The following is a 115343-nucleotide window of genomic DNA, read 5'->3' as shown; positions in this document are numbered from 1 at the left end:
CAACGTGCGAGCCTGGAATATCTTTTGTATGAAACCAAAGCTCATCTCGTCCTGCTACTCGATTTGTTAAATAGTCATTTTGTTTATTGTTTTTGCCAACGAGAATGGAATACCCGTCGCTTGATTCATATGCTTCAAGTTGAGGTGTTTGATTCTTTTGTTTTTTAGACACTTTCGTTTCTTTCTTTTTCTTCAAATAGCCTTCCTCTGTTAGCTCCTGACGAATTTCAGCAATATCTCTATGCGTCGCAGATTCCATTTGTTGGATCAGCGTTTCAAAGTATTGAATTTCTTCTGTTGCTTTTTGAATTTGTTCCTGTACAACAGTAACCGAGTTTTTCGCTTTTTGATAGCGATGGAAATAATGCTGTGCGTTTTGAGATGGCGTCTTTTGCGGATCAAGCTCAATTGTCACTGTGCCCACGTTTTCATCATAGTAGTTGATAACTTCTGCTTTTTTATCTCCTTGCTTAATCGCAAAAAGATTTGATGTTAGAAGTTCGCCGTACAATTGAAATTTCTTCGCTTTTTCAGCATCATCAAGCGTTGTTTTAAGCTTTTTAATTTTCTTTTCATTTTTCTTTTTCTCTGTGTTCATAAATTGTAGGAGGTCATGTGCTTGCTGTTTTACACGATCTCGTTCTGCTTTTCCATAGTAAAAACGGTCAAGAGCTTCACTTAACAAAGAAAAGGTAGAAACTTCACCTTCTAGATGTGTAAGAGGGATCATATAAAACGCTTCTTTTCCTTCATTTCTAATAATCTGCGGAGTGAACTCTTTCTCTTTAATCTTAGCCATAAGCTCAACAAAAGCTTTCGGTACTGTTGTGCGATTAGCAAGACCAGATGTGTGAATAACTTCTCTCGCTAAAAGAGGCGAAACTCCTTCAAACGAACTAACAAGCTGACCGTCTAGTTTGCCGCTGTTGAAGTCCACTTTTCGTAATACTGTTTCCTCGTCTGCTTGGAATGGATTTTCCTTATTTTGAGCAGGTGGAAAAACGTAAGAATGACCAGGCAGAACAGTGCGATGACTGTTCACAGATGGTGAAAGGTGCTTAATGCTGTCAATAATCGTCTCTTTTTTATGATCAACTAAAATAATGTTACTATGGCGGTTCATAATTTCAATATAAAGAGATTTATGCGTAACATCACCAAGTTCGTCACGGCCCCGCACTTCAATTTTTAAGATGCGATCAAGCTCAATTTGTTCAATAGAATCAATAATACCGCCTTCTAAATGTTTGCGAAGCAACATGCAAAACATCGGTGGCGTACTTGGGTTCTCATAGCTTTCATTTGTTAAGTGAACACGCGCGTAGCTTGGGTGCGCAGAGAGAAGAAGTTTATAGTTTGTTCCTCCCGCACGTACGCCAAGAATGAGCTCATTTGTAAAAGGCTGATACACTTTTGTTATGCGTCCGCTTTGTAACTTCTCTACTAACTCTTCTTTCATTGCATATGTAAACATTCCGTCAAATGACATTTTAACACTTCCTTAACCCCTATTTAAAAACTTGCGTCTCTTTCTTTCTAATGTAAAGTATAGCATTTTTTTGGACGAGTCTGAATAAGCTTACCTTAGAAGAGATTAAAAGGCAAAGGGTGTGAACGTGTGTCATGAAGTGGCATGAAATGAGTGAGAATACTGTCCTGCACACAGCACAAACAAACAAAGAAAAAGGACTAGATGAAAAAGAAGCAAAAGGTCGAATAAGAGAACACGGCTACAATGAGTTAAAAGAAGCGTCCAAACCGTCTGCATTGCTTGTGTTTCTTGCTCAGTTTAAAGATTTTATGGTCCTTGTTTTACTAGGAGCAACGCTTGTTTCAGGTTTCTTAGGTGAATACATTGATGCTATTGCTATTATTGCCATCGTTTTGATTAACGGTGTCTTAGGTTTCTTTCAAGAACGGAAAGCCGAAAAGTCACTTGATGCTTTAAAAGAACTTTCAGCACCAAAAGTAAATGTATTACGAAATGAAAAATGGAGTAAAGTGCCCTCAAAAGAACTTGTGAGAGGAGATATCATTAAATTTTCGACAGGAGATAGAATAGGGGCTGATATACGGATTATTGAAGCAAAAGCCCTTGAAATTGAAGAATCTGCTTTAACAGGAGAGTCTGTTCCTGCTGTAAAGGAAACGAACCCACTTCATGATGAAAATCTTCCCCTTGGTGATCAAACAAATATGGCATTTATGGGAACGCTTGTGACAAGAGGGGGTGGAATCGGCGTTGTTGTTGAAACTGGAATGAATACGGCAATGGGACAAATTGCAGATCTTCTTCAAAATGCTGAAACAGTAACAACTCCGCTGCAGCGAAAGCTTGCACAGCTTGGAAAAATTTTAATTATCATTGCGCTTATTTTAACAGCGCTCGTTGTGTTTGTTGGTGTATTGCAAGGCCATGACGTATACAGCATGTTTTTAGCTGGTGTAAGTTTAGCTGTTGCAGCTATTCCAGAGGGATTACCTGCTATTGTAACCGTTGCGCTATCGCTCGGTGTACAGCGAATGATTAGAAAAAAAGCAATTGTTCGTAAACTTCCAGCCGTTGAAACGCTAGGGTGTGCCTCTGTTATCTGTTCAGACAAAACAGGGACGCTTACGCAAAATAAAATGACGGTAACTCATGTTTGGGCAGGAGGAACAACATGGGGAGTCACAGGAACAGGATATGCACCAGAGGGGAAATTCAGGCTTGATGATCGCGATGTAAATCCTCAAAAATCAAGAGAGCTTTCTCAAGTTCTTCTTTTCGGATTGTTGTGTAATAACACAAATATTTTGCAGAGGAAAAAGGAGTATGTTCTTGATGGAGATCCAACTGAGGCAGCTCTTGTTGTAGCAGCTCGAAAAGCTGGATTAGAAAGAGAAGAGATGCTAAAGCAGTTTACAATCGTAGAAGAATTTCCATTTGATTCAACTCGTAAAATGATGAGCGTTATTATTCAAGACAAAGAAGGCAAGCGCTATGTTGTTACAAAAGGGGCTCCTGATGTTTTATTAACAACAAGCTCTCAAATATTATGGAAAGAACGTCTTGAATCACTTTCTGTTTCTCGCTACAACGAAGTGCACAAAGCTGTTGAAGATTTAGCAGCACGAGCTCTTCGTACAATTGCAATTGCTTATAAGCCACTTTCAAATCATAATAAACTAACCGAAAAAGAAGCAGAATCAAGTCTTACCTTTCTTGGCTTGCAAGGAATGATTGATCCGCCTCGCACAGAAGTAAAAGAAGCTGTGAAAGAATGTAAAGAAGCAGGGATTAAAACAGTGATGATTACAGGTGATCATGTTATTACAGCTCAAGCAATTGCAAAAGAGCTTGGTATTTTAACGAAAAAAGGGAAGGTTCTTCAAGGAACAGACATTACGTCAATGTCTAAAGAAGAACTTGAAGAGATTGTAGAAGATGTTGACGTCTATGCTCGTGTCTCTCCAGAGCATAAGCTGAAAATCGTAAAAGCACTGCAAGCAAAAGGGCATGTTGTCGCAATGACAGGAGATGGAGTGAACGATGCTCCTGCCATTAAATCAGCGGACATCGGGATTGCTATGGGAATTACGGGAACAGACGTCGCCAAAGAAGCGTCATCTCTTGTTCTTCTTGATGATAACTTTGCCACAATTAAGTCGGCTATTAAAGAGGGGCGTAACATCTATGAAAATATCCGGAAATTTGTACGCTATCTGCTTGCTTCGAACGTTGGTGAAATTCTAGTTATGCTTTTTGCAATGCTTTTAGCGCTTCCACTTCCGCTCGTTCCAATTCAAATTCTATGGGTAAACCTTGTGACAGACGGACTTCCAGCAATGGCCCTTGGACTTGATAAACCAGAAGATGATGTGATGAAAAGAGGTCCAAGACATCCAAAAGAAGGTATATTTTCTAGAGGCCTTGGATGGAAAGTAATCAGTCGAGGGTTTTTAATCGGAATTGCGACACTCCTAGCGTTTATTATTGTATATGACGAGCAAAAAGGGAACTTGGCGTACGCTCAAACAGTTGCTTTTGCAACGCTCGTGCTTGCTCAGCTTATTCATGTCTTTGATTGCCGAAGCGAGAAATCTATTTTTGATCGAAATCCATTCGGAAACATGTACCTTATCGGAGCAGTATTATCTTCTATTCTACTTATGGCAATTGTAATTTATGTTGAACCGCTTCAAGCGATTTTCCACACGGTGCCAATCATTGGACGCGATTGGTTGCTCATCATCGCAATGGCGAGCATCCCAACATTCTTACTTGCAGGCTCATTTTTAACAAGGAAGAAGAAGTAAAAAAGGAAAGAAAAGACACGACAAAACAGGGGAGTTATTGTTTTGTCGTGTCTTTTTTTATGGTATAATGCAAAGGGTTATAAAGGGAGATTTCCTTTTGTAATAAAGTGTTTTATAATGAATAATTAAATAATTTAACGAAAAAGTTACGTAGTAATGCTTAAAACATGAAAAGCACATATGCAAGGTTTTAAGATAAAGGGAAGCAATGGATGTGATAACATGGTAGTTAGTATGACTGGTTTCGGGAGAGGAAAAGCCGAAAGTGAAAAAAACGCGGTAACAGTTGAGATGAAGTCTGTTAACCACCGATTTTGTGAAGTGATGGTTCGTATGCCAAGACAGCTTGTTGATGTTGAAGACAAGCTTAAGAAAATTGTTGGCGAATCTATTAAAAGAGGAAGAATTGAAGTATTTGTCACGGTCTCTGGAGAGCGTTCGAGTACAAAAAGTCTTCAAACTGATTATTCACTTCTTCAACAATACGTTGAAGCGTTAAAAACAATTGAGAAAGAGCAAAATTTACCTCCTCAATCTCTTTCGTTCCAAGACATCTTAGGAATGGAAGGTGTTTTCACAACGCAAGATGAAGAGGGAGACAATACAGAAGTTAAAGAACTTGTACAAGAAGCGGCAAGAAAAGCGGTTTCAGACCTTTATAAAATGCGTCAAAATGAAGGAGAACGGCTAAAAGAAGATTTGATGAATCGTATTTGTCAAATTGAAAAGAGCTGCGAGGAAATCGCGAAGCTTGCTCCAACTGTTTCAGAACAGTACCGAGAGCGGATTCAGAAAAAGCTTCAGGAGCATCTTGGTGACTCATTTGACGAGCAGCGTGTGCTGACAGAAGTTGCGATTTTTGCAGAGAAAGCAGACATCAGTGAAGAGATTACACGCATTAATAGCCATATTAGAGAATTTAAGGAAACGCTTGAAAGCGGCGCTCAAATGGGGCGTAAACTTGACTTTCTTGTCCAAGAATTAAACAGGGAAGGCAACACAATAGGAGCAAAAGCTCATAGCAGCAGCATTGCTAGTTTAGTTATTGATATAAAGACAAATCTAGAACGAATTAAAGAGCAAGTGCAAAATATTGAATAGCCCCTTGTCAAAAGTACAGCGTTCATATATAAATGAAGCAGGGACTTTTGATACATAGGGTTTAAAACAAGAAAAAAAGTCTACAATGTTATCATTCATAAATGGTGAAAAATAGAGTGTGGAAGCTGAGGAGGCTTGTTGATGAACAGCAAGTTTATTAATGTTGGTTTTGGAAATTTTGTATCATCAGGGCGAATTATTTCTGTTGTGCACCCTGAATCAGCCCCAATCAAAAGAATGATTCAAGATGCAAAAGAAAGAAGTACACTTATTGATGCAACGCTTGGTCGTAAAACACGATCAGTTATTATTATGGACAGTGAACATGTTATTTTAGCTCCTGTTCAACCAGAAACCATTTCACAACGACTTGAATCAAAAGGTGAACAACTGACGGAAGGGTAAGGTGTAGCAATTATAATGAAAGAAAAAGGAATTTTAATCGTCCTTTCAGGGCCATCAGGTGTTGGAAAAGGTACGGTACGTAAAGCATTATTTTCGGAGGAAGAACTTTCTCTTCAATATTCTATTTCAGCAACAACTCGTAAGCCGCGTGAAGGAGAAGTGCATGGCGTGGACTACTTGTTCAAAGAGCGCGTGGAATTTGAAGAAATGATCAAAAATGATCAACTGCTTGAATGGGCAGAATACGTAGGAAACTATTACGGAACGCCTGTTGAATATGTTCAAAAAACGCTTGATGAAGGAAAAGACGTATTTTTAGAAATTGAAGTACAAGGGGCAATGCAAGTTAAGAAAGCATTTCCTGAAGGACTTTTCATCTTTTTAGCTCCACCAAGCCTTTCAGAGCTTCGCAATCGTATTGTAACAAGAGGAACTGAGTCTGAAGACCTTATTCATAACCGCTTAACAGCTGCAAAAGAAGAAATCGAAATGATGGATTCTTATGATTATGTAGTCGAAAATGACAAAGTCGAGCATGCTTGTGATAAAATTAAAGCAATCGTAACGGCAGAACATTGCAAACGTTCACGAGTAGCTCCTCGCTATAAAAAATTACTGGAGGTTGAATGATGTTATATCCATCAATTGACACACTTATGACAAAGCTTGATTCAAAATATACGCTTGTAACAGTTGCAGCAAAACGTGCTCGCAGCTTACAGGAATATAACGACCTTATGGTTGAAAATCCAGTATCAGACAAGTTTGTAGGATGTGCACTTGAAGAAATTAATGCAGGTGCTCTACATTTTGAAAAATCAGAAAACTAAAATGAACGTAGAATAACAACCTATTATGATTAGGTTGTTATTTTTTTAAAAGATAAATGTAAAAGGTGGGAGAAGAACGTTGGAAGGAAAACGTATTGTATTAGGAGTAAGCGGAGGAATTGCTGCTTATAAAGCAGCTGCTTTAACAAGTAAGCTCATTCAGAGTGGAGCAGAAGTAAGAGTAATAATGACAAAGTCAGCAACAAAGTTTATTACACCCCTCACATTTCAGGCACTGTCACGAAATCACGTTTATACAGATACTTTTTTAGAAGAAGATCCAACCGTTATTTCACACATTGATGTTGCAGATTGGGCAGACTTGATTATTGTAGCTCCAGCAACAGCTAATACGATCGGAAAGTTAGCGAATGGTCTTGGAGATGATATGCTTACAACAACACTTTTAGCTACAACGGCTCCTGTTTGGATTGCTCCTGCGATGAACGTACATATGTATGATAACAAAGCTGTTCAGCGTAATATTATGACGCTTTATAACGATGGTTATCGCTTTATTGAACCATCAGCAGGATATCTTGCCTGTGGATATATTGGTAGAGGAAGACTTGAAGAGCCAGAGAAAATTGTCGAGCTTGTAAAAGAGCACTTTGCGCCGAAAAAAGAACAGCTTCTCGTTGGAGAAAAAATTGTGATTACGGCAGGGCCAACGCGTGAGAACGTAGATCCCGTGCGCTTTTTTTCCAATCGTTCAACAGGTAAAATGGGTTACGCTTTAGCACAGGCTGCTAAAGATCTTGGAGCGGATGTTACCCTTATTAGCGGCCCCACAAACTTAACGCCTCCAACAGGTGTTACATTTGTAGAAGTTGAAAGTGCTGCAAACATGCTTGACGCCGTTATGAACGTTTTTAACGATGCTTCTGTTGTCATTAAATCAGCTGCTGTAGCTGATTATCATCCAAAAGTAACTTTTGGACAGAAAATGAAGAAGAAAGACGGAGATTTAGCGATCGAAATGGAACGAACAACAGATATTTTAAAAACGCTTGGGCAAAAGAAAGCTGGTCAGTTGTTAGTTGGATTCGCAGCAGAAACAGAGCATGTTGAAGAATATGCTATGAAAAAGCTTCAAACAAAAAATGCTGACCTTATTGTCGCTAATAATATTTCAACAGAAGGTGCAGGCTTTGGGGGAGATACAAATATAGTGACGCTCTTCTATAAAGATGGACATCATCAAGACCTTCCACTGCTTTCGAAAAAAGATGTGAGCGAAAGAATTATGAATGAAGTTGTGAACTTATTAAAGGAACGGTCAAAATGAAAGTAGCAAGTATTATTGTAGATGTTTTAGCAAAAGGAACGGATCGCCCTTTTGACTACATTATTCCACAGAGTCTAGAAGACGTTGTTGTAAAAGGAATGCGTGTTATTGTTCCATTCGGTCCTCGTAAGATTCAAGGATTTGTGATTAACATAAAAGAAAGTTCAGATGTTGCTCGCTTAAAAGAAATTGACGAGATGGTTGACCTTCAGCCTGTTTTAACAGAGGAGCTGCTTATCCTTGGGAAATGGTTGACAGAAGAAACCCTATGTTATGCAATGTCAGCTTTTCAAGCGATGCTTCCTGCAGCAATGAAAGCAAAGTACGATAAAGAAATCTCGCTTCCTTCTGAAGAGGTAAAGCATCAACTTCATGAAAGTGTGCGGCCTCTTTTTTCAAAAGGGAGCATTAGATTTAGCGATGTGAAAAACCATCCTGCCGCCCCTTATCTTTTAAAAGACATAAGTAAGAACTTTTTGGATGTCACGTATATTGTTAAAAATAGAGTGAATAAAAAAATGCTGAGAGGCGTTATAATCTCTCCTTCTATGAAACAAGAAGACATTGAGAAATATATGGATGGACTCAGTAAAAAAGGTGAAAAGCAGAAGATTGTTCTTCAATATATGCTTGCTCAAAAGGAAAAGATGAGCGTAAAGCACTTGAAAGATGAGCTTGGTATTACAGATGCACCTATTAATTCACTGATTTCGAAAGGTTTCCTAGAAAAGATTGAGATTGAGCTGTATAGAAATCCGTTTGCAGAAAGAGAGTTTCAAAAAACAAGTGCGCTTCCTCTTACAGAAGAGCAAAGCAAAGTTATTAAACCAATTCATACAAGTATTGAAGAAGATAAGCATAACGTATTTCTTTTGTATGGGGTAACAGGAAGCGGAAAGACAGAGGTATACCTTCAATCTATTCAGCGTGTTCTTGAAAAAGGGGAAGAAGCGATTGTTCTTGTTCCTGAAATTTCGCTCACACCTCAAATGGTCACAAGATTTAAAGGACGGTTTGGTTCAAAAGTCGCTGTTCTCCACAGTGGACTTTCAGCGGGAGAAAAATACGATGAGTGGCGCAAAATTCAGCGAGGAGAAGTGTCAGTTGTTGTTGGAGCTCGCTCAGCTATCTTTGCACCATTTAAAAATTTGGGCATTATTATTATTGATGAAGAACATGAATCAAGCTATAAACAGGAAGAAAACCCACGCTATCATGCAAGAGATGTTGCCATTTATCGAGGGGAGTATCACAATTGTCCTGTTGTTCTCGGAAGTGCAACGCCAACACTTGAGTCATTTGCGAGAGGAAGCAAAGGGAATTATACTCTTTTAACACTTTCTAAGCGCATGAATAATGCCCAAATGCCCGGAGTTGAAAAAGTGGACATGAGAGAAGAACTTCGTAATGGCAACCGTTCTATGTTCTCGACCGTTCTGTTTGAAAAAATGAAGGATCGATTAGCAAAAGGAGAGCAAATTGTGCTTATGTTAAATAAGCGCGGTCATTCTTCTTTTATCATGTGCAGAGACTGTGGTTTTGTGCCTACTTGTCCACATTGTGAAATTTCGTTAACGTATCATAGACATCAGAACTTGATGAAATGCCATTACTGTGGACATCAAGAGCAACTTGCAATAAAATGTCCTGAATGTGAAAGCGATCATATCCGCTATTTTGGAACAGGTACTCAAAAAGTGGAAGAAGAGCTTACTAAGGTGATTCCAGAGGCATCTGTTGTGAGAATGGATGTTGATACAACGAGCCGCAAAGGCTCACATGAAAAACTACTTGCTAAATTTGAAAGTGGCCAAGCCCAAATCTTACTTGGTACCCAAATGATTGCAAAGGGTCTTGATTTTGAAAATGTAACGCTCGTTGGTGTTCTCTCAGCAGATACAATGCTTCACCTTCCAGACTTCAGAGCATCTGAAAAAACGTTTCAGCTTCTGACTCAAGTAAGCGGAAGAGCAGGGCGCCACTCCCTGCCAGGAGAGGTTGTTATTCAGACGTATACGCCTGAACATTACAGCATTGATCTTGCGAGTCATCATGACTATGATGCTTTTTATAAAAAAGAGATGATCATGCGGAAGATGCTGAAGTATCCGCCGTTTTATTATTTGGCACTTGTGACAGTATCACATGAAAATATGGCTGTTGCAATGGGAGAAACGGATAAAATCGCAGCCTTCTTACAAAACAAGCTGTCCTCTAATGCTATTATTCTTGGCGCTGTACCATCTCCCATTGCGAAAATTAAGGATAGATATCGTTATCAATGCATGATAAAATATAGAAACGAACCAGACCTTTTTTCTTCTCTACACTTTTTATTAGAGCAGTACAAAGGGAAAATGCAAAAGCAAAACTTAACGATAAACGTTGATTTGAACCCTTATGTTATGATGTAAGGGGAAAAATAGATAAAAAAATAGATGTGAAAGGTTCAAAGAGCTATTTTAGTTTTTTGGACCTTTTTATTTGTTTTATAAAAGTGGTACAATGTAGTAATGAAAATAAGCGGATGCGGAGTTAAGTGCGAACAAAAGAAAGGCAGTGAACGAATTGACAAAAGTCGTATTTATGGGAACACCGGATTTTTCAGTTCCGGTATTAAAAACATTAATAGAAGAAAAATATAATGTTGTAGCGGTTGTAACACAGCCTGATCGACCAAAAGGGAGAAAGCGCGTTCTAACGCCACCTCCTGTAAAAGTAGAAGCAGAAAAACACGGTATTCCAGTGCTTCAACCCGAAAAGATTAGCGTTGAAGAAGAATACCAAAAAGTACTTTCGTATGAACCAGATTTAATTGTAACAGCAGCATTTGGCCAAATTTTGCCTTCCTCAATTTTAGATGCGCCAAAGTATGGCTGCATTAATGTACATGCTTCACTTTTACCAGAGCTGCGTGGTGGAGCACCAATTCATTATGCCATTCTTCAAGGGAAAAAGAAGACGGGTGTGACAATTATGTATATGGTGCCAAAGCTTGATGCAGGAGATATCTTAACAAAAGTGGAAGTAGCCATTGAAGAAAAAGATCATGTTGGCACACTTCATGACAAATTGAGTGAAGCAGGAGCATCTCTTTTAAAGGAAACTATTCCACAGCTTTTAAACGGTGAATTAACACCTATTGCTCAAGACGACAGCAAAGCAACATTTGCTTCAAATATTAAGCGAGAGCAGGAAAAAATCGTCTGGACAAAAGAGGGGGAAGAAATTTATAACCATATTCGCGGTTTACATCCTTGGCCTGTTGCTTATACCACACTAGATGGTGACGTGTTAAAAGTATGGTGGGGAGAAAAAGTGGAGTCAGAGAAAAACGAAGCTCCTGGTACGGTTATTAAAATTGAAAAAGACGGTTTTATCGTAGCGACAGGAAACAGTACGGCTATTAAAATAACGGAACTTCAGCCTGCAGGGAAAAAACGTATGACGGCTGCTCAAGTTCTTCAAGGATCACTAATTGAGACTGGAATAAAGCTAGGGGACGATTATGAGTAACTACAACGTGAGACAAATTGCGCTTGACGTGTTAATTGCAATTGAACAAAATCAAGCGTACAGCAACTTAACTTTAAATCATCAAATTAAACATCATAAGCTTTCAAATCTTGATGCAGGTCTTTTAACTGAGATTGTATATGGAACAGTGCAACGCAAGTTGACAATTGATTATTATCTAGCACCATTTCTAAAAAAACCGAAAAAAATGCAAACATGGGTTATTGTATTGCTTCGTTTATCGGCTTACCAAATGATCTATCTTGATCGTATTCCGTCACATGCTATTATTCATGAAGCAGTTGAAATTGCCAAAAAACGCGGTCATCGCGGTATTTCTTCAATGGTGAATGCCGTGCTTCGTAACCTTCAGCGTGAAGGTTTAGCATCAACTGAAGAGATTGATCATAAGTTGGACAGACTTGCTACTGAAACAAGTCATCCAAAATGGCTTGTGAAAAGGTGGAGCGATCAGTTTGGGTTTGATAAAGCAAAAGCCATTTGTGAAGCAAACCTACAGCCTCCAAAACAAACGATTCGTGTAAATACAAAATACTATAAGCGTGATGAAGTGCTTTTGCGTTTAAAAGAACAGGGTATTGAATCTGAAAAATCTGATTTGCTTGCCGAAGCAGCAGAAGTAAAAAAAGGAAATGCTGCAAATACTCAAGCTTTCAAGGACGGACTCTTTACTGTGCAAGATGAAAGTTCAATGCTTGTTGCACATGCTCTAGATCCACAAGATGGTGATCATATTTTAGATAGCTGTGCAGCACCAGGTGGAAAGACTACGCACATTGCTCAAATGATTCAAAACGGCAAAGTGACGGCTCTTGATATTCATAATCATAAAGCATTGCTTATTGAAGGACAGGCAGAGCGTCTTCGCTTAGAAAATGTGGATGCAAAAGTATGTGATGCAAGAAAAGCGGGGAGCTTATTTGAAAGAGAGAGCTTTAATCGCATTCTTGTTGATGCACCTTGTTCTGGCTTCGGTGTTATTAGAAGAAAACCGGACATCAAATATACTAAAACAGAAGAAGATGTAATGAAACTTCAGCAGATTCAGATTGAAATTTTATCAGCTGTTGCTCCGCTTTTGAAGAAAGACGGTGTTTTAGTATACAGCACATGTACAATCGATCGTGAGGAAAATGGGGATGTTGTTCAAGCATTTTTAGAGGCTCATGAAGATTTTGAGCTTCATCCACAGTTTAAAGACAGAATGCCTGCTAAAGTAGCTGGTAAAATAGAAAATGGAACACTGCAAATTTTGCCAAGTGATTTTGGCACAGATGGGTTTTATATAGCTTGTTTTCGCAAGAAAGTGTAAAATATGGGAAGTAGCATAAAGTGATTTTCTAAAAAAGGAGGTAGATTCCTTTTTTAGAAAATCATCAAGAGCTATGAAAATGAACTGAGGTGGAACTATGGGAGCCGTTTATTTAACAGACCAAGGTAAAGTTCGTCTTCATAATGAAGATTCTGGAGGCGTTTTTGAAAATAAGCATGGAGAGAAAATTGCGGTGATTGCCGACGGAATGGGAGGCCATCGTGCAGGCGACATTGCTAGTTCAATGACAGTTGAACAGCTCCATACTTTTTGGGAAGATAAAGCACCTTTTCATTCACCAGCAGAAGCTGAACAATGGTTCTTGGATACAATACATAAAGTTAACAAACAGCTTCTTCTATATGCCGAAAATCATGAAGAGTGTAAAGGAATGGGAACCACTTTTGTTGGAGCGCTTTGCACATCTTCTTTTTGTACAGTCGCTCATGTTGGAGACAGTCGATGCTATCTTTTAAACGAAAGCGGTTTTTCACAACTTACAGAAGATCATTCTCTTGTCAACGAGCTTGTTCGCAACGGTCAGATTTCAAAGGAAGATGCCGAGCATCATCCAAGAAAAAATATTCTCCTCAGAGCTTTAGGTACTGAGAAAAATATTGAAGTAGATGTTAAAACTGTTGAAGTAGAAAAGGGAGATTTTTTACTTTTATGTTCTGATGGATTATCAAATAAACTATCAGATGAGAAACTAAAAGAGATTCTTACGAGTGAAACAAGCATTGAAGCTAAAGCAAAATCTCTTGTTGATGTAGCAAATGAATTAGGTGGAGAAGATAACATTACGCTAATCATTGTAGAGTTTGAGCATGAAAGCGAGTGATTCCAATGCTTATAGGTAGAAGATTAGGCGGGCGATACAAAATCCTAAACCCTATTGGCGGGGGCGGGATGGCTAATGTTTATTTAGCGCGCGACGTCATTTTAGAAAGAGATGTCGCGATTAAAGTGCTGCGCTTTGACTATGCAAACGATGAATCATTCATTAAACGCTTTCATCGAGAGGCCCAGTCAGCAGCAAGCATAGATCATCCAAATATCGTAAGTATTTATGATGTTGACGAGGAAGACGAAATTTATTACATTGTCATGGAATATGTACCAGGTCAAACATTAAAAGAATATATTGGGGAACATAGTCCACTTCATATTGAAAAAGCTCTTGATATTATGAAGCAAATTACATCTGCTATTGCTCACGCTCATGAATTCGGCATTATACATAGAGACCTAAAACCTCAAAATATCTTAATTGATCACGATGATCGTGTAAAAGTAACAGATTTTGGAATTGCGCTTGCCCTTAGTTCATCAACAACAATTACTCAAACAAATTCTGTACTAGGCACTGTTCATTACTTGTCTCCAGAACAAGCAAGAGGAGGACTTGCTACTAAGAAATCAGATATATATTCACTTGGTATTTTACTTTTTGAGCTTTTGACAGGAAGGGTTCCTTTTTCAGGTGAATCTGCTGTTTCCGTTGCACTGAAACATTTACAAACGAATACGCCATCACCTAAGCGGTGGAATCCTTATATCCCGCAGAGTGTTGAAAATATTGTGTTAAAGGCAACAGCCAAAGACCCTTTTTATCGCTATGATTCTGTAGAGGAAATGGAATATGCTCTGTCTGTTGCATTAAATCCAGACAAGCTCAACGAAGAAAAATTTCAAGTTCCAGATGATGAAGAAGTTACAAAAGCCATTCCAATCATCAAAGAAGATGATATAGAAGAGGATGAGCATACGCTTGTTCATCATAAAGAAAGCACGCAAGCGCCGACTGAAAACGTCCCCCAGGACAAGAAGAAACCTAAAAAGCGAAAGGGTAAAATCTTTCTTATTACATTTTTAACGCTGCTTTTTCTAGCTGGAGCAGGACTTGCTGCAATAACGCTTGTTCCATCATTTTTAGCTCCAAAAGATGTTAAGATTCCTGAAGTTGCGGGGAAAGAATATGAAGAAGCGTTAAAGCTTCTTATTTCAAAAGGATTTGACGTGAATTCTCCAATTGCTCAATCAAGTGAAACAATTGAAGAAGGAAAGATTATTCGTACAGACCCAAAGGAAGGCAGCACTGTCAAAGAAGGTGACCAAATTACTCTATATCAAAGTTCTGGAAAGAAGAAAACAGTGTTTGATGACTATACAGGACGAGACATAGATGAAGTAAAAAAATTATTAGAGCAGCGCGGATTTAAAAATATTAATGTTGAAGAAGAAGAAAGTGAAGAACCAAAAGGTACCGTTATTGAACACGATCCAGATGAAAACGATGAGGTTATTGCGGAAGATACTGAAGTAAACTTAAAAGTGAGCAGCGGACCTCCTGCTATCGTTTTGCAGAACTACGAAGGATGGCAGGAAAAGAGTGTTCGTGACTTTGCTACAGCAAATGGATTAAAAGTATCCACCAAAGAAGAGTATTCAGACGAAACGGCAAAAGGACTTGTTGTGTCTCAAACCCCAACTCCTGGTACTCAAGTTGAGCAAGGAACAACGATTAATATCATCGTTTCTAAAGGAGAAGAGCCTAAACCTCCGAAGGAACATACGGTGGAAGTTACGATTCCTTACGAACCTTCTGAACCTGAATCTGAAAATGAAGTGAATCCAAATCTTCAACAACTGCCACAAAAAGTCGATGTATATATTGATGATGCAAATCATGATAGCAATGTTCCATTTGAATCATTCACAATCATAGAGGATACAGTTAAAACCTATACCCTTACAGTGAAACAGGGTGAGACAGCAAGCTATAAAATTGTGAGAGACGATAAAGTTCTTCAAGAGGAGACAGTTCCTTATGAAGATGATGAATAAACAAGGAGTGACGTTATGCCAGAAGGCAAAATTATTAAAGCACTTAGCGGGTTTTACTACGTTTTAAGTGGAGATGAAACGATTCAGTGTCGAGGGAGAGGGGTATTTCGCAAACAAAAAGTAACCCCTCTTGTTGGAGATGAGGTAACGTTTCAAGCTGAAAATGATAAAGAGGGATATGTGCTCGGACTAGAGGATCGCAAGAACTCACTTGTTCGCCCTCCTATTGCTAATGTAGATCAAGCTATTCTAGTCTTTTCAGCTGTTGAGCCAACGTTTAGTACTACATTGCTTGATCGTTTTTTAGTGCTTGTTGAGTCACATGACATTGAGCCAATTATCTGTATTACAAAACTTGATTTGCTTTTAGAAGAGCAGAAAAAAGAGCTTGACGTTTTTGTTTCAGATTACCGTGAAATGGGATATGAAGTCCTTTTGACATCAACATTAGATGAAAATAGTGTTCAGATGCTTCTTCCATATTTAGAAGATAAAGTAACGGTTGTAGCAGGACAGTCTGGTGTTGGTAAATCTTCTTTATTAAATGTGTTAGATCCGAGCCTTTCCTTAAAAACAGATGACATTTCAACATCGCTTGGGCGTGGAAAACATACAACAAGACATGTTGAACTCTTATCTATTGGAGGAGGATTTGTGGCGGATACACCTGGTTTTAGCTCCCTTGAATTTACAGAGCTTGAAGCAGAGGAATTACCATATTGCTTCCCTGAAATGGTTCGGGTGAGCGAAGGATGTAAGTTTAGAGGTTGCTTGCATGTGAAAGAACCAAAGTGTGCCGTTAAGGAAGCGGTAGGAAATGGAGAGATTCCGTCTTATCGCTACGACCACTATTTAAACTTTTTAGATGAAATTAAACAGAGAAAGCCGAGGTATTAGAATAATGAAAATTGCACCTTCTATTTTATCTGCTAATTTTAGTGAGTTAGGAAAAGAAATTAAAGAAGTGGAAACAGCGGGAGCTGACTATATCCATGTTGACGTTATGGACGGGAAATTTGTTCCTAATATTACGATTGGTCCGCTTGTTGTTGAAGCAATTCGTCCAATTACAAGCTTGCCGCTTGATGTTCATTTAATGATTGAAAATCCAGATCAGTACATTCCTGCCTTTGCAAGAGCAGGTGCTGACATTATTTCTGTTCATGTAGAAGCATGTCCACACTTGCATCGTACAATTAGCCTTATTAAAGAACAAGGAGTAAAAGCTGGTGTTGTACTAAATCCTGCAACACCAATTGATTCTATTAAGCATATTCTTGAAGAAATTGATCTTGTTCTTTTAATGACGGTGAATCCTGGATTTGGAGGCCAAACATTCATTAAGAGCGTTCTTCCGAAAATTGAGCAGATTGCCCAACTGATTGAAATTCGTGGTTTAGATATTGAAATTGAAGTTGATGGTGGAGTAAATACACAAACTGCAAAGCTTTGTAGAGAGGCAGGAGCAAATGTTCTTGTAGCTGGTTCTGCGATTTATAATGAAGAAGATCGTGCAGGAGCTATCAATGCACTTCGGGAGAGTTACTAAAAGATCAAACTTTTGTTTGGTCTTTTTTTATAAAGAAAGGGGAGTCAATATGAAAATTAATATATTAGCAGGAGCTCCACAGTCAACAATACCGCCCCTTCAAGATAGTGAAACAAAATGGATTGGTGTTGACCGCGGTGTATATACATTAATGGAGCAAGGAATCATGCCTATCCAAGCGTTCGGAGATTTTGATTCATTAACAGAGCTGGAGCTTAAACATATTCAAGATGTTTTTCCCGAATTGAAAGTGTATCCAGCTGAAAAAGATGAAACAGATTTAGAAATCGCGGTAAATTGGGCTCTTAACCAAGAAATTGAAGAAATTGATATATACGGAGCAACAGGTGGTCGTCTTGATCATATGTTTGGTGGAATTAGCCTTATTTATAAAGCTCTTCAGAAGAATGTACGTGTTCGTCTTATTGATAAACAAAATACTTTAACAATGTATAAGAAAGGAACATATAACATTAAAGCTCATTCCCTCTATAAATATATTTCCTTTGTCCCTTTTTCCCTTGAGGTTGAAAACCTGACGTTAAAGGGTTTTAAGTATCCATTACATAAAAGATGTGTTCCCGTTGGTTCGACGCTTTGTATTAGCAACGAACTTATTCAACAAAACGGTACTTTTTCGTTTACAAAGGGCATATTAATGATGATAAGAAGCAATGATTAAGTTGCTTAGCTAGTGTCATAATAAAGCTCATAATGAATAGAATATACGGTTGTTGAATCTTATTTCTTCTCGCGGTGACGAGTAGGAGGGGAAAAAATGAAATTTTATACAATCAAACTTCCGAAGTTTCTTGGAGGAATTGTGAAGGCGATGCTCAATTCGATGAAAAAAGGGGAATAAAAAAAGCACCATTATATGGTGCTTTTTTTATTAAACGCGCTCAACTTTACCAGATTTAAGAGCACGAGCAGAAACGTAAACACGCTTTGGTTTACCATCAACTAAAATACGAACTTTTTGAAGGTTAGCACCCCAAGTACGCTTATTAGCATTCATAGCGTGAGAACGTGCATTACCTGTACGAGTTTTACGACCAGTGATTACACATTTACGAGCCATATTGAGTTCCTCCTTACATAACTAACATCATTGACAATTATCAAAAATACTATATTACTTTACCATACGTACTTTTATAATGCAATAGTGCGAGCTTAACCTTTCAAGAAAATTTCCTTGACAGTCTATAAAAACAGGAAATAAGTCTAAGTTGACGAAATGATAAAGAAAGCGATTAATAACACAATAGGAGTTAAACTTTCAAAAAGACTTCAGGTATAGTAAAATAGCGTTAATCTAACGGAAGAAGGGAGACCCAATACTATGTCCATTGAAATGAAAACACAGTATGGTCAAATTGATATTTCAACAGATGTTGTCGCAACGATTGCTGGTGGGGCTGCTGTAGATTGTTACGGTATTATTGGAATGGCATCTAAAAATCAAATCAAAGATGGGATTTCCGAGATCTTAAGAAAAGAAAACTTTACAAGAGGTGTTGTTGTAAGACAACTCGAAGATGAAATTCATATTGATATGTACATTATTGTGAGCTATGGAACTAAAATTTCTGAAATCGCTCATAATGTTCAAACAAAGGTGAAATATACGCTAGAACAAACAGTAGGTTTAACAGTAGAGTCTGTTAATATTTATGTTCAAGGCGTTCGAGTAGTTAACGTGTAAGTTAGGAGGAAATGTTGTGTCAATAACAACGTTAGACGGAAAGCATTTTGCAAGGATGATTCAGAGTGGTGCTCAAAATCTACAAAATAATGTAGAGTTTGTGGATGCTCTGAACGTATTTCCTGTGCCAGATGGTGATACAGGAACAAACATGAACTTATCTATGAGTTCAGGAGCTAAGGAAGTTGGCACAAAAGAAACTGAAAATATCGGCGAAGTTGGACAACTTCTTGCTCGTGGCTTATTGATGGGGGCAAGAGGGAATTCAGGTGTTATCTTATCTCAGCTTTTCCGAGGATTCGCAAAATCAATTGAAGGAAAAACGGTGGTAGATAGCGGAGAATTTGCTGCTGCATTTCAAGCTGGAGTTGAGACAGCTTATAAGGCAGTCATGAAACCAATTGAAGGAACAATTTTAACAGTTGCAAAAGAAGCAGCCGAAAAAGCGCTTAATATTGCAAAGACGGAGAAAGATGTAATGCTTGTAATGAAGGTTGTTTTAGAAGAAGCAAAAGCTTCTTTAAAACGAACACCAGATCTACTTCCTGTCCTAAAGGAAGTAGGGGTTGTCGATAGTGGTGGACAAGGTCTTGTCATTATTTATGAAGGATTTTTAGCTTCGCTTGAAGGAAAAAACTTGCCAAATGTGACGGAAGTTCAGCCATCTATGAACGAACTTGTGAATGCTGAGCACCATAAAAGTGCACAAGGACATATGAATACGGAAGATATTAAGTTTGGCTACTGTACAGAATTTATGGTGAAATTTGATGATAATAAGCTAGCATCGTCTCCATTCTCTGAAGAAGCATTTCGCAATGATTTAAGTGAATTTGGAGATTCTCTTCTTGTTGTAGCAGATGATGATCTTGTGAAAGTTCATATTCACGCCGAACAGCCTGGTGAAGTTCTTACATACGGACAGCGCTATGGAAGCTTGCTTAATCTAAAAATCGAGAATATGCGCGAACAGCACAGCACAATTGTTCAAAAAACAGAAAAGCCTTCTTTACCAAAGAAACAAAAAGAGTACGGCATTGTAACGGTTGCAATGGGACAAGGAGTGTCAGCTCTTCTAGAGAGCATTGGCGCAACAGTAGTACTTCAAGGTGGACAAACAATGAATCCAAGTACGGAAGACCTTGTTAAAGCGATTGAAGATACAAATGCTAAAAAAGTCATTATCTTACCAAACAATAGCAATATTGTGATGACAGCTGAACAAGCAGCAGATGTCGTAGGAAAGGATGTAGTTGTTGTTCCCTCTAAAACAGTACCACAAGGAATGACAGCACTGCTCTCTTTTAATGGTGAGCGTAATTTAGCTCAAAATCAACAAGAAATGACAAGTGCTTTAGAAAATGTAAAGTCAGGACAGGTCACATATGCGGTTCGTGACACGACAATTGACGGCATTGAAGTGAAAAAGGACGATTTTATTGGTATTTCTGAGGGGAAAATTGTGATAAAAGCACATAGCTCTTTAGAAGCTCTTCAGCTTTTGTTAGCTAAAATGATTGACGAAGATGATGAAATTGTAACTGTTCTTTACGGAACAGATGCAAATGAGGAAGACATTAAAAAGCTTGAGCAACATGTCGCGGAAAACTTTGAAGATGCAGAGCTTGAAATTCATGAAGGAAAGCAGCCTGTATACCATTATATTGTAGCTGTGGAATAGAAAGGGTACTCAACATTTTTGTTGAGTACTTTTATTTGTGTGGAAAAATTTTTTTTGCTAAAAAAGCGTAATAAGGGTTGTAGTGTCAGCGTATCTGAGGTACATTATTGTTGCTTGCATAACCCTTTTTTAAGTGCATAATCATTTACGAGTATTGGCTAAGTTTGTTATATATAGTATAGTAATTTGATTTTCAGCTTAGAGAGGGATTACTATGGATATTTTAATTGGAACAATGTTACTGATTATTGTTCTGGTGTTTTTTACGGTATTTAGCTATAAAGCACCATATGGAATGAAAGCAATGGGTGCTTTAGCAAATGCAGCGGTAACATCGTATTTACTAGAAGCTTTTCAAAAATATATTGGCGGCGATATTTTTGGAATTTCGTTTCTTGGTGAGCTAGGACATCTTGCAGACGGAATGGCAGGAGTAGCTGCCGCTTCACTTGTTTGTTTGGCTCTTGGCGTTTCTCCCGTATATTCTTTAATGATGGGCGTAGCTTGTGCTGAAATGGGACTTCTTCCAGGCTTTTTTGCTGGATATATGATTGCTTTTTTAGTAAAAGTAATTGAAAAACGTTTTCCGGCTGGACTTGATTTATTAGGTTCAGTTATTATTGCTGCACCGCTTGCTCGGTTTATTGCAGTAGAGGTTACCCCATTAGTAGACGCTACGCTTCTTAAAATTGGTGGCATTATTGACCAAGTAACATCATCAAGTCCTCTTTTGATGGGGGTTATACTAGGGGGAATTATTACAGTTGTAGCAACTTCTCCTTTAAGCTCAATGGCCCTAACAGCCATGCTTGGACTAGTTGGTCTCCCAATGGGAATTTCAGCGGTTGCTATTGTTGGATCAGCTTTTTTAAATTATGTACTGTTTGATCGCCTTAAGTTTGGTTCAAAAAGAACAACTATTGCGATGACCATTGAACCATTAACACAGGCAGACCTTGTTGCTGCAAACCCGGTTCCTATTTATGTAACAAATTTTGTTGGAGGAGCTATATCAGGGGCTGTTGTTGCCATGTTTGGCCTTATTAATAATGCAACAGGAACTGCAACCGTTGTAGCAGGACTTGTTGTCATGTATGGATTTAATGACCCTATTAAAGTAACGATTTGTGTGTTAATCTGCGGAGCAATTGGCATTATATGTGGATTACTCGGTTCATACGTATTTAAAAACTTTAAAATTACACGCGAAGAGGAAGTCCGCGGAACAAGACATGAAGCAGCGTAGAGAAGCAAGTAGGCAGCATATAGTACTATATGCTGTCTCTTTTTGAGAAATAAAAAAACTTCAGTATGCAGAGGAGAGAGTTTATGAGATTTAAATCTGTATTCGATATTATTGGTCCTGTTATGATTGGTCCATCTAGTTCCCATACGGCAGGAGCAGCCCGCATTGGAAGAGTAGCGCGAACAATTTTTGGGGTTCAACCTGAGAGCGTTATCATTTCATTGTACGGTTCTTTTGCCGAAACATATAAAGGCCATGGAACAGATGTAGCACTTGTTGGTGGCTTGCTTGATTTTGATACGTCAGATACTCGTATTCCGCTGAGCTTAAACTTGGCTAAAGCAGCTAAAATGGATGTTACGTTCATTGAAGAAGAAGCACTTAGCGATCATCCAAACACCGCTCGCTTATTTTTAAAAGCAGGTGAGAAGGAAATGGAGATTGTGGGAATTTCAATCGGCGGCGGAACAATTCAAATTGTAGAGCTAAACGGTTTTAAACTCAATTTATCTGGAATGAACCCTGCTATTCTTGTTGTGCACAACGATCGGTACGGTTCCATTGCAGGAGTTACAAATTTACTTACTAAATATCATGTCAATATTGGCCATATGGAAGTATCGCGCAAAGAAAAAGGAAAAGTGGCGCTAATGGCCATTGAAACAGATGAAAATATTAATGATGAAGTGATTGAAGAAATTAAAGGACTTCCAAACGTGTTACAAGTTACAAGAATGATAGATTAAAGAGATGGGGGAAACGATATGTTTCGTAATGTAGCAGAATTAGTGGAGCTTGCCGAAACACAAGGTAAAAAGATTTCACATATTATGCTTGAACAAGAATGTGAAGTAACAGGATTAACAAAAGAAGAAATTTTAGAGAAGATGAGTCGCAATTTAACAGTGATGGAAGAAGCGGTTGAGCGTGGCTTAAATGGTGTTCAATCTGTCACAGGTTTAACTGGAGGAGACGCTGTTCTCCTGCAGAATTATATTAAAACAGGGAAATCACTTTCAGGGGACCTTTTGCTTGATGCTGTGAGTAAGGCTGTTGCGACAAATGAAGTGAATGCTGCAATGGGAACAATTTGTGCAACACCAACGGCAGGAAGTGCAGGGGTTGTTCCTGGTACACTTTTTGCTGTTCAAAACAAGCTCCATCCCTCTCGAGAAGAAATGGTTGAGTTTCTTCTTACAGCAGGTGCGTTCGGATTTGTTGTAGCTAACAATGCTTCTATTTCAGGAGCTGCAGGAGGCTGTCAAGCAGAGGTTGGTTCTGCAAGTGGGATGGCAGCTGCTGCTATTGTAGAGATGGCAGGTGGAACACCCCAACAATCAGCTGAAGCAATGGCGATTACACTGAAAAATATGTTAGGCTTAGTATGTGACCCTGTTGCAGGTCTAGTTGAAGTACCGTGTGTTAAACGAAATGCAATGGGAGCTAGCAACGCGATGGTGGCAGCGGATATGGCGCTTGCTGGAATTACAAGCCGAATTCCTTGTGATGAGGTCATTGAAGCTATGTTCAAAATAGGTCAAACAATGCCTGTCGCGCTAAAAGAAACTGCGCAAGGAGGGTTGGCGGCAACACCAACAGGTCGCAAACTTCAGGAAAAGATCTTTGGTAGTTCGCTTACAAAAAGTGAATAAATTACAGCAATTATCTATTACAGCTTTAAAAGGGATCGGAGCAGAAACGAATGCATCGCTAAATTCGCTTGGTATTCTATCTGTAGGTGATCTTATTGAATATTTTCCGTATCGTTATGAAGATTACCGTCTTCGTGATTTAGCGGAAGTTAAACATGAAGAAACGGTAACAGTAGAAGGGATAGTACATGGTCCCCCAAATGTGATGTTTTATGGAAAGAAAAAGTCACGGTTAACTTTTCGCATACTTGTCGGAAGATATGCAGTAAACGTAACCGCGTTCAATCGCGGTTTTTTGAAAAATAAATTGCAGCTAAATGAAACGGTAACAGTAACGGGAAAGTGGGATAAAAATCGTCAAACAATCTCATTAAAAGAATTGAAAGTTGGTCCATTTAAAGCTCAGCAAGAAATTGAGCCTGTCTACTCTGTAAAAGGAAACTTAACCGTTAAGGCACTTCGACGTTTTATTCGTCAAGCGCTTAGCGAATATGGCGAAGAAGTAGCTGAGCTTTTACCAAAATCCCTTTTAGACAAATATCGTCTCCTAGAGCGTAAAGAGGCATTGAAAGTGATTCATCTTCCGAAAACGCACGAGGAACTTAAATATGCAAGAAGGCGCTTTGTATACGAGGAGTTTCTTCTCTTTCAACTAAAAATGCAGGTGCTTAGAAAAAGAGAACGAGAAGGTACAAAAGGGATGAGTCAACATATTCAAGCGAAGGATATTGTAGAGTTTACAAAACAGCTGCCGTTTCCCTTAACAGGAGCACAAAAGCGTGTTGTAAATGAAATATTTGCTGATATGAAGTCGCCGTATAGAATGAACAGACTTCTTCAAGGTGATGTTGGATCAGGAAAAACAGTTGTAGCAGCTATTGCACTTTTTGGTACGGTAAAAGCAGGTTATCAAGGGGCGCTTATGGTACCAACTGAAATATTAGCTGAACAGCATGTTTCATCGTTAAAAGAACTTTTAGGTCGTGTCGGTATTACAGTGGAACTTTTAACAAGCTCTGTCAAAGGAAAACGTCGTCGTGAGCTCTTAGAAAAAGTAGAAAGTGGCGAAGTGGATGTTTTAGTTGGAACGCATGCTCTTATTCAAGGTGAAGTAATGTTTAAAAAGCTTGGGCTTGTTATTACAGATGAGCAGCATCGATTTGGTGTAAACCAACGTCGAACATTGCGCGAAAAAGGTGAATTTCCAGACGTTTTATTTATGACAGCAACTCCAATTCCTAGAACGCTTGCAATTACGGCTTTTGGAGAAATGGACGTCTCTGTTATTGACGAGATGCCTGCAGGAAGAAAAGCGATTGAAACGTATTGGGTAAAGCATGATATGCTTGAAAGAATTTTGCAGTTCGTGCAAAAAGAGCTTGTGAAAGGAAGACAGGCATATGTAATTTGCCCGCTCATTGAAGAGTCAGAAAAGCTCGATGTACAAAATGCTATTGACGTTCATGCAACACTTCAACAATACTTTGGGGATAAATGGAATGTAGGTCTTATGCACGGAAAGCTTCATCCAGATGAAAAAGATGAAGTAATGCGAGAGTTTAGCGAAAATAAGACTCAAATTTTAGTTTCAACAACTGTTGTTGAAGTAGGAGTAAACGTTCCGAATGCCACAATGATGGTTATTTATGATGCAGAACGATTTGGTCTTTCTCAGCTTCATCAGCTTCGTGGCCGTGTCGGAAGGGGAAGTGAGCAGTCATACTGTGTATTGCTTGCGGATCCAAAATCAGAAGTTGGGAAAGAAAGAATGAAGATTATGACGGAAACGAACGATGGATTTGTTCTTTCTGAGAAAGACTTAGAACTTCGCGGTCCTGGAGACTTTTTTGGAAAGAAACAAAGCGGTCTTCCTGATTTTAAAGTCGCTGATATGGTGCATGATTATAGAGCGCTTGAAACGGCTCGTGATGATGCCACAAAGATTGTTAATAGTGAACAACTTTGGAGAGATAAGGAATTCACTCCGTTGTTAACGCATCTTGAAGAAACAGGTGCTTTAACAACAGAAAAGCTAGATTAATAGAATAAAGCTAGAGCTGTTCAAGACGGACAGCTCTTTTCTTCATGGAAAAAAGGTTGCAAAGCCTATCATTTGATTATATACTGCTATTAGTACCTAGTATTAAAAAGCGGATGGTGGAGCATGAGATTAAATAAAAAGGAACGGAAAAAGCAGTTACAAGAAACAATTGATCAAAACCCGTTTGTAACGGATGAAGAGTTAGCTGAACGTTTCTCTGTTAGCGTACAAACCATTCGGTTAGATCGCTTGGAATTGTCGATTCCTGAACTTCGTGAACGTATTCGGCATGTTGCCTCAACACAGCTAGAAAGTAAAGTCCGTTCTTTACCAATTGAAGAGGTTATTGGTGAAGTGATTGACTTGAATCTTGATCAATCAGCGATTTCTATTTTTGATGTAAAAGAAGAACACGTTTTTAAGCGTAATCATATTGCACGTGGTCACCACCTTTTTGCACAGGCCAATTCACTTGCTGTTGCTGTTATCAATGATGAATTGGCGTTGACGGCTAATTCATCCATTCAGTTCCACCAGCCTGTTAAGCTAGCGGAACGTGTTGTAGCGAAAGCAAAAGTGAAAGAAAAAAGTGCAAAAAAAGAACGAACAACTGTTGAAGTATTAAGCTACGTTGGACAAACGCTAGTATTTTCCGGTCTATTTGAGATGTATCATTCAAATAGAGCAGGAGAGGGGGATCACAATGAAAATCACAATTGATGCTATGGGCGGTGATCATGCCCCAAAAGCGATAATTGAAGGAGCAGAGCGAGCAATTGCTCATTTCCCTGATTTACATATCATTTTAGTTGGGGATGAAAACCTTATTCATCCACACTTGAAGAATAAAGAACGAATAACAGTTTTACATACGGAAGAAGTTATTGAAGCAACGGACGAACCTGTTCGGGCAGTACGTCGTAAGAAAAAGGCTTCAATGGTGCTTGCTGCTCAACAAATTGCGGACGGAGAAGCAGATGCTTGTATTTCAGCAGGAAATACAGGTGCTCTTATGGCAGCAGGTTTATTTATTATCGGACGCATTCAAGGGATTGAACGTCCAGCTTTAGCTCCAACACTACCGACTCGTACAGGAAATGGATTTTTACTATTGGATGCAGGCGCAAATCCCGATGCAAAGCCAAATCATCTTCTTCAATATGCTATTATGGGAAGCATTTATGCTAAAAGTGTATTTGGTATTGAGTCTCCTCGCGTTGGGCTGTTAAATGTAGGAACAGAGGAGAAAAAAGGGAGCGACTTAACAAAACAAACATTTCCACTTCTTCAAGATGCCGATATTAACTTCATTGGAAACGTTGAGGGAAGAGACTTATTAGAAGGTGTTGCAGATGTTGTTGTAACAGATGGTTTTACAGGAAACATTGCGTTAAAATCGATTGAAGGAACAGCGCTTTCTATATTTTCAATGCTGAAAGAGACGCTAACAAGTTCATTTAAGAGTAAGGTCGCAGCAGGGATTCTAAAGCCGCAATTAAAAAAACTTAAAACGCAAATGGACTATACGGAGTATGGTGGAGCCGGTCTTTTTGGACTTAAGGCACCAGTTATTAAAGCTCACGGTTCTTCAGACGATAACGCTATTTTTAATGCTGTGAGACAAGCGGTATTAATGGTAGAACAAAGCGTGCCTAAAACAATCGCTGAGCAAATCGCTGCGCAGAATAAAAAACAAGAACAAACCATAGAAAGTGAAAGGAAGGAATAAGCATGAGCAAAATTGCATTTGTTTTTCCAGGACAAGGCTCACAAGCTGTTGGGATGCTAAAAGATGTATATGAAGCATCAGAAGACGCGAAAAAGATGATTGATGAAGGAAATGAGACGCTTGGCTTCTCACTCTCAAACTTAATGTTTGAAGGACCAGCAGAAGACCTAACATTAACATATCATGCACAGCCTGCTTTATTAACAGCAAGCGCAGTGCTTTTAAATGAATTAACCAAAGAAGGGATCAAGCCAGACTATGTAGCAGGACATAGTCTAGGAGAATACAGTGCACTTGTTGCAGCAGGCTCTATTTCGTACATTGACGGAGTAAAAACGGTTCATACACGTGGTCAATTGATGAATAAAGCAGTTCCAGCTGGTGAAGGAACAATGGCAGCTGTGCTTGGTCTTGATGCAGAAGAACTTGAAAAAGTAACAGCTGAGATTAGCGAGAATGGTGATGTTGTACAACTTGCAAATATTAACTGTCCAGGACAAATTGTTATTTCGGGTACTGTTGCAGGAGTTGAAAGAGCAGGAGCACTTGCAAAAGAGCGCGGAGCAAAACGTGTATTGCCTCTTAACGTAAGCGGTCCATTCCATTCTGCTCTTATGAAGCCAGCTGCAGAAGAATTTAAAAATGTGTTAGCTAACATTACAATTTCAAATGCGAGCGTTCCTGTTGTAGCAAATGTAACAGCAGAACCAATGACAGAGGCGAAAGAAATTAGCGAGCGTCTAGTTGAACAGCTTTATTCACCTGTTCGCTTCCATGAATCAGTGGAAAGAATTCTGAATGACGGTGTTGATACATTTATTGAAATTGGGGCAGGAAAAGTGCTGTCTGGATTAGTCAAAAAAGTAAATCGTCGTGCAACGGTTCATGCGGTATACGATATGGAATCATTACAAAAAACAGTTCAATCTTTGAAAGATGGTGAATGAGGATGTTAAAAGATAAAGTAGCTCTTATTACAGGTGGCTCACGTGGTATTGGTCGTGCAACAGCGCTTGAACTTGCTTCATTAGGAGCAAAAGTTGCTGTAAACTATGCAGGAAGCGAAGGAAAAGCTCAAGAAGTAGTTGAAGAAATCAAAGCTATGGGTGGCGAAGCTATCAAAATCAAAGCAGACGTAGCTAATAGCGAAGAAGTTCAAGCTATGATCAAAGAAGTGATTGGAACATTTGGTTCTTTAGATATTCTTGTGAACAATGCGGGCATCACACGTGATAATTTATTAATGAGAATGAAAGAAGATGAATGGGATAGCGTAATTGCGACAAACTTAAAAGGAGTATTTCTGTGCACAAAAGCTGTTTCTCGCCAAATGATGAAGCAGCGCAGCGGGCGCATTATTAATATTTCTTCTATTGTAGGTGTAAGTGGAAATGCTGGACAAGCGAACTACGTAGCTGCAAAGGCAGGCGTAATCGGATTAACAAAAACAAGTGCGCAGGAATTAGCAGCTCGAGGAATTACGGTTAACGCTATTGCACCAGGCTTCATTGCAACAGATATGACAGACGAGCTTTCTGAAGAAGTGAAAAACGGTATTCTATCGCAAGTACCACTTGCAAAATTTGGCGAAGTTGCAGATGTTGCCAAAGTTGTTGCATTCCTAGCATCAGAAGGAAGCAAATATATGACAGGCCAAACACTCCATGTTGATGGCGGAATGGTAATGTAAAAGAGCTTTTGAATTTTCTTTCTGAAGTTCTAGTAATTTGTTGAGGAATCCACTATAATGACTTGAGGGGAGGTGATAGTATGTCAGACGTATTAGAGCGCGTAACGAGTATCATCGTTGATCGCCTTGGCGTAAAGGAAGAGGAAGTGAAACTTGAGGCTTCTTTCAAAGAGGACCTTGGCGCTGATTCCCTTGACGTAGTTGAACTAGTTATGGAACTTGAAGATGAGTTCGAATTAGAAATTTCAGATGAAGATGCTGAGAAAATTGCGACAGTTGGTGACGCTGTTACTTACATACAGAATAAGCAATAAGCTGTCCTTACTTTTAGAAGAGTCCCGTTTATATAACGGGGCTTTCTCTACTTTTATCGAACATCTTCTCCATCATACCTTTAAGTTTTTGATTTACTGCGAAAATTTAAAGATGTGAAAGGGCTTCAGTACAATTGGAGACAACTTATTATGACGAAAACCTCCCTTTCTGGAGAAAGAGATGGAAAATTGAAAACGGAAGAAACCATTGGAGGTATTTATGGCAAGACATCGTTATTACCCTAAAAATCAAAAATTACAAGAAAAAATTAAAAAACAGTTTCAAGAACTTCAAGAGAAAATGGGTATTTTATTTGACAACGAAAAACTGTTAACACAAGCATTTACTCATTCTTCATATGTAAATGAACATCGTAAAAAACCGTATGAAGATAATGAACGCTTGGAATTTTTAGGTGATGCTGTTCTTGAACTAACAGTATCAAAATTTTTATTTAACAAATACCCAGCAATGAGCGAAGGGGAACTTACGAAGCTTCGTGCTGCTGTTGTATGTGAACCATCTCTTGTGAAGTTTGCAAACGAGCTTCAGTTTGGCAATTACGTTTTGCTTGGAAAAGGTGAAGAGATGACAGGTGGACGCCAAAGACCTGCTCTTTTAGCCGACGTGTTTGAAGCATTTATCGGTGCTCTTTATCTTGATCAAGGGCTTGAAGTGGTCGAAAAATTGCTAGCACAAACCGTGTTTCCTAAAATTGATGCTGGTAATTTTACGTATGCAATGGATTTTAAAAGTCAGCTGCAAGAGCTTGTTCAGCGTGACAGTCAAGGGCTTTTACAATATCAAATTCTTCAAGAAAAAGGCCCAGCACATAATCGTGAGTTTATTTCACGAGTGCTTCTAAACGGAGCAGAGCTTGGTACTGGTGTTGGCAGATCAAAAAAAGAAGCAGAGCAAAAAGCTGCACAAGTAGCTATTACTGCTTTAACACTTTTGAAAGAACAATAAATCTATGATATACAACTTTAACAAAAGTAAGGAGGAAGTAAGATGTTCCTCAAACGACTAGACGTGGCGGGATTTAAGTCTTTTGCCGACAAAATTTCCGTTGATTTTGTTCAAGGAATGACAGCTGTAGTCGGACCGAATGGAAGCGGAAAAAGCAATATCACAGATAGCATTAGATGGGTGCTTGGAGAACAATCTGCCCGCTCTTTGCGCGGTGCAAAGATGGAAGATGTTATTTTTGCTGGCAGTGATACGAGAAAAGCATTAAACGTAGCGGAAGTAACGTTAACGCTTGAGAACAGCGAACAGTTTCTTCCTATTGATTATCACGAGGTAAGCATTACAAGACGTGTCTTTCGCTCAGGAGAAAGTGAATTCTTTATTAATAATCAGCACTGTCGTTTAAAAGACATTATTGATCTATTTATGGACTCCGGTCTAGGGAGGGAATCATTTTCTATCATTGGCCAAGGGCGCGTTGAGGAAGTGCTCAGCTCAAAATCTGATGAACGAAGAAAGATTTTTGAGGAAGCAGCAGGTGTTTTAAAGTATAAGATACGTAAGAAGAAAGCAGAGCTTAAGCTTGTTGAAACGCAGGATAATTTAAACCGTGTGAGCGACATTTTATATGAGATTGAATCAGGCCTTGAACCTTTAAAAATACAAGCTTCTATGGCGAAAGACTATTTAGAGAAAAAGGCAGAGCTAAAAAATTACGACATTTCTTTGACTGTTTATGAAATTGAAGAACTTCATAAAAAATGGGAGAAATTAAAGCTTGAACATGATCATCATAAAGAACTTTCTAGAACGTTAAGTGAGTCTATTGCTAAGAAAGAAAGTCATATTGATGAAGCTCAGAAAAATATGAATGCGCTAGAGCAATCCCTAGAAGAGTTGCAAACGGTTTTATTAAACGTTAGTGAAGAGCTCGAGAAAATTCAAGGGCGGAAGCAAGTGCTTATTGAAAGAAAGAAACATGCTTCAAAAACGCAAAGTGAGCTTGAGGAAAGTACAGAACACCTTGAGGAACAAGTAGCCTTCTTAGCTAAAAGTAAAGAGGAAGCATCAGAACTTCTCAAAACATATGAACAAAATGTTTATAGATTAAAAAAAGAGCTTTCAGAAAAGCAGTCTCTTTTTGAAAGTTATAGTGAAGATCTGGATGAAAAGCTCGAAAATTTGAAAAGTGACTATTTCGAAAAAGCACAGCAAGAAACGGCACTTCGCAATGAACGTCAGTTTTTAGTGAAACAAATCGAGCAAAATAGTGAAAGACAAAATCGTTTAAAAGAAGCGAACAAAGAGCTATTTAGCGAACATCAGAAACTTGAAGGGGAGCATAAAAGGCTTGATGGAGAAGTTTCTGCTGCGAAAGAGGAATTTGATAAAGCAGTTAATGAAAACCTAACATTAAAACGAGATGTTGAAGCTTTAACAGAAAAATATAGAAAAAAAGAATCGCTTCTATATCAAGCATACCAATATGTTGAACAAACAAAGTCAAAGCGCAGCATGATGGAAGATATGCAAGATGGGTATACAGGCTATTTTCAAGGCGTAAAAGAAGTGTTAAAAGCCCGCGAAAGCGCCTTAACAGGAATTGAAGGGGCAGTGGCAGAGCTTATTACAGTTCCAAAAGAGGTAGAAATAGCGCTTGAAACAGCGCTTGGCGGGGCAATGCAGCATATAGTTGTTTCAGCAGAAGAACAAGCAAGAAAAGCGATTGCTTATTTAAAGAAGCGAGGTAGCGGTCGTGCCACATTTTTACCTCTTTCTACGATTAAAGGAAAAAGTATTCCTCAGTCTGTTATTGAAACGATGCAAGGATCTCCTTCTTTCGTTGGAGTAGCCCGTGATCTCATTTCATATGAGCAAAAGTATGAAAATATTGTTTCAAACTTGCTTGGGACCGTCATTGTGACCAAAGATTTACGAGGAGCTAATGAGCTTGCTCGTCTTGTTTCACATCGCTATCGATTTGTAACATTAGAAGGAGACGTTGTAAATCCAGGGGGATCAATGAGCGGGGGAGCTTCTAAGAAAAACAGCTCATCTCTTATTGCAAGAAAGCGTGAGCTAGAAGACCTTGTTGCAAAGCTTGCTGAAATGGAAGAAAAAACAGGATTGCTTGAAGCAGAGGTTAAGGAACTCAAAACGTCACTTGCTCAGGCTGAAAAACAGTCCCTTGCACAAGGAGAGAAAGTTCAAACATTAAAAGAAGAGTACGAAGCTTTTAATGCCAAGATGAGCGAGCTTCTGTTAACTGAAAAAAATACAAAACGACGTCTTGAAATGTACAATAGTGACATGACACCGCTTTTTGAAGAGCAAGAACGCTTTAAGCAACGAGAAGCAGAGTTAAGGGAATTACTACAAGCTTCTCAGGAGGCCATGAAGCATCTTGATGAAGAAATTCAGCTTGTTACAGAGCAGAAAAATTCGGAAAAAAGTTCAAAAGAAACTGTTCAAGGGGAGCTTACAAATCTGAAAATTGCGCTTGCAGAAGCGAGTGAACGTCTTGTTTATCAGCGTGAAAAAGTAGAGCGTGCAGAGCAGGATTTACACGCTTCTTCTGCAGCTCTTTCTAAACAAAAAGATCAGCTTTCATTCTTAAAAGAACAGATGAAAGAAGGTTTTACAAGTCAGCATGATTTAGAAGGTACGCTCTTAGCTAGAACAAACGATAAAGAAGAAACGGCTAAGCTTATTAGCGAACGCCGCAAGCAGCGCACAGAGCTTCAAGAAGAGCTTGAGACGTTCATGGCTGAACAAAAGGAACTTAAGCGTCAGCAAGAACAGATGATGGAAGCTTTGAAAGATGAAGAAGTGCAGATTAATCGCTTTGATGTTGAGCTTGATCAATATTTAAATATGCTGAGAGAAGAGTATATGATGAGCTTTGAAGCTGCGAAACAGCAATATCCTCTTACTCTATCCCCTGAGGAAACGCGCAAAAAAATCAGGCTTATTAAACTTGCTTTAGATGAACTTGGTACAGTTAATATAGGCGCAATTGAAGAGTATGAGCGAGTATCTGAGCGATATACGTTTTTAAGTGAACAAAAGGAAGACCTTGTTGAAGCAAAAGATACACTTCATCAGCTTATTGAAGAGATGGATACGGAAATGAAGAAAAGATTCAGTGAAACGTTCACAAGTGTGAGAGAGCATTTTAAAGAAGTATTTACAAAGCTCTTCGGCGGTGGACGAGCGGATTTAAAGCTCACTGATCAAGAAGATCTTCTAAATACAGGTATTGATATTGTGGCACAGCCGCCAGGTAAGAAGTTGCAGAACCTTGCTCTTCTTTCAGGTGGTGAGCGTTCGTTAACAGCTATTGCGCTTCTCTTTGCTATTTTAAAAGTGCGACCTGTACCGTTTTGTGTGCTCGATGAAGTAGAAGCAGCACTTGATGAAGCAAATGTACAGCGTTTCGCGAAGTTCATCAAGACATTCAGTGAGAAAACACAATTTATTGTTATTACACATCGCAAAGGGACAATGGAAGAAGCAGACGTTCTTTATGGGGTAACAATGCAGGAATCTGGTGTATCTAAGCTCGTATCTGTCAAACTTGAAGAAGAAAAGCAGTATGTTTAAGAAAGGTGTGAAACGTTCACATGAGTTTTTTTAAGAAACTAAAACAAAAGTTTTCAGGAACTGAAGTAGAGCAAGAAGAAACAAAGAAATACGAAAAAGGGATGGAAAAAACAAGAAAGTCGTTCACAGGACGTCTTAATGACCTTGTTGCCCGCTATCGTAAAGTTGACGAAGATTTCTTTGAAGAATTAGAAGAAATCCTAATTAGCGCTGATGTTGGCGTTAGTACAGTAATGGACTTAATTGACGAGTTGAAAATGGAAGTAAAACGCCGTAACATTAAAGATTCAACAGAAATCAAAGACGTTATTTCAGAGAAACTTATTGATATTTATTCAGGAGGAGAAGAACAGTTTTCTTCTTTGAATATTCAACAATCAGGCCTTAGCATTATCCTCTTTGTTGGAGTAAACGGCGTTGGAAAAACAACAACAATTGGAAAGCTTGCTCATCAGCTTAAGCAAGAAGGTAAAAAAGTGATGCTTGCAGCAGGCGATACGTTCCGAGCAGGAGCAATCGAACAGCTTGAAGTATGGGGAGAACGCGTTGGTGTTGATGTTATTAAACAAGCGGCAGGGTCAGATCCAGCTGCTGTAATGTATGATGCAGTTCAGTCAGCTCGTTCAAGAGGAGCAGATGTATTACTTTGTGATACAGCAGGACGCCTTCAAAATAAAGTAAACTTAATGAATGAGCTTGAAAAAGTAAAGCGCGTCATTTCTCGCGAAGTTCCTGATGCACCTCATGAAGTATTGCTTGTTCTTGATGCAACAACAGGACAGAATGCAATGAGCCAAGCTAAAACGTTCTCAGCGGCAACAGACGTGTCAGGCATTGTTTTAACAAAGCTTGATGGGACTGCAAAAGGTGGAATCGTTCTGGCGATCCGTAACGAATTGAGTATTCCAGTTAAATTCGTAGGCCTTGGTGAAAAGGTAGAAGATCTTCAGGAATTTGATCCAGAGAAATATGTATACGGCCTTTTTGCAGGGCTTATGGAAGAAGAAGACGAAGAATAAAAAGACTGTTAAGAAAAAAACTTGACATTTGTTTTTAAAATAAGTACACTATTTGAGTGTAAAGGTTTTTCACTTAACAAGGGCGTGATTGGTTGTGCTTGAAAAAACAACAAGGATAAACTATCTGTATGATTTTTATCAATCATTATTAACTTCAAAACAGAAAAGTTATATGTCGCTTTATTATTTAGATGATTATTCGCTTGGAGAAATCGCTGAAGAATATGGCGTGAGTCGACAAGCTGTTTATGATAATATAAAACGTACAGAACAAATGCTTGAGCAGTATGAAGAAAAGCTCGGCTTGTTTCAGCGATTTCGTCAAAGAAAGCAGCTTTTACAAGATCTTCAAAAAGCTGTAAAACAGCATGATGAAGAGCAGACGCTTTCTCTTATTGATTCGCTTGAGAAATTAGATTAGGGGGCGGCATAGTATGGCATTTGAAGGATTAGCCGACCGTTTGCAAAGCACAATTCAAAAGATTAAAGGCAAAGGTAAAGTTTCAGAAGCAGACGTAAAAGCAATGATGCGTGAAGTTCGCCTTGCCTTACTTGAAGCAGACGTTAACTTTAAAGTTGTTAAAGAATTCGTCAAAAACGTGAATGAACGCGCTGTTGGGCAAGAGGTTATGAAAAGCTTAACGCCTGGACAGCAAGTTATCAAAGTTGTTAAAGAAGAGTTAACAAAGCTAATGGGTGGAGAAGAAAGCAAAATTGCTACTTCAAACCGTCCGCCAACCGTTGTTATGATGGTTGGTCTGCAGGGGGCCGGTAAAACGACCACAACAGGAAAATTAGCAAATCTTCTTCGCAAAAAATACAATCGTAAACCTCTGCTAGCTGCTGCGGATATTTATCGTCCTGCAGCAATTAAACAGCTTGAAACGTTAGGAAAACAGCTCAGCATGCCTGTGTTCTCACTTGGTGATCAGGTAAGCCCTGTTGAAATTGCACGTAAGGCCATTGAGCATGCAAAAGAAGAGCATCATGACTACGTTTTAATTGATACAGCAGGTCGTCTTCATGTTGATGAGACGTTAATGGACGAGCTTAAACAAGTAAAAGAAGTGGCAAAGCCAGATGAAATTTTACTTGTTGTAGATGCGATGACAGGCCAAGACGCTGTAAATGTGGCAGAGAGCTTTAACGAACAATTAGGATTAACAGGTGTTGTTCTTACAAAACTTGATGGAGATACGCGCGGTGGTGCGGCTCTCTCTATCCGTTCTGTAACGGAAACACCGATTAAATTTGTCGGGATGGGTGAAAAGCTAGATGCTTTAGAAACTTTCCATCCTGAGCGTATGGCGTCTCGTATTCTCGGAATGGGTGACGTGCTAACGCTTATCGAGAAGGCACAAGTGTCTGTTGACGAGGACAAAGCGCGCGAATTGGAACAAAAGTTACGCACGCAATCTTTCACATTTGATGATTTTCTAGAACAGCTTGGACAAGTGCGACAGATGGGACCGCTTGATGAAATTCTTGGAATGCTTCCAGGAGCAAACAAGATGAAAGGCTTGAAAAACGTTCAAGTAGATGATAAGCAAATTGGTCATATTGAAGCGATTATTCGTTCAATGACAAAGCTTGAAAAAGAGCAGCCTGAAGTCATCAATGCAAGCCGTAAAAAGCGTATTGCAAGAGGTAGTGGTAGATCTGTTCAAGAGGTCAATAGACTTCTTAAGCAGTTTGATGAAATGAAGAAGATGATGAAGCAAATGACAAACATGTCAAAAGGCAAGAAAAAAGGATTTAAACTTCCTTTTATGTAGTGTTAAGAAAAAACACTTTACAAACAAATGCAGGATTGATAATATATTATCCTGTGTGAAACAATTTCGGAGGTGCTTTAATAATGGCAGTAAAAATTCGTTTAAAACGTATGGGATCTAAAAAGTCTCCATTCTATCGTATCGTAGTAGCTGATTCTCGTTCACCACGTGATGGACGTTTCATCGAAACAGTGGGAACTTACAATCCACTTGAGCAACCAGCAGCAGTTAAAATCAATGAAGAGCTTGCTCTTAAATGGTTAACAGACGGTGCTAAACCATCTGATACAGTACGTAACCTTTTCTCTAAAGAAGGTATCATGGAGAAATTCCACAACTCAAAATTAAGCAAGTAATGAAAAAAGGGGAGGGATAACCTCCCCTTTTTTTTACTTCTTTTATATAATAAAGATAAGAGGAGGGAGTGCGGGTGAAAGTTGTCCAAAAAGTGATTGTGAAACAAGTATTAACTGAACAAAGCAAGGAAAAGTTAAGGAATAAGTTTATTCTTGAACAAAAAGGGCTGCAAAATGAAATTGAGCAGTTGCGATTTCAGTTAAAAAAGATTGAAAATATGAAAAAACCATCAGCAGCATCGCTTGAAAAACAATTCGAAAAGGAACAAAAAACCCGTTTAGAAAAACTCCGTATTATCGATTTTCAGCTAGAACAGCTTAACTTGCTCCCAATTGGCAGTGAGCTTGAAGAAACAAAGCTAGATGCTATTGTAGAAGTAAAAGAAGGCGACAGCTGGGAAGAATTCAAAAGTTTACAAACGATTCTCGTTAAAGATGGAATTGTGATTGAAATTCGATAGAGGTGAAAAGCAATGGAAAAGTGGTTGAACGTAGGGAAAATTGTGAACACGCACGGAGTTCGCGGTGAAGTCCGCGTTATCTCTCGCACAGATTTTCCAGAAGAACGTTATAAAGTTGGAAATGAGTTATACATATTCAAGGACAATGAAGAAATCAAAGTTGTTGTAGCAAGTCATCGTCAGCATAAAAATTTTGATCTTCTTACATTTGAAGAGTATCATAATATCAATCAAGTGGAGCCGTTCAAAAACTGTCTCCTTAAGGTACCATCTTCAGACCTTGTTGAATTAGAAGAAGGAGAATATTACTTTCACGAAATTGTAGGTTGTGAAGTATACACAGAGGAAGGAAACCTTGTTGGCACAATCAAAGAAATTTTAGCCACAGGAGCAAACGATGTGTGGGTCGTAAAAGCATCTGGAAGAAAAGATATCCTTATCCCGTATATTGAAGATGTTGTAGCAGACATTAATGTCGAAGAGAAAAAAGTAATCATCAACGAAATGGAAGGGTTATTAGACTAATGAAAATTGATGTTTTGTCACTGTTTCCTGAGATGTTTCATGGTGTCCTTGAAAGCTCCATTTTAAAAAAGGCACGTGATAAAGGAGCGGTTGATGTAGCTGTTACAGATTTTAGAGAGTACGCAGACAACAAGCATAAGACAGTTGATGACTATCCATACGGCGGTGGTGCTGGTATGGTATTGAAGCCACAACCTATTTTTGATGCTGTTGCTGATCTCAATAAAGAAGGCTCAAAAGCTCGTGTTGTTCTTCTTTGTCCACAGGGTGAACGCTATACCCAAAAAAAAGCAGAGGAGCTTTCAAAAGAAGAGCACCTTATCTTTGTTTGTGGTCACTATGAAGGATATGATGAGCGAATTCGTGAACACGTTGTAACAGATGAGATTTCAATTGGAGACTTTGTGTTAACGGGAGGGGAACTTGGAGCCCTTGTGATCATTGACAGCGTCGTACGCCTTCTTCCTGACGTTTTAGGGAACAAAGCATCTGCTGTTGAAGATTCATTTAGTACAGGCCTTCTAGAGCATCCTCATTATACTCGACCATCAGATTTTAGAGGGATGAAGGTACCAGACGTCCTTACATCTGGCGATCATAAACGTATAGCGGAGTGGAGAGAAGAGGAATCGCTGCGTAGAACATTCCTAAGAAGGCCTGATCTGCTCGAAAACTATGAGCTTTCAGAAAGTCAAAAGAAGATGCTGGATCAGATTGAAAAAACGCGTCGTTCAGATGGTTAAAAGATATTGCATCTAGTGATGGGATGTGCTAAGATAATGTTTGTGGCTTTGGGCAGTGCTGTCCAAGCTTTGAAAACGATGTTCCGCTGCAATGATGCGAAAGCATTGATAAGAGCATCTGTTGGAAGGAGATGAAATCATGCAACAATTAATCCAAGATATCACAAAAGAACAATTAAAAGGTGACTTACCTGCTTTCCGTTCTGGAGATACAGTTCGCGTACACGTTAAAGTTGTTGAGGGTACTCGTGAACGTATTCAGGTGTTCGAAGGTGTTGTAATCAAACGCCGTGGTGGTGGAATTAGCGAAACTTTCACAGTTCGTAAAATTTCTTACGGTGTTGGTGTTGAACGTGCATTCCCACTTCATTCACCAAAAATCGCTAAGCTTGAAGTTGTACGCCGTGGTAAAGTACGTCGTGCGAAACTTTACTACCTACGTAACCTTCGTGGTAAAGCAGCTCGTATTAAAGAAATTCGATAATCCAAAAAGGAGCTTGTCTGACAAGCTCCTTTTTTCAAATTTCTAAACTATTTTAGGCGAGATTCGCCGATTTTTACATAAAGGTTGAATAATCATTATTTTTTTATGTATAGTAGAGAGGTACATTTTAGCTGTTTGGAGGATAAACTATGGCTCGTAAAAAAAATGAAACAGTAGAATGGATCAAGGCCATTTCGATTGCCGTCATTATTGCGGCAATTATTCGATTCTTCTTCTTCACTCCAATTGTGGTAGATGGAGAATCAATGATGCCAACTCTACATGATCAAAACCGCATGATTGTAAACAAAATATCTTACAAAATTGGTGGGCCTGATCGATTTGATGTTGTGGTCTTTCATGCTCCAGGTGGCAAAGATTACATTAAACGCGTGATTGGTTTACCAGGAGATCACGTGGAGTACAAAAACGATACGCTTTATATTAATGGAAAGGCGTACGAAGAACCGTATCTTGATCAATATAAAAGCGAACTTGACGACGGTATGCCGCTTACGGAAGATTTTAAACTAGAAGATACTCCAGGTGGCGATAAGGTCGTTCCAGAAGGCGAAATTTTCGTTATGGGAGATAACCGACGCAATAGCCGAGATAGTCGCGCGATTGGACCGGTTTCCTTGAAAAAAGTAGTTGGCACAACAAGCATTGTGTACTGGCCTTTTAATGAAATTAGAACGGTTGATTAAAAGTAGGTGAATAATAATGACCATTCAATGGTTTCCAGGACATATGGCGAAAGCTCGTCGCCAAGTTACCGAGAAATTAAAACTAATTGATATTGTTTTTGTGCTTGTTGATGCACGCATCCCTCAATCTTCACAAAACCCAATGATTGACGAACTTATTGCAAATAAGCCACGAATCATGCTGCTAAATAAAGCGGATAAAGCTGATCCAAAAGTGACGGAACAGTGGATTCAGTACTATGATGAAAAGGGGATTCCAGCTCTTGCTATTAACTCACAGAATGGCAAAGGAATGGACCGTATTGTCTCACTCTCTAAAACCCTTTTAAAAGAAAAGTTTGATCGTATGAGACAAAAAGGAATTAAAAACCCACGTGCAATGCGAGCGATGATTGTTGGGATTCCGAATGTTGGAAAATCAACACTTATCAATCGTTTAGCGGGAAAAAATATTGCTAAAACAGGAGATCGTCCTGGGGTGACACAAGCGCAGCAGTGGATTAAAGTAGGAAAAGAACTCGAACTTCTAGATACGCCTGGGATTCTCTGGCCGAAATTTGAGGACGAGCTTGTTGGATTAAAGCTTGCTACAACAGGGGCTATTAAAGATACAATTTTAAATTTGCAAGATGTAGCAGTTTATGCACTGCGCTTTTTGCAAGAGCGTTATGAATCACGTTTAGAAGATCGTTATGGTGTGACAGAGCGTTATGAGGAGATTGTAGACCTGTTTGACTTTATCGGTGCTAAACGGGGCTGTTTAATGGGTGGAGGTATTGTGGACTACGACAAGACAGCTGAGCTTGTTTTGCGTGAAATTCGCGCAGATCGTCTTGGTCCCCTTACATTTGACTATCCTGATGAACTCCGTGAAAGTGAAGAGGAATAAATGAAAAGGATGCTTAAAAAGCATCCTTTTTTAATAGAAAAAAAAGAAAAAAGGACGATATAAAAGATGAGTGAAAGCATTAAAGAAATTAAAGCAAAGTTAGAAAAGGTAACATCTAAAAATGATCCATTTCTATTGCAGTGTGCAACAGACGAGCGTAAAGGAGTTCAAAAGCTAGTCCTGCAGAAAGAAAAGTGGTTTAAAAAACAAGAAGCGTTAGAAGAGCAATTTCTAGAGATGATGAAATATGAAAATACGCTTTATGCAAAAGGTATAGATTTAATCGCAGGTATTGATGAAGTTGGCAGGGGACCTCTTGCAGGTCCGGTAGTTTCAGCAGCTGTTATTCTTCCTCATGATTTCCGTGCACTTGGTTTAACAGATTCTAAAAAGCTTTCTGAGAAAAAACGGGAAAGTTACTATGAGCTCATTTTAGAGAATGCTCTTGCAGTTGGTATAGGGATTATTGGACGAGCAGATATTGACTCATTGAATATTTATCATGCAACACGAAAAGCAATGGAAAGTGCTATTAGGGAGCTTGAGAAAGAACCTGACTATTTGCTTATTGATGCAATGAAGCTTCCGAACGTTTCTATTCCTCAGCTTGATATTGTCAGTGGAGATGCAAAAAGTATTTCAATTGCGGCTGCTTCGATTGTAGCTAAGGTTACACGTGATCGTCTGATGAAAAAACTCGGTGAAAAATTTCCTGCGTACGGGTTTGAAAAACATATGGGGTATGGAACGAAAGAGCATCTAGATGCAATTGAAAAGCACGGTATTATTGATGAACACAGACGTTCTTTTTCACCAATTAAAGAGTATGTTAAAAGCTAGAGGTGAATTATGAATATTTCTTTTTTGCGCTCTTCGCTGTTAGAAGGAATTCAACATTCCACAGTGCTACCTCTTAGAGATGGAAGCATTGTGAAAGGAACCATTCAAAAGTTTTTTAAAGGAGACATAGCGCTTGTTTCTGTAAATGGCCAAAGCATTGTAGCTAAATTAGAGCGCTCTTTATCTGTTTTGCGTCCCTATTATTTTGAAATAGATATTAAAGACGATTTGCCAAGCTTAAAAGTCGTTGGAGAAGAGTCAGGGGATAAAAATAGGCAAAACATATTGCAAGCACTAGGAACAAGAGGAAAGAAGGAAGAGAGTTTAGCCTCTTTTTTGCTTTCTAAAAGTATTCCTTTTTCAAAAGAGTTTTTAACGACTATCGCTAAGGAAACATCACCTTCTTTTCCACCCCCTGAAAAAAAAGCTGTAGAGACGATGATTGCGCGGAACTTTACGCCATCTAAATCTATTTTCCAAGCTTTAAAATCGCTAGGAGACGCTTCTCTTGCTCCACTTTTTAACGAACTTACAACTCTTGCTAATCGTGAAGGATATGGTGAAGAACTTGTTAAGTTTAAAGGTGCTTTTAGGCTAACAAAAGGAAGAGAAGTTCTTTTCCATTTAGTAAAAGGCTGGTTAGAAGGAAATATCCCTTTTCGTATTCTGCAACAGACAGGGGCAATTGAAAAGGGTGTTTTGGAACAGCAGGCATTAGTGAGCTTATCTCCTAAAGGAGAAGAAGCAGAAGAAATTACAACTATGAAAAAAACGCTTCTGAACAATTTACCAAACATGGAAAAAATGCCGTTTTTTCACAAAATGGTAGAGAGCATTGAAAAAAGTCCTAACTTAAGAGGAAAGCTTACTCAAGAAGGAACCTCCTTGTTCATAAACGAAGAAGGAAAAAACATTTTAACAGAGGTGAACAAGCTTCTGCAAACTTCTTTTCAATCTAAGGAGTTTCACCGTATATTATCAACCTTATTTTCATCCTTAGGTCTTACATATGAGAGTGAGCTAAAAGGAGAAAGCTCTGGAGAAGGATTAAAAGGAGCTCTTTTGAAAATGCTTGAGCAACCCCTACCATCTTTTTTAAGAGAACGAGCAGAAGAGATGGTGCATAAATTAACCGCTCTTCAGCTCTTATCTTCTGATGAAGGACAAGGACCTATTACTTCTTTGTACGCGCAGTTTCCGCTCTACGTAAGGGAAAAGCTAACAGAAGTCTCCCTTCAGTGGAAAGGAAAGAAGAGAGAGGATGGAACCATTGATCCAAACTACTGTCATATTCTTTTTCACTTAGAGCTTTCTTATTTGCAAGAAACGGTAGTCAGCGTCCATGTTCAAAATCGAGCGATTATCATAGATATTATAAATGATCATCAGGATATTAAACCTATTATGGAATCTTTAAAACCATCACTTCGTCTCGGTCTGAGCGAGCTGGACTATTATCTATCAGACGTAAAAGTTTTTGCAAGTAAAGATAACACATCAAGTTTAGCTCAAGTATCGTATAGTGGATATAAAGGAGTGGATCTTAAGATTTGATGAAAAAAAATCATACTCTAAAAAAGCGGTAGCTCTTGCCTATTTAAAACATGAGAAAGCACCAAAGGTAGTGGCAAAAGGAGGAGGAGACGTTGCGCGGGATATCATTGAAAAAGCAAAGGAAAACAATGTTCCAATTCAAGAAGATCCGTCTCTTGTAAACTTGCTTCATAATTTAGAGCTGAACGAGCGTATCCCAGAAGAGCTTTATGAGGCGGTAGCAGAGATTTTTGCTTTTATTTACAAAATGGATGAAAAAGCAAAAAAATAGAACAAATTTCTAAAGAAAACGCCATCATTTCTGAATCTTTTATAAATTTCGCAAGAATAGTAGACAAGTAGACTTCCATTTTATACAATGAAAGCGCAGTCTATTTTTTTGAAATGACGTTAGGAGGATGGGATATGAATATTCATGAGTATCAAGGAAAAGAGCTCCTTAGAAAATATGGTGTAGCTGTTCCAAATGGCCGCGTAGCATTTACGGTAGAAGAAGCGGTAGAAGCAGCAAAAGAGCTAGGGTCAGATGTATCTGTTGTAAAAGCACAGATTCATGCAGGTGGCCGCGGTAAAGCCGGAGGGGTAAAAGTTGCGAAAAACTTGGACGAAGTTCGTACATATGCCGATGAGATACTTGGAAAAACGCTCGTAACTCATCAAACAGGTCCACAAGGAAAAGAAGTAAAGCGTTTACTTATTGAGGAAGGTTGCGATATCCAAAAAGAATATTATGTTGGAATCGTATTAGATCGTGCTTCTTCACGCGTTGTGCTTATGGCTTCTGAAGAAGGTGGAACAGAAATTGAAGAAGTAGCTGAAAAAACACCTGAAAAAATCTTTAAGGAATATATCGATCCAGCGGTTGGATTACAGGGGTTCCAAGCGCGTCGATTAGCGTTTAATATCAATATTCCAAAAGAGTTAGTAGGTCAAGCTGTAAAATTTATGGCTGGTTTATATAAAGTATTTGTTGAAAAAGATTGCTCAATCGCTGAGATTAATCCACTTGTAACAACAGGGGATGGAAAAGTAATGGCGCTTGATGCAAAACTTAATTTCGATTCAAATGCTCTTTATCGTCAAAAAGACATATTAGAGCTTCGTGATTTAGAAGAAGAAGATGTAAAAGAAATTGAAGCGTCAAAATATGACTTAAGTTACATTGCGCTTGATGGTAACATCGGCTGCATGGTAAATGGAGCAGGTCTTGCAATGGCGACAATGGACATTATTAAATATTCAGGCGGAGAGCCGGCAAACTTCCTTGACGTAGGGGGCGGTGCAACGGCTGAGAAAGTAACGGAAGCGTTCAAGATTATTATCTCCGATCAAAATGTAAAAGGAATTTTTGTCAATATTTTTGGTGGCATTATGAGATGTGATGTTATTGCTGAAGGTGTTGTTGAAGCAACAAAACAAGTAGGACTAGATTTGCCACTTGTTGTTCGCTTAGAAGGCACAAACGTTGAGCTTGGCAAAAAGATTTTGAAAGAATCAGGTCTTAACATTACAGCTGCAGAGTCAATGGCTGACGGCGCTGAAAAAATTGTTGCACTTGTGAAATAAAGAACAGGAGGGGTAAAAATGAGCGTATTTATTAACAAGGATACAAAAGTTATTGTACAGGGGATTACAGGAGCGACAGGTTTGTTTCATACAAAACAAGCAATTGAATATGGAACAAAAATTGTTGGGGGCGTAACTCCAGGAAAAGGCGGCACAACAATCGAAGGAGTACCTGTTTTCAACACTGTTGAAGACGCAAAAAAAGCAACAGGTGCAAACGCGTCAGTTGTGTATGTTCCACCTGCTTTTGCAGCAGATGCAATTATGGAAGCAGTTGATGCAGACCTTGACTTAGTTATCACAATTACAGAAGGTATTCCAGTAATTGATATGGTGAAAGTAAAGCGTTATATGGAAGGAAAGCGCACAAGACTTGTTGGACCAAACTGCCCAGGTGTTATCACACCAGAAGAATGTAAAATTGGTATTATGCCAGGATACATTCATAAAAAAGGTCATGTTGGGGTTGTGTCACGCTCTGGAACACTCACATATGAAGCTGTTCATCAACTTTCACAAGCAGGAATTGGCCAGTCAACAGCAGTAGGAATTGGTGGAGACCCTGTTAATGGCACGGACTTCATTGATGTGTTAAAAGCCTTTAATGAAGATGAAGACACATATGCTGTTATTATGATTGGTGAAATCGGGGGTACGGCAGAAGAAGAAGCAGCACAATGGGTGAAAGAAAATATGACAAAACCTGTTGTTGGCTTTATTGGAGGTCAAACAGCTCCAGCAGGCAAGCGTATGGGCCACGCTGGTGCGATTATCTCAGGTGGTAAGGGTACGGCAAGCGAGAAGATTAAAACGCTTAACGCATGCGGTATTAGCGTTGCTGAGACCCCTTCTGTTATGGGAGAAACGCTTATTAAAGTGCTAAAGGATGAAGGAATTTACGATAAGTGTAAAACGCACGATATTCCTGTAAGTTCATCACAGTCTTAAAATAGGAAGTTCAACCGTTACCATTTAGGTAACGGTTGGTTTTTATGGCGATTTTTAGAACAATTAAAGAGGTGAATTATGAGAGAAAAGTTAATTTTATTATCACACTGCAGAAGGGTTGGATGGAAATCCATACTCAAACTTCTTCAGTATGATTCCTCCCTATCTTTTCTAAGAGAAGCTTCTCCTGCTCTTCTTCAAACCATTCTTCAACTTCCAAGTTCTTCAACTGAAATTGTCTATAAAGATTTGCAAACTATTCCAATACAAGATATTCTAAAGAAATATAGCGCTCAAAATATTCGTTGTATAACAATTACGGATCCTGAGTATCCGGCGTTATTAAAGAATATTTATGACCCTCCATGGGTTCTTTATACAAAAGGAGATTACCGGTTATTAAATAACAAATCCGTTAGCATCGTTGGAACGAGGACGCCAACAAGCTACGGTATAAAGGCTACAAAGGCTTTGTGCAAACCTCTCGTGGAAGAAGGATGGACAATTGTAAGCGGTCTTGCAAAAGGGGTGGATGCGCTTGCACATAAAGAAGCTATTCTTCATGGAGGCAAAACTGTTGCTGTATTAGGAAGCGGGTTTTATAACATTTATCCAAAAGAAAATTGTTATTTAGCAAGTGACATCGCTAACAATCATCTGTTATTATCGGAATACAACCCTTTTATAAAACCGCATCGAGCGCATTTTCCGCTACGGAACCGTATTATTAGCGGTTTATCGTTTGGAACGATTGTCATTCAAGCGAAGGAAAGAAGCGGTTCTTTTATTACAGCTGACCAAGCGCTCTCTCAAGGAAGAGAGGTTTTTGCTGTACCTGGCTCAATCTTTGAAGAATGTTCAAAAGGAACAAATAAGCTTATTCAGCTTGGCGCAAAATTAGTATGTAGTGCTAAAGATGTAACAAGCGAAATTCATTTTCAAGTAAAAAATGAACAAGAGGTTTGACAAAGTGCATATAAGTATTTAATAATAATGAAGATTTTATTCTACCTCTTTAAGGGAGGACAATAGTATGTCGGACTATTTAGTTATTGTAGAGTCGCCAGCAAAGGCGAAAACAATTGAAAAATATTTAGGGAAAAAATACAAAGTAAAAGCATCAATGGGACATGTTCGAGATCTTCCAAAAAGTCAAATGGGAATTGATACTGAACATGATTACGACCCAAAATACATCACTATTCGTGGAAAAGGGCCTGTTTTAAAAGAACTTAAGACAGCAGCTAAAAAAGCAAAAAAGATTTTCCTAGCGGCCGATCCGGATCGTGAAGGGGAAGCAATTGCTTGGCATTTAGCTCATAGTCTTGGCGTTGATACATCGTCAGACTGCCGAGTAGTATTTAATGAAATTACAAAAGATGCAATTAAAGCTTCTTTTAAACATCCAAGATCTATTAATATGGATCTTGTTAATTCTCAACAAGCTCGTCGTATTCTTGATCGTTTAGTAGGGTATAACATTAGCCCACTTCTTTGGAAAAAAGTGAAAAAGGGATTAAGCGCTGGACGCGTTCAATCTGTTGCAGTTCGATTAATTATTGAACGAGAGCAGGAAATCTCACGCTTTCAACCTGAAGAATACTGGTCAATTAACGCGAACTTCTTAAAAAGTGAAAAAGAATTTCAAGCATCTTTTACTGAAATGGATGGCAAAAAAACAAAACTTTCATCAAAAGAAGATGTTGAAAAAGTTCTAGCTCGACTTGATGGCAATGAATTTTCAATTCAAAAAGTAACAAAAAAAGAGCGCAAACGAAATCCAGCGCTTCCTTTTACAACATCTTCCCTTCAACAGGAAGCAGCTCGTAAGCTAAACTTTAGAGCAAAGAAAACAATGATGCTTGCTCAACAGCTTTACGAAGGAATTGATTTAGGGAAAAAAGAAGGAACAGTTGGTTTAATTACGTACATGCGTACAGATTCAACTCGTATTTCAGAAACGGCTCAAACAGAGTCTTATGAATATGTAAAAGATACGTTTGGTGAAGAATTTCTTTCAAAAGAAAAGCGGAAAGAAAAGAAGAATGCTAACACTCAAGATGCTCATGAGGCAATTCGCCCAACATCTATTCTGCGTTCACCTTCTGAGATTAAACAGTATGTATCAAGAGATCAACATCGCTTATACAAACTGATTTGGGAACGATTCCTTGCAAGCCAAATGGCACCAGCTATTATGGATACGATGGCTGTTGATTTAGTAAACAACGGTGTAACATTTAGAGCGAACGGCTCAAAAATTAAGTTCCCTGGCTTTATGAAAGTGTACGTAGAAGGAAATGATGATAAAGTGGAAGAAAAGGAAAAAATTCTTCCAGACATGACGGAAGGAGAACAAGCGTACTCAAAAGATATCGAACAAAATCAGCATTTCACTCAGCCGCCGCCTCGCTATACGGAAGCACGTCTTGTGAAAACGATGGAAGAGTTAGGTATTGGAAGACCTTCTACATATGCTCCAACGCTTGATACTATTCAACGCAGAGGATATGTTGCGCTTGATAACAAAAGATTTGTTCCAACAGAGCTTGGTGAAATTGTACTGGAACTTATCCTTGAGTTCTTTCCTGAAACAATTGATGTGGAATTTACAGCCAAAATGGAAACAGACCTTGATGAAATAGAGGAAGGTAAAGTACAATGGGTATCGGTTATCGATGAATTTTATCGCGACTTCGAAATACGTTTAGAAAAAGCGGAAAAAGAAATGCGCGAAGTCGAGATTAAAGACGAACCTGCTGGAGAAGATTGTGAACTGTGTGGTTCACCTATGGTCTTTAAAATGGGTCGCTACGGAAAATTTATGGCATGCTCAAACTTTCCTGACTGTCGTAACACAAAGCCGATTGTAAAAGAAATTGGCGTTGATTGTCCGAAATGTGAAGACGGTCAAGTTGTGGAACGAAAATCAAAGAAAAAACGCCTTTTCTATGGTTGCACAAATTATCCAAGCTGTGACTTCTTATCTTGGGACAAACCAATTGCAAGAAAATGTCCAAAATGTGAAAGTCTCCTTGTTGAGAAAAAGCAGAAAAAAGGTGTTCAAGTTACGTGCACTGAATGTGATTACAAAGAAGAAACGCAAAGCTAGACCTTTTTCGTGGTGAGCACAACGTTGTGCTCACCACTTTATCTGTTACGGAGAAAAGAAATTACATCTGGAGGGAAACAAATGTCTGAAAAAATCGTTAATGTAATAGGAGCTGGACTTGCTGGAAGTGAAGCAGCTTGGCAGCTTGCTAAAAGAGGAATTAAGGTGCATCTTTACGAAATGCGCCCTGTTCGTCAAACAGCAGCACATCATACAGATAAATTTGCGGAGCTTGTATGCAGTAACTCGCTTCGTGCCAACACGCTTACAAATGCTGTTGGAGTACTGAAAGAAGAGATGCGTCATCTAGATTCTGTTATTATTTCCTCAGCTGATGCTTGTTCTGTTCCAGCAGGCGGAGCACTAGCTGTTGACCGTCATGAATTTGCGGCACATGTAACAGAGCGTGTAAAGCATCATGAAAATGTAACAGTATTTAATGAAGAAATTACAGAAATTCCAAGCGGACCTACTATTATTGCAACAGGTCCATTAACGTCTCAAGCATTATCTGAACAGCTTAAAAGTTTAACAGGAGAAGAGTATCTTTATTTCTATGATGCAGCAGCTCCCATCCTTGAAAAAGACAGCATTGACATGGATAAGGTATACTTAAAGTCTCGCTATGATAAAGGAGAAGCAGCATATTTGAACTGTCCAATGACAGAAGAAGAATTTGATCGCTTCTATAATGCGCTTATTGAGGCAGAAGTTGTACCGCTAAAAGAATTTGAAAAAGAAGTATATTTTGAAGGTTGCATGCCAATTGAAGTGATGGCTTCAAGAGGAAAGAAAACAATGCTTTTCGGGCCATTAAAACCAGTAGGTCTTGAAGATCCGAAAACAGGAAAACGTCCGTATGCTGTTGTACAACTTCGTCAAGATGATGCAGCAGGAACACTTTACAATATCGTTGGTTTCCAAACACATATTAAATGGGGACCTCAAAAAGATATTGTTCGCTTAATTCCTGGGCTTGAAAATGCAGAAATTGTTCGTTACGGTGTTATGCATCGAAATACATTTATTAATTCACCAAGACTTCTAAAACCGACATATCAATACAAAGATCGTGAAGATTTATTCTTTGCAGGACAAATGACAGGTGTTGAAGGTTACGTAGAATCAGCTGCAAGCGGACTTTTAGCAGGACTAAACGCAGCTCGCTATGTGTTAGGTGAAGAGCTTTTAGTTTTCCCTCAAGAAACGGCTCTTGGAAGCATGGCTCACTATATTACACATACAAGTGATAAAAACTTCCAACCGATGAATGCAAACTTTGGAATATTCAAGGATCTCCCAGTTCGCATTAAAAAGAAACAAGAGCGCAATGAACAGTATGCTAAGCGTGCACTTGAAATAGTTCAAAATTTTGTGAAAAATATATAAATTATTTGCGCGGGCTACTAAAAGTGTGATAATATTTAGTAGCCTTTGCGAGGTGAAGCAATGATAAATGTGAAAGAATCTTTAAATTGCTATCTTGAATATTTACAAATTGAGAAAAATTACTCACAATATACAACGCTGTGTTACGAGAAAGACATTTTATTGTTTATGGAATTTCTAGAGGAAGAAGGAATTAAAAGATTAGAGGACGTTACATATAGCAACGTTCGTATTTTTTTAACCAAGCTTCACGAACACAGCTATTCTAAGCGATCGATTGCCCGTAAAGTATCAGCTTTGCGAAGTTTTTATCGCTTTTTATCGCGCGAGCATACGGTAAAAGAAAATCCGTTTACGATGGTATCCCTCCCAAAGCGTTCGCACCGCAACCCTTCGTTCTTATATAAGGAAGAACTTCAACTGCTTTTTGAAGTAAGCGATGTTTCTACACCGCTTGGTCAAAGAGATCAAGCAATCTTAGAACTTTTATATGCAACGGGGATAAGGGTAAGTGAGTGTGCTTCAATTATGCTGAGTGATATCGATATGTCAATGAAAACTCTTTTGGTTTATGGAAAGGGAAAGAAGCAACGCTATGTACCTTTTGGGAATTTCTCATATGAAGCCATAAAAAAATATAGAGATGAAGGTCGTCTAAAATTGCTCCCAAAGAGTAATATTGATTGTAAGGCACTCTTTGTGAATCATAGAGGTCAGCCTTTAACAGCTAGAGGCATTCGCTATATTTTAAACCGTATTGTTAAGAAAACGGCAGAGAACATTCATATTACTCCTCATTCTTTGCGTCATACTTTCGCAACGCATATGTTAAATGAAGGTGCTGACATGAGAACTGTTCAAGAACTTCTAGGACATGAAAATTTGTCAACAACTCAAATTTATACACATGTGACAAAAGATCGCCTTCGTTCTATTTATATGAATCATCATCCAAGAGCGTAAGCGACATAAAAGGATAATATGAAAAAAGAACACAAGAACATATGCTGAAGGAGAGATGTATATTATGGGTGACTTTCATGCTACAACGATTTTTGCGATTCAACACAAAGGCGGTTGCGCAATGGCAGGAGATGGACAAGTAACGTTCGGAAATGCTGTAGTAATGAAACATACAGCAAAAAAAGTACGTCGTCTTTTTCATGGAAAAGTGCTAGCAGGGTTTGCTGGATCTGTGGCAGATGCGTTTACTCTTTTTGAAATGTTTGAAAATCGCCTTGAAGAGTACAACGGTAATTTGCAGCGTGCAGCTGTTGAACTTGCAAAAGAGTGGCGCAGCGATAAAGTGTTACGCAAGCTAGAAGCAATGCTTATCGTAGCAAACGAAGAGCATATGCTACTTATTTCAGGTACAGGTGAGGTTATTGAACCTGATGATGGAATTTTAGCTATTGGTTCTGGTGGGAACTATGCGCTATCTGCAGGTCGTGCGCTCAAACGATATTCAGGTGAAAACATGTCAGCGCGAGATATTGCTAAGGCCTCTCTAGAGATTGCCGGAGATATTTGTGTTTATACAAACGATCAAATTATTGTAGAGGAACTTTAAGGAGGGAAGAACAGAATGTATACAGAACTTACACCGCGTCAAATTGTTGAAAAACTTGATCAATATATTGTTGGACAAAAGGAAGCAAAAAAGGCCGTTGCCGTTGCACTTCGTAACCGTTATCGCCGCAGTAAGCTAAGTGAATCACTACGAGATGAAGTTGTACCAAAGAACATTTTAATGATTGGGCCTACTGGAGTAGGGAAAACAGAGATTGCTCGTCGACTAGCAAAATTAGTGGGAGCTCCTTTTATTAAAGTTGAAGCAACGAAGTTCACGGAAGTCGGTTATGTTGGACGGGATGTAGAATCAATGGTACGAGACCTTGTGGAAACTTCTGTTCGACTTGTGAAAGAAGAAAAAACAAACGAAGTACGCGGGCAAGCAGAACAAAATGCAAACCAACGCATTGTTGATCTTCTCGTTCCTTCTAAACGTAAAAATACTCAATATAAAAACCCATTTGAAATGCTTTTTGGTGGTCAAGCTGAAGGGGAAAAACCTCAGCAAGAAACATCAAACGACGATGCATCAAGCGAAATGGAACGTAAGAGAATGGCTCATAAGCTTGCGCTTGGAGAACTTGAGGAGCATTATGTAACAGTTGAAGTAGAAGAACAGCAAGCTTCTATGTTTGATATGCTTCAAGGTTCGGGTATGGAGCAAATGGGAATGAATATTCAAGATGCGCTAGGTAATTTCATGCCTAAGAAAAAGAAAAAGCGTCGGTTAACAGTACGCGAAGCTCGCAAAGTGTTAACAAATGAAGAAGCACAGAAGTTAATTGATATGGATGAAGTAACGCAACAAGCAACAGAGCGTGCCGAACAGTTTGGAATTATTTTTATTGATGAAATCGATAAAATCGCTCGTAAAAGCAGTCAATCTTCATCAGGAGATGTGTCACGTGAAGGAGTACAGCGCGATATTTTGCCAATCGTTGAGGGTTCAACAATTATGACAAAGTATGGTCCTGTCAAAACAGACCACGTATTGTTTATTTCAGCAGGTGCTTTTCACGTTTCAAAACCATCTGATCTTATTCCAGAGCTTCAAGGAAGATTTCCAATTCGCGTTGAGCTTGGCAAATTATCAGTAGATGACTTTGTCCGTATTTTAGTTGAGCCTGATAATGCTATTATTAAACAATATACAGCATTATTGGAAACTGAAGGTATAAAAATTGAATTTTCTGACGAAGCTATTAAAAAGCTAGCTCAAGTAGCATTCGATGTAAACCAGGATACGGATAATATTGGAGCTCGTCGTTTACATACAATTATGGAAAGACTTTTGGAAGATCTTTCATTTGAAGCACCAGATGTAACGATGGAGAAGATTGAAATTACTCCACAGTATGTGGAAGAGAAACTTGGCTCAATTGCTAAAAACAAAGACTTAAGTCAGTTTATTTTATAAAGTCAGCCTTTTGGGGAGAGGGAACGCTTCTTAAAAGAAGAGGCGGATAGACTTTACAGGGAACAGAATTATTTACAATTTTCAGGAGGCAAAATCATAATGAATTTATTAGATAAAACAAGAAAAATTAATGCAATGTTACAGAAAGCAGCAGGGAAACCTGTTAACTTCAAAGAGATGGCTGAAACACTTCGTGAAGTAATCGAAGCAAACATTTATGTTGTAAGTCGTCGCGGTAAGCTTTTGGGTGTTGCAATTAATCAGCAAATTGAAAATGAGCGTATGAAAGAAATGTTTGAAACACGCCAATTTCCAGAAGAGTACACTAAAAACCTTTTCAATATTAGAGAAACATCTTCTAATCTAGATGTAAACAGCGAGCATAGCGCTTTTCCTAATGAAAACAAGGATTTATTTATGAGCGGTTTAACAACAATTGTACCAATTAACGGTGGAGGGGATCGCCTAGGAACTCTTGTATTAGCACGTTTAGAAGAGAAGTTCACAGATGATGATCTTATTTTAGCTGAATATGGGGCAACAGTTGTTGGCATGGAGATTCTACATGAGAAAGCTGAAGAAATTGAAGAAGAAGCTCGTAGCAAAGCGGTTGTTCAAATGGCAATTAGCTCACTATCTTACAGTGAATTAGAAGCGATTGAACATATCTTTGATGAGTTAAATGGAAACGAAGGCCTTCTTGTAGCAAGTAAGATTGCAGACCGTGTTGGTATTACGCGTTCAGTAATTGTAAATGCACTTCGTAAACTTGAGAGTGCAGGTGTAATTGAGTCTCGTTCACTAGGTATGAAAGGGACGTACATCAAAGTTCTAAACAACAAGTTCTTGCTTGAGCTTTCAAAACTAAAAGCAAACTAAATGATAGTTATAAAGACTTAGGTCAATAAACCTTTATTAGAAATAGCACTTACTAAAGTGCTATTTTTTTGCGCTTTAATCGTACCTTTTTTTGTCGAAAGATCTTATAATGTTAAAGAAAAGTAGGGTAACCAATTTTAACATAATAAACAAATAACTTATATTTTTAATAAATATTAATATTTTATATATAAATTGTTAATTTTCTTTTAAGATTTCAAAAAAAAGAGTAAAGAAACTTAAGAAATCATAGACATATCATGTCCTTTTTCCTAAAATGGATAATATCGGCACGAAAAAAATGTCGAAAAGAGGCAAGGAGAGAAATTTATGAAACTTTTTTCACAGACGATGAGTTCAATCCAAAATGGATTAAACTATGCTTCGTTGAAACAGAAAACAATTTCAAACAATATTGCTAACGTAGATACTTCTGGATATAAAGCAAAAACGGTATCTTTTAAAAGTATGCTTCAAGCTGAGCAAGATAATCTTCTGAAAGCTACTCGCACAGACCCTCGTCATTTTGAATTTTCAACGTCCTCTTCTTCTCTAGGAGTTACAACTGTACATAATGCTTATCAATCAAACGGCAATGGAGTTGACGTTGATAAGGAGATGACAGATATGGCTCAAAATCAGCTTTATTATCAAGCTTTAGTAGACAGAATGAGCGGGAAATTTAACTCACTTAACACCGTCTTAAGAGGAGGAAATTAATTTTGTCAATTTTTAGTGGATTAAATGCCAGCGCTTCAGCCTTAACAGCAAATCGCTTAAGAATGGATGTTACGGCTTCAAATATCGCTAATGCGAATACAACAAGAGCGCAATATGTAAACGGAGAATGGCAACCATATCGGCGCAAGATGGTAAATATAGCACCGGATAGTGAAAAACAGTTTTCAACTGTTTTTCAAAAAGCTTTAAATACAAATAGTACAGGTGTAAAAGTCACAGGAATTGAGGAAGATTCTGAACCTTTTAAACTTGTATATGATCCAAGTCACCCAGATGCTAATGATCAGGGATATGTACAGCTACCAAATGTTGATCCATTAAAGGAAATGACGGACCTTATGAGTGCTTCTCGTTCGTACGAAGCAAACGTTACAGCACTTAATGCAACAAAAGGGATGTTAGTAAAAGCATTAGAGATTGGAAAGTAGGGTGTAACGATGATTAATGGAATTACAAACATATCATTGCAGACTGAGGCGCTTCAGCCTAAAAATGAATCGGCTAGCACAAACCAAAGTTTTTCTAATTTTTTAAAAGACGCAGTAAATAAAGTTAATGAAGCTCAAAATGAGTCAGATGCTATGACAACAAAACTTGTGAATGGGGAAGATGTAGATTTACATAATGTGATGATTTCGTCTCAAAAAGCAAGCGTTGCCCTGCAGGCTGCTATTCAATTCCGTAATAAAGGAATTGAAGCTTACCAAGAAATCATGAGAATGCAGATCTAAATTTATTTTCCAAAGTTTAGCGGTTATTGGACTCTAAATAAATAGACAAGAAACATAACCGGGGGAAGAAAATGAAAGAAAGATTAACAAGAATTAAAGAGTGGAGTACTGGATTTTGGAGAGAGCGAAGTAAAAAGCAAAGATGGTTCTTGATTGCAGGATTAGTCATTATTTTAATGGCAATTATTGTTGGGTCTATGCTTGCTACCCGTGAAAAATTTGTTCCTCTTTATAGTAATCTTTCAGCTCAAGAAGCTGGACAAATTAAAACGGAGCTCGATGCAAAAGGGGTATCCTCAGAGTTAAGTAACGGTGGGACAACCATTTCTGTCCCAAAAGAAAATGTAGATTCATTGAAAGTAGAGCTTGCGTCTCAAGGCATTCCGAAAAGCGGCAGCATTGATTATTCCTTTTTTAGTGAGAGCTCAGGATTTGGAATGACAGATAACGAGTTTAGCGTCCTAAAGGTAGATGCCATGCAAACGGAGCTTGCAAATCTTATTAAAGAAATTGACGGAGTACAAGATGCAAACGTAATGATTTCTTTACCAAAAGATAGCGTATGGGTGAGCGATAAAGGCGAAGAAGCTCAAGCTTCTATTGTTCTTACAACAAAGCCTGGCTATCAATTTGACGATCAGCAGATTCAGTCTCTCTATCACCTTGTGTCTAAAAGCGTTCCGAATTTGCCAACAGATAATATCGCTATTATGAATCAATATTTTGAGTACTATGATCTGGCAAATAACGATGGAAAAAATCCTGAGGGTGGGGTCGCTTCTATACAGTCTCAGTATGCGATGAAAAAGCAGGTTGAACGAGATATACAAAGAGAAGTTCAGAAGATGCTTGGCGCGATGATTGGTCAAGATAAAGTCGTTGTCTCTGTTTCAACAGATATTGATTTCACTCAAGAAACAAGAGAAGAAAACCTTGTGGAACCTGTTGATAAAGAGAATATGGAAGGAATTGCGGTAAGTGCTGAACGTTTAACAGAAACATATACAGGAGAGAATGCTGCGCAAGGGGGAACTGCTGGGACCGGAGACGGTGAAGTCCCTAACTATGAGAGCAGTGAAGAAAACGGAGACGGTGACTATGAACGAAAAGAAGAAAAAATCAATAATGAAGTGAACCGTATCCGTCGTCAGATTGTGGAAAGTCCTTATAAGGTAAAGGATCTTGGTATCCAAGTTATGGTGGAACCACCAAAGAAAAATGATCCAAATTCACTTCCAACTGGAAGTATTGATGATATTCAACAAATTCTTGGCACAATTGTTAAAACAACAATTCAACAAGATGATGATGAACAAGCATTAACAGATGAACAAATCGAAGACAAAATTGCTGTATCTGTTCAACCTTTTAATGGAAAAACGGCTGTGGTACAAGAGGCATCTTCTTCTATTCCACTATGGATGTACATTGTTGGGGGAATATTGCTTCTAGCTGTTATTATTCTAGCTTTCCTACTCATTCGTAGAAGAAGAAAAGAACGTGAGTGGAAAGAGGAAGAATGGGAAGAAGCATATACATTAGAAGAAGAGGTAGAGGAAGAGGAAGAACAGCCTCTAACAGAAGAACAGCAAAGAAGACAGCGACTTGAAGACTTAGCACAGAGCAAACCTGATGAGTTTGTCAAACTTCTACGTTCGTGGTTAACAGAAGATTAGGAGGAAGACATTGTGGCAAGAGTGGAACAAAAAGGTGCGTTAACAGGAAAGCAGAAGGCAGCCATCCTTTTAATTACGCTTGGACCAGACGTTTCAGCATCGATTTATAAACATTTAACAGAAGAAGAGATTGAAAGTTTAACATTAGAAATCTCAGCTCTTAAAAAAGTAAATTTAGAAACAAAAAATAAAGTGTTAGAAGAATTTGAACGTCTAGCTGTTGCTCAAGACTATATTTCTCAAGGTGGAATTGGCTATGCCAAAACCGTTCTTGAGAAGGCACTTGGAGCAGATCAAGCCGCGCTTATTATTAAGCGTTTGACATCGTCTCTACAAGTCCGCCCATTTGATTTTGCTCGTAAAGCAAATCCAACTCAAATCTTTAATTTTATCCAAAATGAACATCCGCAAACAATTGCCCTTGTTCTTTCTTACTTGGAGCCATCACAAGCAGGCCAGATTTTATCTTTACTTCCGCAAGAACAGCAGGCAGATATTGCAAGAAGAATGGCTGTTATGGATAGCACATCACCTGAGGTTATTAATGAAGTTGAGAAAGTCCTCGAAAGAAAGCTTTCTACAACAGTTACTCAAGATTATACACAAACAGGCGGTGTTGAAGCTGTTGTGGAAGTGCTCAATGGTGTTGATCGTTCAACAGAGAGAACAATTTTAGATACGCTTGAAATTCAAGATCCAGAACTTGCAGAAGAAATTAAAAAACGTATGTTTGTTTTCGAAGATATCGTCATTTTGGACAACAGAGCAATTCAACGTATTATTCGAGAAGTTGGTAACGAAGACTTGCTTCTTAGCTTAAAAGTATCAAGTGATGAAGTAAAAGAAGTTGTTTACCGAAATATGTCACAGCGTATGGTTGCTACTTTTAAAGAAGAAATGGAATTCATGGGACCTGTTCGATTAAAAGACGTAGAAGAAGCACAATCAAGAATTGTAGGAGTTATTCGTCAGCTCGAAGAATCAGAAGAAATTGTGATTGCGCGTGGCGGAGGGGATGATATGATTGTCTAATATTATTAAAAAACATCATGGATTCCAACATGCTCAAGATGGAAAAAAGATAGGGATACAGCCTGTTCAATTCAAAATTGAAACAGTAGAAGAATGCGAAGTTCAAAAGCAGCGAATGCGAGAGCAAGCTGAAAGTGAAGTTCAGCAAGCTCAAACAGAGGCGGAAAGAATACGTTTTAGAGCACAAAAACTGCTTCAAGAAGCAGAAAAAACGGTTGAAGAAAAGCGTAAAGAATGGCAATTAGAATATGAACAGCTTTCGGAAAGAGCAAAGCAAGAAGGTTTTGAAAAAGGTTTTTTTCAAGGAAAACAGGAAGCTGAAAATCAATATAAAGAGCTTCTAAAGGAAGCGGAAGCAACGATTCACCATGTTCAAGACTCTTATTATCAGTATATTGAACAATCAGAGATGGTGATTTTAGAGCTTGGGATGAAGGTTGCGAAAAAGATTTTGAATATTGAACTTGAGGAAAATGAAGAGAAGTATATTCATGTTGTTCAAAAAGCAGTTAAAGAAGTTCGTGATCATAAGAATATTCATATATACATCTCGCCAAAATACTATACGCTTGTCTCTCAGCGAAAAGAGGAGCTTAGCCTGCTTTTAAGCTCTGATACTTCCTTGTTCTTTTATCCAAGTGAGGATCTTGGTGAAACAGATTGTATGATTGAATCTTCATTTGGAAAAGTAAATGCAAGCATCGACAGCCAGCTTGCTGAAATTAAGAAAAGCCTCGTCGAAATGATAAAGGATGAGGAAACGATATGAAAGTAAAAGAAATTTTAGATAGGATAGAAGACATTTCTTCATTCAAACGATACGGGAAAGTTACGAGAGTAGTAGGGTTAATGATTGAAGCAAGAGGGCCAAGCACTTCTATTGGAGACATATGCTACATCCACTTGCGCAATGGAGCAGCACATATTAAAGCAGAAGTAGTAGGTTTCAAAGAAGAGTTTGTTATTCTTATGCCTTACAAAGATGTACGCGATATTTCGCCAGGCTGTATTGTTGAAACAACATCAAAGCCACTCCAAATCAAAGTTGGAGAAGCTCTTATTGGACGTGTGTTAGATCCGCTTGGTCAGCCGTTAAATGGTGAAGAACTTCCAAAAGGTCTTTTCAACGTTTCAGCTGAAGAAGATCCACCAAATCCGCTTGAGCGTCCAACAATTCGTGAACCAATTGAAGTTGGAGTTAAAACAATTGATACGCTATTAACTGTTGGAAACGGTCAGCGGCTAGGAATTTTTGCGGGAAGCGGAGTTGGAAAAAGTACCCTTATGGGAATGATTGCCCGAAATACAAACGCAGATTTAAACGTCATAGCGTTAATTGGTGAACGAGGTCGAGAAGTTCGCGAATTTATTGAACATGATTTAGGTGAAGAAGGATTAAAAAATTCCATCGTCATTGTTGCAACATCAGATCAACCTTCCCTAATGCGTATTAAAGGAGCTTATACAGCAACATCTATTGCAGAATATTTTAGAAATCAAGGAAAGAACGTTATGTTTATGATGGACTCTGTAACTCGTGTTGCAATGGCACAGCGTGAGATTGGGCTTGCGGTTGGTGAGCCTCCAACAACAAAAGGTTATACTCCCTCTGTGTTTGCTACTCTTCCAAGACTTTTAGAGAGAACAGGAAGAAACAAAAGGGGATCTATTACAGCTTTTTATACAGTTCTTGTTGATGGGGATGACATGAACGAGCCTATTGCTGATACAGTAAGAGGAATTGTAGACGGTCATATCGTGCTTGATCGAGCTCTTGCAAATAAAGGCCAGTATCCAGCTATCAATGTTTTAAAAAGTATAAGTCGGGTGATGAGCAGCATCGTTACCGAAGAACATAAAGAGAAAGCAAATCGATTAAGAGATCTTCTCTCAACATATTTAGAGGCGGAAGACTTAATAAATATAGGGGCGTACAAAAGAGGATCTTCTCAGAAAATCGATGAATCAATGACTTTATATCCTGAAATTATTAGTTTCTTAAAACAAGGAACAGATGAAAAAATACGTTTAGAAGAAAGCATTGAAGAGCTGAACAACCTAGTATAAAAGGAATGAAAAATGTGAGTTTTCAGTTTAAATTTTCTAAAGTTATGGCAATTAAACAATCTGAAAAAAATCGGATGCTGAATGAATACAATGAAGCTGTCAGGCAGTTTGAAGAAGTTGGTCAGCGTCTTTATCAATGTTTGAAACATAAAGAGAATTTTATTGATGAATATAATGAAGAAATGAGCATAGGTGTTTCTGTCGAGAAGTTAAAACAGTCTCAAAACTATATGGATTATTTAGAACGTGAAATTGAAGTTCTTCAACAAAAGATGAACATCGCTCGACAGACATTGAGAATTAAAGAAGTTAAGCTACGTGAGAAAAACATCGAAGTGAAGAAGTACGAAAAGATGGAAACAAAAGCGCTTATCCATTATCAAAACCTCCAACGAGAGAGCGAAGCAAAACAAATGGATGAAGTATCTATTCAGCAATACTTATTGAAAGGAATTAGGTGAGGGAAAGCTTATGAAAAAACAAAAGGCGGAGACAGAAAAAGAGCCAAAGCGTAAGAAAGGGCCTCTCCTTTTTATTATTTTCTTACTCTTTCTTCTTATTATAGGTAGAGCAGGATACTTTCTGTTAAGCGCTAGTGGAGTTGATGTTAAAGAAAAAGTATTCTCAGCCCTTCCTTTCTTAGATGAAGAAAGCGACCAAGAGGCATCATCTCAGTCCACGAACTCATCTGGCACGCAAAATCTAGAAATGGAAGTATTGCAAAAAAAGATAAAAGAGAAAGATCTTGAAATTGAAAATCTTCAAGTGAAGCTTGAGCGTGCAAAAGCAGAAATGCCAACTGAGGAAAATAGTGAAGAAACGGAAGCAAGCACAGGGGAAGAGGAAGGCTCTCAAACAGCGGAGATGAAGAACCTTGTTCGTTCATATGAATCGATGTCACCTAAAAATGCGGCCCTTATTATAAGTGAATTGAAAGAAGATCAAGCTCTAGATTTACTAGGACAACTAAAAACAGAAGCGCTCGCAAACATTTTGGCAAAAATGGAGCCTGACGTGGCTGCTAAGTATACTGAACTTTTGGCAGAAGAAGCGAACGTTCAATAAGGAGAAAAAGGAATGAAACTTACTACATCCGAAATAGTACAACTACATTCTTTAAAAACATCTCTTGAAAAAGAGCAGAAGATGGCTTCTCCTCTTTTTCAAGGTTTGCTTCTTCAAGCAGGTATAGAACAGGAACAACAAAGTCAACAGATAGAAGAAAAGGAAAGCATAAATGATGATAATATAGCGGCATCAGAAGATTTAATAAGTCTTCTTTTTTATCAACATATAACGTCAGAGTCCTCGGAAGATAATCCCTTGGAATCAAGGGTGCAAAAACTTGAGAAAATCTTCACAGAGAAGAGTGGGTTAGATAATCTCTTTCCTATTGATGAAAAGGGAACAGGAAAAGAGATTCAAGAAATGCTACAGATTGTTCAAATACTTCAAAAAGAATTAATTCAGGGAAACGCTCATGATGCTGAATTGGTTTTTTTAATGCAAAAAAGCCCTTTATTTGCAGATATGAAGGAGACATTAACAAACGATGAAATGAGAGCTTTAAAAGTTTTTTCAAAGCTGTTAGAGGTCGTTCCAACAAACGTGAAAGATGAGATTTTAAAGGGATCATCTAAACTACCTTCAAGAGAAGAATTAGAGCGCATGCTTTCTCATATTGATCAGAAATTAACTACTCTTTCTCAGAGGAAAGAGTTCTCTTCTCCGTTTGCTTCTTTTCCTTTTCCCTCCTTTAAAAGAGGAGAAGAAGGAAAGGGAATGTTAGATACTCAACATAACTTTTTGTCTACTATTCCAAGTGGGACAATGAGTAAAGTCCACCAGCTTGTTTTTTATATTGGCAATAACGGTTCTTCACAGGAAGATGGGCTTGTACGGCAGCTTCAGCAAGCTTTTCAGCGTAGTTCTCTCTTTGTTCATGGAAATCAAACAAAGCTTCTCATTAAGCTTCATCCACAAGAGCTTGGTACTATAACGGTTCAGCTTGTAAAACAACAGAATAAGCTCACTGCTACAATTGTAACAAGTACATCAGCTACAAAGGAGATGCTTGAACATCATCTTCATCATTTGAAAAGTGCTCTAACCCATCAAGGCGTACAGGTTGAAAAAATGGAAGTGCTTCAACAGTTTTCAGCCGCTGAGGGTTCAGATGCTGAGTTAAAAAGAGATTCTCCTGATGAAGAAGAAAAACAAAAAGAACAACAATCAAAAGAGCAAAAAGAAGAGAATCGCTTTGAAGATATTTTAAAAGAGCTTGAAATGATAGAAGAAATGTAGGTGCTAAAAGTGGAAATTAATAATCGCTTTTCTTACGAAACAATGCAAGCTGAGAAGCGGAAAACGTCTTCTTCAGGAAGCGAACTTGGAAAAGATGATTTTCTAAATATTTTAATGACTCAACTTCAGAACCAAGATCCATCAAATCCTGTTGATGATAAGGAATTTATTGCTCAATTGGCGACTTTTTCGACGCTTGAACAAATCACAAATTTGAATACAACGGTTCAAAGTTTTATTGAAGAACAAAAACCGAACACACTTTTACAACTGCAGAGTTTAATAGATCAAAAGGTGACCTGGAGCTCAACAGAAGAGAATGGTCAAACAAAAAAAGAGCAAACAGGCATCATTAAAAGTGTTTATATGGATGATAATCAAATGATGTTTGAAACAACTGAAGGATTAAAAGGGAACACAGCGGACCTTGATAAAATAGGGGTGCAAAATGCTGATGTTTTAGGAAATGCAAGCAATCTTATTGGACGAACAATAGGATGGCAGGAAGATGGGTCTGAAAAAGAGGCTGCTGTTACAGCGGTTTCTTTAAAAAATGGAATTCTTCTTTTTGAAATGGAGAATGGAAATACGATTAAACAAAGTCAAATTACAAGAGTTTTATCATAAAAGTTTAGGAGGAGAATGTATATGTTACGTTCGATGTATTCTGGGATTAGTGGAATGAAAAACTTTCAAACAAAGCTTGATGTGATTGGAAATAACGTTGCTAATGTAAACACGGCTGGATTCAAAAAAGGAAGAGTTCTTTTTAAAGATATGATAAGTCAGCAAGTTGGAAGCGCAAATGCTCCAACGAACCAAAATGGTGTGAATTTAGGCGGGATAAATGCAAAACAAATTGGCTTAGGTTCACAAATTCAGTCTATTGATACTCTTCATACAGAAGGAAGTACACAGTCAACAGGTCGAACGCTTGATTTGTCTATTGCCGGAGATGGATATTTCCGAGTTCAATCAGGAAGCGGTGAAGAATTTTATACAAGAGCAGGCAACTTTTATGTAGATGCTAGTGGTGCCCTTGTTAACGGAAACGGCTATAGAGTTTTAAATACGAATAACCAAGCCATTACGATTGGAACAAATGCTGAAGATATCGCTATTGATACTTCAGGAAGAATCAATGTGAAAGTAAATGGTAACTGGAACGTTGTATCAACACTCGGACTTACTCGTTTTTCTAACCCAGAAGGATTAGAGAAAGCAGGAGGTTCATTATTCCAATCTTCTGCGAACTCAGGAACACCTTTGAATGGTACACCTGGCGCGGATGGATATGGTGAAGTAATGTCAGGAAGTCTTGAAATGTCAAATGTTGACTTATCAGAGGAATTTACAGATATGATTGTAGCTCAGCGCGGTTTTCAAGCTAATACAAAAGTAATTACAACATCTGATGAAGTATTGCAAGAGCTATTAAACCTTAAACGATAGAATCATAGGAGTTGAGCATTTAGAATGATTATGCTGACGCGTCTAAATGGCAAAGAATTTACTTTGAATGCTTTATATATTGAACAGGTGGAAGCATTTCCAGATACAACGATTACGTTAACAAATGGGAAGAAGTTTGTTGTAAGAGAAACGGTCGAATCTGTTTCCACTAAGGTGAGCGCTTTTTACGGAGAAGTTCATATTTTAGGTAAAAAGAATGTGCAGGGAGAAGAAGATTGATGGGTAAAAAAGTGAGAATCATAACGATTATTATTTTTCTTTTACTGCTTGCTGGAGGCAGTACTTGGTTTTTCCTGTTTAAAAAAGAAGGAAAAGCAGAAGAAGTAAAAGAGCCATCTATTGATGAAGTTGTGGAGGCTTCTATAAATATTGATGACGTTACAACGAACTTATCAAGTGGAAATTATGTAAAGATGTCATTTACTCTTCAAACGAACAGTAAGGAAGCAAAAGAAGAGCTAACAAAACGAGAATTTCAAGTGAGAGATCTTATGATTAAACAGCTTTCAAATATGAAAGTAGAACAATTTCAAGGAAAAGAAGGGATTTCTTCACTTGAACAGATATTGAAAGAAGAAATTAATAGTTTGATGCAAGAAGGAAAAGTTGTAAAAATTTATACAACCTCCAAAATAATACAATAAATGACAAAGCGTCTTAAGGAGGTGCGTATAGCTTGTCAAATGAAGTATTATCTCAAAGTGAAATAGATGCCCTACTTTCAGCCATTTCAGCTGGTGAGATGGATGCAGAACAACTTCGCAAAGAAGATCGTGCTAAAAGAGTAAAAATATATGATTTCAAACGAGCGCTTCGCTTTTCAAAAGATCAAATTCGAAGCTTAACGCGCATTCACGAAAATTTTGCTCGCCTTTTAACAACGCATCTTTCAGCACAGCTACGTACATATGTACAAATTTCAGTAGCATCTGTTGATCAAATTCCATATGAAGAATTTATACGGTCAATCCCTAATATGACATTTTTGAACATTATTGAAGTTCCTCCTCTTGCTGGGAGAGTACTTTTTGAATTAAATCCACAGGTTGCCTATGCAATGCTTGATAGACGTTTAGGTGGGACAGGCTCTAGTGTAAACAAAGTTGACACACTAACAGAAATTGAAACAAAGTTAATTACAGATCTTGTAGAGAAATCGCTAGATTCATTTGAAGAAGCTTGGAGCAGCGTTGCTAAAATGAAACCACAGCTTTCTGACTTTGAAGTAAACCCTCAATTCCTTCAAATGGTTTCGCCAAATGAAACAGTTGTCGTTGTTTCGCTTACAACTCAAATTGGGGATGTAAAGGGAATGATTAACATTTGTTTACCACACGTTGTACTTGAACCTATCGTCTCAAAGCTTTCCATGCACTATTGGATGCAGTCAACGAAAAAAGAGCCGACCTCTGAAGAAACAGAACTTCTAAAAAAACGTGTGTATAGCGCAGAGCTTCCTATTGTAGCAGAGCTCGGTCAAGCGAAAATTACAATTGAAGACTTTTTATCACTTGGAAATGAAGATGTGATTTGTTTGGATCAATCGATTGGTCAACCGTTAACAATTAAAGTAAATCATATACCTAAATTTAAAGCACAGCCAGGGAAAATGGGACGTAAAATGGCTGTACAAATCTTAGAAAAAGTGACGGGAGGGGAAAGCGATGAACAATGACAACATGCTTTCACAAGATGAAATAGATGCTCTCCTTCAGGGAAGTGACGATGACTATGAGAGCTTAGAGCAGGAAAACGTTGATCAGCTCTTAACAGAAGAAGAACGCGATATTTTAGGTGAAATCGGAAATATCTCTTTTGGGAGCTCTGCCACCACTTTGTCTACTTTATTAAATCAAAAAGTAGAGATTACAACCCCTGGTATTTCCCTTATATACCATCATGATTTAGCAAGAGAATTTCCGTATCCTTGTGTTGCTCTTCAAGTAGAGTATGTAAACGGATTAAGCGGAGTGAACTTATTTATTATTTCCCAGAAGGATGCCACAATTATTGCTGATCTTATGCTTGGAGGAACAGGGAAAGATGCTGCACCTGAGCTAAACGATATCCAGACAAGTGCTGTCGAAGAAGCAATGAATCAGATGATGGGAACATCTGCGACATCTATGTCAAAAGTATTTCAGAAAAAGGTAGATATTTCTCCTCCAAGTCTAGAGCTATTAAATATCATTGAAGGAGAAGGTACAAAAGTCGTACCACCAGAAGAAACGCTTGTAAAAGTGGCCTTCAAACTGAAAATTGGCGAGCTTATGGACTCAGACATTATGCAGCTTATGCCTCTTCGTGTTGCGAAGCAAATGGTAGGCAGTTTAACTCATCGAGATGTAGCACGTAAAAATGATTCAAATGAACCGATAAAAGTAACAGAAGAAAAAATGGCAGAGGAACAGAAAATGATGAAGGATGAAAAACAATACTTTGATTATGAGCAAGACCGTTCGATGAATACAGAAAAGCAAGATACTCCTTACGAGTCTCGTCCTTCTCAAACAGATGTTCAGCAGGCTACTTTTTCTGAATTTGAGCCATCTCCAATTCAAAAAGCGGATACGAAAAACTTAGATATGTTATTGGATGTTCCTTTAGATGTAACAGTTGAGCTTGGAAGAACAAGAAGGTCTGTTAGAGAAATTTTAACTCTTTCATCAGGATCTATTATTGAGCTTGATAAATTAGCAGGTGAGCCTGTTGATATATTAGTAAATAACAAGCTTGTAGCTCAAGGAGAAGTTGTCGTTATTGATGAAAACTTTGGGGTGCGTGTTACAGATATCGTAAGTCAACGAGATCGTTTAAACAAATTAAGATAAGAAAGTAAGATTGATGAGGGGGGCAAGGGAATGTCAAAGCGGATTTTAGTTGTTGACGATGCTGCGTTTATGAGAATGATGATTAAAGATATTTTAACGAAGAATGGCTACGAAGTTGTAGCTGAAGCTGCAGATGGACTGCAGGCTATTGAACAATATAAAGAGCATAAACCAGATCTTGTAACAATGGATATTACAATGCCTGAAATGGACGGCATTCACTCACTGAAGGAAATTAAGAAGGTGAATCCAAATGCCAAGGTAATTATGTGCTCAGCAATGGGACAGCAAGCGATGGTTATCGATGCTATCCAAGCTGGTGCAAAGGACTTTATTGTTAAACCATTTCAAGCAGATCGAGTTATTGAAGCAATTTCTAAAACATTAGGATAAGATATGGAGCCAAGGTGTTCTCTACACCTTGGCTATGAAATTTCATAGAAGAGGTGGCTTTTGTTGAAAGTGTTAAAAACGATAGCTGATATTATTTGCGTGTTGTTTTTATTATCTCCATCCATAGCATTTGCAGCCAGCGAGCCATCTGTTAGTGATTGTCTAGAAAACAAGGAAAAGTGTGGGGGAACGGCTCAAACAACCAAAGATTCTAAAAATCAAAGTGAGAGCGCACATAATTTTGTGTCCGCTTGGGACTACGTCCAAGTAGTAATAGCTTTTATTTTTGTTATTGCCCTTTTATATGGAGTTTTAAAATTTGTAAACAAGCGGAATCATGGACTTCAAGCACATAAACTTGTTCAAAATTTAGGTGGAACAAACTTAGGAAACAATCGCTCTGTACAGGTGGTCAAAGTAGGAGAAAGAGTACTTGTGGTAGGAGTGGGACAAAACGTTGAACTTTTAACACAAATTACGGATAACGAAGAAAGAGAAAAGCTTTTACGCGAATACAATGAGCTTGGAAGTAGCGAAACATATAAAACGCTTCTTCCTACTTTTTTGGAAAAACGCAAAAGAACACAAAAGGATTTTAAGACTGAATTTCAATCTCGTTTACAAGAAATGAAAAATGAAAGATCAGAGCTTTTAAATAAGATGGAAAGGAAAAACGGCGACGATGAATGAGTTTGTAAATCTTTTCAATACGACAGACACAGAATCTGTATCAACAACAATAAAACTGCTTTTGTTGCTGACCGTTTTTTCTTTAGCACCAGGCATTTTAATTTTAATGACATGCTTTACAAGAGTTGTTGTTGTACTCGCTTTTTTAAGAACAGCACTTGGAACTCAGCAAACACCTCCAACGCAAGTACTTATTGGGCTCGCTTTATTCATTAGCTTTTTTGTCATGGCACCAACGTTTTCAGAAGTGAATAAAGAAGCGCTACAGCCGTTATTTAACAACGAAATTAGTTTAGATGAGGCTTATGATAAAGCAGCACTGCCTATAAAGGAATTTATGACCAAGTACACAAGGGAGAAAGATCTTGCTCTTTTTTTAAACTATGAAGGAGCAGAAAAGCCTGAGTCAATGGAAGAAATCCCAATGCGTGCTCTTGTGCCTGCTTTTGCGATTAGCGAATTGAAGACGGCTTTTCAAATTGGTTTTATGATTTTTGTCCCGTTTTTAGTTATCGATATGATTGTCTCAAGCATTTTGATGTCAATGGGGATGATGATGCTTCCGCCTGTCATGATTTCTTTACCATTTAAAATTTTACTTTTTGTTCTTGTAGATGGTTGGAACCTTGTTATTAAATCCTTACTCTTAAGTTTTCAATAGGTGGTTACTATGAATAGTGAATTTATTATCTCGTTAGCAGAGCGTGGAATATGGACCATTCTTCTTGTAAGTGGACCATTGCTTTTACTCGCGCTCGTTGTTGGTTTGCTTGTTAGTATTTTTCAAGCAACAACTCAAATTCAAGAACAGACACTCGCTTTTATTCCCAAAATTGTGGCCGTGTTCCTTGGGATGATTTTATTTGGGCCATGGATGCTGTCTACAATGGTTGAGTTTACATATCAACTTTTCAGTAACTTGCATCATTATATAGGGTGATTGAAATGGACCATTTACTTTCTATTCTCCCAACTTTTTTACTAGTGCTTGTTCGCATATCAACGTTCTTTATTGTGGCTCCATTTTTCTCTTATAGGACGATTCCTTCGTCGCACAAAATAGGATTTTCAGCTTTGCTAGCTATTGTATTAACAAGCGCTATCGGAGCTGAAGCTATTCCAATTGACGGGCGATTTTTGTTCTTGAGTCTAAAGGAATGCATTGTTGGCATTAGCCTTGGTCTTATTGCTTATATTGCTTTTAGCGCTATTCAAACAGCAGGAAGTTTTATTGATTTCCAAATGGGCTTTGCAATTGCTAGTGTTATTGACCCTCAGACAGGAGCTCAAAGTCCGATTGTTGGACAATACTTATCTATTTTTGCCATGTTATTTTTATTATCGGTTGATGGTCATCATTTATTAATTAATGGTCTTTATGAAAGTTTTCAGCTTGTCCCGCTTAGTCAACTATCACTTCACTTTGGAGAAGAGTCGTTTATTAAGACTGTCATTTATGGGTTTTCGTCTATGTTCGCTATTGCCCTTCAGTTATCGCTTCCGATTGTAGCTGCACTCTTCCTTGTTGATGTTGCTTTAGGGATAGTAGCCCGTACAGTACCACAGCTGAACATTTTTGTTGTTGGATTTCCTGTAAAGATTATGGTTACGTTTTTACTCTTAATTATCGTCATTGGCAGCTTGTTTTCCGTTATGAAGGAAGTGTTTGATTTAATGCTTGAAGTAATGATGCAGCTCGCAGCTCGCCTAGGAGGGGAATAATGTTAAAGCTTGATCTCCAGTTTTTTGCGGGAGAAAAGACGGAAAAAGCAACTCCAAAGAAAAGGCAAGATTCAAGAAAAAAAGGACAAGTAGCCAAAAGTCAGGATATCAATGCAGCCCTTGTTTTCTTGTTTTTATTTCTTTATTTTTCGTTTGGAGCCAAGTTTATGCTAGAACAGTTTTTAGATATTTTAGCAGAAGGATTCTCGCATAATCTGCTCTTCGATATTACAGAGCAAAACATCATGAAAGTATTTATGGACCTTCTTCCTAAAATCGCATTCGCCGTTCTTCCTATTATGGCAGTGGCTCTTATTGGCGGGATTTTGACAAACTATGCTCAAATAGGACTTTTGTTCTCTACTGAAACATTAAAATTTGATCTAAAAAAAATCAATCCCATTACGGGCGCTAAGCGAATTTTTGCAATGCGTGCCCTTGTGGAACTTTTTAAGTCTGTATTAAAAATTTCATGCATTGGGCTTGTCACTTTTTTTATTTTATGGGCGAACTTAAAAGAAGTTCTTCTGTTAGCACAAAAAGGTGTTCAAGATGCTATGCCGACAATTGGAAAACTTATTTTTCAAATGGGGATTGCAGCGTCACTTGTGCTGCTTTTTATTGCGATTTTGGATTATGCTTATCAGCGCTACGACTATGAAAAAAACATTCGAATGTCAAAGCAAGATATTAAAGACGAGCATAAAAACACGGAAGGAGACCCGCAGATTCGTTCAAAAATTAAGCAGAAACAGCGGGCAATGGCAATGTCACGTATGATGCAAGATGTACCTACAGCAGATGTTATTATTACAAATCCAACACACTATGCTGTTGCTCTAAAATACGATGAACAAAGAGCAGATGCGCCTTACGTTGTGGCAAGCGGAGTTGATTTTGTTGCTCAAAAGATCAAAGGAGTTGCCACACAACATGATATTACAATGATTGAAAATCGACTGCTTGCCAGAGGGCTGTATGAGCAAGCTGAAGTAGGACAAGCCATTCCTGAAGAATTTTTTAAAGCAGTGGCTGAGATTTTAGCTTATGTATACCGGATTCAAAAAAAGATTTAGTATTCTAAACAAAGGAGGAAAGAAAAAACGTGACAGCAAGAGATCTACCAATTATATTAGGCGTTGTTTTAATTATCGTTATGCTCGTTATTCCGCTTCCAACGTGGTTGTTGAGTGTCCTGATCATGGTCAACATTTCCCTTTCACTTCTTGTTCTCCTTATGGCGATGAATATGAGAGAGGCATTAGAAATGTCCGTGTTTCCGTCACTTCTTCTTGTATTAACGCTTTTTCGCTTAGGGTTAAACGTTTCGACAACTCGTTCTATTTTAGGTCAAGGGGAAGCTGGGGGAGTAGTTGAAACGTTTGGGAACTTTGTTGTAGGGGGAAACCCTCTTGTTGGATTTGTTGTTTTTATCATCTTAATTATTATTCAATTTATTGTTATTACAAAAGGAGCGGAGCGTGTTTCCGAAGTAGCGGCACGTTTTACACTTGACGCGATGCCAGGGAAGCAAATGAGTATTGATGCTGACTTAAATGCTGGTATGATTTCGGAGCGTGAAGCCGTTGAGCGCCGCGAAAAAATTCAGCGTGAAGCAGATTTTTATGGAGCAATGGATGGAGGAAGTAAGTTTGTAAAAGGGGACGCTATTGCAGGAGTGATTATTACAATCATTAATATTGTCGTTGGAATGATTGTGGGTATGATGCAGCTTGGCATGTCTCTTTCCGAAGCTTCGACAACGTATACGCTCTTAACGGTTGGGGACGGGCTTGTGAGTCAAATTCCTGCCTTAATGCTTTCAACAGCAACAGGAATTATCGTGACAAGAGCAGCGTCTGACGGAAACTTAAGTCAAGATATTACAAAGCAGCTTTTTAGGCTACCTCCTGTTTTGTATATTACAGGGGGAACTATTATTTTCTTAGGACTCGTTACGCCGATAAGCGATGTATTAACGCTTCCTCTCGGTGGATTGATTGCTTTTGGAGGATATATGATCTCAAAACAGCAGAGTAAGGAAGAAGAAACAGAAGATGAGCTTGCCCGTGAAGAAACGCAACTTGATGAGATGAAAAGTCCTGAAAGTGTTGTTAGCTTATTAAATGTAGATCCGATTGAGTTTGAATTTGGCTATGGGTTGATTCCTCTTGCAGATACGAACCAAGGAGGCGATCTTCTAGATCGAGTTATTATGATTAGAAGACAGCTTGCACTTGAACTTGGCCTTGTAATGCCTGTTGTTAGAATAAGAGACAACATTCAACTACAACCAAATGAGTATCGCTTGAAAATAAAGGGAAACGAGCTTGCAAAAGGGGAGCTTCTTCTTGATCATTACTTGGCAATAAGCCCTGGTGAGGAAGAGGAAGGAATCGAAGGAATTGATACAGTGGAGCCTGCATTTGGCATGAAGGCAAAATGGGTAAATGAAGAGATGAAGGAAAGAGCAGAAATGCACGGCTACACGGTCGTTGACCCTCCTTCTGTTGTGTCAACCCACATTACAGAAATCATCAGACAAAACGCTCATGAACTGCTTGGACGTCAAGAAACAAAACAGCTTATTGATCATGTGAAAGAAACATATCCAATTTTAGTTGAAGAAATTACGCCTGCAATTTTAAGTGTTGGCGATATTCAAAAAGTACTGTCTAAACTACTGAGGGAGAACGTTTCTATTCGGAACTTGCCCGTTATTTTCGAAACGCTAGCAGATTACGGGAAAACTTCCTCAGATCCAGATTTGCTTACAGAGTATGTACGTCAATCACTGTCTCGTCAAATTACTTCTCAGCATTCACAAGAGAACAATGGCCTAAAGGTGATTACTCTGTCTGGAAAAGTAGAAAAAACAATGGCAGAAGCAGTACATCAAACAGAGCATGGAAACTATTTGTCGCTTGATCCGACTGTTTCCCAAACAATTGTTCAAAATATTGCTCATGAAGTTGAACAGTTTTCACTTTACGAACATCATGCCGTTATTTTATGTTCACCAGCCGTTCGCATGTATGTGCGTCAGCTTATTGAACGCTACATTCCACAAATAGCGGTTCTATCGTATAACGAGCTTGAGCCCTCAGTTGAAGTGCAGAGTATTGGAGTGGTAAATATCTAATGAAAGTAAAAAAATATAGAGTTAAGACAATGAAAGAGGCGATGGACAGGATTCGTGGGGAACTTGGAAGAGAAGCGGTTATTTTAAATTCAAAAGCAGTGAAGACGGGCGGATTTCTCGGGCTTTTCAAAACTAAAAAGCTTGAGGTCATTGCTGCTGTTGAGAGAGGAACTCAAGCTGCTACCTCCGTAAAAAAAAGAGAAGAGAAGCCAAAACAACAAGCTGCTCCATCTCTTCAATACGAAGAGCTTTTATTAGAAATCAAGTCATTAAAAGAAGCTGTTTCGTCCTCTTCTGCGGAGAAAAAGTTTGCAAGCTACCCAGAGGCAGTTAAAGAAGTTTTCGTACATTTAGAGAATCAGGGAATACAAGAATCAATTTTAGATGAGATGACGCCATTGCTTCTTGAAAAGTATTTTCTTGGAGAAGCAAACGTAGTAAAGGAAGCAAAGCATTATATAAAAGATCTTGTGATCCCGCTTTATATCGAAAAAAAAGCTAAAAAATGTATTAATCTTGTAGGACCAACAGGAGTCGGGAAAACAACAACTCTTGCTAAACTTGCGGCAAAGTATGTTTTACAACATGGAAAAAGCGTTGCATTTATTACAACAGACACGTACAGAGTATCCGCCATATCACAACTGAAAACATATGCTGATATTTTAAATGTTCCTCTTCTTGTTTGTTATAACAAAGGAGAATTTGAAAAAGCGCTCGAAAAATTTGTTTCTTATGATTATATCATTATTGATACAGCAGGACGAAATTACAGAGATGAACAGTATGTAAAAGCATTGCAAAGCTTCATTCCCTTTCAAAATAATATGGATACCCATTTAGTTCTAGCCTTAACGGCAAAGCAAAACGATATGGAAGAGATTGTGTCTCGCTTTTCTTCATTGCCTATTCAGTCTTTTCTTTTCACAAAAAGTGATGAAACATCGTCATTAGGAGCAATTATTAATATGATGAACAAGTATAAAAAACCAGTTTACTATATAACAAATGGCCAAGATGTGCCTGATGATTTACTGTCGGTTACAGAAAATAATATTGCGAATTTTTTATTTAAGGAAGAGTGATGATGAAAGATCAGGCAGAACGTCTTAGACTAAAAATGCAAGGAATCAAAAAAACGAAAGCATTAGCTGTATTAAGTGGAAAAGGAGGAGTAGGGAAATCTCATTTTTCCATTAACTTTGCTCTTTCTCTTCATAAATTTGGCTATAAAGTGCTTTTGTTTGATATGGATGTTGGGATGGGTAATGTAGAAATTTTAATGGGAATATCAACAGAGTATACAATTGCAGATGTTCTACATGGAAATGTATCAGTACAAGAGGCTGTGTCAAAAAGTAGCTATGGCATTGATATCCTTTCAGGAGGAACAGGATTAAATACGCTTGTTGAAATGGATGAGGGAGACATAACTCATTTACTTGCGCAATTTGACGACTCTTTTGTGCAATATGATTATGTTATTTTTGACATGGGAGCAGGAATGTCAAAGAGCGTTTTATCCTTCTTAAAGGCAGCTGACGAAATTGTTGTGCTCATAACGCCAGAGCCAACATCATTAATGGATGGATATGCTTCTGTGAAGTTTATGATGATGGAGTCCCTAGAAGGTCCTTATAATGTTGTAATAAACAAGACTTCTTCCTTACGAGAAGGGGAGGTTGTTTTTGGACGAATAAATAAAGTGACTGAAAAATTTTTAAACGGTCAACTGAGCTATTTAGGGCGAATTCCGACCGATTCTGCAGTCACAAAAGCAGCGATGAAACAAGTACCATTTTCTATTCTCTATCCAAATGGAAAAGTGACAAAAGCAGTGGAAGAGCTTGCAGCATCTTTTGTAAACCCTGCTTCTACAAAGTCTTTAAAAGGTGGGTTTCTAGCTCGGTTAAAACATCAGTTTCTTGAAAAAAGAGAAAGATTATAAAAAATACGTTTCTCGAAGTAGTTTGTAATTTAGAAAGTATTGAGGTGGACAGCATGGAGATGAATCAATATTTGGATATTTTTATTGATGAAAGTAAACAGCATCTTCAAAATATGTATGATTATCTTCTAAAAGTAGAGAACGGTACGCGAGAAGACGGAGTTGTGCACGAAATTTTTAGATCTGCTCATACGCTAAAGGGAATGGCGGCAACAATGGGCTATGAACATGTAACAGAGCTTACGCACGGATTAGAAAATATTCTCGATGAACTTAGAAATGAAAAGATAGATTGGTCTAATGATCTCATAGATTTAATGTTTCAAGCGGTAGAAGAGCTTAGCGAATCCATAGATAAGATTATGAAAGGGGAAGGAGCCCCATTATTTAAAACAGATACGCTAACAGAACTTCATGAATTTCTATTGTACCCATCTCTTTCTAAAGAAGGAGAAGAAAAGTCTCCCTCGTCTCTTTCTATAGATGTTGATAGTATAATAAAAATCCAGCTTGCTGAAGATTGCTTATTAAAGGGAGCGCGTGCTTATATGGTGCTTCAGAAGATCGAAGAGTATGCTACTGTTATTAAAACTTCTCCAAGCTTTGAAGAGATTAAAGAAGGTAATTTCACAGAAGATTTTATAATTCATATAAGATCAGAGGAGCCCTTTTCACTCATTCAAAAAGAAGTAATGCACATGACCGATGTGAAAAACGTTGAGCTTCATATAAGAGAGAACAAAAAAGAAGATGTAGTCTCTTCTGATCACACGGCAGCTTCTGAAACCGTTCGAGTGAAGCTTGATGATTTGAATGTGCTTATGAATTTAGTAGAAGAGCTTGTGATTGATAGAACGCGTATTCAGCAAATGATTCAGCCTTTTTCTGATCATGATCTTGACGACACAGTTAAACACCTTTTTCGATTAACAAATGATTTGCAGCAAGTTGTCATTAACATGCGAATGGTTCCCATTGAAACTGTGTTTAAACGTTTTCCACCAATGGTTCGAAACTTAGCTAGAACGCTTGGAAAGAAAATTCGCGTGAAATTGACAGGACAAGAGACAACGCTTGATCGAACAATTGTTGAGAAAATTGGAGATCCGCTCGTTCATCTTATTCGAAATTCTATAGATCACGGCATTGAGCAGCCAGAACAAAGAAGAGAAAATGGAAAAGAATTAGAAGGAACAATAGAGCTTAGCGCCCGATATAAAGGAAGCCGTATTCTAATCGAGATTAAAGATGATGGAAGTGGAATAAACCGCCAGAGTGTATTAGCTAAGGCTATTAGTAAAAACATTGTTTCGAATCAAAAAGCAAACTCAATGCTTGATGAGGATGTTTACCAACTTTTATTTACACCAGGCTTTTCTACAGCAGATGAAGTTTCCGATTTATCAGGCCGTGGTGTTGGGCTTGATGTAGTACGAAACAGTATTGAAGCATTAGGTGGAACAACAAGTGTTACTTCTAACAGTGGACAAGGAACAGTGTTTTCAATTGATATTCCTGCTACGCTCTCTATCGTGTGCGCGATGCTCATTAAAATGAAAGAAGATATTTGTGCTGTTCCTATTTCATCAATTGCAGAAACGTTTTTTATTGAAAAAGAAGAGATTTTACATATTGGAGAAGAACATGCTATCCATTTTCGGAATAAAGTGATCCCGCTTTTTTTCTTAAATGAGCTTTTTGAATATAATGAGGCACAAAAGGAACGTCTTCATCACTATGTTGTTATTCTAGAAAAAGGAGAAAAATACGTAGCTCTTGTTGTAGACGGGTTTCTTCATCAACAAGAGATTGTTGTCAAACCACTTAGTTCTTATTTAAAACATGTTAGTTTTGTTTCCGGAGCTACGATTTTGGGAGATGGCAAGGTAGCGCTCATTCTAAATCACAATGAGCTTTTTAAGGACAGAGTAAAGGGGATAGATGGATGAAAATGCTTCAATTTAACGTAGGAAACAATGCTTATCTCTTGCCAGTTTCTCATATTCGTTCCATTGAAAAAATGCATACTATCACACACGTTCCACGAACATTGCCCTACATTAAAGGAGTAACAAACTTAAGAGGAGTTGTTACACCACTTATCGATCTTCGCCTAAGGTTTGGAATGAAAGAAAAAAAATATGATAGTGCAACACGGATTGTTGTCGTAAAAGGTGAAGAAGGAGAAGTTGGGCTTATTGTAGATGAAGCTGTTGATATTTTAGATCTTGATGAACAAGGAATAGCTTCTCCTGATGATGGAAGTTCCTACTATGTGAATGGAGCTGTAAAAAGGGAAGACCAGTTTTTATTAGCTCTTGATATTAATAAAGTTTTAGAACAGTAGATTTTAAATGAGGTAGAATGCATTGCAGTCTTTCCCTTATTGAAAAAGAAGAACAGGAAGCATATGATGAAAAAGGTAGAAAGTTTGATTTGAAATTTTTCTCTTACAAGGAGCATTTCAAGTGAGAAATAATCGAAAAGACGCGGTAAAGGTAGGCATTGCGGAAATGGGATTTGTCCGTGCACCATCCTGTATTTATACCGTTGGCCTTGGCTCTTGTGTAGGGGTCGTCATTTATGATCAAAAAGAAAAGATGGCTGCTATGGCACACGTGATGCTACCTTATGCAGAAAAAAGCGGAGGTAGAAATTTTAATAGAGCGAAATATGCTGATACAGCTGTGTATGCTTTGTGCGAAACACTGTTACAAAACGGTGGAAAGTTAGGAAATTTCCGAGCAAAAATTGCAGGTGGTGCCCAAATGTTTCAACATTACTCAACAGAGCATGATATGAGGATTGGACCAAGAAATATTGAGGCTCTTAAACGATTCTTACAAGAAGCCAATGTTCCTCTCCTTTCGAAGGACGCTGGGTGACGAAGTGGAAGAACAATTAAATTTGATCCTGTAAGCGAAGTTCTTTTCATTCGAAGCGCCAACACAAATGTTAGAGAAATATAAATCTATGAGCGATGAACATTAAATTTTTGAAGCGGTAGTTTAGCATAACAGAATTCATTTAAAAATATAAGGTATTGAATTAAAGCTGTTTGCATGACGAGGAGGAGTCGAATGGCACAACCATCTCTAGAAGAACAATATTGGCTAAAATGGACACATTCACGAGACCCTCATGCCGGAAACATGTTGGTTCGTAAATATATGTCGCTCGTCCATTACCATGTTCAACGCATTTTAATTGGTATTCCAAAAAGTGTGAGTAAAGAGGATTTGTTCAGCCTTGGCCTTACAGGGTTGTATGATGCACTTGAAAAATTTGATTATAAACGCGATTTGAAATTTGATACATATGCATCATTCCGCGTGCGTGGTGCTATTATAGATGGATTAAGAAAAGAAGATTGGCTTTCAAGAGGAGCGAGAGAACGAGCTAAAAAGATTGAATCAAAAATTGAAGAGCTTGAGCAAGAATATTTACGAACGGTCGCCCCTAAAGAGATAGCAGCAAGTCTAGATGTAACAGAAGAAGAAGTGTTGCAAACAATGAATGAAGGTTTTTTCGCTAATATATTATCAATGGATGAATATATGAAAGAATCTGAAGACAAAGAACAACAAACATATTCTATTCGTGATGATAAAGCAGTTCTTCCTGAAGAAGAGCTTTTGAAAGAAGAAATGTATGAAAATCTTGCTAAAGTTATTGAAAACTTAAACGAAAAAGAACAACTTGTTGTGTCTCTTTTTTATAAAGAAGATTTAACATTTACAGAGATTGGCCATGTGATGTCTTTATCAACGTCGCGCATTTCTCAAATTCATTCAAAAGCATTATATAAAATGCGTCACATGCTTACAAAGATAATGGAGCAGGCCTAAAGAAGATGAGCTCTTAATGCTCGTCTTTTTCTATGAAAAGGAAGGAGGAGAAAAATGGCGTTCTTTATTGTGATTTCTCTCATTTTACACGTCATATCATTCTTTTGTATTACGCTTCTTTATATGAAAAGAGGTGAAATGAAGAGAATAGAGCAAGAACAAAAACGCTCGGCAAAAGAACTCGAAGAAACAATGGCTGCTTATTTACTTGAGCTTCAAGAAGAGCATCATAATCTCATTGAGAGTTTAAAAAAGTCGAGAGAAAATAATACAAAAAAACCAAACCGCACAGAATTTAATGCGGTTAGCAAACCTGAAGATCTCTCTGATCTTCTTCCAGCTTTTCAAATGCAAGAAGACACTGTTGAAATATATCTTTCAAAACTAAAGATAGACGAGCTGGAAGGGGAGCAGTTGCGGAAAACAGTTTATTTTTTACATGATAAAGGTTTAACAAGTGAAGAAATTGCCAAACATCTACATAGAGGGGATGTGGAAATTCGCCTATTCTTACAATTTCGACAAGAAAATAGAATTTGAACTTGCTTGTGAATAGTGAATGTGCTATATTTATTTCTGGTGTTAATACACACGCTTAAAGATTTAGATAACGGTGCTGGCTCAACGTCAGTTTTATCTAAAGATGACTTAAGCGGAGGAACCCAAAAACCGTTAGGAGGAAAAATTAATGTCAGTAATTTCAATGAAACAATTACTTGAAGCAGGTGTTCACTTCGGTCACCAAACTCGCCGTTGGAACCCAAAAATGAAGAAATACATTTTCACAGAGCGTAACGGGATCTATATCATCGATCTTCAAAAAACTGTGAAAAAAGTTGACGAAGCATTCCACTTCGTTAAAGACGTAGCAGCAGAAGGTGGAAAAATCCTTTTCGTTGGTACTAAAAAACAAGCACAAGATTCTGTTAAAGAAGAAGCAGCACGTGCTGGTATGTACTTCGTTAACCAACGTTGGTTAGGTGGTACTTTAACAAACTTCCAAACAATCCAAAAACGCGTTAAGCGTCTTAAAGACATCGAGCGTATGGCAGAAGACGGAACTTTCGAAGTTCTTCCTAAGAAAGAAGTTGTAGGCTTACGTAAAGAGCTTGAGCGTCTTGAAAAATTCCTAGGCGGAATCAAAGACATGAAGCAACTTCCAGATGCACTATTCATCATCGACCCTCGTAAAGAGCGTATCGCAGTGGCTGAAGCAAGAAAATTAAATATTCCGATCGTTGGTATCGTAGATACAAACTGTGATCCAGACGAAATCGACTATGTTATCCCTGCAAACGATGATGCAATCCGCGCTGTTAAACTTCTAACTTCTAAAATGGCTGATGCTGTTCTTGAAGCTAAACAAGGTGAAGAAGCAGCAACTGAAACTGAAACAACAACTGCTTAATGAAGGAAAGGTGATAAAGGGGTAGCCTTTTATCACCTTTTTTTACAGATGATTACTTGATACATACCAAAACTAAGGAGGCAATATTATGGCGATTACAGCACAAATGGTAAAAGAACTACGTGAAAAAACAGGCGCAGGTATGATGGACTGCAAAAAAGCACTAACTCAAACTGAAGGGGATATGGAAAAAGCAATTGATTTCCTTCGTGAAAAAGGGATCGCAAAAGCTGCTAAAAAAGCTGACCGTATCGCTGCTGAAGGTCTAACACAAATCGAGGTTCAAGGTAATGAAGCTGTTATTATCGAAGTGAACTCTGAAACTGACTTTGTTGCGAAAAACGAAGGTTTCCAAAACCTTACTAAAGAAATTAGTACACACCTTTTAGCTGCTAAACCAGCTAGTCTTGAAGAAGCATTAGAAAGCAAAATGGAGAACGGTGAAACTCTTCAAGGGCATATCAACAATGCTATTGCTAAAATTGGTGAAAAACTTTCTCTTCGTCGTTTCGCTCTTAAAACAAAAGGCGACAATGATGCATTTGGTGCTTACCTTCATATGGGTGGACGCATTGGTGTATTAACAGTTCTTGAAGGAACTACTGACGAAGCTGTTGCAAAAGACGTTGCTATGCACATCGCTGCAATCAACCCTAAATACATCTCTCGTGACGCTGTTTCTGAAGAAGAAGTAGCTCGTGAGCGTGAAGTATTAACTCAACAAGCTCTTAACGAAGGTAAACCAGAAAAAATCGTTGCAAAAATGGTTGAAGGCCGTCTTGGCAAATACTTTGAAGAAATTTGCTTGCTAGATCAAGCATTTGTTAAAGATTCTGATCAAAAAGTAGGTAAATTCGTTTCTTCTAAAGGTGCTACTGTTGCAGACTTCACTCGTTATGAAGTTGGCGAAGGTATGGAAAAACGTGAAGAAAACTTCGCTGAAGAAGTAATGAACCAAGTTAAAAAATAAGACCATTATATTCTTTATAAATGGGCAAATTATAAAGCAAAGAAGGGGGAACACGTTGTGTTCCCCTTTCCTAAAAAATGATATCGTACACTTGGGACGATGGAGGTTTAATATGAGTAGTGCAAAATATAATCGAATTGTATTAAAGCTGAGCGGTGAAGCATTAGCAGGATCACAAGGATTTGGAATCAAACCTGAAATCATCAAGTCTGTTGCTGCTCAAGTAAAAGAAATTTACGATTTAGGTGTTGAAATTGCCATTGTTGTTGGCGGTGGGAACATCTGGCGTGGTAAAATTGGTAGTGAGATGGGGATGGACCGTGCAAATGCAGACTACATGGGAATGCTTGCAACGGTAATGAATTCTCTTTCATTACAAGATAGCTTAGAGAATCTTGGAGTACAAACACGCGTGCAAACGTCAATTGAAATGCGCCAAGTAGCTGAACCGTACATAAGACGAAAAGCGATTCGCCATCTTGAAAAGAAACGCGTTGTCATTTTTGCTGCAGGCACAGGGAATCCGTACTTCTCAACAGATACAACGGCTGCTCTGCGTGCTGCAGAAATTGAAGCAGACGTTATTTTAATGGCTAAAAATAACGTAGACGGAGTATATAGCGCAGACCCAACTTTAGTACCTGATGCTGTAAAATACGAAACACTTTCTTATATTGAAGTGCTTCAACAAGGTTTAGCAGTCATGGATTCTACAGCTTCTTCACTATGTATGGATAACGATATTCCACTTATCGTATTCTCTGTTATGGAAGAAGGCAACATTAAACGTGTTGTTGTAGGAGAGAACATTGGAACAATTGTAAGGGGGAAAGAATAATGCCAAAAACAGTATTAAATGAAACAAAAGAAAGAATGGAAAAAGCGACAGGAGCTTTAACAAGAGAATTAGCAACAGTTCGTGCTGGACGTGCTAATCCATCTCTACTTGATAAAGTGATGATTGAATATTATGGTGTCCAAACACCATTAAACCAGCTTGCAACAATCAGTGTACCTGAAGCTCGTATGCTTGTTATCCAACCATATGACAAAACACAGCTTGCTGAAATTGAAAAAGCAATCATGAAAGCAGACCTTGGTCTTACTCCATCAAATGACGGCACAATCATCCGTATTACAATTCCTGCTTTAACAGAAGAGCGTCGTCGTGAACTTGTAAAACTTGTGAAGAAATACAGCGAGGATAGCAAGGTAGCCGTACGTAATATTCGTCGTGACGGAAACGAAGATCTTAAAAAGCTTGAGAAAAATGGAGAGATTACAGAGGATGATCTCCGTAGCTACACAGAAGACATTCAAAAGCTTACAGACTCGTACATCGAAAAAGTGGATGGTATTGCAAAAGATAAAGAAAAAGAAATTATGGAAGTATAATCTTTTTCACTGTAAAATATATTGTAAAAGACCCTCTATTGTTTACAGGGGGTTTTTTTGTTAATAATGGTAGTATGAAAAATATAAAAGGGGACCGAGCCTTTTTATACAAAAATTACAGAAAAAAAGATGATGTTTGCATAACGGGGGACTTTTGACATGATAAAGAAATTTCAACAGCTTTTAAAGGAGCAAAAGTCAAATACAGGTACGTATGAACAGCGTAAGAAACAAGTGATGAAAGGATCTATTCCAGAGCATGTAGCCATCATCATGGACGGAAACGGACGCTGGGCTCAGAAACGAGCCATGCCGCGCATTATGGGTCACCATGAAGGAATGAAAGTTGTGCGGAAAATTACTCGTGCTGCCAATGAGTTAAATGTTAAAGTATTAACTCTCTACGCATTTTCAACAGAAAATTGGAAAAGGCCAAAAATGGAAGTTGAATTTCTTATGAAGCTTCCAGAAGAGTTTTTAAACACATTTTTACCAGAGCTGATTGAAGAAAATGTCCAAGTAAGGGTGATGGGAAACAAAGAAAGACTTCCAGCCCATACGTTCAATGCCGTAAACAATGCAATCGAAAGAACGAAGGAAAATACGGGCCTTATTTTAAACTTTGCGTTAAACTATGGATCCCGTGATGAGCTTGTTTATGCGGTGAATAAACTGATGGAAGAAGCTGATCCAAACAAGGCTGTAACAGAAGCTGATATCCAGAAGCATTTGATGAGCGGAGACCTTAAAGACCCTGATTTGCTTATTCGCACAAGCGGGGAAATTCGCTTAAGTAATTTTATGCTATGGCAGCTTGCTTATGCTGAATTTTGGTTTACAGATGTTCTATGGCCTGACTTTAGAGGAGAACATTTTCTGTCAGCTTTAGAGGATTACCAAAATAGAGGACGCCGTTTCGGTGGCGTGAAGGATGTTGATAAAAAATGAGGCAACGAATCATTACAGGAGTCATTGCAGCCGCTATCTTTGTACCCCTTGTCTTAGTTGGCGGGTTGCCTTTTACACTGCTTGTTTATTTGTTAGCAACGGTTGGAGTTTTTGAATTATTAAAAATGCGAAAAATTTCTCTCCTATCTTTCCCAACGTTTATGAGTGTCTTACTTATTTGGACGTTTTTGCTTTCAGAGGCAAACGGGTCGCTTGCTAATACGATATTTAATCATAAAGTAGAAGTTGTTTTGCTCGCTGTTTTATTGCTGCTGACGTATACTGTATTAATTAAAAACCGTTTTACATTCGATGATGCTGGTTTTGTTATTTTAGCAACCATCTATATTGGAATGGGTTTTTATTATTTTATTGCGATTCGCGAAGAACAGCTTTCTTACGTATTTCTTGCTCTTTTTGTAACATGGGCAAGTGATTCTGGAGCATATTTTATTGGGAAAAGTATGGGGAAACGAAAACTATGGCCTGACATTAGTCCAAATAAGACAATTGAAGGCTCAGTTGGAGGAATTGTTTGTGGAGTAATTGTAGCGCTTCTTTTTGCGTTTTTATCGCCGCTTACAGAGTCCCCTCTTCATCTTATGGTGATCGGTCTTGTTCTTTCTATATTTGGACAAGTTGGAGATCTTGTAGAGTCAGCGTTTAAACGCCACTATGGTGTGAAAGATTCAGGCAATATTTTACCTGGACACGGGGGAGTGCTTGACCGAACAGACAGCTGGCTGTTTGTTTTCCCTATTCTTTACTTTTTAATATAATTGAACGGGGTGACATACGTGAAGAAAATTGCCTTACTAGGTGCAACAGGTTCAATTGGAACACAAACGCTAGATGTCATTCGAACGCATCGTGACGAATTCTCACTCGTTTCCATGTCAGTAGGACAAAATATTGATAAAGCACGAGAAATTGTAGCAGAATTTCAGCCTAGGATTTTATCAGTTTCAAAAAAAGAAGACTATGAGGTATTAAAAGACGAGTTTCTCAATATTACTATTGTATATGGAGAAGAAGGTTTGATAGAAGTTGCTACATGTTCTGAAGCAGATGTTGTTGTTACGGCTGTAATGGGGAGCGTTGGTCTCTTTCCAACAATAGAAGCTATTAGAGCGCGTAAAACCATTGCCCTTGCAAATAAGGAAACGCTTGTAACAGCAGGTCACCTTGTTATGAAGGAAGCTCAGGAATATGGAGTAAGCATCCTTCCAGTTGATAGTGAACATTCTGCTATTTATCAATGTTTGCAAGGCGAGAATATGAAAGAGATTAACCGTCTCATTATTACGGCTTCTGGAGGAAGTTTTCGAGACAAAACAAGACAAGAGCTAGAAGGAGTAACCGTTGAGGAAGCCTTAAACCATCCAAACTGGTCAATGGGCGCAAAGATTACCATTGATTCAGCAACAATGATGAACAAAGGGTTAGAAGTTATTGAAGCACATTGGCTTTTTAACATGCCATATGAGAAAATAGATGTGCTTCTCCATAAACAAAGTATCATTCATTCTATGGTTGAGTTTCATGACCGTAGCGTGATGGCTCAGCTTGGAACACCTGATATGCGCGTACCTATTCAATACGCTCTTACATATCCAAATCGGATGGTGCTTCCTTCTACGCCTCTTAACCTCGCTGAGATTGGTACATTGAATTTTGCTAAAATGGATTTCGAACGTTATCGCTGTCTTTCTTTTGCTTTTGAAGCAGGGAAAACAGGAGGTACAATGCCAACTGTATTGAATGCAGCAAATGAACAAGCCGTTGCGTTATTCCTTGAAGGGAAAATTTCCTTCCTGCAAATTGAAGATGTGATTGAGAAGGCATTAAACTGGCATACTGTCCAGCAAAATCCTTGTCTTCAGACAATAAAAGAAGTAGATTTAGAAACAAGGTCTTACGTATTGTCTTTAATTTCTTAAAGGAGGTAATAGCTTTTGCCGACACCTATAGCGTTTGTACTCATTTTTGGGTTACTAGTTTTTGTTCACGAGCTAGGGCATCTTATTTTTGCAAAACGTGCTGGCATTCTTTGCCGCGAATTTGCCATTGGCTTCGGTCCAAAAGTTTTTTCATTCACGAAGAATGAAACTGTATATACAATTCGTCTCTTGCCACTTGGTGGGTTTGTCCGCATGGCTGGAGAAGATCCAGAAATGATTGAAGTAAAACCAGGTCAAATGATTGGACTAAAGTTCAATGATAAAGACGAGGTTAATAAAATCATTATTAACAATAAAGACGAGCATCCAGATGCAACGGTCGTTGAAGTTGAACGTATCGACTTAGAACATAAAATGTTTGTAGAAGGATATGAAGCTTCTTCAGAAGAAGGTCGTCTTGAGCGCTTTACCGTTAGTGATACATCGTTTTTCGTTAATGACGGAGAAGAAGTACAAATTGCCCCGTACAAGCGTCAGTTTGGTTCAAAAACGCTTGGACAGCGTGCAATGGCAATTTTTGCTGGTCCAATGATGAACTTTGTGCTTGCTTTCTTCCTTTTTGCGATTATCGGCGTTTTTCAAGGCTACACGGTAGATAAACCAATTATGGGAGAAATCACATCAGATGGAGCTGCCCAAGAAGCAGGCTTACAAGAAGGTGACGTTGTAAAAGCAATTGACGGGGAAAGTGTATCGTCGTGGACAGATGTTGTAAGTAAAGTCGTAAAACATCCTGGGGAAGAAGTAACGTTTGATGTGGAACGTAATGGGCAGGCCGAAGAAATTAACGTTACGCCAAAAAGCGAAAAACGAGGCGAGGAAACAGTAGGGGTTATTGGTGTTTATCAGCCTGTTGAAAAATCCTTTTTCGGTGCGATTGCCAACGGAGTAACTGAAACGCTAACATGGACGAAAGAAATCGTTCTAACACTTGGAAAACTAGTGACAGGACAGTTCTCAATTGATATGCTTTCAGGACCAGTTGGAATTTATGTTTCAACAGAACAAGTCGCACAGTCAGGATTCTACTACTTGATGAAATGGGCTGCTGCACTGAGCATTAACCTTGGAATTGTGAACCTTTTACCGCTGCCAGCTCTTGATGGAGGACGTCTTCTGTTCTTCTTAGTTGAAGCGTTAAGAGGAAAACCAATTGATCGCCAAAAAGAAGGTATTGTCCACTTTATTGGATTTGCGCTTCTGATGCTCCTTATGCTTGTTGTCACATGGAACGATATTCAACGCTTTTTTGTACAATAAGATAAAAAGCGGCGTTTCCTTTTTGAACAAAAAGGACGCCGCTTCTCATATTTTTAATTGATTATGGATAAAGGTGGAGAAACCATGAAACAAAGTGCAATGTTTATCCCAACGCTGCGTGAAGTGCCAGCAGATGCTGAAATTAGAAGTCACCAGCTTTTAATTCGTGCAGGATTTATGAGACAAAATGCAAGCGGTATTTACAGCATTTTACCTCTTGGTAAGCGCGTGCTTGCAAAAGTAGAAAAAATTGTTCGTGAAGAAATGGACAGAGCAGGTTCATCAGAAATGCTAATGCCAACGCTTCAGCTTGCTGAACTTTGGCAAGAATCAGGACGCTGGAGTTCTTACGGTCCTGAACTTATGCGCTTTAACGATCGTCACGGTCGTGAGTTTGCTCTAGGACCAACACATGAAGAAGTTGTGACAAGCCTGCTTCGCGATGAGGTGAAATCATACAAAAAACTTCCGTTAAATGTGTATCAAATTCAAACAAAATTCCGCGATGAGAAGCGTCCACGCTTTGGACTTTTACGAGGCCGTGAATTTATTATGAAAGATGCTTACTCATTTCATGCAACAACAGAAAGCTTAGATAAAACATACGAAGACATGTTTGAAGGATATCGTCGCATCTTTTCACGCTGTGGCCTAGACTTCCGTGCCGTAATCGCAGACTCTGGAGCAATGGGTGGTAAAGATACGCATGAATTCATGGTGTTATCAGACATTGGTGAAGATACAATTGCCTACTCAGACAAATCCGAATTTGCGGCAAACATCGAAATGGCTCCAGTTGTTGCTAATTATGAAAAAAGTTCAGAAAGTGCTGTCGAACTTGAAAAAGTAGCAACACCAGACAGCAAAACAATTGAAGATGTATCAAAAGCATTGAACATTGAAAAAGAAAAATGCATTAAATCTCTTCTTTTTAAAGTTGATGACGAGTATGTGCTTGTATTGGCACGTGGCGATCACGAAATCAACGACATTAAAGTGAAAAACTATCTTGAAGCAAAAGACATTATGCTCGCTCCTGCAAACGAAGTAAAAGATATCATTCAATGTGAAGTTGGTTCAGTTGGACCAATCAATGTGAAGAATGTAAAAGTAATTGCGGACAATGCTGTTGAGTATATTGTTAACGGAGTATGTGGTGCTAATGAAGACGGCTTCCATTTTACAGGTGTGAACCCAGGCCGCGATTTCCAAGCAGACTATGTAGACCTTCGCTTTATTCAAGAAGGAGATGTTTCTCCAGATGGAGAAGGAATCATTCAATTTGCTCGTGGAATTGAAGTTGGTCACGTCTTTAAACTTGGAACACGTTATAGTGAAGCAATGAACGGTACGTTCCTTGATGAAAATGGACGAGCACAGCCAATGATTATGGGATGCTATGGTATCGGAGTTTCTCGTACAATGGCAGCTATTGCAGAACAGTATAATGATGAAAATGGTTTAGTATGGCCAAAACAAGTTGCTCCATATGATGTTCATGTTATTGCAGTTAACGTGAAAAAAGAAGAGCAAACAGAAGTGGCTTCAGCTCTTTATAACACACTTCAAGATCAAGGTTATGAAGTTCTGTATGATGATCGTGCAGAGAGAGCTGGCGTAAAATTCGCTGACTCTGATCTTATTGGTCTACCAATCCGCGTTACAGTTGGTAAACAAGCTGGCGAAGGTATTGTTGAAGTGAAAGTACGTAAAACAGGTGAATCTTTTGAAGCAAAAGTAGAGGAGATTCCAGGGCTTATTGAAAAACTTCTTGAACAATAAGAATTTTTAAAGAAAGAAAAGGAAGGTGCCTTTTGAAGAAAAGGTGCCTTTCTTTATGCTAAAATAGAAATCGAATAAAAATAACGGAGGGGAAAAATGAGCGAAGAAGCAGTGATAAAACAGCGTGAACGCTTTTCCATTCTTCTTCAGCAGCTTGAGCTTACGGATGATATGATTGTCCGTTATTTTGAGGGCGGAGAGCTTGAAAAAGTTACAGTTCACAAAGAACAAAAGCGCTGGCACTTTCAGTTTGTGCTTAATCGTGTTTTACCATTTAACATATATAATGAACTATTAATGAGAATGAACAAACAGTTTTCACATATTGCGACAACTTCTTTTACAATCAAAGCGAAAAATGAAGAATATGAAGAGGAAGAAGTGAAAAATTATTGGAACCACTGTTTAAGTGAGCTTCAAGGAATTTCACCTATGTTTCTTTCTCTATTAAATGAACAGCATCCAAAAGTACAAGGACGTAAGCTTTGTCTTCACGGACGAAATGTTGCTGAAGCAGCAGCATTAAAACGAAAATACGGAGAGCTTTTGTCAGCTCAGTATACAACTTACGGTTTTCCTGCTTTTCAAATTGAGACAGATGTTGTCGAAGCGAAGAAAGAATATGATGAATTCGTTGAAAAGAAAAAGCAAGAAGATGAACAAAAGGCTCTTGCAGCTTTAACTGAAATGAAGGCAAAAGCAGAACAGCGCGATAGTGAAGCAGGAGCTGTTTCAGGTCCGCTTACGCTCGGTTACACAATTAAAGACGATCCTGTTTCAATTAGCCAAATTATTGATGAAGAGAAACGCATTACAATTCAAGGGTATGTGTTTCATGCTGAAACAAAAGAGCTGCGCAGTGGCCGTACGCTTCTTACTTTCAAGATCACAGACTATACAGATTCGATTCTTGTGAAGATGTTCTCGCGTGATAAAGAAGATGTACCAATGTTCCAGTCTCTTAAAAAAGGCATGTGGCTAAAAGTGCGTGGGAGCGTGCAGAATGATACGTTTGTACGCGACCTTGTTATGATTGGAAACGACGTAAATGAAATTCCTGCTAGGGAACGTCAAGATACAGCAGGGGAAGATGAAAAGCGCGTTGAGCTTCATCTTCATACGTCAATGAGCCAAATGGATGCTGTAACATCTGTTAGCTCACTTGTGCAACAAGCAGCAAAATGGGGTCATAAAGCAATCGCTGTAACAGATCATGCTGTTGCTCAATCATTTCCAGAAGCATATGGAGCAGCAAAGAAAAATGGCTTGAAAATGATTTACGGGGTTGAAGTGAATCTTGTAGACGATGGTGTGCCAATTGCCTATAATCCGCAAAAACGAGATTTAGCTTCTGAAACATATATTGTTTTTGACGTTGAAACAACAGGACTTTCAGCAACATACGATAAAATCATTGAGCTTGCAGCCGTTAAAATGCGTGAAGGTGAAATCATTGATAAGTTTGAGCGTTTTGCAAATCCACACCATCCTCTTTCAGCAACAACGATTGAATTAACGGGAATTACCGATGATATGGTTGAAAATGCCCCAGAGATAGAAGATGTATTAAAAGATTTTCATGAATGGATTGGCGATGATATCCTTGTTGCACATAACGCAAGCTTTGATATGGGCTTCTTAAATATGGGATTTGGTCGAATTGGACTTGGTAAAGCACAAAATCCTGTAATAGATACGCTTGAACTTGCCCGTTTGCTTTACCCGACAATGAAGAATCATCGTTTAAATACGCTTGCGAAAAAGTTTGACGTTGAGCTCGTTCAGCACCATAGAGCAATCTATGATGCCGAAGCAACAGGATATATTCTTGTAAGACTTTTAAAAGAAGCAATTGAAAAAGAAATAATATCACATCATCAGCTTAACGATTATATGGGGCAAGGAAATGCTTATCAAAGAGCACGTCCATATCATGCGGTGTTATTAGCGCAAAATGCCACAGGATTAAAAAACCTATTTAAGCTCGTGTCCATTGCACACTTAGAGTATTTTTACCGCGTGCCGCGTATTCCGCGCTCAAAATTGGAGAAATATCGAGAAGGTATACTCGTAGGAACTGCCTGTGATAAAGGTGAAGTTTTTGAGGCAATGATGCAAAAATCCGCAGAAGAAGTGGAAAAAGCAGCAGAGTTTTATGATTATATTGAAGTGCAGCCGCCAAGCAACTACAAGCACTTAATTGAGCTTGATTTGGTTCATACAGAAAAAGCGCTGCTTGAGATTATTTCAAATATCGTGAAAATTGGTGAAAAAGTTGGCAAAACAGTTGTGGCAACAGGAAACGTTCACTATCTAAATCCAGAAGACAAAATTTATCGTAAAATTTTAATCAGCTCTCAAGGTGGAGCAAATCCGTTAAATCGTCATGAGCTTCCTGATGTGCATTTCCGCTCTACAAACGAAATGCTTGACTGCTTTTCTTTCCTTGGTGAAGAAAAGGCGAAAGAAATTGTAGTCACAAACACCCAAAAAGTGGCCGATTTAATTGAAGAAGTCAAACCAATTAAAGACGACTTATATACACCAAAAATTGAAGGTGCCGAAGATGAGATGAAAAAAATGAGTTATGACAGAGCTCGTTCCATCTACGGAGAAGACCTTCCAGAAATTGTGGAAGCTCGTCTTGAAAAAGAATTAAAAAGTATTATTGGTCACGGATTCGCCGTAATTTATCTTATCTCACATAAGCTTGTTAAAAAATCGTTGAACGATGGATATCTTGTAGGTTCTCGTGGATCTGTTGGCTCATCTTTTGTTGCAACGATGACTGAAATTACCGAAGTAAATCCACTGCCACCGCACTACGTTTGTCCACAGTGTCAAACGTCTGAGTTCTTTGATGACGGATCTGTTGGATCTGGGTTTGATTTACCTGATAAAGACTGTCCAAAATGTAATATTCCGTATACAAAAGACGGCCATGATATTCCGTTTGAAACCTTCCTTGGATTTAAAGGAGATAAGGTTCCTGATATCGATTTGAACTTCTCAGGAGAATACCAGCCAAAAGCCCATAACTATACAAAAGAGCTTTTCGGTGAAGATTACGTATATAGAGCAGGAACGATTGGTACAGTTGCTGAAAAAACGGCATATGGATATGTAAAAGGTTATGCAGGAGATCATGATATCCACTATAGAGGAGCTGAGGTTGATCGCCTTGTTGCGGGTTGTACGGGCGTAAAACGAACAACAGGTCAGCATCCAGGGGGAATTATTGTTGTTCCAGATTATATGGATATTTACGATTTCTCGCCAGTTCAATTTCCGGCAGACGATCGAAATTCAGAATGGAAAACAACTCACTTTGACTTCCATTCTATTCACGATAACGTGTTAAAGCTTGATATTCTCGGACACGATGATCCAACTGCTATTCGTATGCTTCAAGATTTAAGCGGAATTGATCCAAAAACAATTCCAACGGATGATCCTGAAGTCATGAAAATCTTTAGCGGTACAGAATCGCTCGGTGTAACGTCAGAACAAATTATGTGTAAAACAGGAACGCTCGGCATTCCTGAGTTTGGGACAAGATTCGTTCGTCAAATGCTTGAAGATACAAAGCCAACCACTTTCTCTGAACTCGTCCAAATCTCGGGGCTTTCACACGGAACGGACGTATGGCTTGGAAATGCACAAGAGCTTATTCATAATAACGTATGTACGCTAAGTGAAGTAATTGGATGTCGTGATGATATTATGGTATATCTCATTTATCAAGGACTAGATCCATCGCTTGCATTCAAAATTATGGAGTTTGTACGTAAAGGAAAAGGTCTTCAAGATGAGTGGGAAGAAGAAATGGCGAAAAATGGCGTACCTGACTGGTATGTTGATTCATGTAAAAAAATTAAGTACATGTTCCCGAAAGCCCATGCAGCTGCATACGTTCTAATGGCTGTTCGTATTGCGTATTTCAAAGTGCATCATCCTATTCTTTATTACGCAACATACTTTACTGTTCGTGCTGATGACTTTGATATTGATACGATGATTAAGGGATCTGCAGCAATCAAAGCAAAAATTGAAGAAATTTTAGCTAAAGGACTTGAAGCATCACCAAAAGAGAAAAACTTACTAACGGTGTTAGAAATTTCACTTGAGATGTGTGAACGTGGCTTCTCTTTCCAAAAAGTCGATCTTTATCGATCAAGCGCCTCAGAGTTCGTTATTGACGGTACGTCGCTTATTCCACCGTTCAACTCGATTCCGGGTCTTGGTACAAATGCTGCACTTAATATCGTAAAAGCACGCGAAGATGGAGAATTCTTGTCAAAAGAAGATCTTCAGCAAAGAGGTCGTGTATCTAAAACAATTCTTGAGTATTTAGACAACCACGGCTGCTTAGAATCACTGCCAGACCAAAACCAGCTTTCACTGTTTTAAGTTGTGATTAGTGGGTTTGCAACAAAATTATGGTTATGGTATAGTAGGTATGGTAATGCTAGACATAACGGTCGTAAAAGAGTGGGGAAACCCACTCTTTATTATTGGATAGACGTTGGATAAGTTTTCTATTCATTTCATGATTTTATGGTTAGTAACAAGCACGATGATTATGTACTTGTTTTTTATCCCTGCTTTCTTATGTAAGCAGGGAATTTTTATCCTTACAATTGCAAAACTATAAGAGCATACCGCATGACTTGGGTAGGAAAAAAGATAAAACTTGAACAACGGTCTCTTTTAAAAGGAGGAATATGATGGGTGAGAAAGTGACAGAAATCGTAGAACAGCTTGCGACACCTATTCTTGAAGACTTAGGACTTGAACTAGTGGACGTTGAATATGTGAAAGAAGGAAAAGACTGGTTTTTGCGAGTGTTTATTGACTCTGAGAAAGGCGTAGACATTGAAGATTGTGGCGTTGTCAGCGAGAGTCTTAGCGAAAAAATGGATGAGCTTGATCCAATTACCCACAACTACTTTTTAGAAGTCTCTTCGCCAGGAGCAGAGCGTCCGCTTAAAAAAGCAGATGACTTTGAAAAAAATATTGGCAAAAACGTTTATGTCAAAACATACGAGCCGATTGAAGATTCAAAAGAATTCGAAGGTGAGTTAAAAAGCTTTGATGGAGAGTATATTACCCTCCTTATCAAAATCAAAACAAGAGTGAAAGAAATCGAAATTCCATATGAAAAAGTAGCACAAGCTCGCTTGGCTGTTACTTTCTAAATGGAGTGCGATAATTGAAAAAGGGGGACCAGGTTTACCATGAGTATCGATCTATTAGATGCTTTAGAAGTTCTTGAAAAAGAAAAAGGTATTAGTAAAAATGTGATTATTGAGGCAATTGAAGCCGCATTAATTTCAGCTTATAAACGAAATTTCAACCAAGCTCAAAATGTGCGTGTTGATTTAAACCTTGAAAAAGGAACAATGCGCGTTTTTGCTCGTAAAGACGTTGTAGACGCAGTTTTTGATCCACGTCTTGAGATTTCACTTGAAGAAGCAAAACAAGTGAATCCAAACTTCGAAATTGACGATGTTGTAGAAATGGAAGTAACGCCAAAAGACTTTGGACGCATCGCAGCTCAAACAGCGAAACAAGTCGTAACACAGCGCGTGCGTGAAGCAGAGCGTGGCGTTATTTATTCTGAATTCATTGACCGTGAAGAAGATATTATGACGGGAATTGTACAGCGCCAAGATTCTCGCTTTATTTATGTAAGCTTAGGTAAAATTGAAGCTCTTCTTCCTGTAAATGAACAAATGCCGAACGAGCAATATCATCCACATGATCGTATTAAAGTATACGTAACAAAAGTGGAGCGTACAACAAAAGGTCCACAAATTTATGTGTCTCGTACACATCCAGGTCTCTTAAAACGCCTGTTTGAAAAAGAAGTGCCTGAAATTTATGATGGTGCTGTTGAAATTCGCTCAGTTGCGCGTGAAGCTGGAGATCGTTCAAAAATCTCTGTTCATGCTGAGTATGATGAAATCGATCCAGTTGGCTCATGTGTAGGTCCAAAAGGGCAGCGTGTACAAGCAGTTGTAAACGAATTAAAAGGCGAAAAAATTGATATTGTTCGCTGGTCAGAAGATCCAGTGGAATTTGTAGCAAACGCACTAAGTCCTGCTAAAGTGCTTGAAGTTCTTGTGAATGAAGGCGACAAAGCAACAACGGTCATTGTACCAGATTATCAGCTTTCTTTAGCAATTGGAAAACGCGGGCAAAATGCTCGTTTAGCAGCGAAGCTAACAAACTGGAAAATCGATATTAAGAGCCAATCAGAAGCAGAAGCTGAAGGCATTTTAGTAACAAAAGAGGAGCCATCTTCTCCAGAAGCATTTGACTTAGACCATTCTGAGATGGAATAAGAGGTGTTAAGATAGATGTCTAGTAATAAAAGAAAAGTACCAATGAGAAAATGCGTAGCAACGCAAACAATGCTTCCCAAAAAAGAGCTCGTTCGAGTTGTAAGAACAACGGAAGGAAATGTAGAGCTTGATGTAACAGGCAAAAAAAACGGGCGTGGCGCTTATATCTCAAAAGATGAAGACGCTGTATTATTAGCTCAAAAGAAAAATTTGCTTGGTACACATCTAAAAGCTGAAGTACCTGAGGAAGTTTACAGAGAACTATTAGAGCTTGCTCAAAAGGAGAAGCGCAGTTGAATCAAGAACAATGGCAATCATTTTTAGGGTTAGCTAATCGAGCGCGAAAAGTAATTTCTGGTGAAGAGCTTGTAATTAAAGACGTGCGCAGAAATGCAATTAGTCTTGTTATATTATCTCGCGATGCATCAGCAAACACCGCAAAGAAAGTTATGGACAAATGCAGCTACTATAACGTTCCAGTCAAGCTTGTTGAGGACCGGTTCCTCTTAGGAAAAGCAATTGGGAAAGATAGCCGCGTTGTTGTTGGTATAACAGATGCTGGGTTTGCGAAAAAGATGAAAACGCTGCTTGATTAATTTTTGTGGGGGTGAAGTTTATGAGTAAAATTCGTGTTTATGAATATGCTAAAAAACACAATGTCTCAAGTAAAAACGTTATCGATAAACTGAAAGAAATGAATATTGAAGTATCAAACCATATGGCTACAATTGAGCCTAATGCAGAAACAGAACTAAACAAAAAGTTCGCAAAGAACACAGGCAATCAAGGAGATTCCCGTAACAAACGTCCAGATAATAAGAAACAAGGTGGGCAAAATCAGTTTAATAAAGGCAATAAAGGGAAAAAAGGTAAGAAGCCAAATCATCAGCAATCACATGCACCACAGCAAAAAGCGGCTCCAAAGCCACTTCCTGAAAAAATTACGTTCCAAGAAAGCTTGTCAGTTGCTGAGCTTGCTAAGAAGCTTCACCGCGAGCCATCTGAAATCATTAAAAAGCTTTTCGGACTTGGTGTTATGGCAACAATTAACCAAGTGCTTGATAAAGATGCAATTGAGCTAATTGGAGCAGACTACGGTGTTGAAGTAGAAGAAGAAATTATTATCGATGAAGCAGAATTTGAAACGCTTGAAATCGAAGACAATGAAGAGGATCTAGTAGAACGTCCTGCAGTTGTAACAATCATGGGACACGTTGACCATGGTAAAACAACGCTTCTTGACTCAATCCGTAATACAAAAGTAACAGCAGGCGAAGCTGGTGGAATCACACAGCATATCGGTGCATACCAAATTGAAGCACAAGGCAAGAAAATTACGTTCCTTGATACACCTGGACACGCCGCGTTTACAACAATGCGTGCTCGTGGTGCACAAGTAACAGATATTACAATTCTTGTTGTTGCAGCAGATGATGGTGTTATGCCACAAACAGTTGAAGCAATTAACCATGCTAAAGCTGCTGGAGTGCCAATTATCGTTGCCGTGAATAAAATGGATAAAGAAGGAGCAAACCCAGACCGCGTGATGCAAGAGCTAACAGAGCATGAGCTTGTATCTGAAGCATGGGGTGGGGACACAATCTTCTGTCACTTATCTGCTCTATCTGGAGAAGGAATCGACAATCTTTTAGAAATGATCGTTCTTGTTACAGAAGTGGAAGAGTTAAAAGCCAATCCAAAACGCCGTGCGTTAGGTACTGTTGTTGAAGCAGAGCTTGATAAAGGGCGCGGAAGTGTTGCAACACTTCTTGTTCAAAACGGTACGCTTCATGTTGGGGATCCGATTGTTGTCGGAAACACGTTCGGTCGCGTTCGCGCAATGGTGAATGATTTAGGTCGTCGCGTAAAAGTAGCGGGTCCTTCTACACCTGTTGAAATTACAGGTCTTAATGATGTACCACAAGCGGGTGATCGCTTCATGGTATTTGAAGATGAGAAGAAAGCGCGTCAAATTGGGGAAGCTCGTGCAACAAAACAGCTTGAAGCACAGCGAAGCGAAAAATCACGCGTAAGCCTTGATGATTTATTCGAACAAATCAAACAAGGTGAAATGAAAGATCTTAATATTATTGTAAAAGCAGATGTACAAGGTTCCGTTGAAGCTGTTGCAGCATCACTTCAAAAGATTGATGTTGAAGGTGTAAATGTTCGCATCATTCACACTGGTGTAGGAGCAATCAACGAATCAGATATCGTATTAGCAACAGCTTCAAATGCTATTGTTATTGGATTTAACGTTCGTCCTGATGCTAACGCAAAACGTACTGCAGACGCAGAAAATGTTGATATCCGTCTTCACCGTATCATCTACAAAGCGATTGAAGAAATTGAAGCAGCGATGAAAGGAATGCTTGATCCTGAGTACGAAGAAAAAGTAATCGGACAAGCGGAAGTTCGTCAAACGTTCAAAGTATCAAAAGTTGGAACAATCGCAGGAAGCTATGTAACAGACGGTAAAATCGTACGCGACAGCGGTGTACGTGTCATCCGTGATGGCATTGTTATCTTTGAAGGAGAGTTAGACGCTCTTAAACGTTTCAAAGACGATGCTAAAGAAGTTGCACAAGGATATGAGTGCGGTATTACGGTGAAAAACTTTAATGATATCAAAGAAGGCGATGTTATTGAAGCATACGTAATGGAGGAAATTGAGCGTAAGTGATAGGATACTTAACATTTGAGGCGATAATTTATGATGCCGCTTCTCTTAAGGAGAAGCGAGCTGTTTTGCAGCGCATTATAACTCGTATTAAAGGTAAGTTCAACGTATCAATAGCCGAAATTGATCATCAGGATGTTTGGCAACGAACGTCGATTGGTATCGTGACCATTTCATCTGCTAAAAACATATCGGAAAGGGAGCTCTACAAGCTTTTAGAGTTTGTAGACTCGTTTCCAGAGATAGAAAGAACGCTCACAAATATTGAGTGGTTATAAAAACGAGGTGAAATTTTATGAAACTCAGACCAACTAGAATTGGTGAACAAATGAAAAAAGAAATGAGTGACATCATTAGCCGTAAGATTAAAGATCCGCGCATCGGATTTGTAACGGTAACAGATGTTCAAGTTACAGGGGATCTTCAGCAAGCAAAAGTGTACATTTCAGTGCTTGGTGATGAAGAACAAAAGCAAAATACGCTAAAAGGCCTTGCAAAAGCAAAAGGATTTATCCGCAGCGAGATTGGTCAGCGTATTCGCCTTCGTAAAACTCCTGAAATTCTTTTTGAATTTGATGAGTCAATCGATTACGGAAATCGCATTGAAACACTAATTGGCGAGCTTCACAGAGACCGTAAAGATGATCATGAATAAATAATGATGAGAAGCCTGCCCAAGCGGCAGGCTTTATTTTTTGAGTAAAAGGAGTAGTGGACGTGGAAGGGATTATTGTTATTGATAAACCAAAAGGCATGACGTCACATGACTGTGTGTTTAAACTTCGCAAAATATTGCGAACGAAAAAAATCGGCCATACAGGTACGCTCGATCCTGAAGTAACAGGCGTACTACCAATGTGCGTTGGGCGTGCAACAAAAGTTGTGGAATATTTAACAGCTTCATCTAAAACATATGAAGGAGAAGTAACGTTTGGGCGTTCTACAACAACGGAAGATGCGTGGGGAGAAGTTGTCGAAGAACGGGAAGTAACAGAAACATTCACAAAAGAGAGAATTGAAACGGTTTTTGAAAGCTTAACAGGCACAATCGTTCAAACTCCACCTATGTATTCTGCTGTAAAAGTAAACGGCAAACGTCTTTACGAATATGCAAGAAATGGAGAAACTGTTGAAAGACCAAGCAGAGAAGTAACAATTGAAAAATTAGAGATCATTGAAGAAAACTTGACAGGAGCGTTTCCAACTGTGCGTTTTCGTGTTACATGTAGTAAAGGAACGTATGTGAGAACGCTTGCGGTTATGATGGGGGAAGCGCTTGGTTATCCAGCACATATGTCCTATTTGCGTCGTATTGGATCTGGAGCTTTCACAGAAGAGGACTGTGTGACATTAGAAGAGCTTAGCAAGGCTGCCGAAGAAGGAACGGTAGATAAATACTTCCTAAGCATTGAAAAAGCTCTTTCTCATTTGCCGAAATGGACGATAAATGATACATTAGCAAAGAAAGTGAAAAACGGAGCGGTTTTATTAAGACCTGAGGAAATTAGCATAGATACGCCCCTTTGGCTCGTTTTGAACGAAGAGGGAAAACTTCTTGCTCTTTATAAACATCATGAAACAAAAGAAGGTAAAATAAAACCCGCAAAAATTATTGATATTTCTTAATCTAGGTAGAAAAAGGTGAATTGTGTTTTGGAAATCATACATCTGCAACATCCACATCACCTAGTGCGTGAACAACTTCCACCGCTTTCAATGGCGTTAGGATACTTTGATGGCATGCATTTAGGACATCAAGAAGTAATTATGACTGCAAAGCGTATTGCTGATGAGCTTGGGGTGAAAAGTGCCGTGATGACCTTTGACCCTCACCCTTCTGTTGTATTAGGGAAGAAAGCAGCACACGTTGATATGATAACGCCGCTTGAAGAAAAAGCACGTTTGCTTAAAGAACGCGGCATTGATTTTCTTTACGTTGTTCGCTTTGATCGTGACTTTTCTAACTTGAATCCAGAAGAGTTTGTTGAACAATATATTGTAAACTTGAATGTCAAGCACGTTGTAGCCGGCTTTGATTTTTCATATGGAAAGTTTGGAAGTGGCACAATGGAGACAATGAAAGAGCACGCAAAAGATAAATGTGAATACACTGTTGTCGAAAAGCTTGAGGACGAAGGTGAAAAGGTAAGTTCAACGCTTATTCGGAAGTTCTTACAAGAAGGAAGGGTCGAAAATATCCAAAAGCTTCTTGGAAGATGCTACACGATAACAGGTCGAGTTGTACATGGCGAAAAACGAGGAAGAGAGATCGGGTTTCCAACAGCAAACGTTGGAGAAGTTGACGGTTATATTATTCCTCGAACAGGCGTTTATGCTGTTGAGCTTGGCATTAATGGTCAGTTCTATGAAGGTGTGTGCAACATTGGCTATAAGCCGACATTTCACGATAAAAAGCCAGAGAAGCCAACAATTGAAGTACATATCTTTGACTTCAAGAACATGATTTACAATGAAAAAGTCGTTGTAAAATGGCATAAGCTTATTCGAAAAGAGCGAAAGTTTTCTGGAATCGAAGCCCTTGTCTCTCAAATCAATCAAGATAAGCGAGAAGCAGCTGCTTATTTTGCTTCCTTGAAGAGCGACGCATAAAACTTTCATTAGAATCCTTGCAATTCTAGGCGAAAAATAGTAATATGAACATTGAACAGAAATTAACCATTGCTTGGCATTACGATTCACCAACGTATTGCTAGGGAATTGGGGATTATTAAGAGGAGGTGAATAGGATGGCTATCACACAAGAGCGCAAGAATGAACTTATTGCTGAGTACAAAACTCATGATACTGACACAGGATCACCAGAAGTTCAAATTGCTGTCCTAACTGAGCAAATTACAAACTTAAATGATCATTTACGTACACACAAGAAAGATCACCATTCACGTCGTGGTCTATTAAAAATGGTAGGTAAACGTCGTAACTTACTTAACTACCTACGTAACAATGACATTACTCGCTACCGTGAGTTAATTAACAAGCTTGGTTTACGTCGATAATAGTAGAAAGCGGGAGAATGCTCCCGCTTTTTTCGTATGTACAATTATTGTGAGTCGTTGTTTTACATAAAAAGTTATGGATTTAATGCTTTCGTCTATACTAATAAGTATAAACAGCAAATAGTGCATGCATTCAGAGAGGAGTACAAAGAATGGAACAAGAAAAACGCGAGTTTTCGATCGAATTAGCAGGCCGAAAATTGACCGTTGAAGTTGGTCAGCTTGCAAAGCAAGCAAACGGAGCTGCTTTAGTTCGTTATGGAGATACAGTAATACTAAGTACAGCAACAGCGTCTAAAGAACCAAAAGACGTTGATTTCTTCCCATTAACAGTAAACTATGAAGAGCGTTTATACGCAGTAGGGAAGATTCCAGGAGGATTTATTAAGCGTGAAGGTCGTCCTAGTGAAAAAGCGATTTTAACAAGTCGTCTTATCGACCGTCCAATTCGTCCGCTTTTTGCTGATGGTTTCCGTAATGAAGTACAAGTTATTAGCATTGTTATGAGCGTTGAGCAAAACTGCTCATCAGAAGTTGCGGCAATGTTTGGTTCATCTCTTTCTTTATCTGTTTCAGACATTCCGTTTGAAGGACCAATCGCAGGTGTTATTGTTGGTCGTATTGACGGAGAGTTTGTTCTAAACCCAACAGTTGAAGAGCTAGAGAAAAGTGATATTGAATTAACTGTTGCAGGAACAAAGGATGCTATTAACATGGTAGAAGCAGGAGCTAATGAAGTGCCTGAAGAAATCATGCTTGAAGCCATTATGTTTGGGCATGAGCATATTAAGACATTAGTTGCATTCCAAGAAGAAATCGTTGCAGCAGTTGGAAAAGAGAAAATGGAAGTAAAGCTTCATACATTAGATGAAGAACTTCAAGAGGAAGTGCGCAAGCTTGCTGAAGCAGACTTGATTCCAGCAATTCAAGTCCAAGAAAAGCATGCGCGTGAAGAAGCAATTACAGCAGTGAAAAACAGCGTAATTGAGAAGTTTGAAGAAAAAGAAGCGGATGAAAGCACCATTTCACAAGTAAAAGAAATTTTAAGCAAAATGGTGAAAACAGAAGTGCGCCGCCTTATTACAGAAGAAAAAGTGCGCCCAGATGGTCGTAACGTAGACGAAATTCGTCCACTTTCTTCTGAGGTTAGCAAGCTTCCTCGTACGCATGGTTCAGGACTGTTTACGCGTGGGCAAACGCAAGCACTAAGCATTTGTACGTTAGGAGCACTTGGTGACGTGCAAATTTTAGATGGTCTTGGAATTGAAGAATCTAAGCGCTTTATGCATCACTATAATTTCCCTTCTTTTAGCGTTGGTGAAACACGTCCAATTCGCGGACCTGGTCGTCGTGAAATTGGTCACGGAGCTCTTGGAGAGCGTGCATTAGAGCCTGTTATTCCATCTGAAAAAGACTTCCCATATACGATTCGTCTTGTTTCTGAAGTATTGGAATCAAATGGTTCAACATCACAAGCAAGTATTTGTGCAAGTACGCTTGCAATGATGGATGCTGGTGTGCCAATCAAAGCCCCTGTAGCTGGGATTGCAATGGGACTTATCAAGTCTGGCGAGCACTATTCTGTATTAACAGACATTCAAGGGATGGAAGACCATTTAGGAGATATGGACTTTAAAGTAGCTGGAACAGCTAAAGGTGTTACAGCACTTCAAATGGACATTAAAATCGAAGGTTTATCTCGTGAAATTTTAGAAGAAGCATTAGAGCAAGCAAAACGCGGCCGTATGCAAATTCTAGAACATATGCTAAGCACGATTGAGGATCCACGTCAAAATCTATCTAGATATGCACCAAAAATCTTAACAATGACAATTAACCCTGATAAGATCCGCGACGTTATTGGACCAAGCGGTAAACAAATCAATAAAATTATTGAAGAAACAGGCGTTAAAATTGATATTGAACAAGATGGTACAATCTTTATTTCTTCTACAGAGGAAGACATGAACAGCAATGCAAAGAAAATTATCGAAGACCTTGTGCGTGAAGTTGAAAAAGGCCAAACGTATTTAGGAAAAGTAAAACGCATCGAGAAATTTGGAGCATTTGTTGAGCTATTCCCTGGGAAAGACGGTCTTGTTCACATTTCTGAAATCGCGGAAGAGCGTATCGGAAAAGTGGAAGACGTACTAGCAATTGGTGATGAAATTCTAGTTCGTGTTATTGAAATTGATAAACAAGGACGCGTTAACTTATCACGTAAAGTGATCCTTCGCGAAGAAAAAGAGAAGGAAAAAGAAGCGCAGTCTTAATAAAGATTGAAAGCTGAAGAATGCAAAAGAACAAGCTGGGAGAACCCAGCTTCTTTTTATGAAATGATAAGTGGTGTTAGTTCTACCTTGTCCTTCTTTTACATAATTTTGTGAAGAGGGGGGAAGATAATGAAAAAGCAATTGCTTCGTTTTATGCCATTTATTGTTTTTTGTATTCTTTTAGCTATTACATACAATACAACACATTATACAGTTTATATGCCAAGGGAAATTCATTTTGCAGGAGCTGTAAAAGATGCTCTCTATGAAGAGATTGAGGAGAAAGCAGAAAAGTATGAACGAGCTCCACAGGATGCTAAAATTGATCCTGTATGGAAGCTGACACCTGGATATAATGGTTTAGAGGTTGATGTTGATGCTTCTTACCGGAATATGAAGAAAAAAGGTGAGTTTGACGAAAACAAGCTCATCTATAAGCAAAACGCGCCGAAAGTCCATTTGGAAGACCTCGGGGCTTCTCCCATTTATAGAGGGCACCCTGATAAACCAACTGTTGCTTTCGCGGTGAATGTAGCATGGGGGAATGAATATATTCCAACAATGTTAGAAGTATTAAAAAAGCATCGTGTCAAAGCAACTTTTTTCCTTGAAGGACGCTGGGCAAAGGAAAATACGGAGATGGCTAAAATGATTGTTGATGCAGGGCAAGAGATTGGAAATCATTCCTATTCACATCCAGACATGAAGACTTTAAGCAATGAACGAATCAAGGAAGAATTGACGAAAACAAACGATGTGATAGAATCGGTAACAGACCGTGAAGTGAAACTTTTTGCACCACCGAGCGGAAGCTATCGCGATGATGTGGTGAAAATTGCTCATGATCTTGATATGCATACCATTATGTGGAGCGTTGATACAATTGATTGGCAAAAACCAAGTGAGGACGTTCTCGTTGCTCGGGTGATGGAAAAAGTTCATCCTGGTGCTATCGTGTTAATGCATCCCACAAAATCAACAGCTTCATCTCTTGATCGCCTCATACGTGAAGTGAAGGAAAAAGGGTATGACGTTAGAGATGTTTCAACACTCCTTAATGAAGAAAGACCAATTAAAACAGAGCAGCTACAAAACAAAAAAATGAAGAATGAGCACTAGAGGAGGTCATGTTTTGGTTGTTAAACATACGTGTAAAAATGGACTAAGAATTGTATTAGAAAATATTCCAACGGTGCGTTCCGTTGCGCTTGGTATTTGGATTGGAACGGGATCACGTAATGAAACGAAGGAGCTTAACGGCGTTTCTCACTTTTTAGAACACATGTTTTTCAAAGGAACAAAAACGAGAAGCGCGCATGAAATCGCGGAAAGCTTTGATCGTATTGGCGGGCAAGTGAACGCATTTACGTCAAAAGAGTATACGTGCTTTTATGCAAAAGTTCTTGATGATCATGCAGATAAAGCTCTTGATGTTTTAGCAGATATGTTCTTTAATTCTGTGTTTGATGAAGAAGAACTAAAGCGCGAGAAAAATGTTGTGCTTGAAGAAATTAAGATGTATGAAGATACACCTGATGACATTGTTCATGATTTATTAGGCAAAGCATCTTATGGAAATCATGCGCTCGGTTATCCGATTCTTGGAGAAGAAGAGATGTTGAACACGTTTACAGGAGATACGCTTCGCAACTATATGAAAGAAACGTATATTCCTGAAAATGTGGTTGTCTCTGTTGCAGGAAATGTTGATGAGAGCTTCATTAAGAAAATTGAAGAATACTTTGGGACGTTCGAAGGTGGAAAAGATGAAATTTCTTACAAAGCACCAGAATTTCACGGGGAGCGTATCCTTCGTCAAAAAGATACAGAGCAAGTTCACCTTTGCCTAGGGTACAACGGATTGCCGATTGGACATCGTGATACATACAATTTAATTGTCTTAAACAATGTACTAGGCGGTAGTATGAGCAGTCGTTTATTCCAGGAAGTTCGTGAAAAGCGCGGTCTTGCGTATTCTATTTTCTCTTATCATTCTTCATTCCGTGATAGCGGCCTTTTAACAATCTATGGCGGTACAGGCGGCCATCAGCTTGATGTTCTTTATGAAACAATTCAAGATACGTTAAATGATATAAAAGAAAACGGCATCACAGATAAAGAGCTAGAAAACAGCAAAGAGCAATTAAAAGGAAACCTAATGCTAAGCTTAGAAAGCACAAACAGCCGTATGAGTCGTAATGGTAAGAACGAGCTTATGCTCCGCAAACATCGTTCATTAGACGATATTATTCAGGCGGTAGATGAAGTGAATCATAAAAAAGTCCTTCAGCTTGCTGGGGATATCTTTGGCGGCACAACATCTCTTTCTTTAATTGGACCAAAAGGTGAGCTTCCAAAAGCACTTCAGTAAATTAATAAGCATGTTTCGTGTTGTCTCTTCTTATATATAGAATAAAGAAGAGAAAAGAGGAGAATGCGTGTGAGATTAAGTGAACTGAGTGGAAAAGAAATTGTTGATATGAAAAAAGCGGAGCGCCTTGGTCTGCTTGGACAAACAGATCTAGAAATTGACGAAGAAACAGGCGAAATTAAAGCCTTACTCATTTCAACCGGAAAGTGGTTTAGTTTAAAAAGACAAAATTATGAAACTCGCGTGCCGTGGAGTCACATCGAAAAAATCGGTACAGATATGATTATGGTTGATATTGATACAATTCATGGGCAAAAGCATCCTACTGAAAAGTAGGATGCTTTTTTTTATGATTCACCTCTTTCATGCATCTAACATAAACTGTTTAAGAGATAAGAGGAAGCTGCTCTAGTGAGCGGGGACTATTGTTTAAAGAAGGTGAATGAGGGATGTTAACAGATGTACATGTAGCGGTCATTGGCGGTGATGCAAGGCAGCTTGAGGTCATCCGTAAGCTAATTGAGTTTGATGCAAAAGTATCGCTCGTTGGTTTTGATCAGCTTGACCACGGCTTTACAGGTGCAACGAAATATCAGCTTCATGAAGTAGCGTTTGAAGACGTTGATGCAATTGTTTTACCTGTTCCAGGCACAAATCTAGAAGGGCAAGTTGAAACAATTTTCTCAAATGAGAAAGTTATTTTAACAGAAGATATTTTAAAAGAAACAAAAGAACACTGTAAGCTCTATTCAGGAATTAGTAATGATTATTTGAACGCGATTACAAAAAGTGCAGGCAGAGAGCTTGTTCAGCTTTTTGAACGTGATGATATTGCGATTTATAACTCTATTCCTACTGTTGAAGGAGCTATTATGCTTGTTATCCAACATACGGATTTCACCATTCATAATTCCAATGTTGCTGTTTTGGGACTTGGGCGTGTAGGGATGAGTGTTGCGAGATCTTTTGGTGTTTTAGGAGCAAAAGTAAAAGTTGGAGCAAGGCGCTCTGAGCATTTAGCACGCGTATCTGAAATGGGGCTTACTCCTTTTCACCTTTCAAATCTTGAAACTGAGATGAGCAATGTGGATATTTGCATCAACACAATTCCATATCCTGTTTTAACAGCGGGAGCAATTTCAAAAATGCCTTCACATAGCCTTATTATTGACTTGGCTTCCAAACCAGGTGGAACTGATTTTCGCTATGCAGAGAAGCGCGGCATCAAAGCGATGCTCACTCCAGGACTTCCGGGGATAGTTGCTCCAAAAACCGCCGGTAAGATTGTTGCTAATGTTCTTTCACAGCTTCTAATGGAAGATGCACAAAAGAGAGGAGAGAGCACATCATGACATTAAAAGGAAAGAAAATCGGATTTGGTTTAACAGGATCACACTGTACGTACGAAGCAGTTATGCCCCAAATTGAGAAGCTTGTAGAACTAGGAGCTGAAGTTCTCCCTGTTGTTTCTCATACTGTGGAACATACAACAACTCGATTTGGAAAAGGCGAAGATTGGGTGAAGCGCATCGAAGAGATTACAGGGAATAAAGCAATCAACTCAATTGTTGGAGCAGAGCCATTAGGGCCAAAAATTCCGCTTGATTGTATGGTAGTGGCTCCAATTACAGGCAACACAATGAGCAAGCTTGCAAATGCAATGACAGATTCGCCTGTTCTAATGGCTGCAAAAGCAACGATGAGAAACAACGGACCTGTTGTGCTTGGGATTTCTACAAACGATGCTCTTGGATTAAATGGGGTCAACTTAATGAGGCTTATGGCGAGCCGCAATCTTTATTTTATTCCCTTTGGGCAAGATGATCCTGAAAAGAAACCAAACTCAATGGTAGCGCGTATGAGTCTTCTTACAGAAACAGTTATGCTAGCGATTGAAGGACGTCAGCTTCAACCTGTTATTGTTGAAAGATTCAGAGACGAGTAAATCTCATCGGGTGCCTATACGAAATAAAAGTATAGGGGCCCCTATTGCTTGTTTTTGAAATTATGAGAAAAATTCCTTTATCCTTTCATAGAATAGTATGGTAAGATAGTACAATAAAATAGTTAAACCATCAGTATTTTCTAATAAACAGAAATAGCAGTAGAAGAATGGTTGGAGGGAGATTATCATGGCAAGAAATTTACAAGTAGCAGTTGTAGGAGCAACAGGAGCTGTTGGACAGCAAATGATCAAAACATTAGAGGAGCGCAATTTTCCAATTGAAACATTAACGCTTCTTTCTTCAGCACGATCTGCTGGAAAAAAAGTAACGTTCAAAGGTGAAGAGCTAACAGTTCAAGAAGCAACACCAGATAGCTTCAAAGGCATTGATATTGCACTATTTAGCGCAGGTGGAAGCGTCTCACAAGAGCTAGCGCCTCACGCTGTAAAACATGGAGCAATTGTTGTTGATAATACAAGTGCGTTTCGCATGGACGAAAACGTGCCTTTAGTTGTGCCTGAAGTGAATGAGGAAGACTTAAAAGAACATAACGGAATTATTGCAAATCCAAACTGTTCAACAATTCAAATGCTTGTTGCACTAGAACCAATTCGTGAAAAATACGGTTTAAACAAAGTCATTGTTTCAACATACCAAGCTGTTTCAGGTGCTGGAGCTGCTGCTGTTGATGAACTTCATGAGCAAACAAAAGCTATTTTAGAAGGAAATGAGTTTACACCATCTGTATTACCGGTAAAAAGCGATAAAAAACATTACCAAATTGCTTTTAATGCAGTGCCACAAATTGATAAATTCCAAGACAACGGCTTTACGTTTGAGGAAATGAAAATGATCAACGAAACGAAGAAAATTATGCATATGAAAGATTTATCTGTAGCAGCTACTTGCGTGCGTTTGCCAGTTGCAACAGGTCATGCTGAATCTGTATATATTGAAATTGACAATAGCGATGTAACAGTCTCAGACTTAAAAGCTCTTTTACAGGATGCACCAGGCGTTACGCTTCAAGATGATCCTGCAAATCAAGTATACCCAATGCCTGCTGATTGCGTTGGCAAAAATGACGTCTTCGTTGGACGTATCCGCCAAGATTTGGATGAAGCTCGTGGCTTCCATCTTTGGGTTGTTTCTGATAACTTGTTAAAAGGAGCGGCATGGAATTCTGTCCAAATCGCTGAATCTTTGATAAAATTGAACCTTGTTAAATAACAACAGGATTGTCAACGTTATGAGGTGTAAGAATGAAAATTATTGTCCAAAAATTTGGGGGGACTTCTGTTCGCGATGCTAACGGAAGAGAGCGAGCAAGCTATCATATTCAGTCTGCATTAGAAGACGGATATAAAGTAGTTGTCGTTGTGTCCGCAATGGGGCGCAAAGGTGAACCATATGCAACAGACACTCTTCTTTCGCTAATCGACAACAATAGACATGTAAGTAAGCGTGAAGTTGACTTGCTTATGTCTTGTGGAGAGGTCATTTCCTCCATCGTATTTTCAAATATGTTAAATGAAAAAGGCATTAAAGCTACGTCTCTAACAGGAGCACAGGCAGGCTTTTTAACAAATAGTGATTTTACGAATGCAAAAATTATCGAAATGAAGTGCAATCGCTTAAAAGAAGAGCTTAAAGACCATGATGTTGTCGTTGTGACAGGCTTCCAAGGTGCTGATGAAAAAGGCGATACAACAACGCTTGGGCGTGGAGGCAGTGATACGTCTGCGTCTGCCCTTGGTGCTGCCATCGATGCAGAATTCGTCGATATTTTTACAGATGTGGAAGGCGTAATGACGGCAGATCCACGCATTGTCGAAAATGCTCGTCCTCTTTCTATTGTGACGTATAACGAAATTTGTAATATGGCATATCAGGGAGCAAAAGTGATTCATCCAAGAGCAGTTGAAATTGCGATGCAGGCAAAAGTCCCAATGCGCGTTCGTTCGACATATTTAGATTCAGAAGGAACGCTCGTTACGTCACACGGTGAGGCACACCAAAAAGGCAGCGATGTCAAAGAACGCCTTGTCACAGGAATTGCTCACGTGTCTGATGTTACCCAAATTAAAGTGCTAAGCAAAGAGGGCAATTACAATCTTCAATCTGAAGTGTTTCGTGCAATGGCACAGGAGAGTATCAGCGTCGATTTTATTAACATTTCGCCACGCGGTGTTGCTTATACAGTGCCAGACGAGATGACAGCCAAAGCTGTTTCTGTTCTACAAGCGCTTGGATATGATCCTTCGATTACGAAAAACTGTGCAAAAATCTCAACGGTTGGTGCAGGAATCGCAGGCGTACCAGGTGTAACAGCTAAAATTGTCGGTGCTCTATCAGATAAAGGAATTCAAATTTTACAATCTGCTGACAGCCATACAACCATTTGGGTGTTAGTCAAGCAAGACGATTTAAAAGAAGCTGTAAATGCGCTTCATGAGGCGTTCGAGCTTTCTAAATCAAATCCACAGGAAAGAAGTCAAGGAGTGAAACCATGATTGAATTTGGGAAAGTGGTTACGGCCATGGTAACCCCGTTTGACAACAAAGGAAACGTTGATTTTCAAAAAACAACACAGCTTGTGAATCACCTTATTGAGAATGGATCTGATGCACTTGTTGTAGCAGGAACAACAGGAGAATCACCAACTCTTTCAAAAGAAGAGAAAATTGCATTGTTCCGTCACGTTGTAAAAGTAGTAGACAAGCGAGTTCCAGTTATTGCGGGAACAGGAAGTAACAGTACACACGGTTCATTAGAACTAACAGAAAAAGCAGAAGAAGAAGGCGTAGATGGAATTATGCTTGTTGCGCCTTACTATAACAAGCCAAACGAAGAAGGGATGTATCAGCATTTTAAAACAATTGCTGAAAATACAAAACTTCCGGTTATGCTTTATAATATCCCAGGCCGCTCTGTTATTAATATGAGCGTTCCACTTATTGTTAAGCTTGCACAGCTTCCAAACATTGTAGCTGTTAAAGAAGCAAGTGGTGATCTTGATGCAATGACAGCAATCATTGCCAACACGCCGGATGATTTCAAACTTTACACGGGAGATGACGGCTTAACTTTACCAACGGTTTCTATTGGTGGAGATGGAGTTATTTCCGTTGCTTCCCATATTATCGGCAGTGAAATGCAAGAAATGATCACGTCGCTTCAAGAAGGACATCCGCAAAAAGCGGCTCTTCTTCACCAGCGTCTGCTGCCTGTTATGAAAGCCCTTTTCATGGCTCCAAACCCAACGGCAGTGAAAACAGCTCTTCAAGTTAAAGGACTTGATGTAGGTGGCGTACGCTTACCACTTGTTCCTCTAACAGAGCAAGAGCGCGTGTTTTTAACAAAAACATTAGAAAGCATTGAATAGTAAAAAGCTCTACGTCTATAAGGCGTAGAGCTTTTTGTTTGCTTATTTTTTGAGATGAAGAAGCATGATTTTAGAGGAAACGTTCATAATAACAGTATTACTGAGTGTGAAAGGAGTTTCATTATGACCGATCAAAATCAACAGCCTGCAAGAGAGAATGAACAGGGAGGACAAGAACAAAAAAGTGAGTTATTGGAGAAAATTCAGCAGCTTGGCCAAACAAATATACCACAAGCTCCTGATTCAAAAATTCACTGTTTGACGATTGTTGGTCAAATTGAAGGGCATATGCAGCTTCCACCCCAAAATAAAACAACAAAGTATGAACACGTTATTCCTCAAATTGTAGCAATTGAGCAAAACCCAAATATTGAAGGACTTCTAATTATTTTAAACACAGTAGGAGGGGATGTTGAAGCAGGTCTTGCTATTTCTGAAATGCTTTCTTCACTTTCTAAACCAGCCGTTTCAATTGTACTTGGTGGGGGGCATTCTATCGGTGTACCAATTGCAGTTGCAACAGATTATTCATTCATCACAGAAACAGCTACAATGACAATTCATCCTGTACGGTTAACAGGACTTGTTATTGGTGTGCCTCAAACATTTGAATATTTGGATAAGATGCAGGACAGAGTTGTTCAATTTGTAACCAAACATTCAAACATCTCAGAAGAAAAGTTTAAAGAGCTTATGATGTCAAAAGGAAACTTAACCCGAGATATCGGAACAAACGTCGTGGGACGTGACGCAGTTGAATACGGTCTCATTGACGAAGTAGGCGGAGTTGGACATGCGATGAATAAGTTAAACGAGCTTATTGACGCAAGAGGAAAGGAGAATCAACAGCTTCTACAATGATTCATTATACAATGCTTCCTAATGAACTTGTTTTTGGAGGAGAAAATAGCACATTCACAACACAACAAATGATAAATGTAAATGGATGTCCGCTCGTTGTATCAAAAAATGCTAACAGCGATTATGAGGTTGTTCGCAATCTAAGTACAGACCCGAGCCACTACCTTGATTCACGCTATACTCCAGGAGCTATTATCCCCACATTACAATAAAATTGTTCCGCTATTAAAACATGATTATGGTATAATGAGGAGCATAGCCATAGAAAAGCAGCCATATTGGCTGCTTTTTTGTGCAACGTTGTTCTGACAATACATATGAAGGCCTTTTTCATCAATAGCGAGAAGCGTGTTTAAAGATAGAAGAAAATGAGGGACAAGATTGGAGTGACAAAATGGCTAAACAAAAAAAGCGAGGAAAGACCAAAAAAGCGGATTGGAAGCATGTTATTAAAAGTGAGCTTATTGGGATTGCGCTCATTGCGCTTGCTCTGCTTGCCATGGCGAAGCTTGGCATTGTAGGTCGTTCTCTTGTTTTACTCGTTCGTTTTGTAGCAGGAGAATGGTATATGGTTCTTCTTCTCGGCTTAATTATTGTCGCTGGATATTTAATTTGGAAGAGAAGATGGCCAATCCTTATAAATCGCCAGCTTTTTGGCATTTATTTACTGTTGTTGGCACTTCTTTTATTCAGTCATGTTACGCTTTTTGAAAATTTAACGCGAGATGGACGATTTGCAAATCCATCTGTTTTATTGAATACATGGCAGCTTTTTATGCTAGAAGCAAGTGGGAATGAAGGAACAAGCGATCTTGGCGGCGGGATGGCTGGAGCCATTATGTTTGCTATCACGCATTTTCTGTTCGATGACTTAGGAACAGAGCTTTTTGCGATTATTATGATTTTAGCAAGTATTATTTTAATTACAGGAAAGTCGCTTCAAGAAACATTGTTTAAAATCTTTCATCCTCTTTTTACATTTGTTGTACGCGAATGCAAGGAAATGGTGGAAGATTTCAAAGATTGGTTGAAGCGTCCAAAGAAGAAAAAAACGTCTTCACAAGGAACGCGCTCGTCTCGTGCAAAGAAAAAGGAAAAAGAAGAGGAAGATGAGTCTGAAAGTAATGAAGCAGCGGCTGTTGAGGAAGAAACAACCCCAATTATCGCTCACTTTGATCATCAGGCACAGTCTGTAGCAGAACAACAAGAAGAAAAACCAACACAACCAACACAACCAACACAGCCCGTCGGTCAGCAGCGGGAGGAAAAGGAAGAGAAATCAGAAGGAAACTCATCTTCTGTGCCAATGACGTTTACAGAAGTTGAAAATGAAGATTATAAGCTTCCTTCTATCAATTTACTTACAATGCCGAAAAACAGCAGCCAGAAGAAAGAGCATAAAGGAATTTACAAAAATGCGCGTAAGCTTGAGGAAACTTTCCAAAGCTTTGGAGTAAAAGCAAAAGTGGCAAAAGTTCACCTTGGGCCAGCGGTAACGCGCTATGAAGTATATCCAGACGTTGGGGTGAAAGTAAGTAAAATTGTGAACTTAAGTGATGACTTAGCGCTTGCATTAGCAGCAAAAGACATCCGAATTGAGGCTCCAATTCCAGGGAAATCAGCAGTCGGTATTGAGGTGCCAAACGATGAAATTTCAATGGTTTCTCTTCGTGAAGTACTGCAAGCAACAGACCAAAATGAAAAAGCTAAGCTGCTGATTGCGCTTGGTCGTGATATTTCAGGTGAAGCGATGCTAGCAGAGCTGAATAAAATGCCTCACTTACTTGTAGCAGGTGCAACAGGAAGCGGAAAAAGTGTGTGTATTAACGGCATTATCATTAGCTTGCTTATGCGTACAAAACCACATGAAGTAAAAATGATGATGATTGATCCAAAAATGGTAGAGCTTAATGTGTATAACGGCATTCCACACTTATTAGCCCCAGTTGTAACAGATCCTAAGAAAGCTTCTCAAGCTTTGAAACGGGTCGTAAGTGAAATGGAAAGAAGATATGAGCTTTTCTCTCATACAGGAACACGTAATATTGAAGGATATAATGAGCACATTCTTCGTCATAATGAAAATGAAGATGGAAAACAACCAACACTTCCATATATCGTTGTTATTGTAGACGAGCTTGCCGACTTAATGATGGTCGCTTCTTCAGATGTAGAAGATGCGATTACACGTCTTGCTCAAATGGCGCGTGCTGCTGGTATTCATCTTATTATTGCAACACAGCGTCCGTCTGTTGACGTTATTACAGGAGTTATTAAAGCAAATATCCCATCTCGTATTGCTTTTAGCGTTTCTTCTCAAACAGACTCACGTACAATTTTAGATGGAGGCGGAGCTGAGAAATTGCTTGGACGAGGTGACATGCTATTCTTACCTGTTGGGGCTTCCAAACCTGTACGTGTTCAAGGCGCCTTTTTATCTGATAGTGAAGTTGAATCTGTTGTGAACTTTGTCATTGAACAGCAAAAAGCACAGTATCAGGAAGAAATGATTCCAAGCGATGAAGCAGAAGTAAAAGAAGAAGCATCAGATGAGCTCTATGCAGAAGCTGTCGACCTTGTAGCTCAAATGCAAACGGCTTCCGTTTCAATGCTTCAGCGCCGCTTCCGCATTGGCTATAACAGGGCAGCAAGACTTATTGATGAAATGGAAGTGAGAGGCGTTGTAGGGCCTTATGAGGGAAGCAAACCCCGCTCTGTTCTTATTTCAAAAGAACAAGACGAAGAATTAGGATAAAAAGTATTCATAATTTTGTCGAAAAATGTTATAGTTATGGAAATTACTCATGCACTCTTTAGTAAACATAGTGGGGGAACGTCAGTATGTCGATAAAGACGGAAGGTCAGCATCTATATCTGCAAGTGATTGAGCAGTTAAAAAACCAAATTGAAGATGGCACATATAGAGAGAGAGAAAAGCTTCCTTCAGAGTTTAGTTTGGCTAAAAAGCTCGGAGTAAGCCGAGCAACGCTTCGTGAAGCACTCCGTATTTTAGAGGAAGAAAACGTAATTACAAGACGACACGGCGTTGGAACGTTTGTAAATACAAAACCAGCTTTTAGCGCTGGAATTGAGCAACTTTCAAGCGTAACAGACATGATTCTTCAAGGAGGCATGACGCCAGGCACGATTTTTATTTCCTCAACAACTCAAGCATTAACAGACAATGATATGAAGCGGTTCAACTGTGAGGAAGATGAAGAAGTTCTTCAAGTTGAACGTGTTCGTACGGCAGATGGACAGCCTGTTATTTACTGTATTGATAAAGTGCTTCAAAAGCATTTTAAAGAGCCGTTTGTTTATAATAGAGAATCGCTGCTAGATGCGCTTCATGAAAGAGCAGGGAAATTTATTTCCTATGCGGTTACTAAAATTGTCCCGCTTGGCTATCACGACAAAGTGTCACCTATTTTGCAGTGCGATCCAGAAACGGCGCTGCTTGTTTTGAAACAAATGCATTATGATCAAAATGACGAGCCGATTTTATACTCTGTCAACTATTTTAAAGCAGATCAATTTGATTTTCATGTTTTGCGAAAACGTGTATAGGCATAACATAAATAGAAGCTCTTCCTACATTTGGGTAGGAAGGGCTTTTTTTCTTGAAAAAGAGGTCTTCTTTTCGCTATATTAAAAGGAAGATTAAAAAAGATAAACAAGATGCACAATAGAACTATAGCAAAAAAGACTGCTTATTTTGAAGGAGGATACGATTTGAAAATTTTATCAGAAAACAAACATGAGCTTGACGGCTTAGTGTTACATACAATCAAAACTGAAAAATATAAAACAAATACAATTCTTTTAAAGCTGAGCGCACCCCTTGAAGAAGAAACGGTTACGCATCGCGCATTGCTTCCATATGTACTTCAAAGTGCAACAGCTAGCCTTTCATCTTCAAAAGAGCTTCAAGGATATCTAGAAGACTTGTATGGAGCTTCTTTACAGGTGGATTTGATGAAAAAAGGTGAACATCATGTTATGACGTTTCGCGTTGATGTAGCAAATGAAAAATATTTAAGAGATCAAACACCATTGCTTGAAAAATCGCTGCGTTTGCTAGGAGATGTACTTACAGCCCCTCT

The 115343-nt window shown here is 38.7% G+C and carries 115 protein-coding genes and 1 pseudogene (2 of these 116 cut by a window edge); 114 read left to right on the top strand and 2 right to left on the bottom strand.

What is annotated here, in order from left to right:
• A protein-coding gene (locus tag MOC86_RS08000) for an Rqc2 family fibronectin-binding protein (RefSeq protein ID WP_268583641.1) crosses the window boundary here: on the bottom strand, positions 1 to 1489 show its 5' portion. The gene continues 224 nt to the left of window position 1, outside the view; 1489 of the gene's 1713 nt are visible here — the first part of the coding sequence; the start codon lies at positions 1487 to 1489; its stop codon lies beyond the left edge, outside the window.
• 134 nt (positions 1490 to 1623) lie between these two features.
• Between MOC86_RS08000 and MOC86_RS07995 the strand changes: the two genes are divergently transcribed.
• The 15 genes from MOC86_RS07995 (at position 1624) to spoVM (ending at position 18030) form a co-directional block, all read left to right on the top strand.
• Positions 1624 to 4299 (top strand): calcium-translocating P-type ATPase, SERCA-type, encoded by a 2676-nt coding sequence (locus MOC86_RS07995; RefSeq protein ID WP_268583640.1) that lies wholly within the window; start codon positions 1624 to 1626, stop codon positions 4297 to 4299.
• A 222-nt stretch (positions 4300 to 4521) separates the two neighbouring features.
• A complete protein-coding gene (locus MOC86_RS07990; RefSeq protein WP_268583639.1) occupies positions 4522 to 5400 on the top strand; it encodes a YicC/YloC family endoribonuclease in 879 nt (292 codons plus the stop codon).
• A 141-nt stretch (positions 5401 to 5541) separates the two neighbouring features.
• Positions 5542 to 5805: a DUF370 domain-containing protein gene (locus tag MOC86_RS07985; protein WP_019391760.1), complete on the top strand. Its 264-nt coding sequence runs from the start codon at positions 5542 to 5544 to the stop codon at positions 5803 to 5805.
• 15 nt (positions 5806 to 5820) lie between these two features.
• Entirely contained in the window at positions 5821 to 6435 is a 615-nt protein-coding gene (gene gmk / locus MOC86_RS07980; protein ID WP_019391761.1) for a guanylate kinase, read from the top strand.
• The gene (gene rpoZ, locus MOC86_RS07975) at positions 6435 to 6635 is read left to right on the top strand and encodes a DNA-directed RNA polymerase subunit omega (protein ID WP_268583637.1); all 201 of its coding nucleotides are present in this window, start codon (positions 6435 to 6437) and stop codon (positions 6633 to 6635) included. Before gmk ends, rpoZ begins: the two co-directional genes overlap by 1 nt.
• 79 nt (positions 6636 to 6714) lie before the next feature.
• On the top strand, positions 6715 to 7923 hold the full coding sequence (coaBC, locus tag MOC86_RS07970; protein ID WP_268583636.1) for a bifunctional phosphopantothenoylcysteine decarboxylase/phosphopantothenate--cysteine ligase CoaBC: 1209 nt from the start codon (positions 6715 to 6717) through the stop codon (positions 7921 to 7923).
• Positions 7920 to 10337, top strand: coding sequence for a primosomal protein N' (gene priA / locus MOC86_RS07965; RefSeq protein ID WP_268583635.1), 2418 nt, complete (start codon positions 7920 to 7922; stop codon positions 10335 to 10337). Before coaBC ends, priA begins: the two co-directional genes overlap by 4 nt.
• A gap of 154 nt (positions 10338 to 10491) precedes the next feature.
• Positions 10492 to 11439: a methionyl-tRNA formyltransferase gene (gene fmt / locus MOC86_RS07960; RefSeq protein WP_268583634.1), complete on the top strand. Its 948-nt coding sequence runs from the start codon at positions 10492 to 10494 to the stop codon at positions 11437 to 11439.
• Complete coding sequence (gene rsmB / locus MOC86_RS07955) at positions 11432 to 12772, top strand: 16S rRNA (cytosine(967)-C(5))-methyltransferase RsmB (protein WP_268583632.1); 1341 nt, start codon at positions 11432 to 11434, stop codon at positions 12770 to 12772. The genes fmt and rsmB overlap by 8 nt, the downstream gene beginning before the upstream one ends.
• A gap of 97 nt (positions 12773 to 12869) precedes the next feature.
• Positions 12870 to 13613: a Stp1/IreP family PP2C-type Ser/Thr phosphatase gene (locus MOC86_RS07950; RefSeq protein WP_268583631.1), complete on the top strand. Its 744-nt coding sequence runs from the start codon at positions 12870 to 12872 to the stop codon at positions 13611 to 13613.
• Positions 13614 to 13618: 5 nt separating this feature from the next.
• Positions 13619 to 15619, top strand: a complete 2001-nt coding sequence (pknB, locus tag MOC86_RS07945; RefSeq protein WP_243518142.1) for a Stk1 family PASTA domain-containing Ser/Thr kinase — start codon at positions 13619 to 13621, stop codon at positions 15617 to 15619.
• Positions 15620 to 15634: 15 nt separating this feature from the next.
• Entirely contained in the window at positions 15635 to 16516 is an 882-nt protein-coding gene (gene rsgA / locus MOC86_RS07940; RefSeq protein ID WP_268583630.1) for a ribosome small subunit-dependent GTPase A, read from the top strand.
• 1 nt (position 16517) lies between these two features.
• On the top strand, positions 16518 to 17168 hold the full coding sequence (rpe, locus tag MOC86_RS07935; RefSeq protein WP_061802313.1) for a ribulose-phosphate 3-epimerase: 651 nt from the start codon (positions 16518 to 16520) through the stop codon (positions 17166 to 17168).
• Between the two features lie 49 nt (positions 17169 to 17217).
• Entirely contained in the window at positions 17218 to 17850 is a 633-nt protein-coding gene (locus tag MOC86_RS07930) for a thiamine diphosphokinase (RefSeq protein WP_268583629.1), read from the top strand.
• A 96-nt stretch (positions 17851 to 17946) separates the two neighbouring features.
• Entirely contained in the window at positions 17947 to 18030 is an 84-nt protein-coding gene (spoVM, locus tag MOC86_RS07925) for a stage V sporulation protein SpoVM (RefSeq protein ID WP_019391772.1), read from the top strand.
• Positions 18031 to 18060: 30 nt separating this feature from the next.
• Here the strand turns inward: spoVM and rpmB are convergent, their stop codons facing one another.
• On the bottom strand, positions 18061 to 18249 hold the full coding sequence (gene rpmB, locus MOC86_RS07920; RefSeq protein ID WP_019391773.1) for a 50S ribosomal protein L28: 189 nt from the start codon (positions 18247 to 18249) through the stop codon (positions 18061 to 18063).
• 264 nt (positions 18250 to 18513) lie between these two features.
• Here rpmB and MOC86_RS07915 point away from each other — a divergent pair, with 264 nt between their 5' ends.
• The 99 genes and pseudogenes from MOC86_RS07915 to yfmF form a co-directional block, all read left to right on the top strand.
• The gene (locus MOC86_RS07915; RefSeq protein ID WP_019391774.1) at positions 18514 to 18876 is read left to right on the top strand and encodes an Asp23/Gls24 family envelope stress response protein; all 363 of its coding nucleotides are present in this window, start codon (positions 18514 to 18516) and stop codon (positions 18874 to 18876) included.
• 16 nt (positions 18877 to 18892) lie between these two features.
• On the top strand, positions 18893 to 20557 hold the full coding sequence (locus MOC86_RS07910) for a DAK2 domain-containing protein (protein ID WP_268583628.1): 1665 nt from the start codon (positions 18893 to 18895) through the stop codon (positions 20555 to 20557).
• A gap of 214 nt (positions 20558 to 20771) precedes the next feature.
• A complete protein-coding gene (locus MOC86_RS07905) occupies positions 20772 to 21803 on the top strand; it encodes a PTS sugar transporter subunit IIC (RefSeq protein ID WP_268583627.1) in 1032 nt (343 codons plus the stop codon).
• Between the two features lie 83 nt (positions 21804 to 21886).
• On the top strand, positions 21887 to 22549 hold the full coding sequence (sdaAB, locus tag MOC86_RS07900; protein WP_243518150.1) for an L-serine ammonia-lyase, iron-sulfur-dependent subunit beta: 663 nt from the start codon (positions 21887 to 21889) through the stop codon (positions 22547 to 22549).
• An 18-nt stretch (positions 22550 to 22567) separates the two neighbouring features.
• Complete coding sequence (gene sdaAA, locus MOC86_RS07895) at positions 22568 to 23455, top strand: L-serine ammonia-lyase, iron-sulfur-dependent, subunit alpha (protein ID WP_243518152.1); 888 nt, start codon at positions 22568 to 22570, stop codon at positions 23453 to 23455.
• Complete coding sequence (recG, locus tag MOC86_RS07890) at positions 23448 to 25496, top strand: ATP-dependent DNA helicase RecG (RefSeq protein ID WP_268583645.1); 2049 nt, start codon at positions 23448 to 23450, stop codon at positions 25494 to 25496. The genes sdaAA and recG overlap by 8 nt, the downstream gene beginning before the upstream one ends.
• Positions 25497 to 25619: 123 nt before the next feature.
• Positions 25620 to 26216 carry a transcription factor FapR gene (gene fapR, locus MOC86_RS07885; RefSeq protein WP_268583626.1) on the top strand — a complete coding sequence of 199 codons (597 nt, stop codon included), beginning with the start codon at positions 25620 to 25622 and terminating at the stop codon, positions 26214 to 26216.
• Positions 26200 to 27225 carry a phosphate acyltransferase PlsX gene (gene plsX, locus MOC86_RS07880; RefSeq protein ID WP_268583625.1) on the top strand — a complete coding sequence of 342 codons (1026 nt, stop codon included), beginning with the start codon at positions 26200 to 26202 and terminating at the stop codon, positions 27223 to 27225. Before fapR ends, plsX begins: the two co-directional genes overlap by 17 nt.
• Before the next feature lie 2 nt (positions 27226 to 27227).
• Positions 27228 to 28172 carry an ACP S-malonyltransferase gene (gene fabD, locus MOC86_RS07875; RefSeq protein WP_268583624.1) on the top strand — a complete coding sequence of 315 codons (945 nt, stop codon included), beginning with the start codon at positions 27228 to 27230 and terminating at the stop codon, positions 28170 to 28172.
• A gap of 2 nt (positions 28173 to 28174) precedes the next feature.
• Positions 28175 to 28915 carry a 3-oxoacyl-[acyl-carrier-protein] reductase gene (fabG, locus tag MOC86_RS07870; RefSeq protein WP_268583623.1) on the top strand — a complete coding sequence of 247 codons (741 nt, stop codon included), beginning with the start codon at positions 28175 to 28177 and terminating at the stop codon, positions 28913 to 28915.
• Between the two features lie 80 nt (positions 28916 to 28995).
• Complete coding sequence (acpP, locus tag MOC86_RS07865) at positions 28996 to 29229, top strand: acyl carrier protein (RefSeq protein ID WP_019391784.1); 234 nt, start codon at positions 28996 to 28998, stop codon at positions 29227 to 29229.
• A gap of 220 nt (positions 29230 to 29449) precedes the next feature.
• Positions 29450 to 30199 carry a ribonuclease III gene (gene rnc, locus MOC86_RS07860; RefSeq protein ID WP_268583622.1) on the top strand — a complete coding sequence of 250 codons (750 nt, stop codon included), beginning with the start codon at positions 29450 to 29452 and terminating at the stop codon, positions 30197 to 30199.
• 42 nt (positions 30200 to 30241) lie between these two features.
• Positions 30242 to 33802, top strand: a complete 3561-nt coding sequence (smc, locus tag MOC86_RS07855) for a chromosome segregation protein SMC (RefSeq protein WP_268583620.1) — start codon at positions 30242 to 30244, stop codon at positions 33800 to 33802.
• Between the two features lie 20 nt (positions 33803 to 33822).
• Entirely contained in the window at positions 33823 to 34821 is a 999-nt protein-coding gene (ftsY, locus tag MOC86_RS07850; protein WP_268583619.1) for a signal recognition particle-docking protein FtsY, read from the top strand.
• Between the two features lie 94 nt (positions 34822 to 34915).
• Positions 34916 to 35242 (top strand): putative DNA-binding protein, encoded by a 327-nt coding sequence (locus MOC86_RS07845; RefSeq protein ID WP_026009511.1) that lies wholly within the window; start codon positions 34916 to 34918, stop codon positions 35240 to 35242.
• Positions 35243 to 35255: 13 nt separating this feature from the next.
• On the top strand, positions 35256 to 36596 hold the full coding sequence (ffh, locus tag MOC86_RS07840) for a signal recognition particle protein (RefSeq protein WP_268583618.1): 1341 nt from the start codon (positions 35256 to 35258) through the stop codon (positions 36594 to 36596).
• Positions 36597 to 36679: 83 nt separating this feature from the next.
• On the top strand, positions 36680 to 36952 hold the full coding sequence (gene rpsP, locus MOC86_RS07835; RefSeq protein ID WP_019391791.1) for a 30S ribosomal protein S16: 273 nt from the start codon (positions 36680 to 36682) through the stop codon (positions 36950 to 36952).
• Between the two features lie 74 nt (positions 36953 to 37026).
• Positions 37027 to 37413 carry a YlqD family protein gene (locus tag MOC86_RS07830; RefSeq protein ID WP_040056676.1) on the top strand — a complete coding sequence of 129 codons (387 nt, stop codon included), beginning with the start codon at positions 37027 to 37029 and terminating at the stop codon, positions 37411 to 37413.
• 12 nt (positions 37414 to 37425) lie between these two features.
• Positions 37426 to 37938 (top strand): ribosome maturation factor RimM, encoded by a 513-nt coding sequence (rimM, locus tag MOC86_RS07825; protein ID WP_124049404.1) that lies wholly within the window; start codon positions 37426 to 37428, stop codon positions 37936 to 37938.
• Positions 37938 to 38681 carry a tRNA (guanosine(37)-N1)-methyltransferase TrmD gene (gene trmD / locus MOC86_RS07820; protein WP_268583616.1) on the top strand — a complete coding sequence of 248 codons (744 nt, stop codon included), beginning with the start codon at positions 37938 to 37940 and terminating at the stop codon, positions 38679 to 38681. The genes rimM and trmD overlap by 1 nt, the downstream gene beginning before the upstream one ends.
• A 139-nt stretch (positions 38682 to 38820) precedes the next feature.
• A complete protein-coding gene (gene rplS, locus MOC86_RS07815) occupies positions 38821 to 39165 on the top strand; it encodes a 50S ribosomal protein L19 (RefSeq protein WP_019391795.1) in 345 nt (114 codons plus the stop codon).
• 149 nt (positions 39166 to 39314) lie between these two features.
• Complete coding sequence (gene lepB / locus MOC86_RS07810) at positions 39315 to 39872, top strand: signal peptidase I (protein WP_040056674.1); 558 nt, start codon at positions 39315 to 39317, stop codon at positions 39870 to 39872.
• 16 nt (positions 39873 to 39888) lie between these two features.
• A complete protein-coding gene (gene ylqF / locus MOC86_RS07805; protein WP_268583615.1) occupies positions 39889 to 40761 on the top strand; it encodes a ribosome biogenesis GTPase YlqF in 873 nt (290 codons plus the stop codon).
• A 66-nt stretch (positions 40762 to 40827) separates the two neighbouring features.
• On the top strand, positions 40828 to 41601 hold the full coding sequence (locus tag MOC86_RS07800) for a ribonuclease HII (RefSeq protein ID WP_268583614.1): 774 nt from the start codon (positions 40828 to 40830) through the stop codon (positions 41599 to 41601).
• Positions 41602 to 41610: 9 nt separating this feature from the next.
• A complete protein-coding gene (locus MOC86_RS07795; RefSeq protein WP_268583613.1) occupies positions 41611 to 43155 on the top strand; it encodes a hypothetical protein in 1545 nt (514 codons plus the stop codon).
• Positions 43124 to 43426, top strand: a complete 303-nt coding sequence (locus MOC86_RS07790; RefSeq protein WP_268583612.1) for an EscU/YscU/HrcU family type III secretion system export apparatus switch protein — start codon at positions 43124 to 43126, stop codon at positions 43424 to 43426. The genes MOC86_RS07795 and MOC86_RS07790 overlap by 32 nt, the downstream gene beginning before the upstream one ends.
• 134 nt (positions 43427 to 43560) lie before the next feature.
• Positions 43561 to 44721, top strand: coding sequence for an ADP-forming succinate--CoA ligase subunit beta (gene sucC, locus MOC86_RS07785; protein WP_268583611.1), 1161 nt, complete (start codon positions 43561 to 43563; stop codon positions 44719 to 44721).
• A gap of 18 nt (positions 44722 to 44739) precedes the next feature.
• Positions 44740 to 45669: a succinate--CoA ligase subunit alpha gene (gene sucD, locus MOC86_RS07780; RefSeq protein ID WP_019391802.1), complete on the top strand. Its 930-nt coding sequence runs from the start codon at positions 44740 to 44742 to the stop codon at positions 45667 to 45669.
• Between the two features lie 78 nt (positions 45670 to 45747).
• Positions 45748 to 46635, top strand: coding sequence for a DNA-processing protein DprA (gene dprA, locus MOC86_RS07775; RefSeq protein ID WP_268583610.1), 888 nt, complete (start codon positions 45748 to 45750; stop codon positions 46633 to 46635).
• A 67-nt stretch (positions 46636 to 46702) separates the two neighbouring features.
• Entirely contained in the window at positions 46703 to 48781 is a 2079-nt protein-coding gene (gene topA / locus MOC86_RS07770; protein WP_268583609.1) for a type I DNA topoisomerase, read from the top strand.
• 81 nt (positions 48782 to 48862) lie between these two features.
• Positions 48863 to 50170 carry an FADH(2)-oxidizing methylenetetrahydrofolate--tRNA-(uracil(54)-C(5))-methyltransferase TrmFO gene (gene trmFO, locus MOC86_RS07765; protein ID WP_124049396.1) on the top strand — a complete coding sequence of 436 codons (1308 nt, stop codon included), beginning with the start codon at positions 48863 to 48865 and terminating at the stop codon, positions 50168 to 50170.
• Positions 50171 to 50230: 60 nt separating this feature from the next.
• A complete protein-coding gene (gene xerC / locus MOC86_RS07760; protein ID WP_268583607.1) occupies positions 50231 to 51133 on the top strand; it encodes a tyrosine recombinase XerC in 903 nt (300 codons plus the stop codon).
• 64 nt (positions 51134 to 51197) lie between these two features.
• Positions 51198 to 51740: an ATP-dependent protease subunit HslV gene (gene hslV / locus MOC86_RS07755; RefSeq protein WP_019391807.1), complete on the top strand. Its 543-nt coding sequence runs from the start codon at positions 51198 to 51200 to the stop codon at positions 51738 to 51740.
• 15 nt (positions 51741 to 51755) lie between these two features.
• On the top strand, positions 51756 to 53159 hold the full coding sequence (hslU, locus tag MOC86_RS07750; RefSeq protein ID WP_124049395.1) for an HslU--HslV peptidase ATPase subunit: 1404 nt from the start codon (positions 51756 to 51758) through the stop codon (positions 53157 to 53159).
• A 99-nt stretch (positions 53160 to 53258) separates the two neighbouring features.
• Complete coding sequence (gene codY / locus MOC86_RS07745) at positions 53259 to 54038, top strand: GTP-sensing pleiotropic transcriptional regulator CodY (RefSeq protein WP_243518200.1); 780 nt, start codon at positions 53259 to 53261, stop codon at positions 54036 to 54038.
• 330 nt (positions 54039 to 54368) lie between these two features.
• Positions 54369 to 54758, top strand: a complete 390-nt coding sequence (flgB, locus tag MOC86_RS07740) for a flagellar basal body rod protein FlgB (protein WP_268583605.1) — start codon at positions 54369 to 54371, stop codon at positions 54756 to 54758.
• A gap of 2 nt (positions 54759 to 54760) precedes the next feature.
• Positions 54761 to 55207 carry a flagellar basal body rod protein FlgC gene (gene flgC / locus MOC86_RS07735; RefSeq protein WP_268583604.1) on the top strand — a complete coding sequence of 149 codons (447 nt, stop codon included), beginning with the start codon at positions 54761 to 54763 and terminating at the stop codon, positions 55205 to 55207.
• Positions 55208 to 55216: 9 nt separating this feature from the next.
• Positions 55217 to 55510, top strand: a complete 294-nt coding sequence (gene fliE / locus MOC86_RS07730; RefSeq protein WP_268583603.1) for a flagellar hook-basal body complex protein FliE — start codon at positions 55217 to 55219, stop codon at positions 55508 to 55510.
• A gap of 71 nt (positions 55511 to 55581) precedes the next feature.
• Positions 55582 to 57186: a flagellar basal-body MS-ring/collar protein FliF gene (fliF, locus tag MOC86_RS07725; protein WP_268583602.1), complete on the top strand. Its 1605-nt coding sequence runs from the start codon at positions 55582 to 55584 to the stop codon at positions 57184 to 57186.
• A gap of 21 nt (positions 57187 to 57207) precedes the next feature.
• Positions 57208 to 58218, top strand: a complete 1011-nt coding sequence (gene fliG, locus MOC86_RS07720) for a flagellar motor switch protein FliG (protein WP_419146614.1) — start codon at positions 57208 to 57210, stop codon at positions 58216 to 58218.
• Entirely contained in the window at positions 58211 to 58987 is a 777-nt protein-coding gene (fliH, locus tag MOC86_RS07715; protein ID WP_268583600.1) for a flagellar assembly protein FliH, read from the top strand. Before fliG ends, fliH begins: the two co-directional genes overlap by 8 nt.
• Positions 58984 to 60285: a flagellar protein export ATPase FliI gene (gene fliI, locus MOC86_RS07710; RefSeq protein WP_268583599.1), complete on the top strand. Its 1302-nt coding sequence runs from the start codon at positions 58984 to 58986 to the stop codon at positions 60283 to 60285. Before fliH ends, fliI begins: the two co-directional genes overlap by 4 nt.
• A gap of 14 nt (positions 60286 to 60299) precedes the next feature.
• Positions 60300 to 60746: a flagellar export protein FliJ gene (gene fliJ, locus MOC86_RS07705; protein WP_268583598.1), complete on the top strand. Its 447-nt coding sequence runs from the start codon at positions 60300 to 60302 to the stop codon at positions 60744 to 60746.
• Between the two features lie 10 nt (positions 60747 to 60756).
• Complete coding sequence (locus MOC86_RS07700) at positions 60757 to 61350, top strand: MotE family protein (protein WP_268583597.1); 594 nt, start codon at positions 60757 to 60759, stop codon at positions 61348 to 61350.
• A 12-nt stretch (positions 61351 to 61362) separates the two neighbouring features.
• Positions 61363 to 62589 (top strand): flagellar hook-length control protein FliK, encoded by a 1227-nt coding sequence (locus MOC86_RS07695; RefSeq protein WP_268583596.1) that lies wholly within the window; start codon positions 61363 to 61365, stop codon positions 62587 to 62589.
• Complete coding sequence (locus MOC86_RS07690) at positions 62590 to 63216, top strand: flagellar hook capping FlgD N-terminal domain-containing protein (protein ID WP_268583595.1); 627 nt, start codon at positions 62590 to 62592, stop codon at positions 63214 to 63216.
• A 21-nt stretch (positions 63217 to 63237) separates the two neighbouring features.
• The gene (gene flgG, locus MOC86_RS07685; protein ID WP_268583594.1) at positions 63238 to 64041 is read left to right on the top strand and encodes a flagellar basal body rod protein FlgG; all 804 of its coding nucleotides are present in this window, start codon (positions 63238 to 63240) and stop codon (positions 64039 to 64041) included.
• Positions 64042 to 64065: 24 nt separating this feature from the next.
• Complete coding sequence (locus MOC86_RS07680; protein WP_268583593.1) at positions 64066 to 64281, top strand: flagellar FlbD family protein; 216 nt, start codon at positions 64066 to 64068, stop codon at positions 64279 to 64281.
• The gene (gene fliL / locus MOC86_RS07675; RefSeq protein ID WP_268583592.1) at positions 64281 to 64706 is read left to right on the top strand and encodes a flagellar basal body-associated protein FliL; all 426 of its coding nucleotides are present in this window, start codon (positions 64281 to 64283) and stop codon (positions 64704 to 64706) included. Before MOC86_RS07680 ends, fliL begins: the two co-directional genes overlap by 1 nt.
• A 32-nt stretch (positions 64707 to 64738) precedes the next feature.
• Positions 64739 to 65737 carry a flagellar motor switch protein FliM gene (gene fliM / locus MOC86_RS07670; RefSeq protein WP_268583591.1) on the top strand — a complete coding sequence of 333 codons (999 nt, stop codon included), beginning with the start codon at positions 64739 to 64741 and terminating at the stop codon, positions 65735 to 65737.
• The gene (fliY, locus tag MOC86_RS07665) at positions 65727 to 66893 is read left to right on the top strand and encodes a flagellar motor switch phosphatase FliY (protein ID WP_268583590.1); all 1167 of its coding nucleotides are present in this window, start codon (positions 65727 to 65729) and stop codon (positions 66891 to 66893) included. The genes fliM and fliY overlap by 11 nt, the downstream gene beginning before the upstream one ends.
• Positions 66894 to 66923: 30 nt before the next feature.
• Positions 66924 to 67286: a response regulator gene (locus MOC86_RS07660; protein WP_061801711.1), complete on the top strand. Its 363-nt coding sequence runs from the start codon at positions 66924 to 66926 to the stop codon at positions 67284 to 67286.
• A 69-nt stretch (positions 67287 to 67355) separates the two neighbouring features.
• Complete coding sequence (locus MOC86_RS07655) at positions 67356 to 67976, top strand: flagellar biosynthetic protein FliO (protein WP_268583644.1); 621 nt, start codon at positions 67356 to 67358, stop codon at positions 67974 to 67976.
• Positions 67969 to 68637 carry a flagellar type III secretion system pore protein FliP gene (gene fliP, locus MOC86_RS07650; RefSeq protein WP_268583589.1) on the top strand — a complete coding sequence of 223 codons (669 nt, stop codon included), beginning with the start codon at positions 67969 to 67971 and terminating at the stop codon, positions 68635 to 68637. The genes MOC86_RS07655 and fliP overlap by 8 nt, the downstream gene beginning before the upstream one ends.
• A 9-nt stretch (positions 68638 to 68646) precedes the next feature.
• Positions 68647 to 68916 (top strand): flagellar biosynthesis protein FliQ, encoded by a 270-nt coding sequence (fliQ, locus tag MOC86_RS07645; RefSeq protein ID WP_019391829.1) that lies wholly within the window; start codon positions 68647 to 68649, stop codon positions 68914 to 68916.
• 5 nt (positions 68917 to 68921) lie between these two features.
• A complete protein-coding gene (gene fliR, locus MOC86_RS07640; RefSeq protein WP_268583588.1) occupies positions 68922 to 69698 on the top strand; it encodes a flagellar biosynthetic protein FliR in 777 nt (258 codons plus the stop codon).
• Positions 69698 to 70774 carry a flagellar biosynthesis protein FlhB gene (gene flhB / locus MOC86_RS07635; RefSeq protein WP_268583587.1) on the top strand — a complete coding sequence of 359 codons (1077 nt, stop codon included), beginning with the start codon at positions 69698 to 69700 and terminating at the stop codon, positions 70772 to 70774. Before fliR ends, flhB begins: the two co-directional genes overlap by 1 nt.
• A 29-nt stretch (positions 70775 to 70803) precedes the next feature.
• On the top strand, positions 70804 to 72840 hold the full coding sequence (gene flhA, locus MOC86_RS07630) for a flagellar biosynthesis protein FlhA (protein WP_268583586.1): 2037 nt from the start codon (positions 70804 to 70806) through the stop codon (positions 72838 to 72840).
• On the top strand, positions 72840 to 73925 hold the full coding sequence (flhF, locus tag MOC86_RS07625) for a flagellar biosynthesis protein FlhF (RefSeq protein WP_268583585.1): 1086 nt from the start codon (positions 72840 to 72842) through the stop codon (positions 73923 to 73925). Before flhA ends, flhF begins: the two co-directional genes overlap by 1 nt.
• Positions 73926 to 73927: 2 nt before the next feature.
• The gene (locus MOC86_RS07620; RefSeq protein ID WP_268583584.1) at positions 73928 to 74788 is read left to right on the top strand and encodes a MinD/ParA family protein; all 861 of its coding nucleotides are present in this window, start codon (positions 73928 to 73930) and stop codon (positions 74786 to 74788) included.
• Positions 74789 to 74841: 53 nt separating this feature from the next.
• Complete coding sequence (locus MOC86_RS07615; protein ID WP_268583583.1) at positions 74842 to 76737, top strand: chemotaxis protein CheA; 1896 nt, start codon at positions 74842 to 74844, stop codon at positions 76735 to 76737.
• A complete protein-coding gene (locus tag MOC86_RS07610; RefSeq protein ID WP_268583582.1) occupies positions 76734 to 77135 on the top strand; it encodes a chemotaxis protein CheW in 402 nt (133 codons plus the stop codon). Before MOC86_RS07615 ends, MOC86_RS07610 begins: the two co-directional genes overlap by 4 nt.
• A 166-nt stretch (positions 77136 to 77301) precedes the next feature.
• Positions 77302 to 77757, top strand: a pseudogene (locus MOC86_RS07605) (chemotaxis protein CheD).
• A 111-nt stretch (positions 77758 to 77868) separates the two neighbouring features.
• Positions 77869 to 78636, top strand: a complete 768-nt coding sequence (locus MOC86_RS07600) for a FliA/WhiG family RNA polymerase sigma factor (protein WP_268583581.1) — start codon at positions 77869 to 77871, stop codon at positions 78634 to 78636.
• A gap of 54 nt (positions 78637 to 78690) precedes the next feature.
• Positions 78691 to 79176, top strand: a complete 486-nt coding sequence (locus MOC86_RS07595) for a hypothetical protein (RefSeq protein WP_268583579.1) — start codon at positions 78691 to 78693, stop codon at positions 79174 to 79176.
• A gap of 148 nt (positions 79177 to 79324) precedes the next feature.
• Entirely contained in the window at positions 79325 to 80044 is a 720-nt protein-coding gene (gene rpsB, locus MOC86_RS07590) for a 30S ribosomal protein S2 (RefSeq protein ID WP_019391841.1), read from the top strand.
• An 88-nt stretch (positions 80045 to 80132) separates the two neighbouring features.
• A complete protein-coding gene (gene tsf / locus MOC86_RS07585) occupies positions 80133 to 81014 on the top strand; it encodes a translation elongation factor Ts (protein ID WP_268583577.1) in 882 nt (293 codons plus the stop codon).
• A 112-nt stretch (positions 81015 to 81126) separates the two neighbouring features.
• Positions 81127 to 81852 (top strand): UMP kinase, encoded by a 726-nt coding sequence (pyrH, locus tag MOC86_RS07580; protein ID WP_061801697.1) that lies wholly within the window; start codon positions 81127 to 81129, stop codon positions 81850 to 81852.
• The gene (gene frr / locus MOC86_RS07575; protein WP_061801696.1) at positions 81852 to 82409 is read left to right on the top strand and encodes a ribosome recycling factor; all 558 of its coding nucleotides are present in this window, start codon (positions 81852 to 81854) and stop codon (positions 82407 to 82409) included. The genes pyrH and frr overlap by 1 nt, the downstream gene beginning before the upstream one ends.
• 237 nt (positions 82410 to 82646) lie before the next feature.
• Entirely contained in the window at positions 82647 to 83357 is a 711-nt protein-coding gene (locus MOC86_RS07570; RefSeq protein WP_419146613.1) for an isoprenyl transferase, read from the top strand.
• On the top strand, positions 83354 to 84136 hold the full coding sequence (locus MOC86_RS07565) for a phosphatidate cytidylyltransferase (protein WP_268583574.1): 783 nt from the start codon (positions 83354 to 83356) through the stop codon (positions 84134 to 84136). Before MOC86_RS07570 ends, MOC86_RS07565 begins: the two co-directional genes overlap by 4 nt.
• Positions 84137 to 84154: 18 nt before the next feature.
• Complete coding sequence (gene dxr, locus MOC86_RS07560; RefSeq protein WP_268583573.1) at positions 84155 to 85297, top strand: 1-deoxy-D-xylulose-5-phosphate reductoisomerase; 1143 nt, start codon at positions 84155 to 84157, stop codon at positions 85295 to 85297.
• Positions 85298 to 85312: 15 nt separating this feature from the next.
• Positions 85313 to 86578: an RIP metalloprotease RseP gene (gene rseP, locus MOC86_RS07555; protein ID WP_019391848.1), complete on the top strand. Its 1266-nt coding sequence runs from the start codon at positions 85313 to 85315 to the stop codon at positions 86576 to 86578.
• Between the two features lie 84 nt (positions 86579 to 86662).
• Positions 86663 to 88360: a proline--tRNA ligase gene (locus tag MOC86_RS07550; RefSeq protein ID WP_268583572.1), complete on the top strand. Its 1698-nt coding sequence runs from the start codon at positions 86663 to 86665 to the stop codon at positions 88358 to 88360.
• Between the two features lie 96 nt (positions 88361 to 88456).
• The gene (locus tag MOC86_RS07545; protein WP_268583571.1) at positions 88457 to 92770 is read left to right on the top strand and encodes a PolC-type DNA polymerase III; all 4314 of its coding nucleotides are present in this window, start codon (positions 88457 to 88459) and stop codon (positions 92768 to 92770) included.
• 317 nt (positions 92771 to 93087) lie between these two features.
• Positions 93088 to 93558 carry a ribosome maturation factor RimP gene (rimP, locus tag MOC86_RS07540; RefSeq protein ID WP_268583569.1) on the top strand — a complete coding sequence of 157 codons (471 nt, stop codon included), beginning with the start codon at positions 93088 to 93090 and terminating at the stop codon, positions 93556 to 93558.
• 39 nt (positions 93559 to 93597) lie between these two features.
• A complete protein-coding gene (gene nusA / locus MOC86_RS07535; RefSeq protein WP_019391852.1) occupies positions 93598 to 94707 on the top strand; it encodes a transcription termination factor NusA in 1110 nt (369 codons plus the stop codon).
• Positions 94708 to 94722: 15 nt separating this feature from the next.
• Positions 94723 to 95004 (top strand): RNase P modulator RnpM, encoded by a 282-nt coding sequence (gene rnpM / locus MOC86_RS07530; RefSeq protein WP_268583567.1) that lies wholly within the window; start codon positions 94723 to 94725, stop codon positions 95002 to 95004.
• Positions 95001 to 95303 carry a YlxQ family RNA-binding protein gene (locus MOC86_RS07525; protein ID WP_243518270.1) on the top strand — a complete coding sequence of 101 codons (303 nt, stop codon included), beginning with the start codon at positions 95001 to 95003 and terminating at the stop codon, positions 95301 to 95303. The genes rnpM and MOC86_RS07525 overlap by 4 nt, the downstream gene beginning before the upstream one ends.
• Before the next feature lie 20 nt (positions 95304 to 95323).
• Entirely contained in the window at positions 95324 to 97390 is a 2067-nt protein-coding gene (gene infB, locus MOC86_RS07520; RefSeq protein WP_243518273.1) for a translation initiation factor IF-2, read from the top strand.
• Positions 97387 to 97665: a DUF503 domain-containing protein gene (locus MOC86_RS07515; RefSeq protein WP_040056642.1), complete on the top strand. Its 279-nt coding sequence runs from the start codon at positions 97387 to 97389 to the stop codon at positions 97663 to 97665. The genes infB and MOC86_RS07515 overlap by 4 nt, the downstream gene beginning before the upstream one ends.
• 17 nt (positions 97666 to 97682) lie before the next feature.
• Positions 97683 to 98042 (top strand): 30S ribosome-binding factor RbfA, encoded by a 360-nt coding sequence (gene rbfA / locus MOC86_RS07510; RefSeq protein WP_019391857.1) that lies wholly within the window; start codon positions 97683 to 97685, stop codon positions 98040 to 98042.
• 62 nt (positions 98043 to 98104) lie between these two features.
• The gene (gene truB, locus MOC86_RS07505) at positions 98105 to 99013 is read left to right on the top strand and encodes a tRNA pseudouridine(55) synthase TruB (protein ID WP_268583565.1); all 909 of its coding nucleotides are present in this window, start codon (positions 98105 to 98107) and stop codon (positions 99011 to 99013) included.
• Between the two features lie 27 nt (positions 99014 to 99040).
• Complete coding sequence (gene ribF, locus MOC86_RS07500; protein ID WP_268583563.1) at positions 99041 to 99997, top strand: bifunctional riboflavin kinase/FAD synthetase; 957 nt, start codon at positions 99041 to 99043, stop codon at positions 99995 to 99997.
• Positions 99998 to 100134: 137 nt separating this feature from the next.
• Positions 100135 to 100404, top strand: coding sequence for a 30S ribosomal protein S15 (gene rpsO, locus MOC86_RS07495; protein WP_019391860.1), 270 nt, complete (start codon positions 100135 to 100137; stop codon positions 100402 to 100404).
• Positions 100405 to 100556: 152 nt separating this feature from the next.
• Positions 100557 to 102677: a polyribonucleotide nucleotidyltransferase gene (pnp, locus tag MOC86_RS07490; RefSeq protein WP_268583561.1), complete on the top strand. Its 2121-nt coding sequence runs from the start codon at positions 100557 to 100559 to the stop codon at positions 102675 to 102677.
• 129 nt (positions 102678 to 102806) lie between these two features.
• Positions 102807 to 103796 carry a polysaccharide deacetylase family protein gene (locus tag MOC86_RS07485; protein WP_268583560.1) on the top strand — a complete coding sequence of 330 codons (990 nt, stop codon included), beginning with the start codon at positions 102807 to 102809 and terminating at the stop codon, positions 103794 to 103796.
• 13 nt (positions 103797 to 103809) lie between these two features.
• On the top strand, positions 103810 to 105048 hold the full coding sequence (locus MOC86_RS07480; protein ID WP_268583559.1) for a M16 family metallopeptidase: 1239 nt from the start codon (positions 103810 to 103812) through the stop codon (positions 105046 to 105048).
• 69 nt (positions 105049 to 105117) lie between these two features.
• Positions 105118 to 105384: a YlmC/YmxH family sporulation protein gene (locus MOC86_RS07475; protein WP_019391864.1), complete on the top strand. Its 267-nt coding sequence runs from the start codon at positions 105118 to 105120 to the stop codon at positions 105382 to 105384.
• Positions 105385 to 105497: 113 nt separating this feature from the next.
• Positions 105498 to 106400 carry a dipicolinic acid synthetase subunit A gene (gene dpaA / locus MOC86_RS07470; protein WP_019391865.1) on the top strand — a complete coding sequence of 301 codons (903 nt, stop codon included), beginning with the start codon at positions 105498 to 105500 and terminating at the stop codon, positions 106398 to 106400.
• Positions 106397 to 106993 (top strand): dipicolinate synthase subunit B, encoded by a 597-nt coding sequence (locus tag MOC86_RS07465; RefSeq protein WP_019391866.1) that lies wholly within the window; start codon positions 106397 to 106399, stop codon positions 106991 to 106993. The genes dpaA and MOC86_RS07465 overlap by 4 nt, the downstream gene beginning before the upstream one ends.
• A gap of 187 nt (positions 106994 to 107180) precedes the next feature.
• Complete coding sequence (gene asd, locus MOC86_RS07460; RefSeq protein ID WP_268583558.1) at positions 107181 to 108224, top strand: aspartate-semialdehyde dehydrogenase; 1044 nt, start codon at positions 107181 to 107183, stop codon at positions 108222 to 108224.
• 32 nt (positions 108225 to 108256) lie between these two features.
• A complete protein-coding gene (gene dapG, locus MOC86_RS07455; RefSeq protein WP_268583557.1) occupies positions 108257 to 109507 on the top strand; it encodes an aspartate kinase in 1251 nt (416 codons plus the stop codon).
• On the top strand, positions 109504 to 110379 hold the full coding sequence (gene dapA / locus MOC86_RS07450) for a 4-hydroxy-tetrahydrodipicolinate synthase (RefSeq protein ID WP_268583556.1): 876 nt from the start codon (positions 109504 to 109506) through the stop codon (positions 110377 to 110379). The genes dapG and dapA overlap by 4 nt, the downstream gene beginning before the upstream one ends.
• A 123-nt stretch (positions 110380 to 110502) precedes the next feature.
• Entirely contained in the window at positions 110503 to 111240 is a 738-nt protein-coding gene (locus MOC86_RS07445; RefSeq protein WP_268583555.1) for a ClpP family protease, read from the top strand.
• Positions 111237 to 111452: a YlzJ-like family protein gene (locus MOC86_RS07440; RefSeq protein WP_268583553.1), complete on the top strand. Its 216-nt coding sequence runs from the start codon at positions 111237 to 111239 to the stop codon at positions 111450 to 111452. Before MOC86_RS07445 ends, MOC86_RS07440 begins: the two co-directional genes overlap by 4 nt.
• A gap of 182 nt (positions 111453 to 111634) precedes the next feature.
• A complete protein-coding gene (locus tag MOC86_RS07435) occupies positions 111635 to 113995 on the top strand; it encodes a DNA translocase FtsK (protein ID WP_268583551.1) in 2361 nt (786 codons plus the stop codon).
• Positions 113996 to 114081: 86 nt separating this feature from the next.
• Positions 114082 to 114807 carry a GntR family transcriptional regulator gene (locus tag MOC86_RS07430; protein ID WP_061801674.1) on the top strand — a complete coding sequence of 242 codons (726 nt, stop codon included), beginning with the start codon at positions 114082 to 114084 and terminating at the stop codon, positions 114805 to 114807.
• Between the two features lie 171 nt (positions 114808 to 114978).
• A protein-coding gene (yfmF, locus tag MOC86_RS07425) for an EF-P 5-aminopentanol modification-associated protein YfmF (protein WP_419146612.1) crosses the window boundary here: on the top strand, positions 114979 to 115343 show its start. 907 nt of this gene lie beyond the right edge of the window; only the first 365 of its 1272 coding nucleotides appear in the window; it begins with the start codon at positions 114979 to 114981; its stop codon lies off the right edge, out of view.

It is taken from the genome of Priestia endophytica, assembly GCF_026790145.1.
Taxonomy (GTDB): Bacteria; Bacillota; Bacilli; order Bacillales; family Bacillaceae_H; genus Bacillus_I; species Bacillus_I endophytica_A.
This window is presented reverse-complemented; position numbering and strand designations above follow the sequence as displayed.

Bases quoted from the DNA above. Each gene is read 5' to 3' on its own strand.
- ylqF (WP_268583615.1), top strand. From the start codon at position 39,889: ATGACCATTCAATGGTTTCCAGGACATATGGCGAAAGCTCGTCGCCAA.
- MOC86_RS07915 (WP_019391774.1), top strand. From the start codon at position 18,514: ATGTCCATTGAAATGAAAACACAGTATGGTCAAATTGATATTTCAACA.
- pyrH (WP_061801697.1), top strand. From the start codon at position 81,127: ATGAGTAGTGCAAAATATAATCGAATTGTATTAAAGCTGAGCGGTGAA.
- sucD (WP_019391802.1), top strand. From the start codon at position 44,740: ATGAGCGTATTTATTAACAAGGATACAAAAGTTATTGTACAGGGGATT.
- rsgA (WP_268583630.1), top strand. From the start codon at position 15,635: ATGCCAGAAGGCAAAATTATTAAAGCACTTAGCGGGTTTTACTACGTT.
- rpoZ (WP_268583637.1), top strand. From the start codon at position 6,435: ATGTTATATCCATCAATTGACACACTTATGACAAAGCTTGATTCAAAA.
- fliF (WP_268583602.1), top strand. From the start codon at position 55,582: ATGAAAGAAAGATTAACAAGAATTAAAGAGTGGAGTACTGGATTTTGG.
- MOC86_RS07695 (WP_268583596.1), top strand. From the start codon at position 61,363: ATGAAACTTACTACATCCGAAATAGTACAACTACATTCTTTAAAAACA.
- plsX (WP_268583625.1), top strand. From the start codon at position 26,200: ATGAAAATCACAATTGATGCTATGGGCGGTGATCATGCCCCAAAAGCG.
- pknB (WP_243518142.1), top strand. From the start codon at position 13,619: ATGCTTATAGGTAGAAGATTAGGCGGGCGATACAAAATCCTAAACCCT.
- MOC86_RS07445 (WP_268583555.1), top strand. From the start codon at position 110,503: ATGACCGATCAAAATCAACAGCCTGCAAGAGAGAATGAACAGGGAGGA.
- MOC86_RS07610 (WP_268583582.1), top strand. From the start codon at position 76,734: ATGAAAATGCTTCAATTTAACGTAGGAAACAATGCTTATCTCTTGCCA.
- fliY (WP_268583590.1), top strand. From the start codon at position 65,727: ATGAACAATGACAACATGCTTTCACAAGATGAAATAGATGCTCTCCTT.
- asd (WP_268583558.1), top strand. From the start codon at position 107,181: ATGGCAAGAAATTTACAAGTAGCAGTTGTAGGAGCAACAGGAGCTGTT.
- rbfA (WP_019391857.1), top strand. From the start codon at position 97,683: ATGAAACTCAGACCAACTAGAATTGGTGAACAAATGAAAAAAGAAATG.
- rplS (WP_019391795.1), top strand. From the start codon at position 38,821: ATGCAACAATTAATCCAAGATATCACAAAAGAACAATTAAAAGGTGAC.
- priA (WP_268583635.1), top strand. From the start codon at position 7,920: ATGAAAGTAGCAAGTATTATTGTAGATGTTTTAGCAAAAGGAACGGAT.
- MOC86_RS07795 (WP_268583613.1), top strand. From the start codon at position 41,611: ATGAATATTTCTTTTTTGCGCTCTTCGCTGTTAGAAGGAATTCAACAT.
- rpsO (WP_019391860.1), top strand. From the start codon at position 100,135: ATGGCTATCACACAAGAGCGCAAGAATGAACTTATTGCTGAGTACAAA.
- fabD (WP_268583624.1), top strand. From the start codon at position 27,228: ATGAGCAAAATTGCATTTGTTTTTCCAGGACAAGGCTCACAAGCTGTT.
- hslU (WP_124049395.1), top strand. From the start codon at position 51,756: ATGTATACAGAACTTACACCGCGTCAAATTGTTGAAAAACTTGATCAA.
- sdaAA (WP_243518152.1), top strand. From the start codon at position 22,568: ATGTTTCGTAATGTAGCAGAATTAGTGGAGCTTGCCGAAACACAAGGT.
- MOC86_RS07600 (WP_268583581.1), top strand. From the start codon at position 77,869: ATGGCACAACCATCTCTAGAAGAACAATATTGGCTAAAATGGACACAT.
- infB (WP_243518273.1), top strand. From the start codon at position 95,324: ATGAGTAAAATTCGTGTTTATGAATATGCTAAAAAACACAATGTCTCA.
- dapG (WP_268583557.1), top strand. From the start codon at position 108,257: ATGAAAATTATTGTCCAAAAATTTGGGGGGACTTCTGTTCGCGATGCT.
- MOC86_RS07680 (WP_268583593.1), top strand. From the start codon at position 64,066: ATGATTATGCTGACGCGTCTAAATGGCAAAGAATTTACTTTGAATGCT.
- fliE (WP_268583603.1), top strand. From the start codon at position 55,217: ATGATTAATGGAATTACAAACATATCATTGCAGACTGAGGCGCTTCAG.
- dpaA (WP_019391865.1), top strand. From the start codon at position 105,498: ATGTTAACAGATGTACATGTAGCGGTCATTGGCGGTGATGCAAGGCAG.
- hslV (WP_019391807.1), top strand. From the start codon at position 51,198: ATGGGTGACTTTCATGCTACAACGATTTTTGCGATTCAACACAAAGGC.
- ftsY (WP_268583619.1), top strand. From the start codon at position 33,823: ATGAGTTTTTTTAAGAAACTAAAACAAAAGTTTTCAGGAACTGAAGTA.
- MOC86_RS07620 (WP_268583584.1), top strand. From the start codon at position 73,928: ATGAAAGATCAGGCAGAACGTCTTAGACTAAAAATGCAAGGAATCAAA.
- MOC86_RS07465 (WP_019391866.1), top strand. From the start codon at position 106,397: ATGACATTAAAAGGAAAGAAAATCGGATTTGGTTTAACAGGATCACAC.
- frr (WP_061801696.1), top strand. From the start codon at position 81,852: ATGCCAAAAACAGTATTAAATGAAACAAAAGAAAGAATGGAAAAAGCG.
- MOC86_RS07570 (WP_419146613.1), top strand. From the start codon at position 82,647: ATGAAAGGATCTATTCCAGAGCATGTAGCCATCATCATGGACGGAAAC.
- rnpM (WP_268583567.1), top strand. From the start codon at position 94,723: ATGTCTAGTAATAAAAGAAAAGTACCAATGAGAAAATGCGTAGCAACG.
- dprA (WP_268583610.1), top strand. From the start codon at position 45,748: ATGAGAGAAAAGTTAATTTTATTATCACACTGCAGAAGGGTTGGATGG.
- fliI (WP_268583599.1), top strand. From the start codon at position 58,984: ATGAAAGTAAAAGAAATTTTAGATAGGATAGAAGACATTTCTTCATTC.
- rpsB (WP_019391841.1), top strand. From the start codon at position 79,325: ATGTCAGTAATTTCAATGAAACAATTACTTGAAGCAGGTGTTCACTTC.
- MOC86_RS07930 (WP_268583629.1), top strand. From the start codon at position 17,218: ATGAAAATTAATATATTAGCAGGAGCTCCACAGTCAACAATACCGCCC.
- flhF (WP_268583585.1), top strand. From the start codon at position 72,840: ATGAAAGTAAAAAAATATAGAGTTAAGACAATGAAAGAGGCGATGGAC.
- codY (WP_243518200.1), top strand. From the start codon at position 53,259: ATGAATTTATTAGATAAAACAAGAAAAATTAATGCAATGTTACAGAAA.
- nusA (WP_019391852.1), top strand. From the start codon at position 93,598: ATGAGTATCGATCTATTAGATGCTTTAGAAGTTCTTGAAAAAGAAAAA.
- MOC86_RS07565 (WP_268583574.1), top strand. From the start codon at position 83,354: ATGAGGCAACGAATCATTACAGGAGTCATTGCAGCCGCTATCTTTGTA.
- MOC86_RS07435 (WP_268583551.1), top strand. From the start codon at position 111,635: ATGGCTAAACAAAAAAAGCGAGGAAAGACCAAAAAAGCGGATTGGAAG.
- dapA (WP_268583556.1), top strand. From the start codon at position 109,504: ATGATTGAATTTGGGAAAGTGGTTACGGCCATGGTAACCCCGTTTGAC.
- MOC86_RS07595 (WP_268583579.1), top strand. From the start codon at position 78,691: ATGGCGTTCTTTATTGTGATTTCTCTCATTTTACACGTCATATCATTC.
- MOC86_RS07905 (WP_268583627.1), top strand. From the start codon at position 20,772: ATGGATATTTTAATTGGAACAATGTTACTGATTATTGTTCTGGTGTTT.
- MOC86_RS07430 (WP_061801674.1), top strand. From the start codon at position 114,082: ATGTCGATAAAGACGGAAGGTCAGCATCTATATCTGCAAGTGATTGAG.
- flgG (WP_268583594.1), top strand. From the start codon at position 63,238: ATGTTACGTTCGATGTATTCTGGGATTAGTGGAATGAAAAACTTTCAA.
- rimM (WP_124049404.1), top strand. From the start codon at position 37,426: ATGGAAAAGTGGTTGAACGTAGGGAAAATTGTGAACACGCACGGAGTT.
- acpP (WP_019391784.1), top strand. From the start codon at position 28,996: ATGTCAGACGTATTAGAGCGCGTAACGAGTATCATCGTTGATCGCCTT.
- gmk (WP_019391761.1), top strand. From the start codon at position 5,821: ATGAAAGAAAAAGGAATTTTAATCGTCCTTTCAGGGCCATCAGGTGTT.
- rnc (WP_268583622.1), top strand. From the start codon at position 29,450: ATGGCAAGACATCGTTATTACCCTAAAAATCAAAAATTACAAGAAAAA.
- rimP (WP_268583569.1), top strand. From the start codon at position 93,088: ATGGGTGAGAAAGTGACAGAAATCGTAGAACAGCTTGCGACACCTATT.
- MOC86_RS07990 (WP_268583639.1), top strand. From the start codon at position 4,522: ATGGTAGTTAGTATGACTGGTTTCGGGAGAGGAAAAGCCGAAAGTGAA.
- rpmB (WP_019391773.1), bottom strand. From the start codon at position 18,249: ATGGCTCGTAAATGTGTAATCACTGGTCGTAAAACTCGTACAGGTAAT.
- sucC (WP_268583611.1), top strand. From the start codon at position 43,561: ATGAATATTCATGAGTATCAAGGAAAAGAGCTCCTTAGAAAATATGGT.
- trmD (WP_268583616.1), top strand. From the start codon at position 37,938: ATGAAAATTGATGTTTTGTCACTGTTTCCTGAGATGTTTCATGGTGTC.
- MOC86_RS07700 (WP_268583597.1), top strand. From the start codon at position 60,757: ATGAAAAAACAAAAGGCGGAGACAGAAAAAGAGCCAAAGCGTAAGAAA.
- fliP (WP_268583589.1), top strand. From the start codon at position 67,969: ATGAATGAGTTTGTAAATCTTTTCAATACGACAGACACAGAATCTGTA.
- rsmB (WP_268583632.1), top strand. From the start codon at position 11,432: ATGAGTAACTACAACGTGAGACAAATTGCGCTTGACGTGTTAATTGCA.
- flhB (WP_268583587.1), top strand. From the start codon at position 69,698: ATGTTAAAGCTTGATCTCCAGTTTTTTGCGGGAGAAAAGACGGAAAAA.
- trmFO (WP_124049396.1), top strand. From the start codon at position 48,863: ATGTCTGAAAAAATCGTTAATGTAATAGGAGCTGGACTTGCTGGAAGT.
- ffh (WP_268583618.1), top strand. From the start codon at position 35,256: ATGGCATTTGAAGGATTAGCCGACCGTTTGCAAAGCACAATTCAAAAG.
- sdaAB (WP_243518150.1), top strand. From the start codon at position 21,887: ATGAGATTTAAATCTGTATTCGATATTATTGGTCCTGTTATGATTGGT.
- MOC86_RS07485 (WP_268583560.1), top strand. From the start codon at position 102,807: ATGAAAAAGCAATTGCTTCGTTTTATGCCATTTATTGTTTTTTGTATT.
- fliQ (WP_019391829.1), top strand. From the start codon at position 68,647: ATGAATAGTGAATTTATTATCTCGTTAGCAGAGCGTGGAATATGGACC.
- MOC86_RS07660 (WP_061801711.1), top strand. From the start codon at position 66,924: ATGTCAAAGCGGATTTTAGTTGTTGACGATGCTGCGTTTATGAGAATG.
- xerC (WP_268583607.1), top strand. From the start codon at position 50,231: ATGATAAATGTGAAAGAATCTTTAAATTGCTATCTTGAATATTTACAA.
- fapR (WP_268583626.1), top strand. From the start codon at position 25,620: ATGAGATTAAATAAAAAGGAACGGAAAAAGCAGTTACAAGAAACAATT.
- MOC86_RS07950 (WP_268583631.1), top strand. From the start codon at position 12,870: ATGGGAGCCGTTTATTTAACAGACCAAGGTAAAGTTCGTCTTCATAAT.
- topA (WP_268583609.1), top strand. From the start codon at position 46,703: ATGTCGGACTATTTAGTTATTGTAGAGTCGCCAGCAAAGGCGAAAACA.
- MOC86_RS07985 (WP_019391760.1), top strand. From the start codon at position 5,542: ATGAACAGCAAGTTTATTAATGTTGGTTTTGGAAATTTTGTATCATCA.
- spoVM (WP_019391772.1), top strand. From the start codon at position 17,947: ATGAAATTTTATACAATCAAACTTCCGAAGTTTCTTGGAGGAATTGTG.
- MOC86_RS07615 (WP_268583583.1), top strand. From the start codon at position 74,842: ATGGAGATGAATCAATATTTGGATATTTTTATTGATGAAAGTAAACAG.
- tsf (WP_268583577.1), top strand. From the start codon at position 80,133: ATGGCGATTACAGCACAAATGGTAAAAGAACTACGTGAAAAAACAGGC.
- fliR (WP_268583588.1), top strand. From the start codon at position 68,922: ATGGACCATTTACTTTCTATTCTCCCAACTTTTTTACTAGTGCTTGTT.
- MOC86_RS07800 (WP_268583614.1), top strand. From the start codon at position 40,828: ATGAGTGAAAGCATTAAAGAAATTAAAGCAAAGTTAGAAAAGGTAACA.
- MOC86_RS07440 (WP_268583553.1), top strand. From the start codon at position 111,237: ATGATTCATTATACAATGCTTCCTAATGAACTTGTTTTTGGAGGAGAA.
- MOC86_RS07545 (WP_268583571.1), top strand. From the start codon at position 88,457: ATGAGCGAAGAAGCAGTGATAAAACAGCGTGAACGCTTTTCCATTCTT.
- smc (WP_268583620.1), top strand. From the start codon at position 30,242: ATGTTCCTCAAACGACTAGACGTGGCGGGATTTAAGTCTTTTGCCGAC.
- fabG (WP_268583623.1), top strand. From the start codon at position 28,175: ATGTTAAAAGATAAAGTAGCTCTTATTACAGGTGGCTCACGTGGTATT.
- flgB (WP_268583605.1), top strand. From the start codon at position 54,369: ATGAAACTTTTTTCACAGACGATGAGTTCAATCCAAAATGGATTAAAC.
- MOC86_RS07995 (WP_268583640.1), top strand. From the start codon at position 1,624: ATGAAGTGGCATGAAATGAGTGAGAATACTGTCCTGCACACAGCACAA.
- lepB (WP_040056674.1), top strand. From the start codon at position 39,315: ATGGCTCGTAAAAAAAATGAAACAGTAGAATGGATCAAGGCCATTTCG.
- rpsP (WP_019391791.1), top strand. From the start codon at position 36,680: ATGGCAGTAAAAATTCGTTTAAAACGTATGGGATCTAAAAAGTCTCCA.
- MOC86_RS07550 (WP_268583572.1), top strand. From the start codon at position 86,663: ATGAAACAAAGTGCAATGTTTATCCCAACGCTGCGTGAAGTGCCAGCA.
- fliL (WP_268583592.1), top strand. From the start codon at position 64,281: ATGGGTAAAAAAGTGAGAATCATAACGATTATTATTTTTCTTTTACTG.
- pnp (WP_268583561.1), top strand. From the start codon at position 100,557: ATGGAACAAGAAAAACGCGAGTTTTCGATCGAATTAGCAGGCCGAAAA.